The organism is Amycolatopsis ponsaeliensis, from assembly GCF_030182635.1.
GTDB classification, from domain to species: Bacteria; Actinomycetota; Actinomycetes; order Mycobacteriales; family Pseudonocardiaceae; genus Amycolatopsis; species Amycolatopsis ponsaeliensis.
This window is the reverse complement of sequence record NZ_JAPZLD010000052.1, coordinates 1-82,466: the sequence shown is the minus strand read 5'-3', so window position 1 is coordinate 82,466 and position 82,466 is coordinate 1. Positions and strand designations below refer to the sequence as shown.

Annotated in this window: 76 protein-coding genes and 1 riboswitch; of the genes, 29 read left to right on the top strand and 47 right to left on the bottom strand. The window is 71.6% G+C overall.

The window, feature by feature from the left end; translation table 11 throughout:
- Positions 1-47: 47 nt before the first annotated feature.
- The 4 genes from QQ657_RS47050 to QQ657_RS47035 are packed head-to-tail and all read right to left on the bottom strand — an operon-like array spanning position 48 to position 4,372.
- Positions 48-851, bottom strand: a complete 804-nt coding sequence (locus tag QQ657_RS47050) for an FAD binding domain-containing protein (RefSeq protein WP_284748927.1) — start codon at positions 849-851, stop codon at positions 48-50.
- On the bottom strand, positions 848-1,318 hold the full coding sequence (locus QQ657_RS47045; RefSeq protein WP_284748926.1) for a (2Fe-2S)-binding protein: 471 nt from the start codon (positions 1,316-1,318) through the stop codon (positions 848-850). Before QQ657_RS47045 ends, QQ657_RS47050 begins: the two co-directional genes overlap by 4 nt.
- The gene (locus tag QQ657_RS47040) at positions 1,315-3,576 is read right to left on the bottom strand and encodes a xanthine dehydrogenase family protein molybdopterin-binding subunit (protein WP_284748925.1); all 2,262 of its coding nucleotides are present in this window, start codon (positions 3,574-3,576) and stop codon (positions 1,315-1,317) included. Before QQ657_RS47040 ends, QQ657_RS47045 begins: the two co-directional genes overlap by 4 nt.
- A gap of 43 nt (positions 3,577-3,619) precedes the next feature.
- The gene (locus tag QQ657_RS47035; protein WP_284748924.1) at positions 3,620-4,372 is read right to left on the bottom strand and encodes a sulfite exporter TauE/SafE family protein; all 753 of its coding nucleotides are present in this window, start codon (positions 4,370-4,372) and stop codon (positions 3,620-3,622) included.
- 292 nt (positions 4,373-4,664) lie between these two features.
- Here QQ657_RS47035 and QQ657_RS47030 point away from each other — a divergent pair, with 292 nt between their 5' ends.
- Positions 4,665-7,727 carry a discoidin domain-containing protein gene (locus QQ657_RS47030; RefSeq protein ID WP_284748923.1) on the top strand — a complete coding sequence of 1,021 codons (3,063 nt, stop codon included), beginning with the start codon at positions 4,665-4,667 and terminating at the stop codon, positions 7,725-7,727.
- 76 nt (positions 7,728-7,803) lie between these two features.
- Positions 7,804-8,850, top strand: coding sequence for a LacI family DNA-binding transcriptional regulator (locus QQ657_RS47025; protein WP_284748922.1), 1,047 nt, complete (start codon positions 7,804-7,806; stop codon positions 8,848-8,850).
- On the opposite strand, the gene QQ657_RS47020 is transcribed toward QQ657_RS47025, so the two are convergent.
- The gene (locus QQ657_RS47020) at positions 8,793-11,723 is read right to left on the bottom strand and encodes a glycoside hydrolase family 3 C-terminal domain-containing protein (protein ID WP_284748921.1); all 2,931 of its coding nucleotides are present in this window, start codon (positions 11,721-11,723) and stop codon (positions 8,793-8,795) included. The genes QQ657_RS47025 and QQ657_RS47020 overlap by 58 nt on opposite strands.
- A complete protein-coding gene (locus QQ657_RS47015) occupies positions 11,720-13,426 on the bottom strand; it encodes a discoidin domain-containing protein (protein WP_284748920.1) in 1,707 nt (568 codons plus the stop codon). Before QQ657_RS47015 ends, QQ657_RS47020 begins: the two co-directional genes overlap by 4 nt.
- 502 nt (positions 13,427-13,928) lie before the next feature.
- Here QQ657_RS47015 and QQ657_RS47010 point away from each other — a divergent pair.
- A complete protein-coding gene (locus tag QQ657_RS47010; RefSeq protein ID WP_284748919.1) occupies positions 13,929-16,142 on the top strand; it encodes a discoidin domain-containing protein in 2,214 nt (737 codons plus the stop codon).
- Positions 16,143-16,183: 41 nt separating this feature from the next.
- Here the strand turns inward: QQ657_RS47010 and QQ657_RS47005 are convergent, their stop codons facing one another.
- Both QQ657_RS47005 and QQ657_RS47000 read right to left on the bottom strand, forming a co-directional pair.
- Complete coding sequence (locus QQ657_RS47005) at positions 16,184-17,662, bottom strand: FAD-dependent monooxygenase (RefSeq protein WP_284748918.1); 1,479 nt, start codon at positions 17,660-17,662, stop codon at positions 16,184-16,186.
- Positions 17,659-18,621, bottom strand: coding sequence for an MBL fold metallo-hydrolase (locus tag QQ657_RS47000; protein ID WP_284748917.1), 963 nt, complete (start codon positions 18,619-18,621; stop codon positions 17,659-17,661). The genes QQ657_RS47005 and QQ657_RS47000 overlap by 4 nt, the downstream gene beginning before the upstream one ends.
- Before the next feature lie 99 nt (positions 18,622-18,720).
- On the opposite strand from QQ657_RS47000, the gene QQ657_RS46995 reads away from it, so the two are divergent.
- On the top strand, positions 18,721-19,254 hold the full coding sequence (locus QQ657_RS46995; protein ID WP_284748916.1) for a MarR family winged helix-turn-helix transcriptional regulator: 534 nt from the start codon (positions 18,721-18,723) through the stop codon (positions 19,252-19,254).
- On the opposite strand, the gene QQ657_RS46990 is transcribed toward QQ657_RS46995, so the two are convergent.
- The gene (locus tag QQ657_RS46990; protein ID WP_284748915.1) at positions 19,251-19,856 is read right to left on the bottom strand and encodes a GTP cyclohydrolase II; all 606 of its coding nucleotides are present in this window, start codon (positions 19,854-19,856) and stop codon (positions 19,251-19,253) included. The genes QQ657_RS46995 and QQ657_RS46990 overlap by 4 nt on opposite strands.
- A 169-nt stretch (positions 19,857-20,025) precedes the next feature.
- Here QQ657_RS46990 and QQ657_RS46985 point away from each other — a divergent pair, with 169 nt between their 5' ends.
- On the top strand, positions 20,026-20,658 hold the full coding sequence (locus QQ657_RS46985; protein ID WP_284748914.1) for a LysE family translocator: 633 nt from the start codon (positions 20,026-20,028) through the stop codon (positions 20,656-20,658).
- A 28-nt stretch (positions 20,659-20,686) separates the two neighbouring features.
- On the opposite strand, the gene QQ657_RS46980 is transcribed toward QQ657_RS46985, so the two are convergent.
- Positions 20,687-21,745 (bottom strand): cobalamin-independent methionine synthase II family protein, encoded by a 1,059-nt coding sequence (locus QQ657_RS46980; protein WP_284748913.1) that lies wholly within the window; start codon positions 21,743-21,745, stop codon positions 20,687-20,689.
- Between the two features lie 230 nt (positions 21,746-21,975).
- Here QQ657_RS46980 and QQ657_RS46975 point away from each other — a divergent pair, with 230 nt between their 5' ends.
- Positions 21,976-22,239 carry a DUF3040 domain-containing protein gene (locus tag QQ657_RS46975; RefSeq protein ID WP_284748912.1) on the top strand — a complete coding sequence of 88 codons (264 nt, stop codon included), beginning with the start codon at positions 21,976-21,978 and terminating at the stop codon, positions 22,237-22,239.
- Positions 22,240-22,254: 15 nt separating this feature from the next.
- Positions 22,255-23,280, top strand: coding sequence for a DNA polymerase IV (locus tag QQ657_RS46970; protein WP_284748911.1), 1,026 nt, complete (start codon positions 22,255-22,257; stop codon positions 23,278-23,280).
- Here the strand turns inward: QQ657_RS46970 and QQ657_RS46965 are convergent.
- Entirely contained in the window at positions 23,277-23,924 is a 648-nt protein-coding gene (locus tag QQ657_RS46965; RefSeq protein WP_284748910.1) for a TetR/AcrR family transcriptional regulator, read from the bottom strand. The two genes, QQ657_RS46970 and QQ657_RS46965, sit on opposite strands and share 4 nt — an antisense overlap.
- 86 nt (positions 23,925-24,010) lie before the next feature.
- On the opposite strand from QQ657_RS46965, the gene QQ657_RS46960 reads away from it, so the two are divergent.
- The 5 genes from QQ657_RS46960 to QQ657_RS46940 all read left to right on the top strand — a co-directional run bounded on the left by QQ657_RS46960 (position 24,011) and on the right by QQ657_RS46940 (position 28,058).
- Positions 24,011-24,901, top strand: a complete 891-nt coding sequence (locus tag QQ657_RS46960) for an AurF N-oxygenase family protein (RefSeq protein WP_284748909.1) — start codon at positions 24,011-24,013, stop codon at positions 24,899-24,901.
- A 57-nt stretch (positions 24,902-24,958) separates the two neighbouring features.
- The gene (locus QQ657_RS46955) at positions 24,959-25,660 is read left to right on the top strand and encodes a hypothetical protein (RefSeq protein ID WP_284748908.1); all 702 of its coding nucleotides are present in this window, start codon (positions 24,959-24,961) and stop codon (positions 25,658-25,660) included.
- Complete coding sequence (locus QQ657_RS46950; protein WP_284748907.1) at positions 25,657-26,139, top strand: GNAT family N-acetyltransferase; 483 nt, start codon at positions 25,657-25,659, stop codon at positions 26,137-26,139. The genes QQ657_RS46955 and QQ657_RS46950 overlap by 4 nt, the downstream gene beginning before the upstream one ends.
- Positions 26,140-26,170: 31 nt before the next feature.
- A riboswitch (S-adenosyl-L-homocysteine riboswitch) is annotated at positions 26,171-26,247 on the top strand.
- A 74-nt stretch (positions 26,248-26,321) separates the two neighbouring features.
- On the top strand, positions 26,322-27,782 hold the full coding sequence (ahcY, locus tag QQ657_RS46945; RefSeq protein ID WP_284748906.1) for an adenosylhomocysteinase: 1,461 nt from the start codon (positions 26,322-26,324) through the stop codon (positions 27,780-27,782).
- 120 nt (positions 27,783-27,902) lie between these two features.
- A complete protein-coding gene (locus QQ657_RS46940) occupies positions 27,903-28,058 on the top strand; it encodes a hypothetical protein (RefSeq protein ID WP_284748905.1) in 156 nt (51 codons plus the stop codon).
- A gap of 31 nt (positions 28,059-28,089) precedes the next feature.
- Here QQ657_RS46940 and QQ657_RS46935 read toward each other — a convergent pair whose 3' ends face one another.
- The 9 genes from QQ657_RS46935 to QQ657_RS46895 form a co-directional block, all read right to left on the bottom strand.
- Positions 28,090-28,740, bottom strand: coding sequence for a cation efflux transmembrane domain-containing protein (locus QQ657_RS46935; protein WP_284748904.1), 651 nt, complete (start codon positions 28,738-28,740; stop codon positions 28,090-28,092).
- On the bottom strand, positions 28,737-29,054 hold the full coding sequence (gene cmtR, locus QQ657_RS46930) for a Cd(II)/Pb(II)-sensing metalloregulatory transcriptional regulator CmtR (protein ID WP_284748903.1): 318 nt from the start codon (positions 29,052-29,054) through the stop codon (positions 28,737-28,739). The genes QQ657_RS46935 and cmtR overlap by 4 nt, the downstream gene beginning before the upstream one ends.
- A 243-nt stretch (positions 29,055-29,297) precedes the next feature.
- Positions 29,298-29,507, bottom strand: a complete 210-nt coding sequence (locus QQ657_RS46925; RefSeq protein WP_284748902.1) for a hypothetical protein — start codon at positions 29,505-29,507, stop codon at positions 29,298-29,300.
- 116 nt (positions 29,508-29,623) lie between these two features.
- Positions 29,624-30,502, bottom strand: coding sequence for a non-homologous end joining protein Ku (ku, locus tag QQ657_RS46920; RefSeq protein ID WP_284748901.1), 879 nt, complete (start codon positions 30,500-30,502; stop codon positions 29,624-29,626).
- An 86-nt stretch (positions 30,503-30,588) separates the two neighbouring features.
- Entirely contained in the window at positions 30,589-31,815 is a 1,227-nt protein-coding gene (locus QQ657_RS46915; RefSeq protein WP_284748900.1) for a styrene monooxygenase/indole monooxygenase family protein, read from the bottom strand.
- Positions 31,816-31,849: 34 nt separating this feature from the next.
- The gene (locus QQ657_RS46910) at positions 31,850-32,476 is read right to left on the bottom strand and encodes a GTP-binding protein (RefSeq protein WP_284748899.1); all 627 of its coding nucleotides are present in this window, start codon (positions 32,474-32,476) and stop codon (positions 31,850-31,852) included.
- Complete coding sequence (locus tag QQ657_RS46905; protein WP_284748929.1) at positions 32,451-32,819, bottom strand: DUF742 domain-containing protein; 369 nt, start codon at positions 32,817-32,819, stop codon at positions 32,451-32,453. Before QQ657_RS46905 ends, QQ657_RS46910 begins: the two co-directional genes overlap by 26 nt.
- 29 nt (positions 32,820-32,848) lie before the next feature.
- Positions 32,849-33,286, bottom strand: a complete 438-nt coding sequence (locus QQ657_RS46900) for a roadblock/LC7 domain-containing protein (protein ID WP_284748898.1) — start codon at positions 33,284-33,286, stop codon at positions 32,849-32,851.
- A complete protein-coding gene (locus QQ657_RS46895; RefSeq protein ID WP_284748897.1) occupies positions 33,283-34,590 on the bottom strand; it encodes a sensor histidine kinase in 1,308 nt (435 codons plus the stop codon). Before QQ657_RS46895 ends, QQ657_RS46900 begins: the two co-directional genes overlap by 4 nt.
- Before the next feature lie 347 nt (positions 34,591-34,937).
- On the opposite strand from QQ657_RS46895, the gene QQ657_RS46890 reads away from it, so the two are divergent.
- From QQ657_RS46890 to QQ657_RS46875, 4 genes are all read left to right on the top strand, one after another.
- Positions 34,938-35,606 carry a TetR/AcrR family transcriptional regulator gene (locus tag QQ657_RS46890; protein WP_284748896.1) on the top strand — a complete coding sequence of 223 codons (669 nt, stop codon included), beginning with the start codon at positions 34,938-34,940 and terminating at the stop codon, positions 35,604-35,606.
- Positions 35,600-37,333, top strand: a complete 1,734-nt coding sequence (locus QQ657_RS46885; protein ID WP_284748895.1) for an ABC transporter ATP-binding protein — start codon at positions 35,600-35,602, stop codon at positions 37,331-37,333. The genes QQ657_RS46890 and QQ657_RS46885 overlap by 7 nt, the downstream gene beginning before the upstream one ends.
- Before the next feature lie 101 nt (positions 37,334-37,434).
- The gene (locus QQ657_RS46880) at positions 37,435-39,336 is read left to right on the top strand and encodes an ABC transporter ATP-binding protein (RefSeq protein WP_434056853.1); all 1,902 of its coding nucleotides are present in this window, start codon (positions 37,435-37,437) and stop codon (positions 39,334-39,336) included.
- A gap of 52 nt (positions 39,337-39,388) precedes the next feature.
- Positions 39,389-40,459, top strand: a complete 1,071-nt coding sequence (locus tag QQ657_RS46875; RefSeq protein ID WP_284748893.1) for a DNA polymerase ligase N-terminal domain-containing protein — start codon at positions 39,389-39,391, stop codon at positions 40,457-40,459.
- Positions 40,460-40,631: 172 nt separating this feature from the next.
- Here the strand turns inward: QQ657_RS46875 and QQ657_RS46870 are convergent, their stop codons facing one another.
- From QQ657_RS46870 to QQ657_RS46850, 5 genes are all read right to left on the bottom strand, one after another.
- Entirely contained in the window at positions 40,632-42,083 is a 1,452-nt protein-coding gene (locus tag QQ657_RS46870; protein ID WP_284748892.1) for an MFS transporter, read from the bottom strand.
- An 80-nt stretch (positions 42,084-42,163) separates the two neighbouring features.
- A complete protein-coding gene (locus QQ657_RS46865; protein WP_284748891.1) occupies positions 42,164-42,361 on the bottom strand; it encodes a hypothetical protein in 198 nt (65 codons plus the stop codon).
- Positions 42,362-42,367: 6 nt separating this feature from the next.
- Complete coding sequence (locus QQ657_RS46860) at positions 42,368-42,850, bottom strand: hypothetical protein (RefSeq protein WP_284748890.1); 483 nt, start codon at positions 42,848-42,850, stop codon at positions 42,368-42,370.
- A gap of 128 nt (positions 42,851-42,978) precedes the next feature.
- A complete protein-coding gene (locus QQ657_RS46855; RefSeq protein WP_284748889.1) occupies positions 42,979-45,951 on the bottom strand; it encodes an AfsR/SARP family transcriptional regulator in 2,973 nt (990 codons plus the stop codon).
- 101 nt (positions 45,952-46,052) lie between these two features.
- A complete protein-coding gene (locus QQ657_RS46850; protein WP_284748888.1) occupies positions 46,053-46,757 on the bottom strand; it encodes a DJ-1/PfpI family protein in 705 nt (234 codons plus the stop codon).
- Between the two features lie 98 nt (positions 46,758-46,855).
- Here QQ657_RS46850 and QQ657_RS46845 point away from each other — a divergent pair, with 98 nt between their 5' ends.
- From QQ657_RS46845 to QQ657_RS46835, 3 genes are all read left to right on the top strand, one after another.
- Entirely contained in the window at positions 46,856-47,833 is a 978-nt protein-coding gene (locus tag QQ657_RS46845) for a GlxA family transcriptional regulator (RefSeq protein ID WP_284748887.1), read from the top strand.
- 199 nt (positions 47,834-48,032) lie between these two features.
- A complete protein-coding gene (locus QQ657_RS46840; protein WP_284748886.1) occupies positions 48,033-49,637 on the top strand; it encodes a YibE/F family protein in 1,605 nt (534 codons plus the stop codon).
- Between the two features lie 73 nt (positions 49,638-49,710).
- Complete coding sequence (locus QQ657_RS46835) at positions 49,711-49,956, top strand: hypothetical protein (protein ID WP_284748885.1); 246 nt, start codon at positions 49,711-49,713, stop codon at positions 49,954-49,956.
- Here QQ657_RS46835 and QQ657_RS46830 read toward each other — a convergent pair.
- Positions 49,928-50,584: a hypothetical protein gene (locus QQ657_RS46830; protein ID WP_284748884.1), complete on the bottom strand. Its 657-nt coding sequence runs from the start codon at positions 50,582-50,584 to the stop codon at positions 49,928-49,930. The two genes, QQ657_RS46835 and QQ657_RS46830, sit on opposite strands and share 29 nt — an antisense overlap.
- A complete protein-coding gene (locus QQ657_RS46825; protein ID WP_284748928.1) occupies positions 50,581-51,147 on the bottom strand; it encodes an MBL fold metallo-hydrolase in 567 nt (188 codons plus the stop codon). Before QQ657_RS46825 ends, QQ657_RS46830 begins: the two co-directional genes overlap by 4 nt.
- 148 nt (positions 51,148-51,295) lie before the next feature.
- Between QQ657_RS46825 and QQ657_RS46820 the strand changes: the two genes are divergently transcribed.
- From QQ657_RS46820 to QQ657_RS46800, 5 genes are all read left to right on the top strand, one after another.
- Entirely contained in the window at positions 51,296-52,168 is an 873-nt protein-coding gene (locus QQ657_RS46820; RefSeq protein WP_284748883.1) for a peptidylprolyl isomerase, read from the top strand.
- A complete protein-coding gene (locus tag QQ657_RS46815; RefSeq protein ID WP_284748882.1) occupies positions 52,168-52,947 on the top strand; it encodes an aminotransferase class IV in 780 nt (259 codons plus the stop codon). Before QQ657_RS46820 ends, QQ657_RS46815 begins: the two co-directional genes overlap by 1 nt.
- Positions 52,948-53,048: 101 nt before the next feature.
- Positions 53,049-53,849: a LysM peptidoglycan-binding domain-containing protein gene (locus tag QQ657_RS46810; RefSeq protein ID WP_284748881.1), complete on the top strand. Its 801-nt coding sequence runs from the start codon at positions 53,049-53,051 to the stop codon at positions 53,847-53,849.
- A 107-nt stretch (positions 53,850-53,956) separates the two neighbouring features.
- Positions 53,957-54,535: a P-loop NTPase family protein gene (locus QQ657_RS46805; RefSeq protein ID WP_284748880.1), complete on the top strand. Its 579-nt coding sequence runs from the start codon at positions 53,957-53,959 to the stop codon at positions 54,533-54,535.
- An 81-nt stretch (positions 54,536-54,616) separates the two neighbouring features.
- Positions 54,617-57,220, top strand: coding sequence for an NPCBM/NEW2 domain-containing protein (locus QQ657_RS46800; protein WP_284748879.1), 2,604 nt, complete (start codon positions 54,617-54,619; stop codon positions 57,218-57,220).
- 1 nt (position 57,221) lies between these two features.
- Here the strand turns inward: QQ657_RS46800 and QQ657_RS46795 are convergent, their stop codons facing one another.
- Entirely contained in the window at positions 57,222-58,001 is a 780-nt protein-coding gene (locus tag QQ657_RS46795; RefSeq protein ID WP_284748878.1) for an enoyl-CoA hydratase/isomerase family protein, read from the bottom strand.
- A gap of 74 nt (positions 58,002-58,075) precedes the next feature.
- On the opposite strand from QQ657_RS46795, the gene QQ657_RS46790 reads away from it, so the two are divergent.
- The gene (locus QQ657_RS46790; protein ID WP_284748877.1) at positions 58,076-58,912 is read left to right on the top strand and encodes an alpha/beta fold hydrolase; all 837 of its coding nucleotides are present in this window, start codon (positions 58,076-58,078) and stop codon (positions 58,910-58,912) included.
- On the opposite strand, the gene QQ657_RS46785 is transcribed toward QQ657_RS46790, so the two are convergent.
- The 3 genes from QQ657_RS46785 to QQ657_RS46775 form a co-directional block, all read right to left on the bottom strand.
- Positions 58,905-59,246, bottom strand: coding sequence for a hypothetical protein (locus QQ657_RS46785; protein ID WP_284748876.1), 342 nt, complete (start codon positions 59,244-59,246; stop codon positions 58,905-58,907). The genes QQ657_RS46790 and QQ657_RS46785 overlap by 8 nt on opposite strands.
- Positions 59,246-60,928 (bottom strand): AbeC-like domain-containing protein, encoded by a 1,683-nt coding sequence (locus QQ657_RS46780; protein WP_284748875.1) that lies wholly within the window; start codon positions 60,926-60,928, stop codon positions 59,246-59,248. The genes QQ657_RS46785 and QQ657_RS46780 overlap by 1 nt, the downstream gene beginning before the upstream one ends.
- A 152-nt stretch (positions 60,929-61,080) precedes the next feature.
- Positions 61,081-61,509 carry a MarR family winged helix-turn-helix transcriptional regulator gene (locus tag QQ657_RS46775; RefSeq protein ID WP_284748874.1) on the bottom strand — a complete coding sequence of 143 codons (429 nt, stop codon included), beginning with the start codon at positions 61,507-61,509 and terminating at the stop codon, positions 61,081-61,083.
- A 51-nt stretch (positions 61,510-61,560) separates the two neighbouring features.
- Here QQ657_RS46775 and QQ657_RS46770 point away from each other — a divergent pair, with 51 nt between their 5' ends.
- Complete coding sequence (locus QQ657_RS46770; protein ID WP_284748873.1) at positions 61,561-62,823, top strand: amidohydrolase family protein; 1,263 nt, start codon at positions 61,561-61,563, stop codon at positions 62,821-62,823.
- Here the strand turns inward: QQ657_RS46770 and QQ657_RS46765 are convergent.
- From QQ657_RS46765 to ruvC, 8 genes are all read right to left on the bottom strand, one after another.
- Positions 62,820-65,168 carry a RelA/SpoT family protein gene (locus tag QQ657_RS46765; RefSeq protein ID WP_284748872.1) on the bottom strand — a complete coding sequence of 783 codons (2,349 nt, stop codon included), beginning with the start codon at positions 65,166-65,168 and terminating at the stop codon, positions 62,820-62,822. The two genes, QQ657_RS46770 and QQ657_RS46765, sit on opposite strands and share 4 nt — an antisense overlap.
- Before the next feature lie 243 nt (positions 65,169-65,411).
- The gene (locus QQ657_RS46760) at positions 65,412-65,930 is read right to left on the bottom strand and encodes an adenine phosphoribosyltransferase (protein ID WP_284748871.1); all 519 of its coding nucleotides are present in this window, start codon (positions 65,928-65,930) and stop codon (positions 65,412-65,414) included.
- Position 65,931: 1 nt separating this feature from the next.
- The gene (gene secF, locus QQ657_RS46755; protein WP_284748870.1) at positions 65,932-67,161 is read right to left on the bottom strand and encodes a protein translocase subunit SecF; all 1,230 of its coding nucleotides are present in this window, start codon (positions 67,159-67,161) and stop codon (positions 65,932-65,934) included.
- 1 nt (position 67,162) lies between these two features.
- Positions 67,163-68,962, bottom strand: coding sequence for a protein translocase subunit SecD (gene secD / locus QQ657_RS46750; RefSeq protein ID WP_284748869.1), 1,800 nt, complete (start codon positions 68,960-68,962; stop codon positions 67,163-67,165).
- A 219-nt stretch (positions 68,963-69,181) separates the two neighbouring features.
- Positions 69,182-69,589 carry a preprotein translocase subunit YajC gene (gene yajC, locus QQ657_RS46745; RefSeq protein ID WP_284748868.1) on the bottom strand — a complete coding sequence of 136 codons (408 nt, stop codon included), beginning with the start codon at positions 69,587-69,589 and terminating at the stop codon, positions 69,182-69,184.
- A 120-nt stretch (positions 69,590-69,709) separates the two neighbouring features.
- Positions 69,710-70,783: a Holliday junction branch migration DNA helicase RuvB gene (gene ruvB / locus QQ657_RS46740; protein ID WP_284748867.1), complete on the bottom strand. Its 1,074-nt coding sequence runs from the start codon at positions 70,781-70,783 to the stop codon at positions 69,710-69,712.
- An 8-nt stretch (positions 70,784-70,791) separates the two neighbouring features.
- Complete coding sequence (gene ruvA / locus QQ657_RS46735) at positions 70,792-71,385, bottom strand: Holliday junction branch migration protein RuvA (RefSeq protein ID WP_284748866.1); 594 nt, start codon at positions 71,383-71,385, stop codon at positions 70,792-70,794.
- Positions 71,382-71,999 (bottom strand): crossover junction endodeoxyribonuclease RuvC, encoded by a 618-nt coding sequence (ruvC, locus tag QQ657_RS46730; RefSeq protein WP_284748865.1) that lies wholly within the window; start codon positions 71,997-71,999, stop codon positions 71,382-71,384. Before ruvC ends, ruvA begins: the two co-directional genes overlap by 4 nt.
- 74 nt (positions 72,000-72,073) lie before the next feature.
- On the opposite strand from ruvC, the gene QQ657_RS46725 reads away from it, so the two are divergent.
- On the top strand, positions 72,074-72,514 hold the full coding sequence (locus QQ657_RS46725) for a cupin domain-containing protein (RefSeq protein ID WP_284748864.1): 441 nt from the start codon (positions 72,074-72,076) through the stop codon (positions 72,512-72,514).
- Here the strand turns inward: QQ657_RS46725 and QQ657_RS46720 are convergent.
- The 5 genes from QQ657_RS46720 to QQ657_RS46700 all read right to left on the bottom strand — a co-directional run bounded on the left by QQ657_RS46720 (position 72,511) and on the right by QQ657_RS46700 (position 75,981).
- On the bottom strand, positions 72,511-73,062 hold the full coding sequence (locus tag QQ657_RS46720) for a DUF4262 domain-containing protein (RefSeq protein ID WP_284748863.1): 552 nt from the start codon (positions 73,060-73,062) through the stop codon (positions 72,511-72,513). The two genes, QQ657_RS46725 and QQ657_RS46720, sit on opposite strands and share 4 nt — an antisense overlap.
- 283 nt (positions 73,063-73,345) lie before the next feature.
- Positions 73,346-74,101, bottom strand: a complete 756-nt coding sequence (locus QQ657_RS46715) for a YebC/PmpR family DNA-binding transcriptional regulator (RefSeq protein WP_284748862.1) — start codon at positions 74,099-74,101, stop codon at positions 73,346-73,348.
- A gap of 41 nt (positions 74,102-74,142) precedes the next feature.
- Positions 74,143-74,763: a pyridoxal 5'-phosphate synthase glutaminase subunit PdxT gene (pdxT, locus tag QQ657_RS46710; RefSeq protein ID WP_284748861.1), complete on the bottom strand. Its 621-nt coding sequence runs from the start codon at positions 74,761-74,763 to the stop codon at positions 74,143-74,145.
- A gap of 205 nt (positions 74,764-74,968) precedes the next feature.
- Positions 74,969-75,289: an AzlD domain-containing protein gene (locus QQ657_RS46705; protein ID WP_257925815.1), complete on the bottom strand. Its 321-nt coding sequence runs from the start codon at positions 75,287-75,289 to the stop codon at positions 74,969-74,971.
- A complete protein-coding gene (locus tag QQ657_RS46700) occupies positions 75,289-75,981 on the bottom strand; it encodes an AzlC family ABC transporter permease (RefSeq protein WP_284748860.1) in 693 nt (230 codons plus the stop codon). The genes QQ657_RS46705 and QQ657_RS46700 overlap by 1 nt, the downstream gene beginning before the upstream one ends.
- Before the next feature lie 69 nt (positions 75,982-76,050).
- Between QQ657_RS46700 and QQ657_RS46695 the strand changes: the two genes are divergently transcribed.
- Positions 76,051-76,614 (top strand): helix-turn-helix domain-containing protein, encoded by a 564-nt coding sequence (locus QQ657_RS46695; protein ID WP_284748859.1) that lies wholly within the window; start codon positions 76,051-76,053, stop codon positions 76,612-76,614.
- Positions 76,615-76,618: 4 nt separating this feature from the next.
- Here QQ657_RS46695 and pdxS read toward each other — a convergent pair whose 3' ends face one another.
- The 3 genes from pdxS to QQ657_RS46680 form a co-directional block, all read right to left on the bottom strand.
- Positions 76,619-77,539, bottom strand: a complete 921-nt coding sequence (gene pdxS / locus QQ657_RS46690) for a pyridoxal 5'-phosphate synthase lyase subunit PdxS (RefSeq protein WP_284748858.1) — start codon at positions 77,537-77,539, stop codon at positions 76,619-76,621.
- 90 nt (positions 77,540-77,629) lie between these two features.
- A complete protein-coding gene (locus QQ657_RS46685; RefSeq protein WP_284748857.1) occupies positions 77,630-78,613 on the bottom strand; it encodes a DUF5937 family protein in 984 nt (327 codons plus the stop codon).
- A 31-nt stretch (positions 78,614-78,644) separates the two neighbouring features.
- The gene (locus QQ657_RS46680; protein ID WP_284748856.1) at positions 78,645-80,087 is read right to left on the bottom strand and encodes an FAD-binding oxidoreductase; all 1,443 of its coding nucleotides are present in this window, start codon (positions 80,085-80,087) and stop codon (positions 78,645-78,647) included.
- 130 nt (positions 80,088-80,217) lie between these two features.
- On the opposite strand from QQ657_RS46680, the gene QQ657_RS46675 reads away from it, so the two are divergent.
- Entirely contained in the window at positions 80,218-82,323 is a 2,106-nt protein-coding gene (locus tag QQ657_RS46675; RefSeq protein WP_284748855.1) for an elongation factor G-like protein EF-G2, read from the top strand.
- Positions 82,324-82,466: the final 143 nt, after the last annotated feature.

Below are 82,466 nucleotides of genomic sequence, written 5' to 3'. Positions count from 1 at the left end.
CGCGATCACCGGCGCCGGGAACGCACGCCGGTGATCGCGACAACGACTCAGTGGGTCAGTGCCCGCCGGGTCAGGACCCGCGCCAAGTGACGGCGGTACTCGGCCGTCGCGTGGGGCTCGTCCGGGGGCGATGTCCCCTCGGCCGCCAGTTCGGCCGCCTCCGAGACCGACGCCCCCGACGCGAGCGCCGACTCCGTGGCCGAAGCCCGCAGTGGGACGCCGCCCATGTTCACCAGGCCGACGCGGCCGCCGGCGACCGCCACCCCCACCATCGCCCAGTCGATCGCGCGGCGGGTGAACTTCTGGAAGCCCCACTCCTGGCCGGTCTGCGCCGGTAGGCGGATCTCCGTCAGCAGCTCGTCCGGCTCCAACGGCGTCGTGAACGGGCCGAGGAAGAACTCAGACGCCGGAATGCGCCGCTCCCCCGCCGGGCCGCGGGCGACGAGCACCGCGTCCGACGCCAGCACCGCCGCGGGCAGGTCCGCCGCGGAGTCCGCGTGCACCAGTGACCCGCCGATCGTGCCGCGGTGGCGGACCTGGCGGTCGCCGACCTCGCCGGAGACGTGGGCCAGCAGCGGCGCGTGCTCGCGCAGCACCGGATCCTGCGCGAGGTCGCTGTACCGCGACAACGCACCGATCACGACCTCGCCGCCTTCGAGACGGACGTAGCGGAGCTCGTCGACCGGCCCGATGTCGATCAGGTACTCCGGCGCGGCCAGCCGCAGCTTCATCAGCGGCAGCAGGGAATGCCCGCCGGCGAGGACCTTCGCCTCGTCGCCCAGCGACGCGAGCCGGGCCACCGCCTCGTCCACTGTGGACACGCGCTCGTAGCGGAACTCGGCGGGGATCACTCGCCCACCTCCTGTCCCGACGCGTCGATCACGGCGCTCACGATGTTGTGGTAACCCGTGCAGCGGCAGAGGTTCCCCTCGAGCCCGGCCCGCACCTCGTCGCGGGTCGGCTTCGGGTTGTCGGCCAGCAGGGACACCGACGCCATGATCATCCCCGGCGTGCAGAACCCGCACTGCAGCCCGTGCTGCTCGCGGAACGCCTGCTGCACGGGATGCAGCGCACCATCCGAAGAGGACAGTCCTTCGACGGTCGTGACGGCGTGACCGTCGGCCTGCGCGGCCAGCACCGTGCAGGACTTGACCGACTCGCCGTCGAGCAGCACCGTGCAGGCGCCGCAGGACGTCGTGTCACAGCCGATGTTCGTTCCGGTGAACCCGGCGGTGTCGCGCAGGAAGTGCACCAGCAGCGTCCGGTCGGGCACCTCCTCGGCCACCGGCCGCCCGTTGACCTCGATCGAAACCTTCACCGCGCGTTTCCCTTCCGAGCTTCTTCCAATGCGGCCCAGACCCGGATCGGGGTCGTGGGCATGTCCAGGTGCTTGACGCCGCGCCCGGCCAGCGCGTCCACCACCGCGTTGTGCACCGCGGGCGTCGAGCCGATCGTCGCCGCTTCCCCGATCCCCTTGACGCCCAGCAGGTTCCGGTCGGTCGGGGTGGCCATGTCGACCAGCTCGAAGTCCGGCAGCTCGGCGGCGGTGATGAACGAGTAGTCCGCCAGCGTCGCGGTCGTCGGGTTGCCGTCTTCGTCGTAGGTGACGACTTCCATGAGCGCCTGCGCCGCGCCCTGCCCGAGCCCGCCGTGGCGCTGGCCGCGGAAGGTGAGCGGGTTGACGATCGGGCCGGCGTCGTCGACGGCGACGATCCGGCGCAGCTCCACCTTGCCGGTCTCGGTGTCGACCTCGACGACGGCCAGGTGCGCGCCGAACGGGAACGTCGGCTTGCCACCGCCGAACCAGACGTCGGCGGTGAGCTTGCCCTCGGCGGCCGAAGCCACCTGCGCCCAATTCAGCACGGAGCTCGACGGCGCGCCGCGGACCTGCCAGACGCCGCGCTCGGCGTCCAGTTCGAGGTCGTCCGGCGCCGCTTCCAACAGGTCCGCCGCCAGATCGCGGGCCTGCGCGATCACCTCGTCGGCGGCCTGCCGGATCGCCGAGCCGCCCAGCTGCAGCGACCGGGAGCCGAACGTACCGACGGCCTTGGGCACCTCGTCGGTGTCGCCGTGGCGGACGGTGATCTTGTCCAGCGGCACGCCGAGCTGGTCGGACAGCAGCATCGCCAGCGACGTGCCGAGCCCCTGGCCGTGCGGCGAGCTCCCGGTCCACGCGACGACCGAGCCGTCCGGGTGGACGTCGACGCGGCCGCTCTCCCCGCCGGAGTCACCGCCGGTGATCTCGACGTAGGCGGCGATCCCGAGGCCGAGCTCGATCGGGTCACCCGCGTCGCGCCGCCGTTTCTGCTCCGCGCGCAGTTCGGCGTAGCCGGCGGCTTCGAGCGCCTTGTCCAGGGCCGCCGCGTACTCGCCCGTGTCGTAGGACGCGCCCGTCGGCGTCTGGTACGGGAACTCCTCGGGCCGGATGAAGTTGACCCGGCGGACCTCGGCCGGGTCCAGGCCGAGCTCGCCGGCGAAGCGGTCCATCGCCCGCTCGAGCGCGGCGGTCGCCTCCGGGCGGCCCGCACCGCGGTAGGCCGCGATCGGCGTCGTGTTCGTGACGACCGCGCGGCTGCGCGTCTCCACCTTCGGGAACCGGTACACGCCGACGGCCATCAGCTCGGTCAGCGTCGGCAGGAACAGCGTCCGCGGGTACGCGCCGGCGTCCTGGATGACGTCGAGGCGGTACGCGAGGACGGTGCCGTCGCGCTTGCCGCCGATGGTCACGGTGTTCTGCTGCGCGCGGCCGTGCGTCATCGAGGTGAGGTTCTCGCTGCGCGACTCGACCCAGCGGACCGGCCGGCCGATCTCCTTGGCGGCCCAGCCGAGGACGGTCGCCTCGGGGTCCGCGCCGATCTTCGCGCCGAACCCGCCGCCGACGTCCGGGGCGATGACGCGCACCTTGTCCTCGCCGACGCCGAGGCTCATGGCCAGCTGCGTACGGGCGATCTGGGCGTTCTGCGTGGAAAGCCAGACCGTCAGCCTGCCGTCCTCGCCCCACGCGCAGGACGCGCCCCGGACTTCCAGCGGCGCGGGCGCGACGCGCTGGTTGACGATGGTCGTCGTGACGACCACGTCGCAGTCCGCGAAGATCCCGTCGTCGAACTCCTGCGCACCGTTGACCTGCATGACGTTGCTGCCGGTCTCGGGGTACAGCAGCGTCTCGTCCGCCAGGGCCGCGTCGATGCTCGCGACGGCGCCGAGGGGGTCGTAGTCGATGTCGACCAGCTCGGCCGCGTCGGCCAGCTGGTAGCGCTCCTCGGTGAGGACGAGCGCGACGGGCTCGCCGACGTAGCGCACCACCTCACCGGCCAGCCACGGTTCCTTCACCGGCCCCGCGGCGTGCGGGTCGAGGCCGAGGTCGGCGGCGGTGAACACGCCGAGCACCCCCGGCGCCGCCTTCGCCTCGCTCACATCGATGCTTTCGATCCGCGCGTGCGCGACGGGACTGCGCACGAACACCGCATGCGCGGCGCCGGAAAGCGCTTCCTCCCGCAGATCGTCCACGTAGGTGCCGCCCGCGGTGATCAGGTTCTGATCCTCCTGGCGGACCACCCGGGTCCCGACAATGCTCATCTGGTCTCCTGCTCGCCGATACCCCGCCGATCATGCCCTGTTTTCAGGAGAACGCCAGTACCGCGGCGAGTCCGAGGCCGGCGATGCCGATCCCGATGCGCAACGGCGTGGCGGGCAGGTGGCGCACGAGCATCGAGCCGAGCCAGCCGCCGCCTAGGGAGCCGAGGCAGACGGCGAGGGCGGCCGTCCAGACGACCTTGCCGGTGACGGCGAAGACGATGGCGGCGAGCAGGTTCGCCGAGCCGGTGACCAGGTTCTTCGCGGCGTTCGTCCGGGCGAGGGGCTGGGTCCAGACGGACACGAGCAACGCGAGCATGAGCACGCCCGCGGCCGCGCCGAAGTAGCCGCCGTAGATGCCGATGCAGAAGGCTGCGACGCCGGTGGCCGGGCGCAGGCCGTGGTGCTCGGCGCCTTCGGCCAGCCGGCGCAGCCGCGGCCCGGCCATGAGGACGATCGAGGCGCCGCCGATCAGCCACGGGACGATCGCGGTGAAGGCGCCGGACGGGGTCAGCAGGAGGACCAGCCCGCCGCACGCGCCGCCGACGGTGGTGATGGCGCAGAGCGGGACGAGTTTCCGCCGTTGGCCGGCGAGCTCCGGCCGCGCACCGGCGGCGCCTCCGGCGGTCGTGCCGAGCATGGCGACGGTGTTGGTGATGTTGGCGGTGACGGGCGGGAGTCCCGCGGCGAGGAGGGCGGGGTAGGAGACGAGGGAAGCCAGCCCGGCGATGGACCCGGTCAGGCCGGCCCCGACACCGGCCAGGACGAGCAGGAGGAAGACGCCGGGGTCCGTGATCACGTTGTCATCTCAACACGGCGGGGGTTGCCGACCGCGGTGAGATTGCTCCCACCGGCACGCGAGTGCCCGGCCGGCAAACGTCTTGAATGAGTCATTCAGGTCTTCGGAGGTCCTGAATGACTCATTCAAGACACGCGAAGCGGGCGGGAGCGACGCCGGCGGTATAGGTCGTTATACGAATTACCCCGGCGTTGTCCGAAAGCGGACGGGATCCGGCGCCGGGCTTGCCCCGCCGCGGCGGGCCGTCACAGAATCCGCGCTGACAAGGTTGTCATCGAGCGGAGACCGGACCATGGGTGAGTTGAACCGGCGGAAGGCCCTCGCGGGCGTGGGTGGCGTCGCGGCCCTGCTGGCCTCGGGACTGCTCCCGGGCGTCGCGAGGGCAGCGGTGAACGGGAGCGGCGGAAACGCAGCCGGTGGCCCGCCGGACCCGGTGGCCGCCACCTACCTGCGCGTCCTGCTCCGGCACACCCGTTGGGCCGAGCAGCAGTTCGACGCCGCGGCCGGGATCTACCCCGCGAAGGACTTCACCTTCGCCGTCGTCCTCGGCAACGCGCTCCTCCTCACCCGTCCCGGCTACGACGAGGCCACCGCCGGCGTCAGCCAAGCGACCCTCAAGGCCCACACCCTCGCCACCATCAAGCACTTCGCCGCGTCGAACCTGCTCACCGGCGGCACCGAGTGGGGCCGGAAGCTGTTCTTCGACACCACCTTCCAGTCGTACTTCCTGCTCGCCGCGCGTCTCCTGTGGACGGACCTCGACGACGTCACAAAACAGAACGTCGAACGCATCACCACCGAACAAGCCGCGTACACCACCGCCCTCGGCGACCGGGACGACCCCACCTCCGGCGACTGGACGCCTAACGGCCGGAAAGGCGGCTTCGTCGGCGACACCAAGCTCGAAGAGATGGGCGTCTACGCCCAGTCGCTCGCCCCCGCGCTCGCGTGGACACCGGGAGACACCCGGGCGAAAGACTGGCGCGACGCCTTCGGTACCTGGAGCCGCAACGAAGGCGGGCTGCCGGCCGCCGACCTGGCGAACCCGCGGCTCGTCGACGGCGTCCCGATCGACGCCAACACCGCCACCAACCTCTACGACACCTTCCTCGTCGAGAACCACGGCTCGTTCGGCCCGCACTACCAGGAAGAACTGTGGCGCACCTCCGGCCGCAACGCGATGCACTTCCTCGCGGCCGGCACGCCACTGCCCGAAGTCCTCACCGCCCAGCCGAACGGCGAACTCCTCTGGCGCACCATGCTGCTGATGACCAGCGACGCCGGCGAGCCGCTGATGCCGATGGTCGCCGACCGCGAGCACCTCTACGGCCGCGACGTCATCCCGCTCGCCTTCCGCGCCCAGGTGCTCGGCGACCGCCACGCCGCCCGCGCCGAAGCCGACCTCGCCGCGCGGCTCGAGCCCTACCAGGCCTACGCGCCGGCCGACCGGATCACGAAGTTCTCCGGCGAACCGAAGTACGAGCCGGAGGCGCGCGCCGAACTCGCCATCAGCTACCTGCTCCACGAGTGGCGCGCGAGCCACGGCGGCCCGGTCACGCCCGCGAGCACGAAGGAGTTCGACGTCCGCGCCGCCGGGGTCGCCGACTTCGGGGCCGCGCCCGGCCTGCTGGCCCACCGCTCCCCCGCGGCGTGGGCCGCGACGGTGACCAAGCCGGGCTTCGTCAAGTTCGCCTGGCAGCCGCACCACGACGACTGGCTGTTCGTGCTCGGCGGCGCCAACCCGATGCTGCTGCCCGTGACGAACGTCGCCGTCAGGGAACGCCACGCCACGACCTACGAGAAGGTCCGCGACGGCTTCGACGGCACGATCGGCGTCCTGCGCTTCGACGCCGGGTACGCCGCGCTCGCCACTCTCCCCACCGGGGCCGCCGTGTACGCCAGCACCGGAGTCGCCGAGAGCGAAGGCGTCCTGAACGTCTACAACCTCACCATGCCGGGCGTGCCCGGCCTCGACGGCGACCGCACCTACACCGCCGCCGAAGGCACGGTGACGCTCAAGGCACAGGCCGCACCGACCGGGGCCCGGACCGACGACCTGACGTTCGCCCCGGTCACCGCCCGGCACGTCCGGATGCTCGGCGTCCAGCCGGAACCGACGTACGGCTATTCGCTCTGGACACTGGAAGTCCGCGACGGCGACGGCCCGGACCTCGCGCGGGCCGGAACCGCCTCGGCGTCTTCGGCGAGCCCGGGCAAGGAGGCCAAGTACGCGAACGACGGCGACCCCGCCACCCGCTGGGCAGTGTCCACATCGGACCGCCCACGCGCCGACAGCTGGCTCGCGATCGACCTCGGCACGCCGCAGACCATCGACCGCGTCCGGCTGAGCTGGGAAGCCGCCGCCGGGCGCAAGTACCGTGTCGAGACCTCGCCGGACGGCGTGACCTGGACGGCCGTGGCGACCTACCCGGTGCCCGCGCTGCGCAGCACGAAGCGCTGGCTGGACGTCGACGGCCGGGCCGGGATCGTCGTCGACGGCCCGAACCCGGTGACAGTCACCGGCGACCGCGTCACACTCTCCGACGGCCCCGCCGCTCCCCTGCTCGCCGAGCTGTACCCCGACTCGTCGAACGCCTCGAAACTGGCCGGCCGAGCCCGGGTCACCACCGGCACCCCGGCGGTCCGCGCGACCGTCACCGACGGCTTCCTCGTGCTGCTCAACCTTTCCGGCGCCGCGGCGAGCGGCACGGCCACCCTCCCCCAGGACGGCGGCGCGTACCGGCTGTACCGCGGCGAGCAGAGCCTCACCAGGGCCGGCACTGAACTTTCTTACGCGCTGGCCGCGGCGGAAGGCCGCGTCGAACCCCCGCGGTTCACCGTGCGGGGACCGGCCGGGCTGAAGGCGGTCGTGCGCGACGCGAGCCGGGTCGACCTCACCATGCCGTCCGGCTTCCTCCCGGTGGTCGTCACGGTGACGCCGGACGGCGGCCGGCCGCGGCCGGTGGTGCTGCCGCCGCGCCGGACCGTGCCGGTCGTGTTCGGCGACGTCCGCCCGTACCCCCTGGCCGACGTCGCGCTCGGCCGGACGACCTTCCCCGCGGCGCCCCTGCCGCCCGGGATGTCGAGCCCCGCGGCGGCCGTCGACGACGACCCGGCGACGGCGTGGCGACCCGGCCCGGACGGCCGGATGGTCGTCGATCTCGGGGCGGTGACGGCGGTTTCCGCGGTCGAACTGGCCTGGACACCCGGACGCCGTCCCCCGGCGACCGTCGAAACCAGCACCGACGGCAGCACCTACGAGACGGCGAACACCGGGCCGGCCCGGTACGTCGCGGTCCGGACGGGCTGGCGGTCCGGCGACGCGAGCCTCGCCCGGATTTCTGTCCGGACTTGATCGATCTCGCACGGCTCGCGGCGGGCCCCGGGGCGAGTACCTTGGCACCACAAGGGCTCGGCTCCCGGGAGGACGGATGCGCGTCACGATCGCCGAGGTCGCCCGCCGCGCGCGGGTGAGCAAGACGACCGTCTCCAGGGTGCTCAACAACAAGGCCGATGTGGACGCGGCGACCGCGATCCGGGTGCGCGAGGTGATCGCGGCGACCGGGTACATCCCGAGCGCCGGCGCCGTCGGGCTGGCCCGCGGCGTGACCCGCACGGTCGGGATGCTGGTGCCCGGGCTGACCTGGCCGTGGATGGGCGAGGTGCTGCAGGGCGTCGCCGACGTCGTGGAGGCCAAGGGCTACGGCCTGCTGCTGTCCACGGCCAACCGCGGCGCGGACTCCCTGGAGGAGTTCTCCCGGCAGGTGTCGGCGAAGGCGTTCGACGGGCTGCTGCTCGTCGAGCCGCCGGACGCCGTGCGGCACCTGCGCGTGCTGCACGACTCCGGGCTGCCGGTGGTGGTGATCGACGACCGCGGCCGCCGTCCCGCGTTCCCGTCGGTGGGCACGGACAACCGGCAGGGCGGGGCGGACGCGGCCCGCCACCTGCTCGAGACCGGCCGCACCCGGCTGGCGACCGTGACCGGGCCGCGCGACTTCGGCTGCACGAGCGACCGGCTCAACGGCTTCCGCGACGTGATCCGTGAAGCCGGGCTCGTCCTGGACCCGAATTTGGTCATCGAAGGCGATTTCACGAGTGAAAGCGGTGAGGCGGCGATCCTCCAGCTCCTCGCCACCGGCCCGCCGTTCGACGCCGTCTTCGCGCACAACGACCTCACCGCGGCCGGGGTGCTGGCCGGGTTGCGGAAGGCCGGGCGCGCGGTGCCGGCGGACGTCGCCGTGGTCGGCTTCGACGACATCCCCCTGGCCGCGCACACCCAGCCGCCGCTGACGACGATCCGCCAGCCCCTGCGGCAGATGGGCGAGACGGCGGCCCGGCAGCTGCTCGCCCAGCTGGGTGGGGCACCCCAGCCGGACGAGCCGCTGATCGTCCCGACCTCCCTGGTAGTCCGGGAGTCGACTCAGGAGACGGTCAGCGCCGCCGAGAGCGGGACGTTGCGCGAGGAGTCACCGAGGTAGACGCGGTACTGGCCCGCGTTCGTCGTCCACGACCCGGTCCAGTGCGCGAGGTCCCGCGGGGTGAGCGGGAACGACACCTGAGCGCTCTGCCCCGGGTTGAGCTGCACCTTCTTGAATCCCTTCAGTTGTTTGGGCGGTTCGCCGTTGGCTGCGGGCTGCCCGACGTAGAGCTGGACGACGTCGGCGCCCGCTCGAGTGCCGGTGTTGGTGACCGTCGCCGTCACGGTCGCCGTGCCGTTCGTACCCTGCGGTGTCACGACCAGGTTCGAGAACCCGAACGTCGTGTACGACAGGCCGAAGCCGAACGGGAACAGCGGGTCGATGTTCCGCGCGTCGTACCAGCGGTATCCGACGTTGAGGCCCTCCGAGTACTCGATCCGGTCGTTGGCGCCCGGGAACTGCTGGACGTTCGCCGTCGGCAGGTCGGCGATCTGCTTCGGGAAGCTGACCGGCAGCTTGCCCGACGGGTTGACGTCGCCGTAGAGCAGCGACGCGATCGCGTTGCCGTTCTCCTGGCCCGGGTACCAGCCTTCGATGACGGCCGCGGCCTTCGACAGCCACGGCATGGTCACCGCCGACCCGGTGTTGAGGACGACGATCGTGCGCGGGTTGGCCGTGGCGACCGCGTCGATCAGGTCGTTCTGCTGGTTCTGCAGGTCGATCGTGTCGAGGTCCTGCGTCTCGGACTCGCCGTAGCTGCCGAACACGACCGCGACGTCGGCTGCCTTCGCCGCCGCCACCGCCGCCGGGATGTTCGGCGTCTGCACGTGCTCGCCCGCGCCGTCCACATAGGACACCGTGACGCCGGAGCCGGCCCGCGCCTTGATCCCGTTGATCGGGTTCACCGACGCCGGGGACGGGTTGACCTTCGCGCTGCCGCCGCCGATGTTCTGCGGGTCGATCCCGTCGCCGCCGGACAGCGCGATCGACTTGGTCGACGTGGTGAGCGGCAGGACGCCGTTGTTCTTCAGCAGCACCGACCCGGCCGCCGCGACGTCCCGCGCGGTGGCGACGTTCGCGGCGTTGGTCACGACGGAAGCGGGTGTCCCCCGCCGGGCCCGGTCGAACACGCCGAACTTGACCATCTGGGTCAGCACCCGCCGGACCATGTCGTCGACCCGCGCCTGCGTGACTTCACCGCGGGAGACGGCGTCGAGCAGGCCCTGGCCGAAGAACGCGCCGCCGGGCATCTCCATGTCGAGCCCGCCGTTGGCCAGCTGCCGCGGGCCGCCGGTCGCCGAGCCCCAGTCCGAGCCGACGAAGCCGCCCCAGTTGGCGTCCTGCTTGATCGCGGTCGTGAGCACACCGCTGCTCTGGCAGGCCGGGACGCCGTTGATCTGGTTGTAGGCGCACATCATCGACGCGACCTGCCCCTGGCTCGCGACCTGCTGGAACGCCGGCAGGTACAGCTCGTGCAGGGTGCGGTCGTCGATGATGACGTTGTCCGACGGCGTCCCCCGCGACGCCCCGGCCTCGACGTTGTAGGCCGCCGCGTGCTTGGCCTGCGCCATCACACCCTGGCTCTGGATGCCCTGGATCGTCGCGGTCCCGGCCGCCCCGGCGAGGTACGGGTCCTCGGCGTAGGTCTCGAAGTTGCGGCCCCAGCGCGGGTCGCGGACCAGGTTGATCGTCGGGCCGAGGGCGATGTCGACGCCCTTCCCGGCGAACTCGGCGCCCATCGCGGAGCCGTACCGGTTCATCAGGCCGGTGTCCCAGGTCGCCGCCGCCGACACCGGCGCCGGGAACTGGGTGACGCCGTCGAGGCCGTCACCGACCCCGGCTGGGCCGTCCTGCAAGCCGAGTGCCGGGATGCACAGCTCGGGCACAGCGTCGGTGTTGCCGATGTACGGCCCGGTCGCGCCGTTGCCGTGCAGCACCTTGATCTTCTGCTGTGCGGTCATGGCCGCCATGAGCTGGTTGACGCGGTCCGCGACCGGCGCGGTGGAGCCGACCCACGGGCAGCCACCAGGGTTGGTCGGCGTGGTCGTCGGCGGCGCGCTGTCACTGGTGCGCACCGCGAACTCCCACAGCGAGATCCCCCACTGCGTCGCCCGGGCAGTGGCGTTGAGCCGGACGTACCTCGCGGTACCGGACACGGCCGGGTGCTCGGTGCCGCCCGCGCCGGTCACGGTCGCCGCCGTGGTCCACGACGAGCCGTTGGTGGACAGCTGGATCGTGTACGCGCTCGCGTACGCGGCTTCCCACGTCAGATCGACGCCGCAGACCGGGCGTGAGCTGCCGAGATCGACCTGGATCCACTGCGGGTCCGTCGCCAGGCTGGACCAGCGCGTCCCGAGGTCGCCGTCGAAGGCCGCGGACACCGGGAAAGCGTCGGACTGGACACTGGAGGCAGTTCCGGGCTGCCGCAGCGCCGCGTTCGCGCTGCCGCACGCCTGCGCCGAACCGTCACCGAAGACCTGGAACTCCCACAGCGAAACGCCCCACTGGGTCGCGCGCTGGGTGGTCGTGAGCCGCACGTACCGGCCGGTGCCCGACACCGGCAGCGTCTGCGTGCCGCCGGTGCCCGTCGTCGTCGAGTACACCGTGGACCATTGGCTGCCGTCGGCCGACGCCTGGATCGTGAACGCCTTCGCGTAGGCCGCCTCCCACTGGAGCACGACCTGGTCGAGGGTGTGCGACCCGCCGAGGTCGACCTGCAGCGTCTGCGGGTCGGCCGCCAGGCTCGACCAGCGCGTACCCGGGTCGCCGTCCACCGCGGCGCCGGCCGGGAAAGCGGCGTTTTCGGTGGAGGACGCGGTCACCGTGTGCCCCTGCGAGAGCAAGGTGGGTGCCGCCTGAGCCGTGAACAGTGGTGCGGTCAGCAGTCCCGCCGCGACCACCGCGCCCGTGACGAGCGCGAGCCGTCGCCTCATTGGTAGACCCGCACGTAGTCGACGACCATGTCCTGCGGCAGCACGGTCCCCGCTCCCGGCGGGCCGGGGAAGTCGCCGCCGATGGCGTTGTTGAGGATCAGGAAGAACGGGTGGTCGTACACCCACGGCCCGCGCGTGCTCTCCACGGTGTCGCGGTTGATCGTCTCGAACGCGTTCCCGTCGACGTAGAAGGTCATGTGCGACGCGTCCCAGTCGAGGCCGAACTTGTGGAACCCGGCGGAGACGTCCTGGCCGAGGTCCAGGGGCGCGCCGATGCCGCCGGCACCGTTGTAGGCCGGGGCGTGGATGGTCGAGTAGGCCAGGTTCGGCGACTTCCCGACGTGCTCCATGATGTCGATCTCACCGCAGTTCGGCCACGGCGTGCCGTTGAAGAAGTTCGCGCCCAGCAACCAGAACGCGGGCCAGAGCCCCTGCGTGCCGGACACCTTGATGTTCGCCTCGACGTGCCCGTAGGTGAAGCTGAACTTGCCCGCGGTGTTGATCCGGCCCGAGGTGTACTGGCAGGTGCCGCTGCCGCTGATCGGGTCAATTGGGCACGCCGACCCCGGGGTGGCTTCGCGGCGGAGCTGGATGACGAGGTCGCCGCGGCCGTCCTGCTTGGCGTTGTTGTTGTTCGTGTAGTACTCGAGCTCGTTGTTGACGCCCGGACCGGTCTCGGCGGTCCACTTGCTCGCGTCCGGGCCCGCGCCCGAGGCGCCGTTGAACTCGTCGCTCCAGACCAGCGTGCCCGGGAAGTGCGGGGCCGGCGGGGCGGGCGGCGGAGTCGTCGGGTTGCCACCGGTGCCGTAGACGTCGAAGCCCCACAGCGAATAGCCGTAGCCGTTGGAGCGCGCGGTGCCGTACATCCGGACGTACCGGCCGCTGCCGTTGACAGTCAGCGTCTCCTTGAAGCCCTTGCCGGTGGTCGTCGAGTAGAGCGAGGTCCAGTTCGCGTTGTCGTTCGAGACCTGGAGCTGGTACGCGACGGCGTAGGCGGGATCCCACTGCAGGACGACCTGGTGCACGGCCGCGGTGGCACCGAGGTCGACGGTGATCCAGCCCGGGTCGACCCAGCCGGTGGTCGCGCTGGTCGCCCAGCGCGTCGCCGGGTCGTGGTCGAACGCCTTGGCCGGGAGACAGCCCGGGCAGGCGCCGTCGTCCTGGTAGGAGGAGGCCGTGCCGGACTTGCCGTAGGACAGCAGGACGTCGCCGGGTTGGGTCGTGCCGCCTCCGCCGTAAACCTGGAACTCCCACAGCGAGTAGCCGTATTGCGTCGCGCGCTGGGTGCCGGTGAGCCGGACGTACCGGCCGCTTCCGGTGACGGTCAGCGTCTGGGTGCCGCCGGTGGCGGTGGTCGTCGAGTAGAGGGTGGTCCAGGTGGCGCCGTCGGTGGACGCCTGGAGCGTGAAGGCCTTGGCGTAGGCGGCTTCCCAGTTCAGCACGACCTGGGACAGCTGCTGGGTGGAGCCGAGGTCGATCTGCAGCGTCTGCGGGTCGCTGAACGCGCTGGACCAGCGGGTGCCGGGGTCGCCGTCGACCGCGGCACCTGCCGGGAACGCGGCGGACTCGGTCGAGGACGCCGTCACCGGGCGGCCTTGGGAGAGCAGGACGGGGGCGGCCTGCGCCACCGGCGCGGGGAGCAGGGCGGCCAGGGTCAGGGCGAGGACGGCGAGAACCCGGGTTCTCGGCATGCGGCGTTGCATGGGCACCTCCACGGCGAACCGGCGCCGGGACGGCCTTGCCCCGGCGCGGATCGGCTCACGTGGTCGCCGGCGCGGGTGTGGGGCCCGCCCGTCGGCACGCTCTTAGTTCAGGATATAAATAAAGAGCCGTAAAATGTCAACGACGCTGCGCCGGACGGTCGCGGACCACCCCGGACACTGGTCCGGGAGAACGAATCCGCGCCGGAGCCTTGACTACGCCGACACGCGCGCTGTTAACTTCGAACCGCTGGTCGGAACCGGTTCCGTGACCGCCACCCGGGATCGTTCCACCGCGACACGCACCTCTTTCGGGCTGACCGGTTCGCGCCGTCGCACCCACCCCGGCACCGCTCCACCGGCTCACGGCGCCGGGCGGGGCGCCGGACGCGAACCCGTCGCACCACCCGACGCCGGCGCGAGCTGTGGGGCTCGCCCGGTCCGCCGCCGCCCGGCGCTGCCGCGCGGCCCTTCTCCACGTCCTCCCCGATCAGCAGGCAGGCAGATGAGATCAACGACGTTCTCCCCGGTACACCGCCTCCTCGTCCTCGCGACCACCCTCGCCACCGCGGTGACCACCGCCGTGGTGGTCGGCTCCGCGCCGGCGCAGGCCGCCGCGTGCGGGACCACGAACCTCGCGCAGGGCCACCCCGCGACCGCGTCCTCGACCGAGAACGGCGGAACCCCCGCGTCCGCCGCGGTCGACGGCAACTCCGGAACGCGCTGGTCCAGCGCGTTCAGCGACCCGCAGTGGCTGCAGGTCGACCTGGGTTCCGCGCAGCAGCTCTGCGACGTGGTGCTCAGCTGGGAAGCCGCGTACGCGACCGCGTTCACCGTCCAGCTGTCCGCGGACGCGAACAGCTGGACGACGGCGTACTCGACCACGACCGGCACCGGCGGCACGCAGACCGTGGCCGTCACCGGCACGGCCCGCTACCTGCGGGTCAACGGCACCCAGCGGGCGACCGGCTACGGCTACTCCCTCTGGGAAGTCGCCGTGCACGGCACCGGCGGCGGGACGACCATCCCGCCGACCGACCCGCGCAACCCGGACCTCGGGCCGAACGTGTCGGTGTTCGACCCGTCGACCCCGGCCGCGACGATCCAGAACCGGCTGACGCAGCTGGCGAACCAGCAGCACACCAACCAGTTCGGCAACGAGCGCTACGCCGTGCTGTTCAAGCCGGGCAACTACAACGCCGACGTCAACCTCGGCTTCTACGAGCAGGTGGCGGGCCTCGGCCTCTCCCCCGACGACGTCAACCTCAACGGCCACGTCCGCGTCGAGGCGGACTGGCTGCAGCAGGGTGACAACCCGGCCAACAAGGGCAACGCGACGCAGAACTTCTGGCGCTCCGCCGAAAACCTGTCGGTGACGCTGCCGGCCGGGCAGGTCGAACGCTGGGCCGTCGCGCAGGCCGCGCCCTACCGCCGGATGCACCTCAAGGGCAGCCAGATCCAGCTGTGGAACGGCGGGGACGGCTGGGCCAGCGGCGGCCTGATCGCCGACAGCAAGATCGACGGGCAGGCCGTTTCCGGCTCGCAGCAGCAGTTCCTGACCCGCAACAGCGAGCTGGGCAGCTGGGCGGGCGGCGTCTGGAACATGGTGTTCGTCGGCTCGACGGGGACGCCGCCGGCGTCGTTCCCGAACCCGCCGGAGACGGTCGTCGGCCAGACGCCGGTGATCCGCGAGAAGCCGTTTCTCTACGTCGACGGTTCGGGCAGCTACAACGTGTTCGTCCCGGCACTGCGGCAGAACTCGTCGGGCACCAGCTGGGGCCACGGCGCCCCGGCCGGGCAGTCGATCTCGCTCAGCGAGTTCTACGTCGCGCATCCGTCCGACTCGGCCGCGACGATCAACGCGGCACTGGCGGCGGGCAAGAACCTGCTCGTCACGCCGGGCGTGTACCACCTCGACCAGGCGTTGAACGTCACGCGCCCGGACACCGTGGTGCTCGGCCTCGGCCTGGCGACGCTCATGCCCACCAACGGCACCGCGGCGATCACGACGTCCGATGTGGACGGTGTCAAGATCGCCGGCCTGCTGATCGACGCGGGCGCGGTGAACTCGCCGGTGCTCGTCCAGGTCGGCCAGCCCGGCTCGAACGCCAACCACGCGGCCGACCCGACGTCGCTGCACGACGTGTTCTTCCGGATCGGCGGCGCGGCCGTCGGGAAGGCCACGCAGACGCTGGTGGTCAACTCGAACAACGTCATCGGCGACCACATGTGGCTGTGGCGCGGTGATCACTCGAACGGCGTCGGCTGGAACGTCAACACCGCGGCGAACGGCCTGGTGGTCAACGGCGCGAACGTCACGATGTACGGCCTGTTCGTCGAGCACTACCAGCAGTACGAGGTGCTCTGGAACGGCAACGGCGGGCGGACGTACTTCTTCCAGAACGAGATGCCGTACGACCCGCCGGACCAGGGCTCCTGGTCCAGCGGCGGCGGGCGGCAGGGCTGGGCGGCGTACAAGGTGGCCGACTCGGTGACCAGCCACGAAGGGTGGGGCCTGGGCAGCTACTGCTTCTTCCAGACCAATCCGTCCATTGTGGCCGGTCATTCCTTCGAGGTGCCGAACAACGGCGGAGTGCGGTTCCACAACCTGGTCTCGGTGTCGCTCGGCGGCGTGGGCACGATCGCCCACGTCATCAACGACAGCGGTGACCCGGCGAACACGGCCCACCAGGTGAGCCCGTTAGTCAGCTACCCGTAAACGCACTTTCACGTGAAAGTGCCCACCTGGGGCCGAAGCTTTCACGTGAAAGTGGCACGCTGCAGGGCCCGGCCGATGTCCGCCGGGTCCTGCAGCACCGCGGCGACGTACGCGTCCGGGCGGACCAGCCAGGCTTCGCCCGGGCGCGCGCCGAGCACGCCGCCCACCGGGATCTCCACCGACCGCACTCCCCCGGCGTCGACGCCGGGGGTCGTCAGCAGCAGGAACCCTTCGCGCGCCAGGTCGCGCAACCGTCCACCCGGGACGACGGTGACATCGGGCAGCAGCACCCCGGGCCCGGGCGGCGGCAGCGTCCCCCGCGGCGGGCGGCCGGCGAACGGCCGTCCCGGATCCGGCGTGGTGAGCGGGGAGCCGGCGTACCAGAACGGCTCGGCGAGCCGGCCCGAGTCGACCTCGGCGTGGACGCCACCGGCCAGCACCTCGGCGCGGCGTTCGCGGCGCGCTTCGTCCTGGGGCACCAGGAAGTCCATCGTCGCCGTCGTCACCTCGGCGTTCTCCACCGCGGCCGCGTGCCGCTCCGCGTGGTAGCTCTCCAGCAGTTCCTCCCCCGCGTGCCCGCGCAGGACCCAGGCCAGCTTCCACGCCGCGTTCTCCGCGTCGGCCACGCCCGAGTTGAGCCCGCGCGCCCCGAACGGCGCGACCAGGTGGGCGCAGTCCCCCGCCAGCAGGACCCGCCCGGTCCGCATCCGCTCGACCAGGCGCGTGTGGAACCGGTACACCGAACGCCAGACGACCTCGTAGGGCCGGTCGCCGAGGATCGCCCGGATCCGCTTGTCCAGGGCGCCGCCGGTTTCCTCCGCGGCGAGGTCGTAGTCCTCCGGGACCTGCCAGTCGATGCGGAACTGCGAGCCGGGACACGGGTGGATCAGCACCTGGCGGCCGGGGTTCCACGGCGGGTCGAAGTAGAACCGCCGCTCGGCCGCCCAGCCCGGCAGGTCGGCGCGGATGTCGCAGATCAGGAACAGGTCCCGGAACGACACCCCTTCGAGGTGCTGCCCGAGCGCCCGCCGCACGACCTCGCCGCGGGCGCCGGTCGCGGCGATCGCATAGTCGGCCTCGATCCGGCGTGGCCCGGCCACAGTCTCGCAGTGGATTTCGACGCAAGCTCCCTGGGTCAGCCCGGTGACGCGGTGGCCGCGGCGGACGTCGATCAGCGGCTGCTGCTCGATCAGCTCGTCGAGAACTTCCTCGACACGCGCCTGCGAGAGGTTGACGAACGGCGGCAGGGCCGAGCCGCCGTCGGGCAGGTTCAGCGAGAACAGCTCGGTGTCGCGGTGGAAGGTCCGCGCGGTCGTCCAGGTGAGGCCTTCCTCGGCGAGGCAGCCCGCGCCGAGCGACGCCCAGACGTCCAATGTGTCCCGTTGCTGGCAGATGGCCTTGGACCCCACGGGGTCGCGCACCTCGTGCTCGTCGACGAGCACCACGGGTACGCCCCAGCGCGCGAGCAGCAGCGCGGCCGTCTGGCCGACCGGGCCGCTGCCGAGGACCGCAACAGTCATCCTTGGAGCTGGTCCCAGACTTCGCGGTCGCGTTCGGCGGTCCACACCACCGGCCGTTCGATGCCGCCGAGCTCGTCCCACAGCCGGGAGACGTCGAAGGGCAGGCAGTGCTCGAAGATCGGCCATTGGCCGTACTGACCGACGAGGGCCGCGTGCGTGCGCTCGAAGGCGTCCTTCAGGGTGCCCCCGGCGTCGCGGGCCGCGCCGACCTCGCGGATCATCGTGTCCAGGAAGTGCCGGGTCTGGGCGATGGCGGCCTCGACGGCTCCGCGGCCCCGGCTCACGCCACCGCGGCCGCCGATCAGCGTCTCGGCCCCGAACGCGCCGACGTGGTCCAAAGTGGACGACGCCCAGTCGCGGTGGAAGGCGTCGCCGGTGTACAGCGCGGCTTCGGCTTCCACGAGGTCACCGGCGTAGAGGATCTGCTGACGCGGCAGCCAGGCCACGATGTCGCCCTCGGTGTGGCCGCGGCCGCAGTACTGGAGGACCAGGTCGCCGCGGTCGCCGCCGAGGTCGATGGTGAGCCGGTCGGAGAAGGTCAGCGTCGGCCAGGTCAGGCCCGGCACCGAGTCGGCGCCCTTCGCCAGCCGCGGCATCCGGCCGAACTCGCTCGCCCAGTCCTCCTTGCCGCGCTCGGCGACCAGCGCCCGGGTGTTCTCGTGCGCGACAATCACATCGGCGCCGAACGCCGACGCGCCGAGCACGCGCACCGCGTGGTAGTGGCTGAGCACCAGGTAGCGCACGGGTTTGTCGGTGTGCTCGCGGAGTTTCGCGAGCCACTCGCCCGCGGCGACCGGCGTCGCCAGCGCTTCGAAGCAGACGAGGAAGTCCTCGCCCTCGATGGCGCCGATGTTCGGGTCACCCTCGGCGGTCAGCGCGTAGACGCCGTCGTCCAGGACTTCCAGGGTTTGCGCTTTCTCCGCCAGGTCGGCCGAAGAGGCGAAGGCTTTCTTCGTCACGGCGAGCGCTCCTTCTGATCGTCAAAGGTTTGACTATCTCGCCGGTCACAGTAGCCCGCCGGGGCGGTGCGCGGAACCCTTGCGCCTAATCTGAGCCGCATGACCGACCGACCGGCCGAAGACCTGGACTACCTCTCGTTCGTCGACTACGCGATCGGGAAGACGAAGGCCGAGCTGCCGGACACCGACCCCGTCGCGATGCGCCTCGGCCTCACGCTGCACCGGCTGGCCGGCGCACTGGTCTACGACTGGGAGTCGACGGTGCACCGGCCGCGCGGCCTGAGCTGGGGCGGGTTCCGGGTGCTGTTCGTGCTGTGGCTTGCGGGCCCGCTGGAGTCCCGCCACGCGGCGCGCCTGGCCGGGATGAGCCGCGCTGCGGTGTCGGCGCTGGTCAAGACACTGGAGCGGGACGGGCTGGTGACGCGCACCCAGGTCCCTCGCGACCGGCGCGCGGTCCGGCTGGCGTTGACGGAACCGGGCCACGCGGCGGTGACGGACGCCTACCAGGCGCACAACGCGCGCGAGCAGGAGTGGGCGGCGTCGCTGACGCCGTCGGAGCAGACGGTCCTGATCGGACTGCTGGAGAAGCTCACCACGAGCCCGGCGGCCGCGGCGGCCCAGAGGCTGGCTTAGCTGGCCAATCCGGGCAGCGTGTGCCCGGTCTGCTCGGCTTTCGCGCGCAGGTACCGGACGTTGTTCTCGGTGGCGAAGACCCCGGTCGGCACCTGTTCGCGCACGACGATCCCGGCCTTGCGCAGCTGCGCGGCCTTGTCGGGGTTGTTCGAGAGCAGATCGACTTCGGTGGCACCCAGCGCTTCGAGCATCTGCGCGGCGACGGTGTAGTCGCGGGCGTCCTCGGGCAGGCCGAGCGCGGCATTGGCGGCGTAGGTGTCGAGGCCCTGGTCCTGCAGCGCGTAGGCGTCGAGCTTGTTGTAGAGGCCGATGCCCCGGCCTTCCTGGCGCAGGTAGAGCAGGTAGCCGCCGGTCGCGGAGATCCGTTCGACGGCTTCGGCCAGCTGAGGGCCGCAATCGCAGCGAGCGGACCCGAAGACGTCCCCGGTGAGACATTCGGAGTGCGGCCGCACGAGCGGCACGTCCCCGGGGGCGCCGAGCACGAAGGCGAGGTGCTCACCCCCGTCGGCGAGGCCCCGGAAGGTGACGGCATCGGCCTCGACCGCGACGCCGCCGTCGAGCCGCAGCGGAATCCGCACCCGCGTCCGCACCTCAGCCGTCATGCCTTCTCCCCTGCGATCGCCCACGTGATCGACCCTACCGGAAGTTCAAATTCGAACAGTCGGCGTTGTGTGCCGGGTCATTGCTTGATCGAACACCGGAAGGCGCGGCGTTCTTCCCGGCGCGGGTTCACCCGGAAAACCGGTGGCGGCACCCTCGTATCCTCAGCCCATGATCCCCGGTGCCACCGCCGCGTCCTTCCTGCTCGTCGTCATCCTCGGTGCGATGTCGCCGGGCCCCGACTTCGTCGTCGTCACCCGGTCCTCCCTCACCGGCGGCAAACGGGCCGGGATCGCCGCCGGGATCGGGATCTCGCTCGGGGTCTTCGCCTGGGTCGTCGCCATCGCCTTCGGGGTGGCCGCCGTGCTCACCGCCTCGGCCGTCGCCTTCAGCGTCGTCAAGCTCGTCGGGGCCGCCTACCTCGTCTTCCTCGGCGTCAAAGCCTGGCTTGCCGTGCGCCGTGGCGAATACCGGGACCTCGGGGAAACCCGCGACCGGCCGGCCCTCAAAGCCGGCGCCGCCTTCCGGCAGGGGCTCTTCACCAACCTGCTCAACCCCAAGGTCGCCGTCTACTTCCTGGCCCTGCTCCCCCAGTTCCTGCCCGCCGGCGGCGCCACCCTGCAGACCCTCGAACTCGCCGCCATCGCGACCGTCGGCACCGTCCTGTGGTTCGCGGCCCTCGCCCTCGTCGTCGGTGCGCTGAAACGGTTCTTCAGTGCTGGCCGTGTCCGGCGGGGCCTCGACGCCGTGCTGGGCAGTGTGCTCGTCGCGCTCGGGGTGAAGGTCGCCGCCGAAACGGCTTGAAGGGCCCGCCGCGGCGGGCCCCCGACCGTCACAGCTTGTCGGCCGCCAGCAGCGTTCCCTCCACCCGGGCCCGGATCTTCGCGAACGCGATGTCGCGCGAAGTGGACGTGTCGTCCGCGAACGGCGAGAACCCGCAGTCGTCGCACGTGCCGAGCCGGTCGGCAGGCAGGTACTTCGCCGCCGCGAGCACGCGGTCGCGGACCTCCTCCGGCGTCTCCACCCGCGGGTCGATCGGGTCGGTCACCCCGACGAAGATCCGCTGGTCCGCCCCGAGGTTGTCCCGGATCACCTCCAGCGCCGCGGCCGGCTCGGCCTCGCTCGCCAGCTGGACGTAGAAGTTGCCCGCCTTGAGCGAGAACAACGCCGGCAGCAGGCCCGCGTAGTCGACGTCGAGGCTGTGCACCGAGTCCTGGTCGCCGCCCGGGCAGGTGTGGACGCCGATCTTCGCGCGTTCCTCCGCCGTGAACCTCTCCAGCACGGCGTTGTTGAGGTCGACGAACTGCCGCAGCAGCCCACCGGACGGGTCGAGCTTGAGCGACAGCCGCCCTTCGGTGAAGTCGATCTGCACGCTGTGCGCCCCCGCGTCGAGGCTGCGCCGGATGTCCGCCTCGGCCTCGTTCACCAGGTCGGCGACGAACTGCTCCTGCGAGTACCCGTCGATGCCGTCGCCCGGGTAGATCAGCGAGATCGCGGACGCCGCGATCACGGCCTGCTTGACCGGTTTGTCCGTGAGTGCCTTGGCCCGCGTCAGGTACTCGTCGGCATGGGTCGCGTAGCGGAACGGGCCCGCGGTCAGCCGCGGCAGCTGCCGGGTGTGCCCGTCGGCGAACGGGATGACGACGCCGTCCGGCGCCAGCGCGGTCAGCCCGGCGAGCGGGTACGTCGCGAAGCTCGGCTTGCCCTGCTCGCCGTCGGACACGACCGGCGACCCGGTCTCCTCGAACCGGCTGATCGTGTCGGCCAGCGCCCGGCTCTCCAGTCCGGCGAGCTCGGTGGCGTCGATCCGTCCGGCGGCGAACGCCCCGAGCCCTTCGATGAGGTACTCGGGGCGCGGGATGCTGCCGATCGGTTCGGTGGGCAGGGTCATGGAGTCCTCCGCTGTTTGAAGGTCCAGACCGGTCTCGAACCGGCGCGAAGCCGGCCTGACCGGCCTCGTGTCAGGCGAACCTAACGCGCCGCCGGGCGGTCACCGAGCGCAGATCACCCGGTCGGAGCAGTGAAAAGCACGAAACAAGAAGTCATTTGGCGGTTAGCCGGGAGGACTATTGGGTATTCGCTACGGCGACACGGCGGGTTCGGCGCCGAAGGAGTACCCCGATGCTCAGTCACCACGATCGCACCGAGCTGGAGAAGATCGAGCGCAACCTCGAGCTCAGTGACCCCGACCTGGCCACCGCCCTGCGCGACGGCAAGCGCCCGAAGTCGCGCGCGCTCCGCAGTGCCCTCCTGATCGCCGTCGACGTCGTCGCGGTGACCCTGCTGGTCCTCGGGCTGGTCCTGCCCGATCCCGGCGTCACGCTCTGCGGGATCCTCGCGCTGACAGGCACCGTCTGGACCCACGTGGCGCGCCACCGCATCTGAGGCACACTGGGCCTCGTGAAGTGGGTCCTGCACGTCGACCTCGACCAGTTCATCGCCGCGGTCGAGATCGCCCGCCGGCCGGAGCTGCGCGGGAAGCCCGTGGTCGTCGGCGGCAACGGCGACCCCACCGAACGCGCCGTCGTCGCGACCGCGTCCTACGAGGCCCGCGAGTTCGGCATCCAGTCCGGCATGCCGCTGCGGATCGCCGCCAAGCGCTGCCCGGACGCCGTCTTCCTGCCCAGCGACCCGCCGGCCTACCTCGAGGTGTCCGAGCACGTGATGGCCGCGGTGCGCGAGTTCCCGGTCGTCGTGGAGGTGCTGGGCTGGGACGAGGCGTTCGTCGGGGCCGAAACCGACGACCCGGAGGCCCTGGCGGCCTCGATCAAGGAGGCCGTGGCGCGCGAGACCGGGCTGTCGTGCGCGGTCGGCATCGGTGATAACAAGCTGCGCGCCAAGCTCGCCACCGGCTTCGGCAAGCCGGGCGGGATCTTCCGGCTGACGCAGGAGAACTGGTGGGACGTGATGGCCACGCGCCCGACCGACGCGCTGTGGGGCATCGGCGGCAAGACCACCAGGAAGCTCGCCGAGCTGGGCATCCACACGGTCCTGGACCTGGCCGGCGCGGACGTCGCGGCGCTGGCCGCGCGGTTCGGCCCGAAGACCGGCCCGTGGCTGCGCCTGCTCGGCGGCGGGATCAGCGACGCGGAGGTGAGCGCGACGCCGTACGTGGCCCGCTCCCGCAGCCGCGAGACGACGTTCCAGCGTGACCTCACCGACCCGGCGGAGATGGCCGCGGAGGTGTCGGCGCTGGCCAAGCGCGTCTGGCAGGACGTCCTCGACGAAGGCCGCCCGGCCGCGCGGGTCGCGGTGAAGGTGCGGTTCGTGCCGTTCCTGACCCACACGCACAGCATCACGTTGCCGGAGCCGACGTCGGACGCGGCGGAGATCGACCGCGCGGCGCAGGAGGTGCTGGGGATGTTCGAGCTGACCCGCGCGGTGCGGCTGCTGGGGGTGCGGGCGGAGTTCCTCCGGGAGGACTAGAACTCTTCCGGCAGGGGCAACGGCCGGTCCGGGTCCAGGTCCACCCCGCCCGCCCGGAGCGTGTGGTCGAGCATCGCCCAGATCGTGCCGCTCAGCTGGGCGGTCAGCTGGTCGAGGCTGAGCGTGCCCGGGTGGTCGAGCCAGCGGGTCGTCGCCGACTCGACGTAGCCGACCAGCCCGAACGCGATCGTGTCCGCCGGGGCGGGGTCCAGGCCGAACGCCGTCAGGTAGCCGGTGAACAGGCGGCTGAGGTGGCGGGCGATCGTGCCGCGGACGTCCGCCGGGCCCGGGGCCGCCCGCGCGAGGTAGCGGTGCAGGTGGAGGTGCTCGGTCAGCCAGCGCAGGTGCGTCGCGATCACCGTCGAGATCATCTCGTTCGGCGAACCCGAGGGATGCCAGAGCGGCCCGAGTTCCGCGGTCACCAGCTCGGCCGCGCGCTCGGCGATCGCCCGCTGGAGGTCGGGGGCGCCGTCGAAGTGCTTGTACAGACGGGTGCGGGCCACGCCGGCGCGCTCGGCGATCTGCTCGGTCGAGACGTCGGGGCCGTGCTCGGCGATGGCTTCGAGGGCCGCGTCGACGAACTCGGCCCGCCGCCGCTCCTGCTGGCCCGCCCAGCGCGCCGCCCGCCCGTCGACCTTGGTCACGGCGGAAGCCTACTCACGGCCCACGAGCCGGTGTACGCTGCCGAAGTACCTAGTACAGCGTGTACCCCCTACTTCCGGAGGTCGCCATGGGCGTCGAGGCCCAAGACCGGGATGTGACCGCGGCTCGCCTGCTCAAGAGCTCCGCGAAGAACTCCTACGACCCGTACGTCGACATCGACTGGACCGCGCCGCTCGCCGAGGGCAAGGCGTACATGCCGCTCGATCGCGTCTCCCTCTACGGCACCGACCTCTGGGCGCGGCTGACGCCGGAGCAGCGGATCGAGCTGTCCAAGCACGAGATCGCCAGCATCATGAGCGTCGGCCTCTGGTTCGAGATCGTCCTGATGCAGCTGCTCGCGCGGTACGTCTTCGACCTCGACGCGCGCACCGAACACGCGCAGTACGCCATGACCGAGATCGGCGACGAGACCCGGCACTCGGTGATGTTCGCCCGCACCGCCGACCGGCTCGGCGTGCCGCGCTACGGCGTCCCGAAGGTCGTGCACCGCGCCGCGAAGGTGTTCGGCGCGACCGCCGCCGGACCCTCGATGTTCGCCAGCGTGCTGGTCGCCGAGGAGACCACCGACCGGCTGCAGCGCTCGATGATGGACGACGACGGCATCCAGCCGCTGATCCGCTCGGTCAACCGCATCCACGTCGTCGAGGAGGCCCGGCACGTCCGGTTCGCCAAGGAGGAGGTGCTGCGGGAGACGCCGAACCTGTCGAAGGCGGCGCTGCAGCGGCACCGGCTGCGCACGGCGCTCGTCGCGTTCGGCGTCATCGACAGCATGGTCGACCCGCGGATCTACCGCAGCGTCGGGATCGACCCGCGCGAAGGCCGGGCCGCGGCGCTCGCGAACCCGCACTTCCACGAAACCCGCCGCTGGATGGCCGAGAAGATCGTCCCGTTCCTGCGCGAGGCGGGGCTGATCGGCGGCCGGTCCGAGGGCATTTGGCGGCGCGCGCATCTCATCTGAGTCCCTGTCCGCGAAATTCCCTTCCCGCCGGATGTCGGTTTCCGCCACGATTCCCCCGTGACCGAGGGCATCTCGCAGGACTTCCCCGCCGGGCCGCCGCCCGCGCCGCAGACGCAACCGCCGGTGCCGCAGCCCGTGCCACGCCCGCCGCTCGCCCGGCCGCTGGTCGTCGGCCTGCTCGGCGTCGTCGCAGGCGCGGTCCTGGTCGGCGTGCCGTGGCTGGTGCTGAGCCTGTTCGGCGACGAGCCGAGCGGCAGTGCGCTGACCGCGCCGAAGGCACTGGGCGGGCTCAGCCGGGCCCAGGACGCGATCGCGAAGGTCGACTCCGTGCGCGGCAAGGCGACGATCGACCGCATCGACAAGACCGACCGGGAGACGGCGTCCCGGGTCTCGGCGGCCTACGACGGCGCGGGCGCGGTGGTGCAGCAGTACCAGGACGAGGGGCTGTTGCGCTCGTTCCAGCTGGTCGCCGTGCGCGCGCCCTCGCCGGAGCTGTTCGCGCCGTACGAAGACGTCCAGGCCCTCGGCGTGGCCGCGCCGGGCACGGACCTGGTGCGCGTCGGCGCCGTGCAGTGCCTGGTGCACAACGACCCGGCCGCGCCCGGCTCGACCCCGGACCCGGAGCGCTCGTTCGTGCTGAACTGCCAGCGCACCGGACCCGGCCTGACCGTCACGGTGCGGAGCATGGGCACCGAAGGCAACCGCGACCCCCAAGAGCTGGCCGGCATCGTCGAGCAGGCGTGGCGGGAGCTCGCGTGACGACCGTCCGCGCCGCCCGGGCCGACGACGAAGCCGCGCTCGCGAAGCTCGACGAGCGCACCTGGACCTCGCTGGTGTCCCCCGCTCCCCCGCCGCCGCCCGGCACGCCGTTCTTCGACGACGGCACCCGCCCCGAGGACGTCCTCGTCGCCGAACACGACGGCACGGTCGCCGGCTACGTCCGCCTCGACGACGGGTTCCCCATCCCCGCCCACCGGCACGTGCGGGTGATCGGCGGGCTCGCCGTCGACCCGGACCGGCGCCGGCTCGGCATCGCACGGCAGCTCGTCGACGCGGCGGTGGCCGAAGCGCGGCGGCGCGGGGCACGCAAGGTGACGTTGCGGGTGCTCGGTCACAACACCGCCGCCCGCCGGGTCTACGAAGGCTGCGGATTCGTCGTCGAAGGCGTGCTGCGGGCCGAATTCCACGTCGACGGCGCCGACATCGACGACGTTCTCATGGCCCGCACCCTCGCTTGACAGCTTCCCGGCGGCTTTGCCATCCTGGTCGTGGGCCGAGAGGCGCTGCGACGGAACTCTTTCCGCCACGCTCGGCCCGGACCACGACTCCAAGGGCGCCTCCCGCGAGGGAGGTGCTTTTTTGTCGTTCCGTCACGCCTCCCGAGCGGTCCGCAACCAGCAGTCAGGAAAGAGCTCGAGGAATGAGTGACAAACTGCAGACCCGCAATGGTCTCGACTTCGCCGTCGCCGACCTGTCCCTCGCCGAGGCCGGCCGCACCCAGCTGAGGCTGGCCGAGCACGAGATGCCCGGCCTGATGGCGATCCGCCGCGAGTACGCCGCCGCTCAGCCGCTGAAGGGCGCGCGCGTCGCCGGGTCGCTGCACATGACCGTGCAGACCGCCGTGCTCATCGAGACGCTCGTCGCGCTCGGCGCCGAGGTGCGCTGGGTGTCCTGCAACATCTTCTCCACCCAGGACGAGGCCGCCGCCGCGGTCGTCGTCGGGCCGGAGGGCACCGTCGACGCCCCGGCGGGCACGCCGGTGTTCGCGTGGAAGGGCGAAACGCTCGAAGAGTACTGGTGGTGCACCGACCGGCTCTTCGCCTTCTCCGGCGGGCAGGCGCCGAACATGATCCTCGACGACGGCGGCGACGCGACCCTGCTCGTCCACAAGGGAGTCGAGTTCGAAGCCGCGGGCGCGGTCCCGCAGCCGTCCGAAGAGGACCCGGAGGAGTACCGGATCGTCCTCGACACCCTGCGCGCGAGCCTCGCGGCCGACGGCGACCGCTTCACCCGCATGGCCAAGGAAATCCGCGGTGTCACCGAGGAGACGACCAACGGCGTCAAGCGGCTCTACAAGCTCGCCAAGGACGGCGAGCTGCTCTTCCCCGCGATGAACGTCAACGACTCCGTGACGAAGTCCAAGTTCGACAACAAGTACGGCATCCGGCACTCCCTTGTGGACGGACTGAACCGGGCCACCGACGTGATGATCGGCGGCAAGCGCGTCCTCGTCTGCGGCTACGGCGACGTCGGCAAGGGCGCGGTCGAGGCGCTGCGCGGCCAAGGCGCCCGGGTCTCGGTCACCGAGATCGACCCGATCTGCGCGCTGCAGGCGGCGATGGACGGGCTCGACGTGGTGGAGCTGGACGACGTCGTCGAGACGGCCGACATCTTCATCACCACCACCGGCAACTTCGGCATCATCTCAGCCGAGCAGATGAGCCGGATGAAGCACAACGCGATCGTCGCGAACGTCGGGCACTTCGACAACGAAATCGACATGGCCGGGCTGGCGAAGCTGCCGGGGATCACGAAGAACGAGATCAAGCCGCAGGTGCACGAATGGACGTTCCCGGACGGCCACGCGATCATCGTGCTTTCCGAAGGCCGCCTGATGAACCTCGGCAACGCGACCGGCCACCCGTCGTTCGTGATGTCGAACTCGTTCACCAACCAGGCCATCGCGCAGATCGAGCTGTTCGCCAAGCCCGGCGAATACGCCACCGACGTCCACCGGCTGCCGAAGCACCTCGACGAAAAGGTGGCCCGGCTGCACCTGGACGCCCTCGGTGTGAAACTCACCAAGCTCTCGAAGGCGCAGGCGGAGTACATCGGCGTCGACGTCGAAGGTCCGTACAAGCTCGACCACTACCGGTACTGACCCGAGATTGCTCCATTTGACGCAGTTTGCGGCACCGGGAAAGTGGCCATCCTCCCCGTGACAGCGCATCCGCCCGACCGGTACGGCGGACGGGTCCCATGCGAAGGAGTGTGTGTCAAAGTGATCGTTCTCGGTGTAATTCTCCTCATCATCGGGTTCATCGTGGGTATCCCGGTGCTTTACACCATCGGCATCATTCTCGCGGTGGCCGGCGTGGCACTGGCCATCCTCGGTGGCACCGGCCGCCGGGTCGGTGGGCGTGCGCACTGGTACTGATCCACGAACTCGCGAACGGCCTGGTACGGCGTCAGCAGCAATGCTCGCCGCGCCAGGCCGTTCGGCCTTCTTTCACCGCCACGAAGGCGATGGCGAGGGCCACGAGCGGATCGGCCCACCACCAGCCCCAGAGGGCGTTGAGCAGCAACCCCGCCAGCAGGACCGCGGAAAGGTAAGTGCAGAGCAAAGTCTGCCGCGAATCCGCGACCGCGCTGGCGGATCCCAGCTCCCGTCCCGTTCGCCGCTGGGCGGCGGACAGGGCGGGCATCACGACGAGTGAAACCGCCGCGAGGACGACCCCGGTGACCGAGCTTTCCGGTGCCGCCGCGGTGAAGAACGTCCGCACCGACTCCGCCGTCACATAGGCGGCCAGTGCGAAGAACGAAAGCGCGATCAACCGCAGCGCCCGCCGTTCGCGGGCTTCCGGGTCGCGGCCCGAGAACTGCCAGGCGACCGCGGCCGCCGAAGCGACTTCGACGATCGAGTCCAGGCCGAAGCCGATCAGCGCGCCGGATGAGGCTTCGGTGCCGGCCGTCAGCGCGACGGCCGCTTCGACGACGTTGTAAGTAATGGTCGCCGCCACGAGCAGCCGGACCCGGCGCACGAGCAGCGGCCGGCGGTCCGGGGCCACCGTGACAGTGACCGGTGCGCAGCAGCCGTCGGAGCACTCGCCGCTCGTCATGCCGGTTCGCATTCGTCCCGCGGCTCGACCGCCAGCACGACCTGGACGAGTTCGCGCAGCGCGCGGGCCAGGTGCGCGTCGGCGATCTCGTACCGCACCTGACGGCCCTCGTAGCCCGCCACGACGAGCCCGCACCCCCGCAGGCACGAAAGGTGGTTCGAGACGTTCGAGCGGCTCAGCCCGAGTTCGCCGGCGAGGCGCCCGGGATAGGCGGGACCGTCCAGCAGCGCGGTCAGGATCCGGCAGCGGGTCGGGTCGGACAGGGCGCGCCCGATGCGGGCCAGCGCCGACTCCCGCGTCTCACAGGTCACCATGCACTGAACTGTACATCAGCGGCTGACATATCCACACGGGACACCGCGGACATTAAAGGGTCCTCCGGCTCCGAGGGGGAGGGAGAGCCGAAGGACCCCGTTAGTGTTAGCACATCGCCAAGCCCGTGTACACAGCTGCATACACGATCGTGTCAGGTGCTTGACCGGTTCCTGACGCCGTGAAGGCCTCCCCGGCCGGCGCGCAGCCGACCGGAAAGGCCTTCACGGATCCTGGCGGGAGGCTCAGGAAGCTTGACGCAGCCAGGGTTTTCCCGGTTCGGCCGCGCAGCCGCACCCGCGGCCGAGGGCCTGGCAGTCGACGATCAGCGCGTGCCGGACGCGGTCACCGTCCCCACAGGCCGGTTCGGTGCACTCGGCGAATCCGCCTTCCGGGTGCACCACCAGCGTGCCGTGGCAGTGATCGATCCCCGCGCCACAAGAAGCGCACTCCATGACCGCTCCGCCTTCCCGCGTTCGTGCCCGGTGTGCTCGCACTCCTTGCCTACCACCGGAAAGCACCCGGACACGGGACCGCGACGGCGCGTGTCGGCACGACCACCCGGACGGGATCAGGCGGACTTCGGCGCCCGCTTCCGCGCGGCCGGCTTCTTCTTCGCGGCCGCCGGCGCCTCGTCCTCATCGGACTCATCCGAAGTGGACTTCGCCCCGCGGGACTTCTTCGCCGCGTCCACACTGGCCTGCAGCGCCGCCATCAGGTCGACGACGTCGGCCTTCGCGGTCACCGCCGCCGGCTTGGTCGTCTCCTCCCCCGCCACCTTGGCCTCGATCATCTCCTCGAGGGCCTCGCGGTAGTGGTCGCGGTACTTCTCCGGCTCGAACACCGGCTCGGCCAGCGAGTCGATCAGCGATCCGGCCATGGTCAGCTCCTGCGGCCGGATCTGCGGCGGGTCGTCGCGCAGGAAGGGGAAGTCGGGCTCGCGGACCTCGTCCGGCCACAGGATCGTCGTCATCACCAGCACGTCGGCGTGCACCCGCAGCACCGCCATGCTCTCCCGCTGCCGCACCGCGACCTTCGCGATCGCCACCTGGCTCGACTTGTGCAGCGCGTCGCGCAGCACGATGTACGGCTTCACCGCGTTCTTCTGCGGCTCCAGGTAGTACGTCCGGTCGTACTGGATCGGGTCGATCGACTCGATCGGCACGAACTCCAGGACGTCGATCGTGCGCTGCGAGGACAGCGGCAGCTCGGCCATCTCGGCGTCGGTGATCACGACCATCTCGCCGTCGGGCAGCTCGTAGCCCTTGGCGATCTCGGCGTAGGGCACCTCGGCGCCGTCGATCGTGCAGAACCGCTTGTACTGGATGCGGCCGCCGTCGGCCTCGTGCACCTGCCGGAGCGAGACGTTCTTGTTCTCGGTGGCCGCGTACAGCTGGATCGGAATGGACACCAGCCCGAACGAGACCGAGCCCTTCCACATCGCCCGCATGCCACACACCTTTCGCCTTCGCACTCACGCTACGTGACAAAGGTAGCCCGAAAAGCGCGACGGCGACAGCCCGGCGAGGCGACGATCTAGACCTCTGCCAGGTATTTCTCCCAGAGTGCGGGGTCCATGAACCAATGCTGGAAGTCCGTCGGATCGGTGAAACCGTTCGCGAACCGTCGTGCGACCGCCGGGTTCTGACCCGCGATCCCCAGGATCTGGAGCACGTGCGGAGGCGGCGGCTGGAGCAGCGCGTTCGTCCATTCGGTGACGTGCCGGGCGTACTCCCAGTAGCGCTCGAACGTCGCGTCCATCCACTCCGCGTCGAACGGCCGCTCGCCGCGCTCGACGATCGCGTCGAGGTAGGTCGCGGCGCAGTGGCTCGCGTTGTTCGAGCCCTGGCCGGTGATCGGGTCGTTGGCCACGACGACGTCGGCCATGCCCAGCACGGTCGCCCCGCCGGGCAGGGTGCCGACCGGGTTGCGGACCACCGGCGTGTAGCCGCCGGCCAGGGTGGCCTTCGCGTCGGTGAGCTCGGCGTCGCGGCTGCGCTCGTACTCCCACGGCACGAACTGCTTCATCAGGTCGAGGATCCGCGCGAAGTGCTCGGCCGGGCCCGGCCGGTCGTCGAAGCAGTCCAGCGGCCCGCCGGGCACGCCTTCGAAGAAGAGGATGTCGCAGTTCCCGCTCAGCGTGTACGCGGGGATCATGAACAGCTCGCCGACGCCGGGGACGATGTTGAAGCGCACCGCCATCTTGTCCGGGTGCTCCGGCCGCGGGCGCACGCCGTGGGCGTAAGCCAGCGACAGCGCGCGCATCGGCTTCGTGTACGGCGACCGCTCGGGCACGCGGTCGAACAGCTGGACCAGCTCGCCCTTGCCGGCCGAGATGATCACCAGGTCGTAGAGGCGGGCCAGGGCGTCCAGTTCGGACGTCATCACGCCGTGGATGACGAGCTTGCCGCCGCGGTCCTCGAACAGCTCGAGCCAGCCGGCCATCTTCACCCGCTGGTCGACCGACTGCGCGATGTGGTCCAGCTCGGCGAACCAGTCGAGCGCACGCCCGCCGTCCGGCGCGGCCACGGACACCCCGAGGCCTTCGACGTTCACGGTGTCGGCTTCCCACCGGTCGATGCCGAGGTCCCGCTCGTGCTGCAGCGCGTCGTGGAACATGCACTGCGTCGACATCACGCGCCCGTTCCGGATCTCCTCCGGCGTCCGCGCGGACATCACCGTGACGTCGAAGTCCTTGGCGAGCAGCCCGAGGGCCAGCTGCAGCCCGGACTGCCCGGCGCCGACGATCAGGACCTTGCGCATGAAGCTCTTCTCTCCTCGTGCGGGCGTGCGGGGTTCAGGCGTGCGGGGCGCTGCCGGCGAGCTCGCGGCCCGCCGGGCCGGAGAGCACCGCCAGCGACAGCGTGTGGCCGACCAACTCGGTCAGGGTGGCGATCGTCGAGGCGCGGTCGCGGGCGTCGCAGGTGACCAGCGGGACGGCCGGGTCGAGCGCGAGCGCGTCGCGCACCTCGTCGAGGTCGTGCACGGGCATGCCCTCGAACTGGTTGACCGCGACGACGAACGGCAGCTCCGAGTCGTTCTCGAAGTAGTTGATCGCCGCGAACGACTCGTCGATCCGGCTGGTGTCGACCAGCACGACCGCGCCGAGCGCACCGCGGCTCAGGTCGTCCCAGAGGAACCAGAACCGCGCCTGGCCGGGCGTGCCGAACAGGTACAGCAGCAGGTCCGGGCGCAGCGTGATGCGGCCGAAGTCCATCGCGACGGTCGTGGTCGACTTGCCGCCGGGCGGGATCTCGTCGACCCCTTGGCCGGCCTCGGTCATCCACGCCTCGTTGCTCATCGGTGGCACTTCCGACACCGACCCGACGAACGTGGTCTTGCCGACACCGAAGCCCCCGGCGACGACGATCTTCGCGGAGATCGTCAGCAGTTCGCCCTCAGGCGGGGAGCCGCTTGAGCCCATCAAGGATCCTCTCGAGCACGTTGGTGTCGTGGTGGTAGGCGTGCGCCGTGGGGTGGACGTACACCGCGCCCTGGGACGCGAGGTCGCCGATGAGCACCCGCACCACGCCCAGCGGCAGGTCCAGCCCGACCGACAGCTCGGCGATCGAGCACCGCGCCCGGGCGCGTTCGTAGAGCGAGCGCGACTCGGGCATCAGCGTGCCGCTGAGCGCCGGGTCGTATTGCGGGACCGAGACCAGCGTCTCCACCAGCAGCTGGTGGCGGGTGCTGGTGCGGCCACCGGTGAGCGCATAAGCGCGGATCCGGCGGCTCCGCCGCGGCAAGGCGGTGTCCTTGTCGGACACGGCGATCACATCCTCGTCGGGCACGCGCATCACACCCGAGGCCGGCGCGCGGTGAGCACCTGACGCAGTTCCGCGCGCACCTCGGGGGTGAGCGCGTGGCCGGCGTTGGTGATGAACTGGGTCATCTCGTAGGCGACCACCTTCATGTCCGCCTCGCCCGAGGTCAGCACCGCGAGCCCGGCACCGGAACCGATGCCCATGAACAGGAAGTAGCCGTGGGTGAGCCGGATGATGATCTGCTCGCAGGCACCCTTCCCGAACAGCGCCGCACTGTTGCCGGCCAGCGAAAGCAGGCCGCTGGAGATCGCCGCGAGCTGTTCGGCCTCGGCTTCGCCGACCGAGTCGGACGCGGTGAGGGGGAAGCCGTCCACGCTCATGATCAGCGCGTGGCTGACGCCGTGGACCTTGCGCACGAAGTCGTCGAGCAGCCAGGCGAAGTTCGCCGGGGCCGGGTGGGGGGCGCTCACGAGGCGGTTCCTCCGGGCGTCTCGTCCTGCGAGGAACGGTTGTTCTCGGCGAGCGCGGCCCGCTCGCCGTCGGCGAAGGCGCCGAGGTCGGCGAGCAGCCGGTCGTGCCCGGCGGGCGAAGCCGGGGCCGGCGGGGTCGGCGGTGGTTCGGGCGCGGCACCGCGGATGCTGCCGGGCACCCGGCGCGGCAGGCCGTTGGCGGTGGTCCCGCCGGTCTGCTCGACCGGCCGCGGGCGGGGGGTGGGCTTGCGCGGGATCGCGGTGACCGGCTCCTCCTGCGGGAAGGTGCCCGGGCGGCGGCGCGGGAGCCCGCCGGCGGCGGCCGGTTCGCCGGCCGCGGCCTTGACCGGCTCCCCGGTGACAGCGCCACCCTGGGCTTCGCCCCGAGCCGGGGGCTTCGCCACCCGGTCCCCCGAACCGGCGACGGTGCGGGTGCCCGACCACGCGTTCTCGGCGAGCTCGGTGACGATGCCGGTCGGCAGCAGCACTGTGGCCACCGTGCCGTGCGGGCTGCGCCGGTCCAGGCGCACGGTGACGTCGTGGCGGGCGGCGAGCCGGGACACCACCGCGAGGCCCATGTGGCGCGCCGCGGCGTCGTCGAGCTCACCGCCGGCGGCCAGCCGCGCGTTGAGACCGTCGACGCGGTCGGCGGGGATGCCGATGCCGTCGTCCTCGATCCGGACGAGCACGCTGCCCTGCTCGGTCAGGTGCGCGCTGACGTTCACCGGCGAGCTCGGCGACGACTGGTTGGCGGCGTTGTCGAACAGCTCTGCGAGCACCCGGCCCAGGTCCTCCGCGGCGAAGCCGACGACGCCGAGGTTCACGACCCGGCCGATGGTGATCCGGGCGTAGTGGTCGATCGAGGACATCGCCGCGCGCATGACGTCCACCACCGAGGTGGCGCGGGCGGCGTCGTCGGCGGTCTCCTGACCGGCCAGCACGCGCAGGTTCTCGGCGTTGCGCCGCAGCCGCGTCGCGAGGTGGTCGAGCTGGTAGAGCTCGGCGAGGCGGTGGTGGTCCTCCTCCCCCGCCTCCAGCTCTTCGAGCCGGGCGAGCAGCTGGTCGAGGAGGTTGAGGTCACGCAGGGCGACGCTGGCGCAGATCTCGGCCAGCACGGCCTCGTCCGCCGGCGCTGCCGGCACCACCACGGGCGCCAGCTGCGTGAGCGCGGGCCCGGCCGCGGGCGCGTACCCGGGATGCTCGGGATGCTTGGGGGGCGCGGTGAGGTACTGCGCGGCGGCGACCCGCGAGCGGTCCAGCAGGACGCGTGATCGATCCAGGAGTTCCCGGGCCCGGCTGGCCATGTGGTCCCACTTCTTCCTTGCTCATGTTCGGACGCGGTGTTACGTGCCGACCCCCGGCGGCGACGACCGACATGCAAGCAGAAAGCCTCGTGACGTGTCCACAACCCGTCCCCGCGCGATCGCGCCGCGTGAGCGAGGATCAGGGACGTCGCGCCTGGTGAGCGCAGCGGACTAGGCCATTCGGTTCAATTTTGCAAATTGCGCGTGGCAACAGAGCGCGCACGGACGCCGATACCGCAGGCAGCGAGGGCCCGCGCGGCGAAAACCGGCCATGTCCGGTTCGCCCTGATTTTTGCGGGCCGCGCACTTTTTTGCGTGCCACGCAAGTTTTTCGCTACACTCTGTTCATGCCGCCAGGGGAACCACCGAAGCTGACGCTGCGGGAACGCAAGAAGCGCGAAGCCCGCCGCGCGCTGGCGCAGGCCGCGTTGCGGCTCGCGCTGGATCGCGGGCTGGAGAACGTGCGGGTCGAGGACATCGCCACCGAGGTCGGTGTCTCGCCCCGCACATTCAACAACTACTTCTCCAGCAAGGAGCAGGCGGTCTGCTCGATGGTCGTCGACCGCCACGAGGGGATGCGCGAAGCCCTGCTCGCCCGGCCCGAGGGCGAGCCGCTCTGGGAGTCCGTGAAGCAGGCGGTGGTCGAGCAATATTCGCGTGAGGGCGAACCGGATCGCGCGTATGTTGCGCGTATCCGGGAGCTGATGGGCCAGCTCATGCTGCGCGGCGAGTTCCTCAACGCCCACGCGGCGGTCGAACGCGTCCTCGCCGAGACCATCGCGAAGCGGGCGGGCGGGGCGGACCACCTCCTGTGCCGGCTGATGGCCTCCACGGTGGAAAGCGCCGTCCGCGTCGCCTTCGTCAACTGGTTCATGACCGAGGGCGAGCCGTTCCTCCCGACCCTGGAACGACTGCTGGACGAGCTGGCCACCGGGATGCCCACCCTGACCGGCACCACCCCGCTACACCCCGAACCGGACACCACCACCACATCACTGGGGGAACCGTTGTGCTGATCAAGCTCCTGCGCAGTCACCTGCGCCCGTACAAAACCACGTTGTGGGTGATCGTGGTGCTGCAGCTCGTGCAGACGATCGCCATGCTCTACCTGCCGACGCTCAACGCCGACATCGTCGACAACGGCCTGATCAAGGGCGACATGGCCTACATCCTGCGCGTCGGCGCCGTGATGCTCGCCGTGACGCTCGCCCAGATCGCCGGCTCGATCGGCGCGGTGTACTACGGCGCCCGCACCGCGATGGCGGTCGGCCGCGACATCCGGTCCGGGGTCTTCCACCGGGTGCAGGACTTCTCGGCCCGCGAGGTCGGCCAGTTCGGCACGCCGTCGCTGATCACCCGCACCACCAACGACGTCCAGCAGATCCAGATGCTGGTCGTGATGACGCTGACGCTGATGGTGTCGGCGCCGATCATGTGCGTCGGCGGGATCATCCTGGCGCTGAACCTCGACGTGCCGCTCTCCTCGCTGCTGCTGGTGATCGTGCCGGTGCTGGCGGTCGCCGTCGGCACGATCATCACCAAGATGCGCCCGGCGTTCCGCCTGATGCAGGAGCGGATCGACAAGATCAACCAGGTGCTGCGCGAGCAGATCATGGGCATCCGCGTCATCCGCGCGTTCGTCCGCGACAAGCACGAGCGCGAGCGCTTCGACGCCGCGAACGACCAGCTGCTCACGGTTTCGCTGCGCGTCGGCCGGCTGATGGCGCTGATGTTCCCGATCGTCATGCTGGTGATGAACGCCTCCAGCGTCGCCGTGCTGTGGTTCGGTGGCCAGCGCATCGACTCCGGCAGCATGCAGATCGGGGCCCTGACGGCGTTCCTGTCCTACCTGCTGCAGATCCTGATGTCGGTCATGATGGCCACCTTCATGTTCATGATGGTGCCGCGCGCGGAGGTCAGCGCCGAGCGGATCAGCGAGGTGCTCGACACCGAGTCGAGCGTCCGCCTGCCGGTGTCGCCGATCACGCCCGGCGAGGTGCACGGCCACCTCGAGCTTTCCGGCGTCGAGTTCCGCTACCCCGGCGCGGAAAAGCCGGTCCTGTGCGACATCTCGCTGATCGGGCGGCCGGGCGAGACCACCGCCGTGATCGGGTCGACGGGTACCGGCAAGACCACGCTGCTCAACCTGATCCCGCGGCTGATGGACGCCACGAAGGGCACGGTGAAGGTCGACGGCGTCGACGTGCGCGACCTCGACCAGGCGGTGCTCGCCCGCGCGGTCGGGCTGGTGCCGCAGAAGCCGTACCTGTTCGCCGGGACGGTGGCCAGCAACCTGCGCTACGGCAACCCCGACGCCACCGACGAGGAGCTGTGGCACGCGCTGGAAGTGGCCCAGGGCAAGGACTTCGTCGCGGCGATGCCCGAAGGCCTCGAAGCGCCGATCTCCCAGGGCGGGACGAACGTCTCAGGCGGTCAGCGGCAGCGGCTCGCGATCGCGCGGATGCTGGTCCACAAGCCGGAGATCTACCTCTTCGACGACTCGTTCTCGGCGCTGGACTACGCGACCGACGCGGCCCTGCGCCGCGCGCTGGTCTCGGAGACCGCCGACGCGACGGTGATCATCGTCGCGCAGCGCGTCAGCACCATCCGGGGCGCCGACCGCATCATCGTCCTCGAGGAGGGCCGCGTCGTCGGCACCGGCACCCACCACGAACTCTTCGACGGCAACGAAACCTACCGGGAGATCGTGCTGTCCCAGCTGACCGAACAGGAGGCGGCGTGAGCACCACGGACGCCAAGCCCGCTGTCACCGAAGCGGGGGAACGGCCGACCGCCGAGCGGCAGAAGAACACCGGGGCCGCGACCGTCGGGCCCGGCCGGTGGATGGCCGGCGGCGCCCCGCCGGAGAAGGCCCTCGACTTCAAGGCTTCCCTCAAGCGGCTGCTGCGGATGCTCGCCCCGCAACGGCTCCACCTGATCGGCGTGCTCGTGCTCGGCGCGGCGAGCGTCGCGCTGACCGTGATCGGGCCGAAGATCCTCGGCCAGGCCACCGACGCGATCCTCGCCGGCGTGCTGGGCAAAGCAGTGCCTCCGGGCGTCACCAAGGAACAGGTCGTCGCCGGGCTGCGCGCCCAGGGCAACGGCACGCTCGCCGACATCTACGGCCGCGTCGACCTCGTGCCCGGTGTGGGCATCGACTTCGACAAGGTCGGCCAGATCCTGCTGACCGTGCTGGCGCTGTTCGTCATCGCGTCGTTCTTCGGGCTCATCCAGGCCCGGTTGACGACCACCCTGGTGCAGAATGCCGTCTACCGGCTGCGCCAGGACGTCGAGGACAAGTTCGCCCGGCTGCCGCTGAAGTACTTCGACCGCCAGCCGCGCGGCGAGGTCCTTTCCCGCGTCACCAACGACATCGACAACCTGGCGATGTCGCTGCAGCAGACGCTGTCGCAGATCGTCTCGTCGCTGCTGACGGTGATCGGCGTGCTGATCATGATGTTCCTGATCTCGCCGCTGCTGGCGCTGATCGCGCTGCTGACCGTGCCGCTCTCGGCGGTCGTGGCGGCGAAGATCGGGAAGCGGGCGCAGCCGAACTTCATCAAGCAGTGGGCGACGACCGGGAAGCTCAACGCGCACGTCGAGGAGATGTACACCGGGCACTCGCTGGTCAAGGTGTTCGGCCGCCGCGACGAGTCCGCGGCGATCTTCGACAAGCAGAACGAAACGCTGTACGAGGCGAGCTTCCGGGCGCAGTTCATCTCCGGGATGATCCAGCCGGCGATGATGTTCATCGGCAACCTGAGCTACGTGCTGGTGGCGGTGATCGGCGCGCTGCGCGTCGCGTCGGGCAGCCTGACGCTCGGCGAGGTCCAGGCGTTCATCCAGTACTCGCGCCAGTTCAGCCAGCCGGTGACGCAGATCGCCAGCATGGCGAACCTGCTGCAGTCGGGCGTCGCCTCGGCCGAGCGGGTGTTCGCGCTCCTCGACGCCGAGGAGCAGGCACCGGAGCCGGCGGACCCGGAGCGGCCGTCCGACATCCGCGGGCGCGTCGAGTTCCAGGACGTCTCGTTCCGCTACCTGCCGGACAAGCCGCTGATCGACGACCTGTCGCTCACCGTCGAGCCCGGCCAGACGGTGGCGATCGTCGGCCCGACCGGCGCGGGCAAGACGACGCTGGTCAACCTGCTCATGCGGTTCTACGAGCTCGACGGCGGGCGGATCACGCTCGACGGCGTCGACATCGCGAAGATGAACCGCGAGGAGCTGCGCGACCAGACCGGCATGGTGCTGCAGGACGCGTGGCTGTTCGGCGGCACGATCGCGGAGAACATCGCCTACGGCGCCGACGACCCGACCCGCGAGGAGATCATCGAAGCGGCGACGGCGACGTACGTCGACCGGTTCGTCAGGACCCTGCCGGACGGCTACGAGACGGTCCTCGACGACGAGGGCGGCACGGTCAGCGCGGGTGAGAAGCAGCTGATCACGGTGGCGCGGGCGTTCCTGGCCAAGCCGGTCATCCTCATCCTGGACGAGGCGACCAGCTCGGTCGACACCCGCACCGAGGTGCTCATCCAGCGGGCGATGAACGAACTGCGCACCGGCCGCACCAGCTTCGTCATCGCGCACCGGCTCTCCACGATCCGGGACGCCGACGTGATCCTGGTGATGGAGCACGGCCAGATCGTCGAGCACGGCGACCACGAAACGCTGCTGGGCAGTGGCGGCGCTTACGCGCGGCTGTATGCGGCGCAGTTCGCCGAGGCCATGGCCGAGACGGACTGACGCGGGGCCCGGTACCCTGGAAGCTCTCCAGCGGAAGGGGTACCGGGCACCGATGGCCGACCGGCTCGAGGAGTACCGCGGCAAGCGCGGGAAGGACCGCACCCCCGAACCCTGGCCCGACGGTCCGCCGGAACCGGGCGGCAACGACCTCTTCGTCATCCAGGAGCACCACGCCTCCCGGCTGCACTGGGACTTCCGGCTGGAACACGACGGCGTGCTCGTGTCGTGGGCCGTGCCGCGGGGGCTGCCGCTCGCGCCCGGGGTGAACCGGCTCGCGGTGCACACCGAGGACCACCCGATGGAGTACCTCACGTTCGAGGGCGAGATCCCCGCGGGCGAGTACGGCGGTGGCCGGATGACCGTGTGGGACACCGGGAAGTACGAAACCCTGCACTGGAACGACCACAAGGTCGAGATCGTCTTCCACGGCGAGCGGGCGCGCGGCAAGTACCTGTTCCTCAACCGGCACAACGTCGACGACGACCGCGACTGGATGCTGCGGCGCCTCGACCCGGCCGAGCCGGGGCACGAGGACGCGCCGGAGTTCCTCGAGCCGATGACGGCGATCCCGGGCGAGCTCCCGCCGGACGACGGCGAGTGGGCCTACGAGTTCGCGTGGGGCGGTCTGCGCACCATGCTGCAGGTCTCCGGCGGCCGCGTCATCGCCCACGACGAGACGGGCGCCGACGTCACCGGCCGCTACCCGGACCTGCACAAGCTGGGCGAAGAGCTCGGCTCGACGGAGGTCCTGCTGGACGGCGAAGTGGTCGTGATCAAGGACGGCAAGCCCTCCCCCGAAGGCCTCGAAGAACGTCGCCGTGCCGACGGCAACGCGGCGAAGCGGTTGAAGACGCACTGCCCGGTGTTCTACTTCGCCGCCGACGTCCTGCACCTCGACGGCAAGCCGACGCTTTCGCTGCCCTACACCGAGCGCCGGGAGCTGCTGGAGAACCTGCCGGTGGCCGACCGCAACTGGCAGGTCCCCCGCTACTTCCTCGGCGGCGGCGCGGACGTCCTCGGCGCCAGCCGTCAGCACGGTTTGCCGGGAGTGGTCGCGAAGCGCGCGGACAGCGCCTACCGCCCGGGCGACGATTCGGGCGATTGGCTGTTCGTCGGCAACTGAAGCGTCAGTGCACCCGCGGAACGGCGGCGAGCTTCCCGCGCCGGGCACTGCCCCCACGACCACCGCGCGAACCGCGCCCAGCACTGGCAACCCCCGCAGGGACAGCCGGCAACACCGCCCGGCCGGCCCGCCAACCCCACGGCGAACCGGCCGGTCATCGAACGCCGAATCCTCAGTGCACCCGCGGAACAGCGGCGAGCTTCCCGCGCCGAGCGTTCTTCAACAGCGAGAACGCAACCAGCACGCCGACCGCCCCGATCCCACCGCATGCGTACATCCCCGCGTGGAACCCGTCGAGCGCACCCGCCGGGCCGGGGGTGGCCGCCGAGTTCACCGCGATGATCGTCGACACCACCGCCACCCCGAGCGCGCCACCCACCTGGAACGCCGCCACGTTGATCCCCGAGGCGATGCCCGCGTCGGACGACGTGACTCCGTTCAGCGCGGCCGAGGCCAGGACGACCGGCCCGATGCCCAGCCCCAGGCCGAACACGACCAGGCCCGGCAGCACGGTCGTCAGGTAGCCGGCGTCGGGTGACAGTCCCGTCAGCAGGAAACTCCCGACCGCCATCAGCAGCAGCGCCGTCACCGCGACCGGGCGGAGGCCGCGCCGGGCCAGTGCGGCCTGGCCGGCGTACGCGCCGATCACCGCCGCGATCGGCATCGCGGACTGGCTCAGCCCGAACACGATCGGCGTGTAGCCGAGCACGCCCAGCGCGTACTGCGAAAGCACGACCGACAACCCGTACGCGAGCATCGCCATCAGGGCCGTCAGCACGTTGCCGCCGACCACGGTGGCCGACCGGAACAACCGGGCGGGCAGCAGCGGGGCCGCCGACCGCCGCTCGACGACGACCGTCGCCGCGGTCAGCACCAGGAAGACGGCCGCGAGGCCGAGCGTGCGAGCGCTGGTCCAGCCCCACGTGGGCGCCTCGACCAGCACGTACACCAGCAGGCCCAGAGCCGCGGTGGTGAGCACCGCGCCCGTGACGTCGAAGGTGCGGTGCGCCGAGGGGTCCCGGCTCTCCCGCAGCAGCACCGGGCTCAGCGCCAGCATCAGCGCGGCGACCGGGACGTTGACGTAGAAGAGGCTCTGCCAGCCGAACCAGTCGAGCAGCGCGCCGCCGAGCAGCAGGCCGATCGTGGCGCCCAGCGCGGCGATTCCCGACCACGCGGCGAACGCGCGGTTGCGCTCGCGGCCCTCCGGGAAGGTTTCGGTGAGGATCGCCAGTGCCGTCGGCGCCATCAGCGCCGCGGAAATCCCGTGCAGCGCCCGCGCGGCCAGCAGCAGCGGACCTGCCGTGGCGAGCGCCGAAAGCAGGGACACCAGCAGGAACAGCGCCGTGCCGATCATGAAGAGCTTGCGGCGCCCGAGCAGGTCCGCGGCCCGGCCGCCGAGCAGCAGCAGGCCGCCGAACGTCAGCAGGTTGCCCGAGAGGATCCACTGCGCCTCGACCGACGAGAGCCCGAGGTTCGCCGTGATCACCGGCACGCCCATGATCACGGTCTGGGAGTCGAGGATCACCATGAAGTTGGCCGCGCAGAGCAAGATCAGCGCCGCCAGGCGCCGGGGGTCCGCCGGCCGCGTGGCCGTATCCGGCCGCGCCGATTCTGCGAGGGTCATCCGCGCTCCCATGCTCGTTCAGCTCGTGCGAACGACCGTACGAACCGGGATGCGGTGTGCTCATCTCCCCTGCTGCGAGGTCAGTCCCGGCGGACCGCCACGACCACGCCCGCCACGACGACCACCGCGCCGGCGACGACGTTGCCGACGAGCGCGGCCGTCGACGGCTGTGTCCCGGCCGTCTGGCGCAGCAGCCACGGCGAAAGCGCCGAGCACCGGGACGACCCAGCCGGTAACCGGGGACTGCCCGCAGCCCTCGAGACGGGCAGTCCCCGCACCGGCCCTCAGCAGCCGCAGGTGTAGTACGTGATGTCCCAGTGGTTGCCTTCGTCGCAGTAGAGGTTGCCGGAGCCCGCCTTCCACTGCGGGTAGCCGTCACCGCGCAGCCCGATGTAGCTGAAGGAGTTCTTGATGTAGTTGTCGATGCAGCTGTTGTGCGAGATGTCCACCTTGTAGCCGTTGTAGTGGCTGTAGGTGCCCGACGCGTGGCCCACCTCGGTCCCGCCGGTGATGTTGATCGCGCAGCCGCTGGCCCGCTTCAGCGTGATCACGCCGGTGACCGTGGTCTGGTTGATCTGCTCGTAGGACGTGCAGGTCGAGTTGGACCGCGTGGTGCAGCCTCCGCTCGACGAGTGCGTGACCCCGGCGGCGGACAGCTGCGACGCGGCGGCCGACTGGCTGAGCTTGGTGACCTCGACGCTCGCCGACGCCGTGCCGATGGTGGCGAACGCCACCGTCGCGGCCGAAGCGGTCAATCCCACTGCCACGCGCGTGAGCATCCGTTGTCCCGGCATGCCTTGCCTCCTCGGGGTACGACGATCAGAACGGCGGCAGCCAAATCGGGACGGCCATAACTTCGCCAAACGGCGCGGCCGCGGACCCCGGCGGAAGCGGGTCAGGTCCTGATCTTCGTCAAGACTTCACGAGTCCGGTCCTGTGCCGGGGATTCACTGGTGACGGCGGTGAGCTCCCCCAGCGCGCGCAGCTCCCACAGCGGGAACCCGAGCTCCTCGAACACCCCGGCCGACGTCCGCAGCAGCCGCGCGGCCTCCGGTCCTGCCCCCTCGTCCGCGTGGGTCCGGCCGAGACTGAGCAAGGTGTACCCGGCGCCGCGGCGGTCCCGCAGGTCCCGGAACACGCCCATCGCGACGCGCAGGTGCCACCGCGCGCCCGCCGGATCCCCCGCGCGGCGGCGGAGCTCGGCCAGGCTGCGATGGGTGTAGGCGGCGGCGTGCCGGTGCCCGATCTGCTCGAACAGCGCCAGCGAGCGCGTCAGGCAGCGTTCCCCCTCGCCGAGTTCCCCCGCCTCGGTGTGCAGGTCGCCGAGGCTGCGCAGGACGTGCGCCTCCCAGTGCCGTTCACGGGTGCGCACGGCGCCGCCGAGCGCGCCGGTGAGCAGGTCGGCCGCCTGGTCGCAGCCGCCGTGACGGCGCAGGACGTCGGCGTAGCGCTTGGCGGCGTGGTCGTGCCCGCGGCCGTCGTCGCACTCCCGGGCCAGCAGCATGCTCACCTCGAAGCTCTCGACGGCGCGCCGCACGTCCCCGACGTCCTCGGCCAGCGAACCCAGCTGTGCCGCCGCGGCCGCCTGCCCGTGCCGGTCGCCGCACTCGCGCAGCAGGCCGAGCGCCTCCACCAGCGCGGCCTCGGCGGCCCGCGGGTCACCGCCGTCGAGGTCGACGTCGGCGCGCGCAGCCAGCACCGCGCCGGTGCCCTGCGGGTCGTCCAGCCGCCGGAAGCGGTTCTCGGCCATGACGAAGTAGTTCCGCGCCTGCCGTGCGCGGCCGTGCTGCCAGTGCACCGAGCCGAGGTTGTAGAGCTTTTCGGCTTCCGCGTGCGGGTCCTGGCGGCGGCGGGCCGCGGCCAGGCCGAGCACCGAGACGGCGCGGGCGGCGTGGCCGAGCCACGGCGTGCCGGCCAGTGCGGTGTAGGCGTCGGCGAGGCGTTCGGTGAGGTCGTGCCAGCCGTGCGCGCCGGCCAGCCGCGCGGCCGCGGCCAGGTGCGCGGACTCTTCGGCCGCCCAGGCCGCCGGATCGGCCGTGACCTGCCGCAGCGCGGCGGGATCCGGCCTCGTCGAGCCGGCCGGCGTCCGGCCCCGGGCGTGTTCGGCGAGGGCGAGGGTGACCTCGCACGCGCGGCGCAGCGCGACCCGGTCCGTCTCCGGCGGCGCGCCTTCGGTCAGGACGAGCCGGGCGAACGGCGCCACCGCCCAGTGCGTCCCGGCCGGGGCCGGCAGGGGGTTCCCGGCCTCGTGCCACTCCAGCAGGTGGGCGCCGGCCAGGGTGTCGAGCCGGTCGTGAGCCTCGTCGAGCGAGCGGTCCAGCAGCGCGGCGGCGCACCAATCCGGGACCGGACCGGCGAACGCGGCGAGCAGCCGCAGCAGGTAGCGGTCCGGGGCGGGCCGTTCGCGCAGTGCCGACGTCACGGCGGTGCGGACGCTGAGGTCGCCCGTGGTCAGCTCGTCGAGCCGGCGGCGGTCGTCGGCGAGCCGGGCGGCGAGGTCCGCGACGCGCTGGTTCGGCCGTGCGGCAAGCTTCACCCCGGCGATCCGGACGGCGAGCGCTAGTCCGGCGCAGTGGCCGAGAAGCCGTTGCACCGCTTCGGGTTCCGCCCGCAGCCGCGCCTCCCCCGCGATCGCCGCAAGAAACGCCCAGGCGTCCTCTGTGGACAGTCCGGCGACCGGCACCGGCCGCGCTCCGCACAGGCCGGGCAGCTCGCGGCGCGCGGTGACCAGCGTCGCGCAGCCGGGCCCGCTCGGCAGCAGCGCCCGCGCCTGGGCCTCGTTCGTGACGTCCTCCAGCAGCACCAGCAGCCGCCGGTCCGCGGTGTAGCTGCGCCAGAGCCCGGTCAGGCCGGCGCGGTCGGCCAGCTCCGCGGGGGTCGCGCCGAGCAGGCGCAGGAACCCGGTCAGCACGGTCGCCGGGTCGGCACCGCGCAGCGACGCGGTCAGCTGGCCGTCGGGGAACCGGCGGCGCGCCCGCCAGGCCGCCTGCACGGCCAGCGCGGACTTCCCGGCACCGGCGGCCCCGTGCAGCACGACCGGGCCCGGGCCGCGCAGGGCCCGGCCGACGTCGGCGAGCTCGGCCGCGCGGCCCGTGAAGTCGGGCACCGCGGGCGGGAGCTGGGCGGGCGGCCCGGGCGTCGTCCAGTCGGTGCCGGCGATCCGGCGGTACACCGCGACGAGGTCGTCGCCCGGCCAGACGCCCGCCTCCTCCCAGAGCGCCCGCCGCGTCCGGCGGAGCACCTCCAGGGCCGACTCGCGGTGGCCGACGGCACCGAGCGCGGACGCGAGCCGGGCGGCGAACCGCTCGTCGGCGGGGCGGGCCGCGACGACCGGGTCGAGCCGTTCGACGACGGCCCGGCCGTCACCGTCGGCGAGCTCCAGCTCGACCAGCTGCAGCAACGCGGCCGAGCGCCGGTCCTCCAGCCACAGCTTGTGCGCCTCCAGCAGCGGCCCACCCGCGACGTCGGCGAAGGCGTCACCCCGCCAGCACGCCAACGCCCGTTCGAGCGCGCGCCGGCGTTGCGCGCGGTCGTCGGCGCCCGAAGACAGCAGCGTCAGGAAGTCGTCCGCGTCCAGCTCCCCCGGCTCGACGGCCAGCGCGTAGCCCCGCGGCCCCGAGCGCAGGCGCTGCCCGGCCTCGGCGGCCCCGAGGCCGGGCGAGAGCGTCTTGCGCAGCTTCGACACGGTGACCTGCACGATCGCCGCGGCGCTGGACGGCGCGCCGTCCGGCCACAGCTCGTCGACGAGCGTGTCGCGGCCGACGTACTGGCCGGCGCGCGCGAGCAGGACGGCGAGCAGCCGGCGTGGCTGAGCCGCCGACGGCAGCGCGACGGAGGCCGTCATCGGGCCGAGGACCTGGAACCGCACGGCTACACCTCACCCGCGAGATCACCTGATCGAGCGGGGTGAATGTAGCCGTCCGGACTCTGGCATTTCCCTCGTTCACCCGGATGGCCGACAACGTTGGTTCAGGTGTGCGCGAGCAGCTTGTCCAGGAGCTCCGGATTGTCCGCCAGCCCGGCCCGCAGCGTGTGCTCGCGCAGCGGCTTGAGGTCGCCGTAGGGCTGGTTCGCCCAGTCCAGGCCGCCCTGCGGCGGCTCCGGGTCGTACTCGATGGCGAACTGGACGTTCGTCGCGATCCGCCGTCCGGCCAGCCGTTCGACCAGGTGCAGCGCGAGGTCGATCCCGGCCGAGACGCCCGCCGCGGTGATCACCGGGCCGTCCTCGACCCACCGCTCGGCCACCGGCGTCGCGCCCAGGCCGGTCAGCACGTCCCGGAACATCCAATGGGTCGTGGCCCGCCTGCCTTCGAGGAGCCCGGCCGCGCCCAGGATCAGGGCGCCGGTGCAGACCGACGTCATCAGCTCGGCGCCGGCGGCCGCGGTGCGCAGCCAGGCGAGGAGACGCTCGTCCGCCATGGCCCGCAGCGTCGGCACGGTGCCGCCGGGCACCAGCACCGCGTAGGGCGAAGGCACTTCGTCGAAGGTGTGGCTCGGCGCGACGCTCAGCGGCGTGTCGGTGCCGACGGTGTCCTTCGTGGCGCCGACGACCACGGTCCGGAACTGCGGGTCCATCTGGGCCAGTGCACTCAGCACCTGGAGCGGGCCCACCAGGTCCAGCGGCGTCAGCCCCGGGTAGACGACGAAGGCGAGGGTCTTCTGCTCAGCGGTCATGGCCCTCACCCTGGCGGGGAGCATCGGTGCGGCGGCCGCGGATGTCCGAAATCCTGCGAACCGCGTCCGAAGGCCGGTCCGGCTGCTAGCGTGCGATCATGGCAGGCTCACCCAGACGGGTCACGATCGTCGGATTTCCCGACGTCGAGCTGCTGGACGTCGCCTGCCCGGCGGACGTCCTCGACGCCGCCAACCGCCACGGCGCCCGCCCGCCGTACGAGATCCGGCTCGCCACGATCGACGGCCAGGCCATCCGCACGTGCTCCGGGTTGATCCTGCAGCCCCATCTCCGTCTCGACCAGGTGGCGGGCGACCTCGACACGCTGATCGTCGCGGGCGGCTGGGGCAGTACGACGGCGGCGTCCGACGAGCGCGTGCTGGCCCACCTCCGGCGGCTGGCCCAGACCAGCCGGCGGGTGGCGTCGGTCTGCACGGGCGCGGAGGTGCTCGCGGCGGCGGGCCTGCTCAACGGCCGCCGCGCGACGACCCACTGGCGCTGGGCGGCGAAGCTGGCGGACGCGTACCCGGCGGTGACGGTGGACCCGGTGCCGCTCTACATCCAGCACGGCAACGTCTACACGGCCGCCGGGGTGACCAGCGGGCTCGACCTGACCATGGCGCTCGTGGAGGCCGACCACGGGCCGACGCTGGCCCGCGAGGTGGCCCGGTCCCTGGTGACGTACCTGCAGCGGCCGGGCAACCAGGCCCAGGTCAGCCTGTTCCTGGCCGGCCCGCCGCCGGAGCACCGCGAGGTCCGCGACCTGACCGCGTACATCGCCGAGCACCTCGACGAAGACCTCGGCACCCCGGCGCTGGCGGCCCGCGCGGGGATCAGCACCCGCCAGCTGACCCGCCTGTTCGACGCGCACCTGGGGACGACCCCTGGCAAGTACGTCCGCACGGTCCGCACCGAGCACGCGGCAAGGATGCTGTCCGGCAGCGACGTCCCCCTGGCGACGATCGCCCGCCGTTGCGGCTTCGGCTCGACGGAGACGTTGCGGCAGGCCTTCCTCGACCACTTCGACACCCCGCCGTCGGCCTACCGGCGCGTCCACGTCCGCCAGGCCTACGGCTGACCCCGTGTCGACCCCGCAATCACGCGTGTCGACTCTCTGATCACGCGTGTCGGCCTCCGGATCACGCCGAGGCCGCGGCCGGCTCCCGTGAGCGGGCGGTCGACACGCGTGACTGGAGGGTCGACACGGCGATCGGGACGAACCGGGCCGTCGGCGGCCCCTTGCGCGGGGCGGGAAATCCCGCTGTCAGGATGTGCGCGTGGACCGCCCCGACCTGGATGACGACGAAACCGGCCCGATTCGCCGGATCACGGACGAGGTGTCCGCTTCGCCGGCCGGAACGCCCCGCAAACCCGTCCGCCGGACGCCGCCCGACAGCGCGCGCCGCGCCGCCGACCCCGCGCGGCGCCGCACCGACACCGGGCCCCAGCGGGTGCCGAACACCGGCGCTCAGCGCGTCCCCAACGGGGACAAGCGGACTGACACCGGACCTCAGCGCACGGCCAACGGCGACAAGCGAGCCGACACCGGGCCTCAGCGCGCCGCCCGCCGTGGCGACACCGGACCCCAGCGCGTCCCGAACGGAACCAAGCCCCGCACCGCTGCGAAGAAGCCCGAAACCGGCCACGGGCACGGCCATGGACACGGGCACGGCCCCGCGGCCCCGGCGTCGAAGCGGGTCCGGCTGCTCCTGATCTGGCTGCTCGCCCCGCTCGCCGTGGCCACCGTCGTCGGCATGATCGTGCTCTACCCCTGGGGCAAACCGGACCCGACGAGCGTCGTCCCGCAGGGCACTCCCGTGGCCGCGAACATCACCGCCACGAACACCGGCCCCTGCCTCGCCCAGGGCCAGGTCCAGGTCGGCGACCAGACGGACCCGAACGCGAAACCCTGCCTGACCGCCGACCTCACCATGACCGACGGCCCGGCGAGCGGGAAGCAGCTCAAGCTGACCGTGCCGATCGAGCCCAGCACGCCGCGGTTCACCACCGGCGACGCCGTCGTGCTCGCCTACAACGGCGGGAACGCGGGCGACCCGGCGAGCTTCCAGCTGGTCGACTTCCAGCGCGGCACCCCGCTGCTCGTGCTCGCCGCGCTCTTCGCGGTCGCCGTGCTGGTGCTCGGCCGCTGGCAGGGCCTCGCCGCGCTCGTCGCGCTCGGCCTGTCCTTCCTGGTGATCGCGCTGTTCATCCTCCCGGCCATCCTGGCCGGCGAGAACCCCCTGGTGGTGGCCATCGCCGGGTCCGGCGCGATCATGTTCATCGCGCTCTACCTGACCCACGGCCTCACGGCGAGAACGTCCGCGGCCGTCCTCGGGACGCTCGCCAGCCTCGCCCTGATCGGCGTCCTGTCGGCGATCTTCTCCGCCGCGGCCTCGCTGACCGGGCTCGACGACAGCACGTCGACGCTCATCGGGTCGCTCGGCCACGGCATCGACTCGCGCGGCCTGCTGCTCGCCGGCGTCGTGATCGGCGCGCTCGGCGTGCTCGACGACGTCACGGTCACCCAGACCAGCGCCGTGTGGGAGCTCCGCCGCGCCAACCCGGACCTGAGCTGGCAGGAGCTGTACCGCTCGGGCCTGCGGATCGGCCGCGACCACGTCGGTTCGGCGGTCAACACGCTCGTCATGGCCTACGCCGGGGCCGCGCTGCCGGTGCTGCTGTACTCGTCGATCTCCGGTGTCGGCCTGGGTGCGCTCCTCGGCAGCGAAGAGATCGCCCAGGAGATCATCCGGACGCTCGCCGGCAGCGTCGGCATCGTGGCGGCCGTCCCGGTGACGACGATCCTGGCCGCGCTGATCGCCTCCCGCGAGCCCGCCGGATACCTCAGCAGCACCACGAAGGCCGTTCCGTCCCACCCGTAACACCGGCGCACCCCGGCCGCGCCGGACCAGCGAGAACGCGGTAGGAAGGCGGGAGCCGACCCGGGGAGACGCCATGTTCGTGCTCATCGGCCCGCGGCAGGTCGTGCGCGGTGCGCTGCGGGTGGTCACCGCGACCGTCCAGGCCGTCGAATCGCTGCCGCGCATCGCGGCCGCCCTCGAAGACGTCCGCGCCACGCTGCACCACGTCGAGCGCCTCGCCGCGTACATCGCGCAGGAGGTCCCGGAGCTCGTCTACCAGCTCGAGCAGCTGCGAGAGGCCGACGAGGAGCTCAGTCGAGAGTCGCCACGAACCGGCTGACGGCCTCCATCGTGAACCGCTGCACGTACTTGCCCGACGGCGCCGCCGACGCGAGCCGGTAGAGCGGGCGGTCCGCCACGCCGGAGCCGCGCGCCTCCGCCTTCAGCTCGGCGACCAGCAGCTCCCCGAACACGAGCCCGTTCGCCTCGACGTTGTTCATCAGCGCGTTCGCCAGCTTCCGCAGCTGCAGGATGCCCAGCTCGCGCCCGCCGGTCCCGGAGAACACCGCGAGGTCGACCTTCCCGACCTTGCCCCGCTGGCCGGCGTTGACCAGCAGGCTCACCGTGCGGGAGCCGCGGACGTCGCCGATCACCAGGTCGAGGCGGGTCGCGGTGACCAGGTCGACCCGGCGCAGGCCCCAGGTGCGCACGAGCAGCGTCGAGCCCTCCAGCCAGACGCGGCGCCGGATGCTGACGGCCATGACGTACAGCAGCGGCAGCGCGATCACCAGGGCGACGATCAAGCCGATCAGCGTGCCGCCGATCAGTCCCGCGACGCCGCCGAACGCGGCGGCGACGATCACCACGCCGATCAAGCCCGAGATCCCGCGGCGACGGCGTCCGCGCGGGTCCTCCTCGAACAGCGCCAGCCGTTCCGATGACGCCTCTGTCTCCTCGGCCATGCTCATGCCCCTGTCCCGGCGAGGAACGGGTTGCCCGCGCGTTCCCGCCCGATCGTCGTCGCCGGGCCGTGGCCCGGCAGCACCACCGTGTCGTCCGGCAGGCTCTCCAGCAGGGCTCGCACCGACTCCGCGTCGGCGCTGCGGCCGACCGACCCGGCGAACAGCGTGTCGCCGGTCAGCGCGACCTGTCCGCCCTCGGGCGTGCGCAGGCCCAGCACCACCGATCCCGGAGTGTGCCCGGGCAGGTGCCGGACATCGACGGCCAAACCGGCGAAAGCGCCCGTCTCGAGCGGCACGCTGTCGCCGTCGTACAGGTCCGCGTCGCCCGCGTGCAGGTGCAGCGGGACGCCGTGTTCGGCGGACAGCGACGCGGCCGAGCCGACGTGGTCGGGGTGCCCGTGGGTGGCCACGAGGGCCGCCGGGACCAGCCGGTGTTCGGCGAGCGCGGCGGTCAGCGGCGCGGCCACCTCCGGCCCGGGATCCACGACCATGCAAGGCCCGCCGGCGGCCGCCGCCAGCAGGTAGCAGTTGGCCTGCAGCGGGCCGCTGCCGAACCCGACGACGAGCACCGAACGCCTCCCGGACATCCGCGCCGGATGGCGCCGATCACGATCAGGTTGAGACTAGCGGGCCCTGTACATGGTCCTCACAGGCTGTGCCCATACACTGCCGCTACCTCAGACGTGTGACACGAGCGGAAACCTGGGAGGGTACGGGGTGGCGACCAACCAGCAGCGCCGCGAAGCTGCGAAGCGCAAGCTCGAGAGGCAACTCGAGCGCCGATTGGAGCAGCAGAAGCGGCGCAGGAGGATCGGCGCTGGTGTCGTCGGCGTGGCTGTGCTCGTCGTGGCGGGCGTGGTGGTGTGGATCGTGAGCGCCAACGGCGGCGAGAACACCGACACCGCGGCGTCGTCGTCGGCCGCTCCGCCGCCGACCGACCTCCAGATCCCGACGCAGCGCACCGCGCTGCCGAAGCGGACCACGGCGCTGCCGAACCCGACGACGTGCGACTTCAAGGCCGACACGACGGGCAAGGCGCCGAAGAAGGTGAACCTGCCCGACGGCAAGAACGTCCCGTCGACCGGCACGGTGAACGTGACGCTGAAGAGCACCGCGGGCGACATCCCGCTGACGCTCGACCGGGCGCTCGCGCCGTGCGCGGTGCAGAGCTTCGTCAGCCTCGCGAAGCAGAGCTTCTACAACGACACCATGTGCCACCGGCTGGGCACCGAAGGCCTGCAGATGCTGCAGTGCGGTGACCCGTCGGCGACCGGCGACCCGTCGGCCGACGGCCAAGGCGGCCCCGGCTACACGATGCCGGACGAGGCGTTCCCGGAGATCAAGTACGGCCGCGGCATCCTCGCGATGGCGAAGACGTCCGCGCCGAACTCGGGCGGCAGCCAGTTCTTCATGGTCTACGGCAGCGCCGAGGGCCTCCCGGCGGACTACTCGGTGTTCGGCAGCATCAGCGACGAGGGCCTGAAGGTCCTCGACGCGGTCGCCAAGGCGGGCATCGCGAACCCGAACCCGCAGGACGGCACCGGGGCGCCGACGAAGCAGGTCAAGTTCACGGGCGTCAACGTCCAGTAGTGACGCGGCGCATCGAGCTGAACGGGGACCCGCTCGGCCCGGACGCCTTCGTCGCGGGGATGACCTCCTACGGTCACTTCACCGCGATGCAGGTCCGGGACGGGCGGGTCCGCGGGCTCGCGTACCACCTTGAGCGGCTGGCCACGAGCACCCGTCTCCTGTTCGGCGCGGACCTCGACGTCGACCTCGTCCGGTCCTACGTCCGGCAGGCGATCGCCGGCGAACCCGCGCTGTCGGTGCGGGTCCTGGTGCTCACGCGCTCGTTCGACGAGCCGATGAAGCCGGAGATCCTGGTCCGGACGCTCCCGCCGCACCCGCCCGAGCCGGCGCCGCTGCGCCTGGGGACCGTGCGCTACCAACGGGATCTGCCGCAGGTGAAGCACCTCGGCACGTTCGGCCTGATCTACCACGCCCGCCAGGCCGAGCTGGCCGGGTACGACGACGCGCTGTTCGTCGATCCCGCCGGCCGGATCAGCGAGGCCTCGATCTGGAACGCCGGGTTCCTGGCCGGCGACACGGTCGTGTGGCCGGAAGCCGCGGTGCTGCCGGGGATCACGATGCTGGTGCAGAAGGAAGCCCTGCGCCGGCTCGGTGTCCCGCAGGAGACGCGCGAGGTCCGGCCCGCCGACCTCCGCGACTTCGACGCGATGTTCGTGACGAACTCGGAGACGCCGGGGCGCGCGGTCGCCTCCGTCGACGACCTTGTGCTGCCGCCCGCGGACCGCGCGGTGGACCTGCTCGCGAAGGCGTACGAAACCGTGCCCTGGGACGAGATCTGAACCCCCGCGCACCGCAAGATCTGAACCACGCCCGCTCCGCCCCCGTGTAAGGGGGCAGCACCGGAACCCGTCGGGGTCACCGGGGAGAGGGTGGGACGACCATGGCCGAAAACCGGGTTCCCGCGGTACGCCGCGTTCTCGGGCGGGCCGGGCAGGCCGGGGCCGCCGGCGTCCTCTTCGCCGTGCTCGCCGGGGGTCCCGCGCTCGCGCAGGCCACGCCACCGCCTCCGGTCAAGTACTACATCGTCCCGCACGCCGACAACCCCGGCGACATCACGCTGTTCAAGATCGCCGAGCGGGCGCTCGGCGACGGGAACCGGTTCCCCGAGATCTTCCGGCTCAACCAGGGCCGGCCGCGGCCGGACGGGACGCCGTTCACCAACCCCACCGTCATCGAACCCGGGCAGGTGCTCCAGCTGCCGGAGGACGCCAAGGACCCCGCCGTGCAGTTCGGTCCCCTGCCGACCGCTCCCCCGCCGAGTCCGGCGGCGAAACCCGCCGACGAATCCTCCTCCGGGCTCGGCGTCGGGCTCGCTTCGGCGGTCAGTGGCATCGGCGGCCTGCTGACCGGCCTGATCGCCGGGCTCTGGTGGCGGCGCCGCCCGCAGCTCATCCCGCCCCCGTCGTTCGAAACCATCGATCACGACGAGGGAGACGACGGATCCGGCTCGGTCAGTGGAACCCTGCCGATCCCGATCGTGCCGCCCGAGGTGCTGTACCCGGAGCCGATCACCACCGAGCTCTCGATCATCGTGCTCGACACGGCCGAGACGCAGGTGATCGCCGCGGTCCGGCCCGGCTCGCGGTTCCACTTCCGGATCGGCGGGAAACCCGACTTCGCGGACAGCTCCACCGTGCTCGTCGTCGACCCCGAAGGCGACGGCGAAGACGACAGATCGTGACGGATCCGCATGTGGCCCCGCGTACGTAGAGGGTCACTCTGCGCTGAACGGCTCAACCGGCGCCGGAACACTGGCCTTCGGCCCGCCGGTGCCGCGATAGTCGAACGATGACCTCGGATCCGTTCGGGACGCTGCGGAAGACGCTCTGGATCGGTGGGGCTCCGTGGACGGGCAAGTCCACCGTCGCCCGGCTGCTGGCCGCCCGCCACGGGCTCGCGACCTACCACCACGACGACCGGGCCCGGCCCGCCGCCACCCCGGCCGGCACCACCCTTGCCGATGACGGCCCGGCCGCCGATCAGCTGACCGCGGTGCTGGCCGAGTTCCGGCAGCGGTTCGAGAACGCCTTGGAGGAGCTGCGCGCGTGGGAGTCGCCGCGGCCGGTCGTCGCCGAGGGCCGGGGGCTGCGGCCGGAGCTGGTCGCCCCGCTCGTGGACTCGCCGAGCCGGATGGTCGTGCTGGTGCCGACCGAGCTGTTCCGCCAGCACCAGCTGCGGCACCAGTCGGACGCGCCGGCGATCCCGCGGCAGCGGACCCGGCTGACGCGCGACCGGATGCTCGCCGCGCAAGCCGTGCGCTCGGCGCGGGAGCTCGGCATCCGCGTCATCGAGATCGACGGCCGGCTCGACCCGGCCGGCGTCACCGACGTGGTCGCCGAGCACTTCCGCGCATACCTGCATGCCTGATGCCACCATCGGCGGTATCCGGGACGACCGCCGGAGATCCATGATCGACAGGCCATGGAGCGCGGCGAAGGAGCTTGCTTGGTGTTCGCGAAGAGGCCGGTGTTCGTCGTCGCGCTGGCCTTGGCGGCCACCGTCGTGACCACGATGCCCGCCGGCGCCGCCGACCACTGGACCGTGAGCCTCACCGGCGCGGTGACCGCCGAGGTCGCCCGCACCAGCGAGGGCGGCCTGACGTTCGCGGTGTCCCGCGGCGGCGCGACCGTGCTCGCCCCCGCGCCGCTGGGCCTGCGGACGAAGACCGCCGACCTGACCCGGGACCTGCGGTTCGCCGGCCGCACCGACCGGGTCGTCGACGAGCACTACCCGATGACCACCGGGAAGCGCCTTCAGCGGCACACCCGGGCAGCGGAGACGACTTTGTCCTTCACCGGTTCCGGCGAGACCCGGCTGGACGTCGTCGTGCGCGCGGCCGCAGACGGCGTCGCCTACCGCTACGTCCTGCCCGCGGGCGGGACGATCACCGGCGAGGCCTCGTCGTTCACGCCGCCCGCGACGGCGCCGGCGTGGCTGCTGCCCTACTCCCCCAACTACGAGAAAGTCCGCGTCGAGACCACCGCGGGCGGCGCGACGGCGAGTGACTACGGCTTCCCGTCGCTGTTCGAGACCGGCGACGGCGGCTACACCCTGCTCACCGAGTCCGATGTGGACGGCCGCTATTCGGGCGCACGGCTGGCCCACGCGGCCGGGACGTCCACGTACGCGATCAAGCTCGCCGACGCCGCCGTCACCGGGGCCGGGCCGTTCGCCACGCCCTGGCGGGTGGCGATCACCGGCGACCTCGCGACGGTCACCGAGTCCACTTTGGTCGACGACCTCGCACCGCCGTCCAAGCTGGCCGACACGTCCTGGGTCCGGCCGGGCAAGGTCGCGTGGTCGTGGCTGTCCGAACACGACAGTCCGCGCGATCCCGTGCGGCAGAAGCAGTACGCGGACTTCGCGGCGCGCAACGGCTGGCCGTACCTGCTCATCGACGAGGGCTGGGACGCCTCCTGGGTACCGGACGTCATCCGCTACGCCCGGGCCCGCGGCGTCGAGGTGATCCTCTGGTTCCGCTGGACCACCCTCGACACGGAGGCCGAGCGCGCGAAGTGGCTGCCGCTGGTCGAGTCGTGGGGCGCGGCCGGGATCAAGGTCGACTTCATGGACTCCGACACGCAGGCGCGGTTCGGGTTCTACGACGACATCGCGGAGGCGACCGCGACGCGGCGCCTGATGCTCAACTTCCACGGCGCGACCATCCCGCGCGGCTTCCAGCGCACCTGGCCGCACGTGATGAGCTTCGAGGCCGTCCGCGGCGCGGAGCAGTTCAAGACGCGGGCCGCGACCAACACGATGTTCCCGTTCACCCGCAACGTCGTCGGCAGCATGGACTACACGCCGACCGCGTTCGTCGTGTCCGATCGGGACACGACCGACGCGCACGAGGTGGCGACGTTCTTCGTCTACGAGTCGGGCTGGCAGCACGGCGCGGACAAGCCGGAGAACTACGAGGCACGGCCGGAAGCACTGCACACGCTCGACCAGCTGCCGACGGTCTGGGACGAGACCCGGCTGCTGTCCGGGCGGCCCGGCCGGGAAGCCGTGTTCGCCCGCCGCTCGGGTGACCGCTGGTTCGTCGGCGGCATCTCGGCGGGACCGGCCGCGAAAGTGGTGACGCCGCTGGACTTCCTCGGCCACGGCCGCTGGCTCGCCGACACCCTGCGCGACGGGCCGGCCGGGCTGCTGCGCGAGAAGTCGACGGTCACCGCGGGCGGGCAGCTGACCGTGCCGGTGGCCGCGAACGGCGGGTTCGTCACGGTCCTCTGTCCCGCGCAACCCGGCCGCACGTCCTGCGACCAGGAGGTCCGGCAGGTGCCCGCGACCCGGCTGAGCGTCACGCCGCCGACGGCCGAGGGCACGAGCGTCGACGTCTCGGCGACGTTCGAAGTGCCCGGTGGCGCGTCGCTGTACGACGTCGACCTGGCGCCGATCGCCCCGGCCGGCTGGCGGGTGACCGGGGAGCCGGTCCACCGGCCGGTACTGTCCGCCGGCCAGACGATGTCGGGGACCTGGCGGTTCACCGGCGGCTTGGCCGGGACGACGGACCTGCCGATCGCGGCCACGTACCGTTTCCGCGGCGACCCGGAGAACCGGCCGGTGCACGTCGAGGCCGCCACCAGCGCGTTCATCCCGCCACCGGCGCCGACCGGCACCGCGCGGGTCAGCGGGCTGCCGTTCCTGGCGTCGTCGAACGGCTGGGGCCCGGTGGAGCGCGACCGGTCCAACGGCGACACCGACGAGGGCGACGGGCAGCCGCTGACGATCGCCGGGAAGACGTACGAGCACGGCCTGGGCACCAACGCGCCCAGCTCGGTGACGGTCTGGCTCGGCGGCGCGTGCACGGCGTTCTCGGCGATGACGGGCCTCGACGACGAAGTGGGCAAGGAGGGCTCGGTGGCCTTCCGGGTGGTCGGCGACGGCCGCTTGCTGGCGTCGACCCCGGTGCTCCGCGACGCCGACGGCGCGGTACCGCTGACGGCCGACGTCTCGGGCATCCGCCGGCTGACACTGGAGGTGACCGACGGCGGCGACGACGGGGATTACGACCACGCCGACTGGGCCGACGCGACGGTGACCTGCAGCTGAGTCAGCGGTGCGTGAAGCGCGGCGGGCGCCGCTCGAGGAACGCGGCGACCCCTTCCGCGTAGTCCACGCCGTGCAGCGCCTCGGACCGGATCTCCTCGACCTCCGCGTCCGAGGTCTCCTGCCCCGCCACGATCTTCTCGATGATCCGGTTCATCCCGCGGATCGACGCCTGCGAGCGCGAGCACAACGTCGAGACGAACCCCAGCGTCGACGTCTCCAGGTCCTCGGGAGCGAACACGTCGTTGAGCAGGCCGATCTCGCGGGCCCGGGACGCCGTGATCAGCTCTCCCGACAGCAGGAAGTACTTCGCGTGCGCCGGCCCGACCAGGGACACCAGCTGGCGCGTCGAGTCGAAGTGGTAGACGATGCCGAGCTTCGCCGGGGTGATGCCGAACCGGGAACCCTCGGCCGCGAACCGGAAGTCGCACGCCACCGACACCTGGCAGCCGCCGCCGATGCAGTTGCCCTGGATCATCGCCACCGACGGCTTGCGCATCGCCGTCAGCGCCGCGACCGCGCCCTCGACCGCCTTGTCGTAGCTCGCCGCGCCGTCGGCCGTCGTGCGCAGCTCGCCGAACTCGCTGATGTCCGCGCCGGCCGAGAAGTGCTTCCCCGCGCCCGCGATCACGAGCACCTTCAGCGCCGGGTCGGCCTCCACCTCGGCCACCACGTCCGGGAGCGCCGACCACATGCCGTAGGTGATCGCGTTCATCTTCTCCGGCCGGGTCAAGGTCAGGCGGGCGACTTCGCCGTCGCGCGAGAGATCGAAACCGTCGGTCATGATTCGCACCCTAGCTTCTCGCCCTGAGCGAAAACTGCGGTGTGTGACACGGTCGTGTCGCTAGCTTGGGGGCTATGGCGATGATCGAGGTGGGCGGAACGGCGTTCGGGTACGACGAGGCGGGCGAGGGGCCCGCGGTCGTGCTGCTGCACGCCGCGATCGGCGACCGCCGGATGTGGGACGCTCAGTTCGCCTCGCTCGCCGCCACGCACCGGGTGATCCGCTACGACCGCCGCGGCTTCGGCGAAACCGCCGACGGCCCCGGCGAGTACGCCCACTACGAAGACCTGCTGGCCCTGCTCGATGCCCGGGGGATCGAGCGGGCCGCGCTGGTCGGGGCGTCGATGGGCGGGGCGTGCGCGCTGGATGCCGCCCTGGCCGCGCCGGAGCGGATCACCCGGCTCGCGCTGCTCGGCTCGGGCCTCACCGGGCACGCCTGGCCCGAGCACATGCAGCGGGACATCGCGAGGCTGACCGCCGAGGTGCTCCCGGAGGGGCGCCTCGCCCGCTACGCCGCCCGCGAGATCGACGTCGACGAGGCGGACGTGCGCGCCATGGCGGAAGCCAACATCCGCTACCTCGTCGCCGGCCCGGAACGGGACGTGTCCGTGCTGCCGGCCGGAATGCTCGCCCTGGTGAGGGAAATGTGCGAGCAGGTCTACCGGCACGACTGGACGGCTCCACAGTGGACGGAACGGATCCCGGACACCCGGCACCGCCTCGGCGAGATCACGACCCCGGCCCTGGTGGTGATCGGGACGGCGGACGCGCCCGGCCTCGTCGAGCTGTCCCAGCACCTCGCCCGGGAGCTGCCGAACGCCGAACTCGCCGAACTCCCCGACACCGGCCACCTGCCGTCGATGGAACGCCCGGACGAGGTCACCGAGCTGCTGCGGAAGGTCCTCAGCTGAAGATCTTCTGCACCTGATCGGAGATCTTCGCGACCAGCTCGGAGAACTGCACGACCCCGCCCAGCAGGCCCTTGACCTTCTCCCAGCGGCTGCGCACCACCGCCGGCTCCGCCTTGTCACCGTCCCGCAGGTCGCCGACCAGGTCGGTCAGCGTGTCCTCCAGCACCTCCTGCTTCGCGAGGTCCTTCCCGCGCACCTCGGCCGTCAGCCGCTCGATCAGCTCCAGCAGCGAGGAGACCGTGACGTCGGCGCTGCTGCCCTCGATGCCGGTCTGGGTGATCCGGCCCGAGTTGTCGCCGCCGATGTTGACCTTGTTCGTGATCCGGTGTCCCATCAGGCCTCCGCTCCGGCCGGGCGGCCGGTCGTCCGGGGCGGGCGCGAGCGCGGGCCGCGCTGCCCGGTCTGGGTGATCGGGGCGCGGTTGTCGCCGCCGATGGTGATGTCGTTGTTGATGACGACCGCCGCCTGCTCGTCGAACTTCGCCGTCGAGAACCCGGCGTCGCCGAGGAGCTTGCCGATCGTCGGCAGGAGCCGGCTTTCGATGATCTTCTCGTAGCGTTCGATGTCGACGAGCTGGAAGTAGTCGGTGAACCGGTTCACCGACCCGAGCTCGCGCAGGGTGCTGCCCGCGCCGTAGCGCTCGGGGTCGAGCACGCCGGCTTCGCGCCTCGGCTGCCGGATCCACGACGCGAGGTTCGCGATCCGGCCCGGCAGGCTCGCCGGCAGCTCCAGCCAGCTGAGCAGGCCCTGACCGTAGGGGCGCAACGACTCCTGCCGCATCTTGTCCACGGCCCGGTAGTCGGCCCGGATCGGCGGCAGCATGAACGGCGTCCACTCGACGTACAGCGTCGTGTCGTCCACCGCCAGGTGCAGGAACGTCGTGAGCACCAGGTCCCGGTCCCAGGTCTCGACCTGGAAGCACAGGTAGTAGCGCGCCCACTCCTTCGGCTCGCGCCGGATCCGCTCGACGTCGGCCTCGGTCAGCCGGGTGTGCGGCGGGTACTCGATGTCCGGCAGGTAGGCCGCGGCCTCGCTCTCCCCCAGGTGGTCGACGAGCTCGGCCGCCGGGGTGAACACCGCCTCGGTCACGGTCAGCCCGCCGAGCCGTCCGTCCGGGGACAGCGCGGCCGAGCGGCGCAGGTCGCCGATCGCCCCGCGGATCTCCTCGTACAACGTCTCGGTGGTGAGTTCGCGGCGTTCCGCCGAGCCGGCCTCGTCGTCCTCGAGCCGCTCCAGCGGGATCGCCATGGACCAGGCGTCGCGGCGGAAACCCGCGCCCACGAAGGGTTTGTAGCCGCGGTACACCACCAGCGGCGCCCCCGGCGCGCCGGCGAACTCGTCGACCCGCTGGTAGCGGCCGAGCTGCGCCCGGAAGTCTTCGGTGAGCAGCCCGGTGAGGCTGCCACTGTCGGGCGCGGGCGGGGCGAAGCGCTTGAAGCGCGTCGTCAGCAGGTTCCACAGCGACCAGCGCTCGAACGTCACGACCATCAGCACGACGACGGCGAGCACGATGCCGATGACGTACCGCGCGGTGTCGCCGCCCGTGGAGTCGTCGAACTCGACGTCGGCGTAGTACCGCGACGAATAGCTGCTGCTGCCGGAGTTGAAGATCTCGTCCGAGTAGGCCAGCAGCAGCCAGACGACCACGATGACGGCGGCCACCAGGGCGAGCGTCTTCGGGTTGAACGGCCGCTCCCCCGCGCCCGTGTGCTTGCCCGCCCGTGCGACGACGAGCACGACCGACAGCACGATCCAGCCGTAGAGCAGCGGGTTGTCCCACGAAAGCCCGATGACGACGGCCATCAGCAGCACCAGCAGCCCGTCGTAGTTCTTCCGGCGCGCCCGCGCCCGCACCGCCTCGGTGAGCACGCGGCCCGCGTCGAGACCGGGTGACGGCGGCACCGGCCGGGTCGGCTCGACGAGGAACTCGGTGATCGCCCGGGTGCTGAACCGGGGATCGAGGTAGGCGGCCGCGCACAGGTAGCGCGTGGTGTCGTCGGCCGAGCCAGGGGACATGCTTGCTCCCTCGGGGTTTCCGGAAATGGCGACCCAGCAATTTGCAGACCGTAGCATGCACAACCGGGACGGACGACGGCATTTCGGGCATTCCCGGAACCGTCGCCGGACGATTCACGGCCGCCCGGAAATGGTCCGAAATAGACGCCCTGCTAGCCGGACTCGGTCAGCTGCTCGCTCCAGGCGCGAATGGCGGCGGCCTGGTCGGGCGCGAGCCGGTCGAGGACGAGCCGGCGGATGTTGCCGCCGTGCGCGCGGGTGGCGCGCTCCGCCGTGCGGCGCCCTTCTTCGGTCAGCGCGATCCCCGTGCGGCGGCCGGTGGCGCCGTCCTCGATGCGCGCGACCAGGCCGCGGGTCTCCATCCGGGTCAGCAGGTGCGCGACGCGGCTCTTCTCCCAGTCGAGCGCGTCGGCGAGCTCGCCGACGCGCATCGGGCCGGCCAGCGTCATCAGCACACTGAACTCGGCCTTGGAAATGCCGCAGTCGCGCTGCAGGCCGCGGTCCAGCTCCCGGGTGAGCACCCGGTGCGCGCGCATCCAGGTGTCCCAGAACTCCCAGTCCTCGGGGCTCATGTCCGCCATGGCCGACAGTCTACACTAGAGTTGACACATCAACTCCTAGGGAGGACACCGATGAAGACACTGGTGCGCGGCGGCATGGTGGTCAGCATGGATCCGGCCGTCGGGGACCTCCCGCGCGGAGACGTGCTCATCGAGGACGGCCGGATCGCCGCGGTCGCCCCCTCGATCGACCACGCCGACGCCGAGGTCGTCGACGCCGCGGGCAAGATCGTCCTGCCGGGCTTCGTGGACACCCACCGGCACACCTGGCAGACCGCGTTCCGCGGCGTCGGCGCGGACTGGACGTTCGACCAGTACCGCACCGCCGTGCACGGCACGCTCAAGCCGCACTACCGGCCGGAGGACGTGTACCTGGGCAACCTCCTCGGCCGGCTCGAAGCGCTCAGTTCCGGCGTGACGACCATGCTCGACTGGTTCCACTGCGCCGCCCGCCCGGAGAACGCCGACGCCGCGATCGAAGCGCTGCGAGAGGCACCCGGCCATTCGATCTTCTGCTACGGCGCCGCCGGCCCGGACATCGCGCCGGAGATCCGGCGGGTGCGGGCTTTGCTGCCGGGCGACGACATGGCACTGGGCCTGCGCGGCCCGGTGGTGTCCACAATGGACGAGACCGTCGCGGATGTCGCACTGGCGCGGGAACTCGGGCTGCGCGTGAGCACGCACATCCACGGCACCGGTGGCTGGCCGCACGGCGACCGGCCGATCGCGGGGATGCGGGAGCGCGGGGTGCTCGACGACCACACGACCGTCGTGCACGGCAACGATCTTTCCGACGACCAGCTGGCGATGCTCGCCGACGCGGGCTGTTCACTGTCGATCAGCCCGGACGTCGAGCTGAAGATGGGCTTCAAGCCGCTCGTGACCGGCCGGGCGCTGGCCGCCGGGATCCGTCCCTCATTGTCGATCGACGACTGCCCGTCCGCCGGCGGGGACATGTTCGGCGCCATGCGCACCGCCCTGGCCGCCGAGCGCGGCGGCGTCACGACCCGGGACGTGCTCGGGTTCGCCACCGTGGAAGGAGCCCGGGCCTGCGGGCGCGACACCGGTAGCCTCACCGTCGGCAAGGACGCCGACCTGCTCCTGCTCGATGCCGAGGACCTCTCGGTCTTCCCCGTCGGCGACCCGGTGGGCACGATCGTCGCGGCCGGTCATCCCGGCCTGGTGGACAGCGTCTTCGTCGGCGGCAAGGCGGTCAAGCGCGACGGGCGGCTGCTCGGCGTCGACCTGCCGACCCTGCGTGCCCGGCTGCTGGAGTCGCGTGACCGGATCGCCGCGGCCGCAGGCATCACGCTCGACGGGTCGTGGACGCCCTAGGAAGCCGACGTCACGCGGTAGACGTCGTAGACGCCTTCCACGCCACGGACGACCTTGAGGACGTGACCGAGGTGCTTCGGGTCGCCCATCTCGAACGAGAACCGGCTGACCGCGACGCGGTCGCGCGACGTGGTGACCGAGGCCGACAGGATGTTGACCTTCTCGTCGGCCAGCACCTTCGTGACGTCCGAGAGCAGCCGGTGCCGGTCGAGCGCCTCGACCTGGATGGCCACCAGGAACACCGAAGACGCCGACGGTGCCCACTCGACCTCGACCAGCCGCTCGGGCTGGGACTGCAGGTCGCCGGCGTTCGTGCAGTCGGTGCGGTGCACCGAAACACCGCCGCCGCGGGTCACGAAGCCGAGGATCTCGTCGCCCGGCACCGGGGTGCAGCAGCGGGCGAGCTTCGCCCAGACGTCGCTGGCGCCCTTGACCACCACACCGACGTCGTTGGAGCCGCGGCGCCGGGTGACGGTCGAGGGCGTCGCGCGCTCGGCGAGCTCCTCCTCCGCCGCGTCGACGCCGCCGATGAGGGCGACCAGCCGCTGCACGACGTGCTTCGCGCTGGTGTGGCCCTCCCCCACCGCCGCGTACAGCGACGAAATGTCGGCGTGGCGCAGCTCGGTGGCCACCGCGCCCATGGACTCCGCGGAGACCAGCCGCTGGATCGGCAGGCCGACCTTGCGGATCTCCTTGGTGATGGCTTCCTTGCCGCCTTCGATCGCCTCGTCGCGGCGTTCCTTGGCGAACCACTGCCGGATCTTCGCGCGCGCCTTGGGCGAGCCGGCGAACTGCAGCCAGTCGCGGCTCGGGCCGGCGTTCTCCGCCTTGGAGGTGAAGATCTCGACGACTTCGCCGTTTTCCAGCTTGCGTTCCAGCGCCACCAGGCGGCCGTTGACGCGGGCGCCGATGCAGCGGTGCCCGACCTCGGTGTGCACGGCGTAGGCGAAGTCGACCGGCGTCGAGTCCACGGGCAGCGTGATCACGTCGCCCTTCGGCGTGAACACGAAGATCTCGCGCGAAGCCAGTTCATAGCGCAGCGACTCGAGGAAGTCGCCCGGGTCCGCGGCCTCACGCTGCCAGTCGAGGAGCTGGCGCATCCACGCCATCTCGTCGACGTCCACGGCGTTGCCGTTGTGCGTGCCCTTGGTTTCCTTGTAGCGCCAGTGCGCGGCGATGCCGTACTCGGCGGTGCGGTGCATCTCGTAGGTGCGGATCTGCACCTCGAGGGGCTTGCCGTCCGGGCCGATCACCGTGGTGTGCAACGACTGGTAGACGCCGAACCGCGGCTGGGCGATGTAGTCCTTGAAGCGCCCGGGCACCGGCTGCCACAGGGCGTGGACGACACCCATGGCGGCGTAGCAGTCGCGGACGTCCTCGACCAGGATCCGCACGCCGACGAGGTCGTGGATGTCGTCCAGGTCGCGGCCGCGGACGATCATCTTCTGGTGGATCGAGTAGTAGTGCTTCGGCCGGCCCTCGACCTTCGCGGTGATCCGCGACGACACGAGGTTGCTCGTCAGGTCGGTGATGACCGACCGCAGGTAGATGTCACGGGAGGGCGCGCGGTCGGCGACCAGGCGCACGATCTCGTCGTACTTCTTGGGCTGCAGGATGGCGAACGCGAGGTCTTCGAGCTCCCACTTGACCGTGGCCATGCCGAGCCGGTGCGCGAGCGGGGCGAGGACTTCGAGCGTCTCGCGGGCCTTGCGGGCCTGCTTCTCCGGCGGCAGGAAGCGCATGGTGCGCATGTTGTGCAGCCGGTCGGCGAGCTTGATGACCAGGACGCGGGGGTCCTTGGCCATCGCGATGACCATCTTGCGGATGGTCTCGGCCTCGGCGGAGGTGCCGAGCTTGACCTTGTCCAGCTTGGTGACGCCGTCGACGAGTTCGGCGACCTTCTCGCCGAAGTCGGCCTTCAGGCTCTCGACGGCGTAGCCGGTGTCCTCGACCGTGTCGTGCAGCAGCGCCGCGACGAGGGTCGTGGTGTCCATGCCCAGCTCGGCGAGGATGGTCGCGACGGCGAGCGGGTGGGTGATGTAGGGGTCGCCGGACTTGCGCCGCTGGTTCCGGTGCAGTTCCTCGGCGACGTCGTAGGCGCGCTGCAGCAGCCCGAGGTCGGCGTTGGGGTGGAGCTCGCGGTGGATGACGGCCAGGGGTTCGAGGACCTGCTTGACCGGGGCGGCACGCTGCGCGGTGATCCGCCGGGCCAGGCGCGCCCGGACCCGCCGGGTCGCGGACGGGTTCGGCGCCGCACCGTTCGGCTTCGGCGGCTGGGCCGCCGCCTGCCCGTTCTGCGGGGCGCCCTCTTTCGCGGGCACCGCGGCGTCGAGCTCCTGGCTCACCCGCACCTCCTGCTGCTCGTGCGGCCTTCGAACCACCAGGGTAGCCGCTGCGTCTCGCGGCCCTCTCGGGTGCGCCCGTTCAGGGGGATGCCAAGCCGCGGACCAGCGGATTCACCCGATCGCCCGGCGTGGCGAACCCGTGACTCGCGTGATCCGAGCCGTCACCGGCGTGATTGAAGCCGGAACTCGTGAGTTCCGGCTTCAATCACGTGAGTTCGGGCTTGAATCACGCGAGTTACGGGTTCAGCAGACCTGCAGCGCGTGGACCTTCCGGTTCGCCAGCACGTCACGGCCCCGCAGGGCCGCCAGTTCCAGGACCACCGACACGCTGTCGACGACGGCTCCCACGTCCTCCAGGAGCTTGCCCGTCGCCGCGACCGTGCCGCCCGTGGCGAGGACGTCGTCGAGGATCGCGATCCGCTGGCCGGGGTGGACCACCCCGGCCGGGAGCTCGACCGTCGCCGTGCCGTACTCCAGCGCGTAGTCCACCCGGCCCGCCACCTTCGGCAGCTTGCCCGGCTTGCGGACCAGCACCACGCCGAGGCCGCGGGCGTACCCGACGGCCGCGGCGAGGAGGAACCCGCGGGCCTCCACGCCGGCGAGCGCCTCGACCCCGGGGTCGAGGGTGCCCGCCAGCGCGTCGGTCACCGCTTTGAACCCGCCCGCGTCCGCGAACAGCGGGCTCAGGTCGCGGAACAGCACGCCGGGCTCGGGGAAGTCCGGCACCGCGGCGATCAGGCCGAGGGCATCCTCCAGCTGCACGTCAGCGCTTCCGCTTGCCCGCGGGCTTGCCGGACGGGCGCTGCTTCTGGATCCGGGCCGGGACGCTGGCCGCGGCCGCGTACGCCTTCTCCTTGCGCAGCTCCTTCGCCAGGGCGTCGTCGTCCGAAGCGTCGAAGTCCTCTTCGCCTGCCGCCCGGCGCTCCTGGATGACACGGCGCTGACGGACGCGCTCGGCCTGCTGCTTGTACTTCGGGTCGCGCATCTTCAGGTCGACCAGCAGCGGCGTCGCCAGCGCGACCGACGAGAGCACGCCGACCAGGGTGCCGGTGAGCTGCACCAGCGCCAGGTCCTGCAGCGTGCCCGAGCCGAGCAGGACGTATCCGACGATCAGCAGGCCCAGGATCGGCAGCAGCGCGATGAACGCCGTGTTGAACGACCGCATCAGGGTCTGGTTCAGCGCCAGGTTCGCGGCCTCGCCGTAGGTGCGGCGGGTCAGCCCGAGCAGGCCGCGCGTGTTCTCGCGGACCTTGTCGAACACCACCACCGTGTCGTACAGCGAGAACCCGAGGATCGTCAGCAGGCCGATCACGGTCGCCGGCGTGACCTCGAAACCGACCAGCGAGTACACGCCGGCCGTCACCAGGATGTCGTGCAGCAGCGAGATGAGCGCCGCCGTGGCCATCCTCAGGTCGAAGTAGATCCCGAGGAAGATGACGACCGCCACGAGGAACACCGCGAGCGCGAGCAAGGCCTTCTGCGAGATCTCGCCGCCCCAGGACGCGCTCACCGCGCTGTCGCTGATCGCCTGCGCGCTCGGCTGGTTGTTGCTGCCGATCGGGCCGAGGTCGGTGAACAGGCCCTGCTTGACCTTGGCGACGTCGGCCGCGTCGAGCGTGTCGGTGCGGATCTGGATGGTCGACGCCTTGCCCGTGCCGACCTTCTGCGTCTCCGCGGCGGGACGGCCGAGCGCCTTCTGGAACGACGCCTTCGCCTGGTCTTCGGTGATCACGCCGTGGGTGCCGGTGGCCGGCATCTGGATCTGCGTGCCGCCCTCGAACTCGATGCCGATGTTGAAGCCGCGGAACACCATCGACGCGAGGCACACCAGCACCAGCGCCGAGAAGAAGAAGTACCAGCGCTTGCGCTTGCCGACGACGTCGAACGCGCCCGTGCCGACGTAGAGCCGGTGGAAGACGCTTTCCCGCTTGCCGGGCTTCGCCGTCACCTTGGCGTTGCCTTCGGCGTCCGTGCCCAGTTCTTCGACGCCCACGTCAGGCCTCCTTCACGTTCGCGCGGCCGACCGTGGTCGACTTCTTACGCTGCGAACCCACTTGCTGCACGGCGCCGAGGCCCAGGTTCCTCGGATTGGACAGGAACGACGACTTCGACGTGGACACGATGGCCACCAGCGGGTGCGTCACCAGGTACACGACCACGAGGTCGAGCACGGTGGACATACCGAGGGTGAACGCGAAGCCCTGCACGTCGCCGACCGCGATGATGTACAGGATCGCCGCGGCCAGGAAGCTCACGCCGTCCGAAGCCAGGATGGTGCGCCGGGCGCGGACCCAGCCGCGGGGCACCGCGGACCGGAATGTCCTGCCTTCCCGGATCTCGTCTTTCAGTCGTTCGAAGTAGATGACGAACGAGTCCGCGGTGATCCCGATCGCGATGATCAGACCGGCGATGCCCGCCAGGTCCAGCGTGTAGCCGATCCAGCGGCCGAGCAGCACCAGCACCGCGAACACCAGCGCGCCGGACAGGGCCAGCGACAGGATGGTGAGCACGCCGAGCAGCCGGTAGTAGAACAGGCAGTAGACGAAGACCACCAGCAGGCCGATGCCGCCGGCGATGAGGCCGGCCTGCAGCGAAGCCAGGCCGAGGGTCGCCGACACCGTGGTCGCGTCCGAAGACGCGAACGACAGCGGCAGCGAGCCGTACTTCAGGATGTCCGAGAGGTCCTTCGCCTCGGACTGCGTGAACTTGCCGGTGATCTGGGTGTTGCCGTCGAGGATGGCGACCTGGATGTTCGGCGCGGACACGACCTGCGTGTCGAGCACGAAGGCAGCCTGCTGGCCCTGGTTCTTCGAGGTGAAGTCGGCCCAGATCTTGGTGCCCTCGCTCTTGAAGCTGAGGTTCACCGTCCACTGGCCGCGCTGCGAGTCGTAGGCCGAGTTCGAGTCCGCGATCTCGGTGCCCGGCAGGAACTCCGGCTCCAGCAGGTACTTGTACGTGTCGTGGTCACCGCAGGCGACCAGCGGCAGCTTCGGGTCGTCGTTGCCTTCCAGGGGGTCCTTGGCGTTGGGCGCGCAGGTGAGCGACGCCATCGCCTGGGCGACGAGCTCCTGGTTCGGCTGGCCGTCGGCGCCGATCAGGTCCTTGTTCTGCCGGAGTGCCTTCGCGGCCTGGATCTCCTTCGCGGTCTCCGCGTCGACGGAGCCGTCCGAAGGGGCCGGTGCCTGGCTCGACGAGGGCGGCGGCGTGGTGCTGCTGCTCGGCGGGGCCGGCGTGGTGCTCTGCTGCTGCGCGGGCGCCGCGGCGGGGGCACCGCCACCGCCGGCGGCCGGGCTGGTCGGCGGAGCGCTGGAGCTCGCCGTCGGCGCGCCCGATGAAGGCGGCGTCGAGCTGCTGGGGGTCCCCGTCGGCGTGCCGGTGGCCGGCGGCGGCGTGGTCTGCGGCGGGACGACCGGCTGCGTCGCGTTCGCGACGACCTTCCGGAAGCCCAGCTTCGCGGTCTTGCCCAGGTTCTTCGCCTGGTCGCCCTGCTCACCGGGAACGGTGATGACGACGTTGTTGCCGTCGAGGAGGACCTCGGTGCCGCCGACGCCGATCCCGTTGACGCGCCGTTCGATGATCTGGCGCGCCTGGTTCAGGGACTCCCGGGTCGGCTGGCCGCCGTCGGGCGTGCGGGCGGTGAGCGTGACGCGGGTGCCACCCTGCAGGTCGATGCCCAGCTTCGGGGTCGGCTTGTGGTTGCCGGTGAGGAACACCAGCGCGTACAGCACGATCACGATCAAGGCGAACAGGGCGAGATAGCGTCCCGGGCGGAGATGCCCGGCTGAAGCTGCCACGGTGCTTCGGTCTCCTCGGACGGGGTGGACCCCAAAGTTGCGGTGCCCGCCCGGAGGGTTACCGGGAGGGACTGTGTGCGATTCACTCCCGGGCACGGGTATGACGGCGGACACGCACGCAGCACCGAGACAGTACTCGGTGCTGCGTGAGCCCGGCGTGCGAGGCCACACCGACTTTCGTCGGGCGTTTCCGCGGCCACGCCCAGGATGCCGCGGGGGTTACTTCTTGCCGTGCTCCAGCGGCGGCGCCACCTGAGCGGTGGTCTGCGGCTCGTCTTCGTTCTTGATGCCCGAGCCCGACTCGATGATCGACTCTTCGGCGGGCGCCTCGATCTCGTCGACCGAGTCCTCTTCGGTCTCGACGACCGGCTCGACCTTCTCGCGGACCGCGAGCCGCAGCCAGGTGGTGACGACGCCGGGGGCGATCTCGATGTCGATCGTGTTGTCGCCGGAGGCGTCGGCGACGGTGCCGTAGAGACCCGAGGTGGTCATCACGCGGTCACCGGCCGACAGGCTGGTCTGCAGATCCTTCTGCGCGGCCTGCTGCTTCTTCTGCTTTCGCGTGCTCATCACCAGCGGCACCGCGAGGACGAGCACGAGCAGCAGGGGCAGCAATAGCTGTTGCATGATTCTCCGTTCGACGGACTCCGGGCCCAGCCGAAATGTCCGGTTTTTGGGTATGTGCTCCTGTCGAGTGTGCCAGGTACCAGCGCGGACGCCAGCACCCACCCCGCCGGTTCGGGCCGCTCAGTCCTGCGCGAACGGCGAGAGCCCGCCCGGGTCGGCGCGCCCCGGGTGGTCGGCGGGCGGCACCATCCCGAGGTGCTCCCAAGCGGCCGCGGTGGCGACCCGGCCACGCGGGGTGCGGGCGAGCATACCGGCGCGCACAAGGTAGGGCTCGCACACCTCTTCCACGGTGGTCGCCTCCTCCCCCACGGCGACCGCCAGCGTCGAGATCCCGACCGGCCCGCCGCCGAACGACCTGGTCAGCGCGGTGAGCACGGCGCGGTCGAGCCGGTCGAGGCCCAGCTCGTCGACGTCGTAGACGGCCAGCGCGGCCCGCGCGATCTGCACGGTCACCTTGCCGTCGGCGCGGACCTCGGCGTAGTCGCGGACGCGCCGTAGCAACCGGTTCGCGATCCGGGGGGTGCCCCGCGAGCGGCCGGCGACCTCCGCGCTGGCGTCGCGGTCGATCGAGATGTCGAGGATCGTCGCCGCGCGGCGGACGACCAGGTCCAGCTCGGTGTCGGTGTAGAACTCCATCTGGCCGGTGAAGCCGAACCGGTCGCGCAGCGGCCCGGTCAGCGAACCGGACCGGGTGGTGGCCCCGACCAGGGTGAACGGCGCGATCTCCAGCGGGATGCTCGTGGCGCCGGGGCCCTTGCCGACCACGACGTCGACCCGGAAGTCCTCCATCGCCAGGTAGAGCATCTCTTCGGCGGGGCGGGCGATCCGGTGGATCTCGTCGATGAACAGGACGTCGCCGGGCGCGAGGTTGGACAGCATCGCGGCCAGGTCGCCGGCGCGTTCCAGCGCCGGGCCGGAAGTGATCCGGATGGCCGCGCCCAGCTCCGCCGCGACGATCATCGCCATCGACGTCTTGCCCAGCCCGGGCGGCCCGGAGAACAGGACGTGGTCGGGCGGCACCCCGCGGCGGCGCGCGCTCTCCAGCACCAGCTCCAGCTGCTCGCGCACGCGCGGCTGGCCGATGAACTCGTCGAGCTTGCGGGGCCGGAGCGTGCCCTCGATGTCCCCGTCGCCACTTTGGGCCCATGCGGAGAGGGCGTCGTCCTCGTCCTCGGTCACGGCCTCATAGTCCATGAAGGGCCCTACCGCTTCCGGCCGAGGGTGGTCAGCGAAGCGCGCAGCACGCTCGACGTCGTGTGGCCGTCGCCGTCGGCGAGCACCTTGTCGACCGCCTGCTCGGCCTGCTTGGCCGGGAACCCGAGCCCGGCCAGCGCTTCGACGACCTCCGCGCGCAGCGCGCCGGGCGCCGTCACGGCCGGCGCGTCGCCGGAACCGAGCGCGGTGACCTTGTCGCGCAGCTCGAGGGTGAGCCGTTCGGCGCCCTTGCGGCCGATGCCGGGCACCGAGGTGAGCACGGTGATGTTGCCTTCGACCAGTGCGCCCCGCAGCTTGCCGGGGTCGAGCACGGCGAGGGTGGCCAGCGCGAGCCGCGGCCCGATTCCGGACACCGTCTGCAGCAGGCCGAACAGCTCCCGCGCGTCGGCGTCGGCGAAGCCGAACAGCGTCAGCGAGTCCTCGCGCACGACCAGCGCGGTGTGCAGCCGCGTCTCTTCGCCGCGGCGCAGGGTGGCCAGCGTCGCCGGGGTGGCCTGGACGGCGAGGCCGACCCCGCCGACCTCGACCACCACGTGGTCCAGGCCGACCGACAGGACTTCCCCACGTACCGACGAGATCATCGTGCTGCTCCAGGTTTCTTCACTACGGGCTTCAGTGGGGGCTTCTTCGCGGTGGCCTGCTTGGCGGCCGCGGCCAGCCGGGCCTTGTGCGTGCGGGCCATCTCGGCCGCGCGGGCTTCGGCTTCGGCGAGCCGGGCGCGCATCGGCTCCCGCCAGAGGTGGCAGATGGCCAGGGCCAGCGCGTCCGCGGCGTCGGCGGGGTGCGGGGCGACCTCGAGGTTGAGCAGGCGCATCACCATGGCGGTGACCTGCGCCTTGTCGGCGCGGCCCGACCCGCTGACCGCGGCCTTCACCTCGCTCGGCGTGTGGAAGACGACGGGCAGGCCGCGGCGGGCGGCGGCCAGCGCGACGACCCCGCCGGCCTGCGCGGTGCCCATCGCGGTCCGCACGTTGTGCTGGGCGAAGACGCGCTCGACGGCCACGGCCGCGGGCTTGTACTTGTCCATCCACCGCTCGACCTCGTCGGAGATGCCGAGCAGGCGGTGCGCCAGGTCGGCGTCGGCCGGCGTCCGCACGACGTCGACGGCGACGCAGCGGACCGCGCGGCCCTTGCCGCCGTCGACCACGCCCAGGCCGCACCTGGTCAGACCGGGGTCGACCCCGAGCACCCGCACCCGTTTTCCTTCCCGCCGCGAACACCAGTTCGAGCTAGCAGGCTACTGGGCGCGCCTGCGGCAGGATGGGTGACATGCCGGAGCCCTCGGATTTCGTCACCCACCTGGGTCTTGAGCCCCTGCCGATCGAAGGAGGCCAGTGGGCGCAGAGCTGGCGCTCGGAGACCGGGTCCGCCATCTACTACCTGCTCGTCGCGCCGGACTTCTCCGCGCCCCACCGACTCGACCGCGTCGAGGTCTACGCCCACCACGCGGGCGCGCCCGCGGCGATGCTGCTGCTGCACCCGGACGGCTCGGTCGAGCGGCCGGTGCTGGGAACGGACGTCGCCGCCGGCGAGCGGCCGCAGGTCGTCGTGCCCGCGGGGACCTGGCAGGCCACGGTCACGCGCGGGGAATGGAGCCTGCTGGGGACCGTCGTCGTGCCGCCCTACATCGACGGCTGCGAGGAGTTCGCGGCCGCCGAGGATCTCGCGCTGCGGTACCCGGAAGCGGCCGCCGACCTGCGGGCGTTCTAGGGACCGTCGACGCCGGGGGTCCAGCTTTCCGGATCGCCGCTTTCGGTGAGCACCAGCTGCCACCGGGCGAAGCCCTCGGGCGCGTCCGGGTGCCAGGGGAACTTGCCCTCGGGCGTCGCGACGATCAGCTGCAGCGCCGGGAAGTCGCCGTCGGGGTAGATGAGGAAGGCCGTGCCGAAGTATTCGGGGTAGTGCCCCTTGTTGACGCGCTCGAGGACGACCGGGACGCCCTCGAAGAAGTCGTCGTAGCGCTTGCCGACCTCGAAGATCTCGCCGTTGGCCGCGCGGTCGACGTAGGCGTCGAGCAGCACCTGGCCCATCTGCTCGGGCAGCCCGACGACGACGGCCTCGGGGACGTTGTGCAGCGCCCACGCGCAGGTGGTGAAGCAGTAGCCGGCGCCCTCGTCGTCGCCCGCGACCGTGATGACCGCGTTGCCGCGTTCCTTCGCCTGCGTCTCGATCCATTCGATCAAGCGCAGTTCGTCCGCGGAGAGTTCGGCGGTGATGTCGGCGGAAGCGGCGGGGGTCGTCGAGGTCACGGCGCACATTCTGCCTGAAGCGTCCCCGAGAGCCCAGGGTCCGGGCCGGAAAGTTTCCGGCCCGGACCCGAAGGCGTTGCGGCGCAAGGCAAAACTCAGCCGACTTCGGCCAGGACCTCATCAGAGACATGGATGGTTACACAGTGCGCAGACGTTCTCCGCCGCCGAATTGCACAACCCGGCGTCGACGCGCCTTCGGCACTGCACCCACCCTCCGTCGCCGGACAGCGCGAAGGCCGCCACGAGGAACGAGTCCCCCTGGCGGCCTTCGGCGCGAATCTCGACCCCGGCGTCAGCCGACTTCGGCGAGCACCTCGTCCGACACATCGAAGTTCGCGTAGACGTTCTGGACGTCGTCGCAGTCTTCGAGGGCGTCGATCAGCTTGAAGACCTTCTTCGCGCCGTCCGCGTCCAGGGGGACGCTGACCGACGGGAGGAACGTCAGCTCGGCCGACTCGTACTCGAACCCGGCCTCCTGCAGCGCCTTGCGCACCGGGACCAGGTCGCCGCCCTCCGAGACGATCTCGAAGCTCTCGTCGAGGTCGTTGACCTCCTCGGCGCCCGCGTCGAGGACCGCCATGAGGACGTCGTCCTCGGACGCGTCGGCCTTCGGCATGATCACGACACCCTTGCGGGTGAACATGTAGGCCACCGAGCCCGGGTCGGCGAGGGAGCCGTTGTTGCGTGTGAGCGCGGTGCGGACCTCCATCGCGGCGCGGTTCTTGTTGTCGGTGAGGCACTCGATCAGCACCGCCACGCCGTTGGGGCCGTAGCCCTCGTACGTGATGTTCTGCCAGTCGGCGCCACCGGCTTCTTCACCGGCGCCGCGCTTGCGGGCGCGCTCGATGTTGTCCTGCGGGACCGAGTTCTTCTTCGCCTTCTGGATGGCGTCGTAGAGCGTGGGGTTGCCATCCGGGTCGCCACCACCGGTGCCGGTCCGCGCGGCCACCTCGATGTTCTTGATCAACCGCGCGAAGAGCTTGCCGCGCTTCGCGTCGAGGTTGGCCTTCTTGTGCTTCGTGGTGGCCCACTTGGAGTGGCCGCTCATCTCTCCTCCATCTGTTCCGTACCCCGGCCGGGCACCGCGTCTCAAGCAGCCTGTCGCACGAGGTCGACGAACAGCCGGTGCACCCGCACGTCGGGCGTCAGCTCCGGGTGGAACGCGGTCGCCAGCACCGCCCCCTGCCGGACCGCGACGATCCTAGCGGTCTCGTCTTCCTCACCGGGCACGCCGCTGACGGTGGCCAGCACCTCGACGCCGTCCCCGGCCTTCTCGACCCACGGGGCCCGGATGAACACCGCGTGCACCGGCCCGCCGTCGACCTCGGCGAAGTCGAGGTCGGCTTCGAAGGAGTCGACCTGCCTGCCGAACGCGTTGCGCCGGACGACGACGTCGAGCCCGCCGAGCTGCTGCTGGTCCGGCCGCCCGTCGAGGGTCTGCCGCGCCAGCAGGATCATGCCGGCGCACGAGCCGAAGGCGGGCATGCCACCGGCGATCCGCGCGCGCAGCGGTTCGAGCAGCTCGAAGCTCTCCAGCAGCCGCGACATCGTGGTCGACTCGCCGCCGGGCAGCACCAGACCGTCCACTTCGGACAGCTCGGCGGCGCGGCGCACGGGCTTGGCCCGCGCACCGGCTTCCTCCAGCATGGCGACGTGCTCCCGCACGGCACCCTGCATGGCGAGCACACCGATGACCGGCTCCGACGACACCCGACCTCCCGAAAGACCTTCCCACCAGCCTAGACGCTCCGGCTCCGGGGCTTACCGGCAGGTCAGGCCCGGTCCCGGCAGCGTTCCTCCCGCGCCAAGCGTCTTGAATGAGTCATTCAGGACTTCCGGAGACCTGAATGACTCATTCAAGACGTCCGGGTCCGCAACTCATGCGCGGCATCCGATCCCGATGCCGGTCGGCCGGTCATGGCACCCCGGCCAGCCTCAGCAACGCCGCCGTCGCCGCGGCGGCCACCACCACCAGCACGAACGGCGCCTTCCGCCACGCCAGCACCCCCGCGACCAGCACCCCGGCCGGCCGCGCGAAGCCGGCGAACCCGTGCCCCTCCGTCAACGCGCTCACCGCCACCAGCGCCGCCAGCAGCACCACCGCGGCCAGCGCCATCAGTCTCTCCGCGCGCGGAGAGAGCTTCACCCGGCTGCGCAGCACCGGCCCGGCGAACCGGAACGCGAACGTCCCCAGCGCCAGCACCGCGGTGCCGACCAGCAGTTCCACGCCGTCCATCAGCCTGCCTCCTGCAGTTCCGGCTCCTTCGCCGCGACCCCCGCCACGACGCCCGCGAGCGCCAGCAGGACCGGGAGCCCGGCGGGTAGGAACGGCGTCGTGACCAGCGCGGCCACCACCCCCACCAGCACCGGCAGCCGGGTCGCGCGGTCGCGCAGCGACGGCAGCACCAGGGCGAGCAGCACCGCCGGGAACGCCGCGTCCAGGCCGAACACGTCGGTGTCGCTGATGACCGAACCGGCGAACGCCCCGGCGACGACACCGAGGTTCCAGCAGGCGAACAGCCCGATCCCGCACGCCCAGTACGCCGCGCGGCGACGGTCGGCCTCACGCTGGGCCAGCGCGAACGCCACCGACTCGTCGATCATCAGGTGGCTGCCGGCCAGCCGGGCGGGCCACCGCTTGCCCAGGACGTCGCCGATCGCGAAGCCGAACGGCAGGTGCCGCGCGTTGGCCAGCAGCCCGGCCAGCACCGCCGCGAACGGGTTGCCGCCGGCGGCCACGATCCCGATGAACATGAACTGGGACGCGCCGGCGAAGACCAGCAGCGACATCAGCATCGGCAGCCACAGCGGGAAGCCCGAGCTCACCGCGATGGCGCCGTAGGAGACCCCCACGAGGCAGTCGGCCAGGCAGACCAGGCCGATGTCGCGGGCGAGGCCCCGATCGAGTGTTCGCCAAATCGAACGCATGTGTTCTATGGTGAACACACGCACCCGTGTTCGTCAAGGCGAACAGAACGACCGATGGAGCGAACAGCCATGTCGCACGAACCGACGGGCGCGCCGCTGGAGATCATCGCGGCGTCCCTGCGCCGGGAACGCACCCGCGCGGGCTTGTCCCTGACCGAGGTCGCGCGCCGCGCCGGCCTGGCGAAGTCGACGCTGTCCCAGCTCGAGTCCGGTACGGGCAACCCCAGCGTCGAGACGCTGTGGGCACTCGGCGTCGCGCTCGACGTGCCGTTCTCCCGGCTGGTCGAGCCGGACCGGCCCAAGGTCCGCGTCATCCGGTCCGGCGGGGGCCCGACGGTCTTCGCCGAGCACGCCGACTACGCGTGCACGCTGCTGTCGGCCTGTCCCCCGTCCGCGCGGCGGGACATGTACCTCATCCGGGCGGAACCCGGCACGCCGCGGCGGTCCGACCCGCACATGACCGGCGTGATGGAGCACATCGTGCTGTGCGCGGGACGCGCCCGGGTGGGCCTGCTGGAGGCGCCGGAGGAGCTGAACCCCGGCGACTACATCTCCTACCCGGGCGACGTCCCGCACATCTTCGAAGCCCTCGAGCCGGGTACTTACGGCGTCGAGATCTCCGAGTACATCTAGAAAGTCACCAGCCGCGCTCGGCGAGGCGGTGCGGCTCCGGGAGCTCTTCGACGTTGATGCCGACCATGGCCTCACCCAGGCCGCGCGAAACCTTCGCGAGGACGTCCGGGTCGTCGTAGAACGTCGTCGCCTTGACGATCGCCGCCGCGCGCTGGGCCGGGTTGCCGGACTTGAAGATGCCCGAGCCGACGAACACGCCCTCGGCGCCGAGCTGCATCATCATGGCCGCGTCGGCCGGGGTGGCGATGCCGCCCGCGGTGAACAGCACCACCGGCAGCTTCCCGGCCTGCGCCACCTCGCGAACGAGCTCGTACGGCGCCTGCAGCTCCTTGGCCGCGACGAACAGCTCGTCCTCGGGCAGCGACGTCAGCTTGCGGATCTCCCCGCGGATCTGGCGCATGTGCGTGGTGGCGTTGGAGACGTCGCCGGTGCCGGCCTCGCCCTTGGAGCGGATCATCGCCGCGCCCTCGGTGATCCGGCGCAGGGCCTCGCCGAGGTTGGTCGCACCGCAGACGAAGGGAACGGTGAACGCCCACTTGTCGATGTGGTTGGCGTAGTCGGCCGGGGTGAGCACCTCGGACTCGTCGACGTAGTCCACGCCGAGGGACTGCAGCACCTGCGCCTCGACGAAGTGGCCGATGCGGGCCTTGGCCATCACCGGGATCGAGACGGCTTCGATGATGCCGTCGATCAGGTCGGGGTCGCTCATCCGCGCGACGCCGCCCTGCGCGCGGATGTCGGCGGGCACGCGTTCGAGCGCCATCACCGCGACCGCGCCGGCGTCTTCGGCGATCTTGGCCTGCTCGGCGGTGACCACGTCCATGATCACGCCGCCCTTGAGCATCTCGGCCATGCCGCGCTTCACCTTGGCGGTTCCGGTGACGGACTGGACGGTGCCACTGGCGGTGGTCTGCTGCTCGGACACGACGGGGCCTTTCCACAAAGAGAACAGGGGGTGACGGCTTCGAGCGTAGGTCGGCGGTGGACCCTTCAAGCAGGCCAGTACGCGGCTATCTCAGGAGTCCACTTCCGCCACGCCCGCGACCAGGACTTCCGCGGCCCGGGTGCGCGCGTAGAGGACGTGACGTCCGGCACGGTGCCCGCTGACCAGGCCCGCGGCCTTGAGGACGCCGAGGTGCTGCGACACCGCCCCGGCGCTGAGCCGGGTCCGGCGGGCGAGCTCGGAAGTGGACGCCGGCGCGGTCAGCTCGGTCAGCAGCATGGCCCGGCCGCGGCCCACCACGGCGGCCAGCGCGCCGGGCGCGACGGCGGTGCCGGTCTCCCACAGCGTGGCGATCCCGCGCGGCGGGTAGCGCAGCACCGGCTGCCACCGCGGGTCGGTCTTGGAGAACACCCGCGGCCAGACGAACGCCGAAGGCACCAGCACCAGGCCGCGCCCGTCGAGCGGGACGGCCGCGTGCAGGTGGCGGTGCGCGACCGTGAGCGTGCCGCCCTGCCAGCGGACCAGCGGGGTGAGGTCGTTGAACAGCTCGGCGGCCCCGCCTTGGGCCAGCAGCCGCGACCGGTGCAGCACGTCGGCCTCGAGCAGCGCGCGGATCCGCGGCCAGTCCGGGGCTAGCACCAGGGCCCAGTACTTCTCCATCAGCGTCGCGAGCCGCTCGAGACCGGCCTCCGGGTCGCGGTGGAAGCGGTTGAGGGCCGGTGTGCGCGGCCCCGCCATCGCGTCCAGCTCGCGCCGGACGACGCGGGCGGGCACGTCACGCAGGTCGGCCAGCTCGTCGGCGAGGTCGGGCAGCGGCGTCGACGGCGTGCCGGCGAGGAACCCGGGCAGGTGCCGCAGCGGGACGAGGTCGCGCAGCAGCCCGATGTCGAGCCCGGCCTCCTCGAGCGCCGCGGTGGCGCGCTTGACCCACGGCAGGTGCAGGGCGTGCTCCCCCGGCCGGTTCAGGACGCGGACGCTCGCCACGATCTCCCACGCCGGGGAGAACGCGAACCGGGTGTGCGCCAGGTCCTCTGTGGAGAATGCCAGGTCGAGCACGCGCTGCCTCTCTGCCGCCGTGCCGCGGATCCTACGTCGCTCCGATGTGGACAGTCGAGGGGGTGGCCGGAAGTCCTTGCGGGAAGGCGAGAATTCCTCGCGGGTCATACTTTCGGGCGACGGCACGCAGCCGCGGCAAGTTCACTCCGTAGTACGCCTCGGCCCAGTCCGGCATCTCCGGATCGAGGTAGTTGACGTAGCCCGTGGTGCCGAACTCCGGCCCGAGACCGTCGCGCACCGCGGCGAGCGAGCGCCGCGCCCCGGCCTCGCCGCCGTCTCCGGGTGCCGCGCCGTGGAGGAACTGGAGGCTGGCGAGCGCCGTCCGGTACGGGAACGCGGTCTCGCGGGCACCGACGCGCGCGATGGCGCCCCCGCCCGAGTCGACGATCGTGCGGACGCCCGGGTCCCGGGTGAGCACGTCGACCACCGCGCCCGGGTCGGCGAGCGGCCGGGTCAGCATCCGCGACGTGCCGATGTACGTACCCCGGTCCGCGGCCGCCGACGGCCGGGACTCCTGGTCGTCGAACGACCGCATGGCCGTCAGGTGGTCCTGGACGCCCTCGTCCCACTTGGTCGGTGCGGTGCCGACGCGGCGGACGAGGTCCTCGAGCAACGCGTGCATCCGGGCCTGGGGTCCGAGGAAGGTGCCGCCGAGTGTGGCCTCGTTCCAGGCCAGCCCCATGCCCGACCACAGCTCGTCGGGCGCGGCCGGCTGCCACTCCTGCCACGCGGCGAGCAGGGCGGCCCCGGCGGCCGGCGGGAACTCGAGGGCGAAGGTGGCGACGTCGGCGACCGGCACCGTCCGGAAGGTGAAGCCGGTGACGATCCCGAAGTTCCCGCCGCCCCCGCCGCGCAGCGCCCAGAACAGGTCCGGCTCCGCGGTGGCCGACACCGTGCGGACCCGGCCGTCGGCCGTGACGATCCGCGCCGCCTCGAGGTGGTCGCACGTCAGCCCGTACTTCCGGTCGAGGACGCCGACCCCGCCGCCGAGGGCGAGCCCGGCGATGCCGACCGTGCCGCAGCTGCCCGCCGGCAGCACCCGGCCCGCCGCGGCGAGCGTCGTCGCGATCGGGCCCAGCCGGGCGCCGGCGCCGATCACCGCCTGGCCGCCGGGTCGCGCTTCGATCCCCGAAAACCGGCTCAGATCCACGACGATCCCGCCGTCCACAGTGGAATAGCCGGGGTAGCTGTGCCCGCCGCTGCGGGCGGCGACCGGCAGCCGGTGCCGGGCCGCGAAGCCCACGGCCTCCTGGACGTCCTCGACGCACGCGGCGCCGACCACGGCCGCCGGCATCCGGTCGTCGTACATCGTGAAGAAGCCCTGCTTGGCGTCGGAGTAGCCCGGGTCGCCCGGCCGGAACAGCGGCCCGGAAAGCCGCCGGCGCAGCCGCTCCCAGTCGTCCGGCGGCGGCCACCCCGCCAGGCCCGCCGCCGGTACCGCTCCGGAAATCCGCAAGAAAGTACGCCTGTCCATGTCAGTCCCCCTGCCCCGCACTCCCCTGGGCATTCGGCTGGTCCCGGGAGCCCTGCCTTGCCGTGACCAGGGTAGCGGGTGTGTGATCGAGGACACATCCCGTACACGAGCCGTTCGCCGAGGAGTCGTCATGGCAGACAAACAGGCCAAGAACGCCGACACCGGGGCCGCCGTCGCTGTAAACGACCCCGCGAAGGTCCGCAACGTGGTGCTCGTCGGCCCCTCCGGCTCCGGGAAGACGACTCTCACCGAGGCCCTCCTCGCGGCGTCCGGCACCGTCCCGCGCGCGGGATCGGTGGTCGACGGGACGACGGTGTGCGACCACGACCCCGCGGCGGTCCGCCAGCAGCGCTCGGTCGGCCTCTCCGTCGCGCCGGTGCTGCACCGGGGTCACAAGATCAACCTGATCGACACGCCCGGGTACGCCGACTTCGTCGGGGAACTGCGGGCCGGGCTGCGCGCGGCCGACGCGGCCCTGTTCGTCGTCTGCGCCGCCGAAGGCGTCGACGCCGCGACGGTCGCGGTGTGGGAAGAGTGCGCCGCCGTCGGCATGCCGCGCGCGGTCGTCGTCTCCCGGCTCGACCACCACCGGGCCGACGCGATGGCCGAGATCGCCGCCTGCCAGGCCGCGTTCGGCGCCGGCGTGCTGCCCCTGTACCTGCCCGCCGGCGACGGCCTGGTCGGGCTGATCACCCAGCGGTACTTCGACTACTCCGCCGGGCACCCGCCGAAGACCGGCGAACCCGACCCGGCCGACCTCGAGCGGATGGCCGAAGCCCGCAACGAGCTGATCGAAGGGATCATCGCCGAGAGCGAGGACGAATCCCTGATGGACCGCTACATCGGCGGTGAAGAGATCGCCGAGGAGACCCTCATCGCCGACCTCGAAACCGCCGTCGCGCGCGGGTCGTTCCACCCGGTGATCCCGGTCTGCGCGACCAGCGGGATCGGCCTGGCCGAAGTGCTCGACGGGATCGTCCGGGCCTTCCCCTCCCCGCTCGAACACCAGCCACCCGACGTCACGACGCCGGACGGCTCGGCGCACGCCGCCATCACCGCCGACCCCGCGGGCCCCCTCGCCGCGGAGGTCGTCCGGACGGCCGTCGACTCCTACGTCGGCCGGGTGTCGCTGGTCCGGGTGTTCTCCGGGACACTGCGGCCGGAGCGGCCGGTGCACGTGTCCGGGCACGGCCTCGCCGAACGCGGCCACGAGGACCACGACGCCGACGAGCGCGTCGCGCACCTCTACTCCCCACTCGGCGCGAACCTGCGGGAAGTGCCCTACTGCGTCGCGGGCGACCTCTGCGCGCTGACGAAGGTCGGCTCGGCGGAGACCGGCGACACCGTCTCTTCGCCGGAGGAGCCGCTGCTGATGGAGCCGTGGGCGATGCCGGAGCCGCTGCTGCCGGTGGCGGTGGTCGCGAAGACCCGCAGCGACGAGGACACCCTCGCCCGCAACCTTTCCCGCCTGGTCGCCGGCGACCCGACACTGCGCCTGGACCGCAACGCCGAGACCGCCCAGCTGGTGCTGTGGTGCATGGGCGAGGCCCACGCGGACGTCGTCCTCTCGCGGCTGCGGGCAGGCGGCGCGGACGTCGACACCGAACCGGTGAAGATCAGCCTGCGCTCGACGTTCGGCAAGCCCGCCAAGGGACACGGGCGGCACGTGAAGCAGTCCGGCGGGCACGGCCAGTTCGCCGTGTGCGACATCGAGGTCGAGCCACTGCCGCGGGGCGGCGGGTTCCAGTTCGTCGACAAGGTCGTCGGCGGCTCGGTACCGCACCAGTTCATCCCGAGCGTCGAGAAGGGCGTGCGGGCCCAGCTGGAGCGCGGGCTGGAGGGCCACCAGGTCGTCGACGTCAAGGTGACGCTGGTCGACGGCAAGGCGCACAGCGTGGACTCGTCGGACGCGGCGTTCCAGACCGCGGGCGCGCTCGCGTTGCGGGAGGCCGCGGCGAACGGGCACATCACGATGCTGGAGCCCCTGGAGGAGGTGGCGATCCGGCTGCCGGACGAGCACCTCGGCACGGTGCTCGGCGACCTGTCGTCCCGGCGCGGCCGGGTGCTGGGCACCGAAGCCGGCGAAGGCGGGCGGACGGTGATCCGCGCGGAGGTCCCGGCGACGGAACTGCTGCGCTACCTGATCGACCTGCGCTCGATGAGCTCGGGCACGGCGACCTTCACCCGCCGGCACGCGAGGTTCGAGCCGATGCCGGAAGGGATGGCGGTGCACTGAATGCCATGAAGGGCACCCTCATGGACTTAAGAGGCTCTTCGTATTGATGTGTGGGTGGTCATCGGCCTGGTAGTTCGGGTCGGTGGCCGCCCAGGGAGAGCATGGCCAGTGCCATGAGGGATTCGGGTGTGCGGAACCCGAAC

What these genes read in the sequence shown, in the direction of transcription:
- QQ657_RS47040 (WP_284748925.1), bottom strand. Translation starts at nt 3,576, where the DNA reads ATGAGCATTGTCGGGACCCGGGTGGTCCGCCAGGAGGATCAGAACCTG.
- QQ657_RS47030 (WP_284748923.1), top strand. Translation starts at nt 4,665, where the DNA reads ATGGGTGAGTTGAACCGGCGGAAGGCCCTCGCGGGCGTGGGTGGCGTC.
- QQ657_RS47025 (WP_284748922.1), top strand. Translation starts at nt 7,804, where the DNA reads ATGCGCGTCACGATCGCCGAGGTCGCCCGCCGCGCGCGGGTGAGCAAG.
- QQ657_RS47020 (WP_284748921.1), bottom strand. Translation starts at nt 11,723, where the DNA reads ATGAGGCGACGGCTCGCGCTCGTCACGGGCGCGGTGGTCGCGGCGGGA.
- QQ657_RS47015 (WP_284748920.1), bottom strand. Translation starts at nt 13,426, where the DNA reads ATGCAACGCCGCATGCCGAGAACCCGGGTTCTCGCCGTCCTCGCCCTG.
- QQ657_RS47010 (WP_284748919.1), top strand. Translation starts at nt 13,929, where the DNA reads ATGAGATCAACGACGTTCTCCCCGGTACACCGCCTCCTCGTCCTCGCG.
- QQ657_RS47005 (WP_284748918.1), bottom strand. Translation starts at nt 17,662, where the DNA reads ATGACTGTTGCGGTCCTCGGCAGCGGCCCGGTCGGCCAGACGGCCGCG.
- QQ657_RS46995 (WP_284748916.1), top strand. Translation starts at nt 18,721, where the DNA reads ATGACCGACCGACCGGCCGAAGACCTGGACTACCTCTCGTTCGTCGAC.
- QQ657_RS46990 (WP_284748915.1), bottom strand. Translation starts at nt 19,856, where the DNA reads ATGACGGCTGAGGTGCGGACGCGGGTGCGGATTCCGCTGCGGCTCGAC.
- QQ657_RS46985 (WP_284748914.1), top strand. Translation starts at nt 20,026, where the DNA reads ATGATCCCCGGTGCCACCGCCGCGTCCTTCCTGCTCGTCGTCATCCTC.
- QQ657_RS46980 (WP_284748913.1), bottom strand. Translation starts at nt 21,745, where the DNA reads ATGACCCTGCCCACCGAACCGATCGGCAGCATCCCGCGCCCCGAGTAC.
- QQ657_RS46975 (WP_284748912.1), top strand. Translation starts at nt 21,976, where the DNA reads ATGCTCAGTCACCACGATCGCACCGAGCTGGAGAAGATCGAGCGCAAC.
- QQ657_RS46960 (WP_284748909.1), top strand. Translation starts at nt 24,011, where the DNA reads ATGGGCGTCGAGGCCCAAGACCGGGATGTGACCGCGGCTCGCCTGCTC.
- ahcY (WP_284748906.1), top strand. Translation starts at nt 26,322, where the DNA reads ATGAGTGACAAACTGCAGACCCGCAATGGTCTCGACTTCGCCGTCGCC.
- QQ657_RS46935 (WP_284748904.1), bottom strand. Translation starts at nt 28,740, where the DNA reads ATGACGAGCGGCGAGTGCTCCGACGGCTGCTGCGCACCGGTCACTGTC.
- cmtR (WP_284748903.1), bottom strand. Translation starts at nt 29,054, where the DNA reads ATGGTGACCTGTGAGACGCGGGAGTCGGCGCTGGCCCGCATCGGGCGC.
- QQ657_RS46925 (WP_284748902.1), bottom strand. Translation starts at nt 29,507, where the DNA reads ATGGAGTGCGCTTCTTGTGGCGCGGGGATCGATCACTGCCACGGCACG.
- ku (WP_284748901.1), bottom strand. Translation starts at nt 30,502, where the DNA reads ATGCGGGCGATGTGGAAGGGCTCGGTCTCGTTCGGGCTGGTGTCCATT.
- QQ657_RS46915 (WP_284748900.1), bottom strand. Translation starts at nt 31,815, where the DNA reads ATGCGCAAGGTCCTGATCGTCGGCGCCGGGCAGTCCGGGCTGCAGCTG.
- QQ657_RS46910 (WP_284748899.1), bottom strand. Translation starts at nt 32,476, where the DNA reads ATGGGCTCAAGCGGCTCCCCGCCTGAGGGCGAACTGCTGACGATCTCC.
- QQ657_RS46895 (WP_284748897.1), bottom strand. Translation starts at nt 34,590, where the DNA reads ATGGCCAGCCGGGCCCGGGAACTCCTGGATCGATCACGCGTCCTGCTG.
- QQ657_RS46890 (WP_284748896.1), top strand. Translation starts at nt 34,938, where the DNA reads ATGCCGCCAGGGGAACCACCGAAGCTGACGCTGCGGGAACGCAAGAAG.
- QQ657_RS46880 (WP_434056853.1), top strand. Translation starts at nt 37,435, where the DNA reads ATGGCCGGCGGCGCCCCGCCGGAGAAGGCCCTCGACTTCAAGGCTTCC.
- QQ657_RS46875 (WP_284748893.1), top strand. Translation starts at nt 39,389, where the DNA reads ATGGCCGACCGGCTCGAGGAGTACCGCGGCAAGCGCGGGAAGGACCGC.
- QQ657_RS46870 (WP_284748892.1), bottom strand. Translation starts at nt 42,083, where the DNA reads ATGACCCTCGCAGAATCGGCGCGGCCGGATACGGCCACGCGGCCGGCG.
- QQ657_RS46850 (WP_284748888.1), bottom strand. Translation starts at nt 46,757, where the DNA reads ATGACCGCTGAGCAGAAGACCCTCGCCTTCGTCGTCTACCCGGGGCTG.
- QQ657_RS46845 (WP_284748887.1), top strand. Translation starts at nt 46,856, where the DNA reads ATGGCAGGCTCACCCAGACGGGTCACGATCGTCGGATTTCCCGACGTC.
- QQ657_RS46835 (WP_284748885.1), top strand. Translation starts at nt 49,711, where the DNA reads ATGTTCGTGCTCATCGGCCCGCGGCAGGTCGTGCGCGGTGCGCTGCGG.
- QQ657_RS46830 (WP_284748884.1), bottom strand. Translation starts at nt 50,584, where the DNA reads ATGAGCATGGCCGAGGAGACAGAGGCGTCATCGGAACGGCTGGCGCTG.
- QQ657_RS46810 (WP_284748881.1), top strand. Translation starts at nt 53,049, where the DNA reads ATGGCCGAAAACCGGGTTCCCGCGGTACGCCGCGTTCTCGGGCGGGCC.
- QQ657_RS46805 (WP_284748880.1), top strand. Translation starts at nt 53,957, where the DNA reads ATGACCTCGGATCCGTTCGGGACGCTGCGGAAGACGCTCTGGATCGGT.
- QQ657_RS46795 (WP_284748878.1), bottom strand. Translation starts at nt 58,001, where the DNA reads ATGACCGACGGTTTCGATCTCTCGCGCGACGGCGAAGTCGCCCGCCTG.
- QQ657_RS46790 (WP_284748877.1), top strand. Translation starts at nt 58,076, where the DNA reads ATGGCGATGATCGAGGTGGGCGGAACGGCGTTCGGGTACGACGAGGCG.
- QQ657_RS46785 (WP_284748876.1), bottom strand. Translation starts at nt 59,246, where the DNA reads ATGGGACACCGGATCACGAACAAGGTCAACATCGGCGGCGACAACTCG.
- QQ657_RS46780 (WP_284748875.1), bottom strand. Translation starts at nt 60,928, where the DNA reads ATGTCCCCTGGCTCGGCCGACGACACCACGCGCTACCTGTGCGCGGCC.
- QQ657_RS46775 (WP_284748874.1), bottom strand. Translation starts at nt 61,509, where the DNA reads ATGGCGGACATGAGCCCCGAGGACTGGGAGTTCTGGGACACCTGGATG.
- QQ657_RS46770 (WP_284748873.1), top strand. Translation starts at nt 61,561, where the DNA reads ATGAAGACACTGGTGCGCGGCGGCATGGTGGTCAGCATGGATCCGGCC.
- yajC (WP_284748868.1), bottom strand. Translation starts at nt 69,589, where the DNA reads ATGCAACAGCTATTGCTGCCCCTGCTGCTCGTGCTCGTCCTCGCGGTG.
- ruvB (WP_284748867.1), bottom strand. Translation starts at nt 70,783, where the DNA reads ATGGACTATGAGGCCGTGACCGAGGACGAGGACGACGCCCTCTCCGCA.
- ruvA (WP_284748866.1), bottom strand. Translation starts at nt 71,385, where the DNA reads ATGATCTCGTCGGTACGTGGGGAAGTCCTGTCGGTCGGCCTGGACCAC.
- QQ657_RS46725 (WP_284748864.1), top strand. Translation starts at nt 72,074, where the DNA reads ATGCCGGAGCCCTCGGATTTCGTCACCCACCTGGGTCTTGAGCCCCTG.
- QQ657_RS46720 (WP_284748863.1), bottom strand. Translation starts at nt 73,062, where the DNA reads ATGTGCGCCGTGACCTCGACGACCCCCGCCGCTTCCGCCGACATCACC.
- QQ657_RS46715 (WP_284748862.1), bottom strand. Translation starts at nt 74,101, where the DNA reads ATGAGCGGCCACTCCAAGTGGGCCACCACGAAGCACAAGAAGGCCAAC.
- QQ657_RS46705 (WP_257925815.1), bottom strand. Translation starts at nt 75,289, where the DNA reads ATGGACGGCGTGGAACTGCTGGTCGGCACCGCGGTGCTGGCGCTGGGG.
- QQ657_RS46700 (WP_284748860.1), bottom strand. Translation starts at nt 75,981, where the DNA reads ATGCGTTCGATTTGGCGAACACTCGATCGGGGCCTCGCCCGCGACATC.
- QQ657_RS46695 (WP_284748859.1), top strand. Translation starts at nt 76,051, where the DNA reads ATGTCGCACGAACCGACGGGCGCGCCGCTGGAGATCATCGCGGCGTCC.
- QQ657_RS46680 (WP_284748856.1), bottom strand. Translation starts at nt 80,087, where the DNA reads ATGGACAGGCGTACTTTCTTGCGGATTTCCGGAGCGGTACCGGCGGCG.
- QQ657_RS46675 (WP_284748855.1), top strand. Translation starts at nt 80,218, where the DNA reads ATGGCAGACAAACAGGCCAAGAACGCCGACACCGGGGCCGCCGTCGCT.